Origin of the sequence: Alicyclobacillus tolerans (assembly GCF_900142255.1) — a bacterium.
Classification (GTDB): domain Bacteria; phylum Bacillota; class Bacilli; order Alicyclobacillales; family Alicyclobacillaceae; genus Alicyclobacillus_I; species Alicyclobacillus_I tolerans.
The window spans coordinates 1-115,343 of record NZ_FRAF01000003.1; the positions used below are offsets into that span (position 1 = coordinate 1).

Annotated in this window: 126 protein-coding genes and 2 pseudogenes (1 of these 128 running past the window's edge); 100 read left to right on the forward strand and 28 right to left on the reverse strand. The window is 45.6% G+C overall.

What is annotated here, in order from left to right; translation table 11 throughout:
* Positions 1-581: 581 nt before the first annotated feature.
* On the reverse strand, positions 582-881 hold the full coding sequence (locus BUA75_RS02015; protein WP_129583479.1) for a hypothetical protein: 300 nt from the start codon (positions 879-881) through the stop codon (positions 582-584).
* A 334-nt stretch (positions 882-1,215) separates the two neighbouring features.
* On the opposite strand from BUA75_RS02015, the gene BUA75_RS02020 reads away from it, so the two are divergent.
* The 5 genes from BUA75_RS02020 (at position 1,216) to BUA75_RS02040 (ending at position 4,196) form a co-directional block, all read left to right on the forward strand.
* Positions 1,216-2,256, forward strand: a complete 1,041-nt coding sequence (locus BUA75_RS02020; protein ID WP_072872926.1) for an EVE domain-containing protein — start codon at positions 1,216-1,218, stop codon at positions 2,254-2,256.
* A gap of 24 nt (positions 2,257-2,280) precedes the next feature.
* Positions 2,281-3,090: a DUF5677 domain-containing protein gene (locus BUA75_RS02025; protein WP_129583481.1), complete on the forward strand. Its 810-nt coding sequence runs from the start codon at positions 2,281-2,283 to the stop codon at positions 3,088-3,090.
* A 55-nt stretch (positions 3,091-3,145) separates the two neighbouring features.
* A complete protein-coding gene (locus tag BUA75_RS16495) occupies positions 3,146-3,388 on the forward strand; it encodes a DUF7669 domain-containing protein (RefSeq protein ID WP_072872928.1) in 243 nt (80 codons plus the stop codon).
* Between the two features lie 103 nt (positions 3,389-3,491).
* Complete coding sequence (locus BUA75_RS02035) at positions 3,492-3,890, forward strand: VOC family protein (RefSeq protein ID WP_072872929.1); 399 nt, start codon at positions 3,492-3,494, stop codon at positions 3,888-3,890.
* A 105-nt stretch (positions 3,891-3,995) separates the two neighbouring features.
* Positions 3,996-4,196 carry a hypothetical protein gene (locus BUA75_RS02040; protein WP_072872930.1) on the forward strand — a complete coding sequence of 67 codons (201 nt, stop codon included), beginning with the start codon at positions 3,996-3,998 and terminating at the stop codon, positions 4,194-4,196.
* A 201-nt stretch (positions 4,197-4,397) separates the two neighbouring features.
* Here BUA75_RS02040 and BUA75_RS02045 read toward each other — a convergent pair whose 3' ends face one another.
* A complete protein-coding gene (locus BUA75_RS02045; RefSeq protein WP_072872931.1) occupies positions 4,398-4,607 on the reverse strand; it encodes a hypothetical protein in 210 nt (69 codons plus the stop codon).
* 461 nt (positions 4,608-5,068) lie between these two features.
* On the opposite strand from BUA75_RS02045, the gene BUA75_RS02050 reads away from it, so the two are divergent.
* From BUA75_RS02050 to BUA75_RS02075, 6 genes are all read left to right on the forward strand, one after another.
* Positions 5,069-5,350 carry a hypothetical protein gene (locus BUA75_RS02050; protein WP_207549682.1) on the forward strand — a complete coding sequence of 94 codons (282 nt, stop codon included), beginning with the start codon at positions 5,069-5,071 and terminating at the stop codon, positions 5,348-5,350.
* A gap of 63 nt (positions 5,351-5,413) precedes the next feature.
* Positions 5,414-5,656: a hypothetical protein gene (locus BUA75_RS02055; RefSeq protein ID WP_129583482.1), complete on the forward strand. Its 243-nt coding sequence runs from the start codon at positions 5,414-5,416 to the stop codon at positions 5,654-5,656.
* A 326-nt stretch (positions 5,657-5,982) separates the two neighbouring features.
* Positions 5,983-7,041: a DUF262 domain-containing protein gene (locus BUA75_RS02060; protein ID WP_072872934.1), complete on the forward strand. Its 1,059-nt coding sequence runs from the start codon at positions 5,983-5,985 to the stop codon at positions 7,039-7,041.
* Between the two features lie 179 nt (positions 7,042-7,220).
* Positions 7,221-7,853: a YdeI/OmpD-associated family protein gene (locus tag BUA75_RS02065; RefSeq protein WP_072872935.1), complete on the forward strand. Its 633-nt coding sequence runs from the start codon at positions 7,221-7,223 to the stop codon at positions 7,851-7,853.
* A gap of 288 nt (positions 7,854-8,141) precedes the next feature.
* Positions 8,142-9,179 carry a hypothetical protein gene (locus tag BUA75_RS02070; protein WP_072872936.1) on the forward strand — a complete coding sequence of 346 codons (1,038 nt, stop codon included), beginning with the start codon at positions 8,142-8,144 and terminating at the stop codon, positions 9,177-9,179.
* Between the two features lie 8 nt (positions 9,180-9,187).
* The gene (locus BUA75_RS02075) at positions 9,188-9,490 is read left to right on the forward strand and encodes a hypothetical protein (protein ID WP_129583483.1); all 303 of its coding nucleotides are present in this window, start codon (positions 9,188-9,190) and stop codon (positions 9,488-9,490) included.
* A 55-nt stretch (positions 9,491-9,545) separates the two neighbouring features.
* Here the strand turns inward: BUA75_RS02075 and BUA75_RS02080 are convergent, their stop codons facing one another.
* The 3 genes from BUA75_RS02080 to BUA75_RS02090 form a co-directional block, all read right to left on the reverse strand.
* Positions 9,546-10,019 carry a hypothetical protein gene (locus BUA75_RS02080; protein ID WP_129583484.1) on the reverse strand — a complete coding sequence of 158 codons (474 nt, stop codon included), beginning with the start codon at positions 10,017-10,019 and terminating at the stop codon, positions 9,546-9,548.
* A 437-nt stretch (positions 10,020-10,456) separates the two neighbouring features.
* Complete coding sequence (locus BUA75_RS02085; RefSeq protein ID WP_129583485.1) at positions 10,457-10,729, reverse strand: hypothetical protein; 273 nt, start codon at positions 10,727-10,729, stop codon at positions 10,457-10,459.
* A gap of 269 nt (positions 10,730-10,998) precedes the next feature.
* Positions 10,999-11,475: a hypothetical protein gene (locus BUA75_RS02090; RefSeq protein WP_072872940.1), complete on the reverse strand. Its 477-nt coding sequence runs from the start codon at positions 11,473-11,475 to the stop codon at positions 10,999-11,001.
* Positions 11,476-12,189: 714 nt separating this feature from the next.
* Between BUA75_RS02090 and BUA75_RS02100 the strand changes: the two genes are divergently transcribed.
* From BUA75_RS02100 to BUA75_RS02120, 5 genes are all read left to right on the forward strand, one after another.
* Positions 12,190-12,705, forward strand: a complete 516-nt coding sequence (locus BUA75_RS02100; RefSeq protein ID WP_072872942.1) for a hypothetical protein — start codon at positions 12,190-12,192, stop codon at positions 12,703-12,705.
* Positions 12,706-13,057: 352 nt separating this feature from the next.
* Complete coding sequence (locus BUA75_RS02105) at positions 13,058-13,633, forward strand: class I SAM-dependent methyltransferase (RefSeq protein WP_072873080.1); 576 nt, start codon at positions 13,058-13,060, stop codon at positions 13,631-13,633.
* Positions 13,634-13,638: 5 nt separating this feature from the next.
* The gene (locus BUA75_RS02110; RefSeq protein ID WP_072872943.1) at positions 13,639-14,115 is read left to right on the forward strand and encodes a YbaK/EbsC family protein; all 477 of its coding nucleotides are present in this window, start codon (positions 13,639-13,641) and stop codon (positions 14,113-14,115) included.
* Positions 14,116-14,272: 157 nt separating this feature from the next.
* Positions 14,273-14,683, forward strand: a complete 411-nt coding sequence (locus BUA75_RS02115) for a hypothetical protein (protein ID WP_072872944.1) — start codon at positions 14,273-14,275, stop codon at positions 14,681-14,683.
* Between the two features lie 149 nt (positions 14,684-14,832).
* Positions 14,833-15,495 (forward strand): hypothetical protein, encoded by a 663-nt coding sequence (locus BUA75_RS02120; protein ID WP_072872945.1) that lies wholly within the window; start codon positions 14,833-14,835, stop codon positions 15,493-15,495.
* Between the two features lie 599 nt (positions 15,496-16,094).
* On the opposite strand, the gene BUA75_RS02125 is transcribed toward BUA75_RS02120, so the two are convergent.
* Positions 16,095-16,520 (reverse strand): hypothetical protein, encoded by a 426-nt coding sequence (locus tag BUA75_RS02125; protein ID WP_072872946.1) that lies wholly within the window; start codon positions 16,518-16,520, stop codon positions 16,095-16,097.
* A 1,262-nt stretch (positions 16,521-17,782) separates the two neighbouring features.
* On the opposite strand from BUA75_RS02125, the gene BUA75_RS02130 reads away from it, so the two are divergent.
* The 8 genes from BUA75_RS02130 to BUA75_RS02165 all read left to right on the forward strand — a co-directional run bounded on the left by BUA75_RS02130 (position 17,783) and on the right by BUA75_RS02165 (position 27,479).
* Positions 17,783-18,229, forward strand: coding sequence for a helix-turn-helix domain-containing protein (locus BUA75_RS02130; RefSeq protein ID WP_072872947.1), 447 nt, complete (start codon positions 17,783-17,785; stop codon positions 18,227-18,229).
* 77 nt (positions 18,230-18,306) lie between these two features.
* Positions 18,307-19,275 (forward strand): hypothetical protein, encoded by a 969-nt coding sequence (locus BUA75_RS02135; RefSeq protein ID WP_072872948.1) that lies wholly within the window; start codon positions 18,307-18,309, stop codon positions 19,273-19,275.
* A gap of 240 nt (positions 19,276-19,515) precedes the next feature.
* Entirely contained in the window at positions 19,516-20,094 is a 579-nt protein-coding gene (locus tag BUA75_RS02140; RefSeq protein WP_072872949.1) for a restriction endonuclease subunit S, read from the forward strand.
* Positions 20,095-20,105: 11 nt separating this feature from the next.
* Positions 20,106-21,644: a type I restriction-modification system subunit M gene (locus BUA75_RS02145; RefSeq protein ID WP_072872950.1), complete on the forward strand. Its 1,539-nt coding sequence runs from the start codon at positions 20,106-20,108 to the stop codon at positions 21,642-21,644.
* 33 nt (positions 21,645-21,677) lie between these two features.
* The gene (locus BUA75_RS02150) at positions 21,678-23,009 is read left to right on the forward strand and encodes a restriction endonuclease subunit S (protein WP_072872951.1); all 1,332 of its coding nucleotides are present in this window, start codon (positions 21,678-21,680) and stop codon (positions 23,007-23,009) included.
* Between the two features lie 48 nt (positions 23,010-23,057).
* A complete protein-coding gene (locus BUA75_RS02155; protein WP_072872952.1) occupies positions 23,058-26,159 on the forward strand; it encodes a type I restriction endonuclease subunit R in 3,102 nt (1,033 codons plus the stop codon).
* A gap of 28 nt (positions 26,160-26,187) precedes the next feature.
* The gene (locus BUA75_RS02160; protein WP_242650228.1) at positions 26,188-26,895 is read left to right on the forward strand and encodes a M48 family metallopeptidase; all 708 of its coding nucleotides are present in this window, start codon (positions 26,188-26,190) and stop codon (positions 26,893-26,895) included.
* A 53-nt stretch (positions 26,896-26,948) separates the two neighbouring features.
* Positions 26,949-27,479, forward strand: a complete 531-nt coding sequence (locus BUA75_RS02165; RefSeq protein ID WP_072872953.1) for a hypothetical protein — start codon at positions 26,949-26,951, stop codon at positions 27,477-27,479.
* 28 nt (positions 27,480-27,507) lie between these two features.
* Here the strand turns inward: BUA75_RS02165 and BUA75_RS02170 are convergent, their stop codons facing one another.
* On the reverse strand, positions 27,508-28,095 hold the full coding sequence (locus tag BUA75_RS02170; RefSeq protein WP_072872954.1) for a chorismate mutase family protein: 588 nt from the start codon (positions 28,093-28,095) through the stop codon (positions 27,508-27,510).
* A gap of 250 nt (positions 28,096-28,345) precedes the next feature.
* On the opposite strand from BUA75_RS02170, the gene BUA75_RS02175 reads away from it, so the two are divergent.
* The 10 genes and pseudogenes from BUA75_RS02175 (at position 28,346) to BUA75_RS02220 (ending at position 35,095) form a co-directional block, all read left to right on the forward strand.
* Positions 28,346-29,095, forward strand: a complete 750-nt coding sequence (locus tag BUA75_RS02175; RefSeq protein WP_072872955.1) for a DUF6904 family protein — start codon at positions 28,346-28,348, stop codon at positions 29,093-29,095.
* Positions 29,096-29,221: 126 nt separating this feature from the next.
* A complete protein-coding gene (locus BUA75_RS02180; protein WP_072872956.1) occupies positions 29,222-30,157 on the forward strand; it encodes an ornithine cyclodeaminase family protein in 936 nt (311 codons plus the stop codon).
* A gap of 34 nt (positions 30,158-30,191) precedes the next feature.
* Positions 30,192-30,797, forward strand: coding sequence for a methyltransferase domain-containing protein (locus BUA75_RS02185; RefSeq protein WP_072872957.1), 606 nt, complete (start codon positions 30,192-30,194; stop codon positions 30,795-30,797).
* 159 nt (positions 30,798-30,956) lie between these two features.
* Positions 30,957-31,514 (forward strand): helicase, encoded by a 558-nt coding sequence (locus BUA75_RS02190; RefSeq protein WP_072872958.1) that lies wholly within the window; start codon positions 30,957-30,959, stop codon positions 31,512-31,514.
* A 263-nt stretch (positions 31,515-31,777) separates the two neighbouring features.
* A pseudogene (gene fosB, locus BUA75_RS02195) lies at positions 31,778-32,192 on the forward strand (metallothiol transferase FosB); the annotation flags it as partial.
* 30 nt (positions 32,193-32,222) lie between these two features.
* Positions 32,223-32,765, forward strand: a complete 543-nt coding sequence (locus tag BUA75_RS02200) for a GNAT family N-acetyltransferase (protein ID WP_072873082.1) — start codon at positions 32,223-32,225, stop codon at positions 32,763-32,765.
* A 29-nt stretch (positions 32,766-32,794) separates the two neighbouring features.
* Positions 32,795-32,992 (forward strand): cysteine-rich CWC family protein, encoded by a 198-nt coding sequence (locus tag BUA75_RS02205; RefSeq protein WP_072872959.1) that lies wholly within the window; start codon positions 32,795-32,797, stop codon positions 32,990-32,992.
* A gap of 212 nt (positions 32,993-33,204) precedes the next feature.
* Positions 33,205-34,083 carry a DMT family transporter gene (locus BUA75_RS02210; protein WP_072872960.1) on the forward strand — a complete coding sequence of 293 codons (879 nt, stop codon included), beginning with the start codon at positions 33,205-33,207 and terminating at the stop codon, positions 34,081-34,083.
* Between the two features lie 287 nt (positions 34,084-34,370).
* The gene (locus BUA75_RS02215; protein WP_072872961.1) at positions 34,371-34,613 is read left to right on the forward strand and encodes a hypothetical protein; all 243 of its coding nucleotides are present in this window, start codon (positions 34,371-34,373) and stop codon (positions 34,611-34,613) included.
* Positions 34,614-34,876: 263 nt separating this feature from the next.
* Positions 34,877-35,095, forward strand: coding sequence for an aspartyl-phosphate phosphatase Spo0E family protein (locus tag BUA75_RS02220; protein WP_072872962.1), 219 nt, complete (start codon positions 34,877-34,879; stop codon positions 35,093-35,095).
* 296 nt (positions 35,096-35,391) lie between these two features.
* On the opposite strand, the gene BUA75_RS02225 is transcribed toward BUA75_RS02220, so the two are convergent.
* Both BUA75_RS02225 and BUA75_RS02230 read right to left on the reverse strand, forming a co-directional pair.
* Positions 35,392-35,679 carry a hypothetical protein gene (locus BUA75_RS02225; protein ID WP_072872963.1) on the reverse strand — a complete coding sequence of 96 codons (288 nt, stop codon included), beginning with the start codon at positions 35,677-35,679 and terminating at the stop codon, positions 35,392-35,394.
* Positions 35,672-36,655 carry a ParM/StbA family protein gene (locus tag BUA75_RS02230; RefSeq protein WP_072872964.1) on the reverse strand — a complete coding sequence of 328 codons (984 nt, stop codon included), beginning with the start codon at positions 36,653-36,655 and terminating at the stop codon, positions 35,672-35,674. The genes BUA75_RS02225 and BUA75_RS02230 overlap by 8 nt, the downstream gene beginning before the upstream one ends.
* A gap of 512 nt (positions 36,656-37,167) precedes the next feature.
* On the opposite strand from BUA75_RS02230, the gene BUA75_RS02235 reads away from it, so the two are divergent.
* From BUA75_RS02235 to BUA75_RS02300, 14 genes are all read left to right on the forward strand, one after another.
* On the forward strand, positions 37,168-38,940 hold the full coding sequence (locus BUA75_RS02235; RefSeq protein WP_072872965.1) for a hypothetical protein: 1,773 nt from the start codon (positions 37,168-37,170) through the stop codon (positions 38,938-38,940).
* A 1,137-nt stretch (positions 38,941-40,077) separates the two neighbouring features.
* Positions 40,078-40,395, forward strand: a complete 318-nt coding sequence (locus tag BUA75_RS02240) for a hypothetical protein (protein WP_072872966.1) — start codon at positions 40,078-40,080, stop codon at positions 40,393-40,395.
* Positions 40,392-40,787, forward strand: coding sequence for a four helix bundle protein (locus tag BUA75_RS02245; protein WP_083574018.1), 396 nt, complete (start codon positions 40,392-40,394; stop codon positions 40,785-40,787). Before BUA75_RS02240 ends, BUA75_RS02245 begins: the two co-directional genes overlap by 4 nt.
* An 88-nt stretch (positions 40,788-40,875) precedes the next feature.
* Entirely contained in the window at positions 40,876-41,091 is a 216-nt protein-coding gene (locus BUA75_RS02250) for a hypothetical protein (RefSeq protein ID WP_072872967.1), read from the forward strand.
* Positions 41,092-41,561: 470 nt separating this feature from the next.
* Positions 41,562-41,951 (forward strand): hypothetical protein, encoded by a 390-nt coding sequence (locus tag BUA75_RS02255; protein WP_129583486.1) that lies wholly within the window; start codon positions 41,562-41,564, stop codon positions 41,949-41,951.
* Between the two features lie 160 nt (positions 41,952-42,111).
* Entirely contained in the window at positions 42,112-42,411 is a 300-nt protein-coding gene (locus BUA75_RS02260) for a hypothetical protein (RefSeq protein WP_072872969.1), read from the forward strand.
* Positions 42,412-42,546: 135 nt separating this feature from the next.
* Positions 42,547-43,485 (forward strand): hypothetical protein, encoded by a 939-nt coding sequence (locus BUA75_RS02265; protein WP_072872970.1) that lies wholly within the window; start codon positions 42,547-42,549, stop codon positions 43,483-43,485.
* Between the two features lie 371 nt (positions 43,486-43,856).
* Positions 43,857-44,714 carry a tyrosine-type recombinase/integrase gene (locus BUA75_RS02270; protein ID WP_072872971.1) on the forward strand — a complete coding sequence of 286 codons (858 nt, stop codon included), beginning with the start codon at positions 43,857-43,859 and terminating at the stop codon, positions 44,712-44,714.
* An 81-nt stretch (positions 44,715-44,795) separates the two neighbouring features.
* Entirely contained in the window at positions 44,796-45,005 is a 210-nt protein-coding gene (locus BUA75_RS02275; protein WP_072872972.1) for a hypothetical protein, read from the forward strand.
* A 244-nt stretch (positions 45,006-45,249) separates the two neighbouring features.
* Positions 45,250-46,014 carry a TnsA endonuclease C-terminal domain-containing protein gene (locus tag BUA75_RS02280; RefSeq protein ID WP_207549683.1) on the forward strand — a complete coding sequence of 255 codons (765 nt, stop codon included), beginning with the start codon at positions 45,250-45,252 and terminating at the stop codon, positions 46,012-46,014.
* Between the two features lie 15 nt (positions 46,015-46,029).
* Complete coding sequence (locus tag BUA75_RS02285; RefSeq protein ID WP_072872974.1) at positions 46,030-48,165, forward strand: TnsB C-terminal domain-containing protein; 2,136 nt, start codon at positions 46,030-46,032, stop codon at positions 48,163-48,165.
* Between the two features lie 190 nt (positions 48,166-48,355).
* Positions 48,356-49,639: an ATP-binding protein gene (locus BUA75_RS02290; RefSeq protein ID WP_207549684.1), complete on the forward strand. Its 1,284-nt coding sequence runs from the start codon at positions 48,356-48,358 to the stop codon at positions 49,637-49,639.
* On the forward strand, positions 49,639-51,153 hold the full coding sequence (locus BUA75_RS02295; protein ID WP_278247831.1) for a TnsD family Tn7-like transposition protein: 1,515 nt from the start codon (positions 49,639-49,641) through the stop codon (positions 51,151-51,153). The genes BUA75_RS02290 and BUA75_RS02295 overlap by 1 nt, the downstream gene beginning before the upstream one ends.
* A gap of 145 nt (positions 51,154-51,298) precedes the next feature.
* A complete protein-coding gene (locus tag BUA75_RS02300; protein WP_072872977.1) occupies positions 51,299-51,619 on the forward strand; it encodes a YnfA family protein in 321 nt (106 codons plus the stop codon).
* Between the two features lie 147 nt (positions 51,620-51,766).
* Here BUA75_RS02300 and BUA75_RS02305 read toward each other — a convergent pair whose 3' ends face one another.
* From BUA75_RS02305 to BUA75_RS02330, 6 genes are read right to left on the reverse strand one after another with little or no spacing between them, the layout of a single operon-like run.
* Positions 51,767-52,045, reverse strand: a complete 279-nt coding sequence (locus tag BUA75_RS02305) for a hypothetical protein (RefSeq protein WP_072872978.1) — start codon at positions 52,043-52,045, stop codon at positions 51,767-51,769.
* Positions 52,045-52,989, reverse strand: a complete 945-nt coding sequence (gene trxB / locus BUA75_RS02310) for a thioredoxin-disulfide reductase (RefSeq protein WP_072872979.1) — start codon at positions 52,987-52,989, stop codon at positions 52,045-52,047. The genes BUA75_RS02305 and trxB overlap by 1 nt, the downstream gene beginning before the upstream one ends.
* Positions 52,990-53,004: 15 nt before the next feature.
* Positions 53,005-53,481, reverse strand: a complete 477-nt coding sequence (locus BUA75_RS02315) for an ArsI/CadI family heavy metal resistance metalloenzyme (RefSeq protein WP_072872980.1) — start codon at positions 53,479-53,481, stop codon at positions 53,005-53,007.
* Complete coding sequence (gene arsC, locus BUA75_RS02320; protein WP_072872981.1) at positions 53,478-53,906, reverse strand: arsenate reductase (thioredoxin); 429 nt, start codon at positions 53,904-53,906, stop codon at positions 53,478-53,480. Before arsC ends, BUA75_RS02315 begins: the two co-directional genes overlap by 4 nt.
* 15 nt (positions 53,907-53,921) lie before the next feature.
* Positions 53,922-54,965 carry an ACR3 family arsenite efflux transporter gene (gene arsB / locus BUA75_RS02325; protein WP_072872982.1) on the reverse strand — a complete coding sequence of 348 codons (1,044 nt, stop codon included), beginning with the start codon at positions 54,963-54,965 and terminating at the stop codon, positions 53,922-53,924.
* Positions 54,966-54,980: 15 nt separating this feature from the next.
* Positions 54,981-55,304 carry an ArsR/SmtB family transcription factor gene (locus tag BUA75_RS02330; protein ID WP_072872983.1) on the reverse strand — a complete coding sequence of 108 codons (324 nt, stop codon included), beginning with the start codon at positions 55,302-55,304 and terminating at the stop codon, positions 54,981-54,983.
* Between the two features lie 233 nt (positions 55,305-55,537).
* Between BUA75_RS02330 and BUA75_RS16355 the strand changes: the two genes are divergently transcribed.
* Genes BUA75_RS16355 through BUA75_RS02340 form a run of 3 tightly spaced genes read left to right on the forward strand, consistent with a single transcriptional unit; the run spans position 55,538 to position 56,552 of the window.
* Positions 55,538-55,660, forward strand: a complete 123-nt coding sequence (locus tag BUA75_RS16355; RefSeq protein ID WP_278247828.1) for a hypothetical protein — start codon at positions 55,538-55,540, stop codon at positions 55,658-55,660.
* Entirely contained in the window at positions 55,654-55,875 is a 222-nt protein-coding gene (locus tag BUA75_RS16050) for an ArsR/SmtB family transcription factor (RefSeq protein ID WP_207549685.1), read from the forward strand. Before BUA75_RS16355 ends, BUA75_RS16050 begins: the two co-directional genes overlap by 7 nt.
* A gap of 14 nt (positions 55,876-55,889) precedes the next feature.
* Positions 55,890-56,552 carry a cation diffusion facilitator family transporter gene (locus BUA75_RS02340; RefSeq protein ID WP_242650229.1) on the forward strand — a complete coding sequence of 221 codons (663 nt, stop codon included), beginning with the start codon at positions 55,890-55,892 and terminating at the stop codon, positions 56,550-56,552.
* Positions 56,553-56,683: 131 nt separating this feature from the next.
* Here the strand turns inward: BUA75_RS02340 and BUA75_RS02345 are convergent, their stop codons facing one another.
* The 4 genes from BUA75_RS02345 to BUA75_RS02365 form a co-directional block, all read right to left on the reverse strand.
* On the reverse strand, positions 56,684-57,010 hold the full coding sequence (locus tag BUA75_RS02345) for a rhodanese-like domain-containing protein (RefSeq protein WP_072872984.1): 327 nt from the start codon (positions 57,008-57,010) through the stop codon (positions 56,684-56,686).
* Positions 57,011-57,041: 31 nt separating this feature from the next.
* Positions 57,042-58,019: an inorganic phosphate transporter gene (locus BUA75_RS02350; RefSeq protein WP_072872985.1), complete on the reverse strand. Its 978-nt coding sequence runs from the start codon at positions 58,017-58,019 to the stop codon at positions 57,042-57,044.
* A 22-nt stretch (positions 58,020-58,041) separates the two neighbouring features.
* Positions 58,042-58,350: a PadR family transcriptional regulator gene (locus BUA75_RS02355; protein WP_072873085.1), complete on the reverse strand. Its 309-nt coding sequence runs from the start codon at positions 58,348-58,350 to the stop codon at positions 58,042-58,044.
* 414 nt (positions 58,351-58,764) lie between these two features.
* Positions 58,765-59,139: a hypothetical protein gene (locus BUA75_RS02365; protein WP_072872987.1), complete on the reverse strand. Its 375-nt coding sequence runs from the start codon at positions 59,137-59,139 to the stop codon at positions 58,765-58,767.
* A gap of 188 nt (positions 59,140-59,327) precedes the next feature.
* Between BUA75_RS02365 and BUA75_RS02370 the strand changes: the two genes are divergently transcribed.
* The 24 genes and pseudogenes from BUA75_RS02370 (at position 59,328) to BUA75_RS02475 (ending at position 78,872) form a co-directional block, all read left to right on the forward strand.
* A complete protein-coding gene (locus BUA75_RS02370; RefSeq protein WP_072872988.1) occupies positions 59,328-59,711 on the forward strand; it encodes an ArsR/SmtB family transcription factor in 384 nt (127 codons plus the stop codon).
* Positions 59,708-60,655 (forward strand): cation diffusion facilitator family transporter, encoded by a 948-nt coding sequence (locus BUA75_RS02375; protein ID WP_072872989.1) that lies wholly within the window; start codon positions 59,708-59,710, stop codon positions 60,653-60,655. Before BUA75_RS02370 ends, BUA75_RS02375 begins: the two co-directional genes overlap by 4 nt.
* A gap of 18 nt (positions 60,656-60,673) precedes the next feature.
* Positions 60,674-61,312: a cation diffusion facilitator family transporter gene (locus BUA75_RS02380; RefSeq protein WP_072872990.1), complete on the forward strand. Its 639-nt coding sequence runs from the start codon at positions 60,674-60,676 to the stop codon at positions 61,310-61,312.
* A gap of 7 nt (positions 61,313-61,319) precedes the next feature.
* Positions 61,320-61,823, forward strand: a pseudogene (locus BUA75_RS16500) (MATE family efflux transporter); the annotation flags it as partial.
* 160 nt (positions 61,824-61,983) lie between these two features.
* Positions 61,984-62,613 carry an MATE family efflux transporter gene (locus BUA75_RS16235; RefSeq protein WP_083574022.1) on the forward strand — a complete coding sequence of 210 codons (630 nt, stop codon included), beginning with the start codon at positions 61,984-61,986 and terminating at the stop codon, positions 62,611-62,613.
* 45 nt (positions 62,614-62,658) lie between these two features.
* Positions 62,659-62,964, forward strand: coding sequence for a YnfA family protein (locus BUA75_RS02390; protein WP_083574023.1), 306 nt, complete (start codon positions 62,659-62,661; stop codon positions 62,962-62,964).
* 91 nt (positions 62,965-63,055) lie between these two features.
* Positions 63,056-63,601, forward strand: coding sequence for a manganese efflux pump MntP (locus BUA75_RS02395; RefSeq protein ID WP_242650230.1), 546 nt, complete (start codon positions 63,056-63,058; stop codon positions 63,599-63,601).
* Positions 63,602-63,860: 259 nt separating this feature from the next.
* Positions 63,861-64,688 (forward strand): FTR1 family iron permease, encoded by an 828-nt coding sequence (locus BUA75_RS02400; RefSeq protein ID WP_072872992.1) that lies wholly within the window; start codon positions 63,861-63,863, stop codon positions 64,686-64,688.
* Between the two features lie 230 nt (positions 64,689-64,918).
* Positions 64,919-65,200 carry a metal-sensing transcriptional repressor gene (locus tag BUA75_RS02405; RefSeq protein WP_072872993.1) on the forward strand — a complete coding sequence of 94 codons (282 nt, stop codon included), beginning with the start codon at positions 64,919-64,921 and terminating at the stop codon, positions 65,198-65,200.
* Between the two features lie 145 nt (positions 65,201-65,345).
* Positions 65,346-65,723 carry an NAD(P)H-dependent oxidoreductase subunit E gene (locus BUA75_RS02410; RefSeq protein ID WP_072872994.1) on the forward strand — a complete coding sequence of 126 codons (378 nt, stop codon included), beginning with the start codon at positions 65,346-65,348 and terminating at the stop codon, positions 65,721-65,723.
* 19 nt (positions 65,724-65,742) lie between these two features.
* Positions 65,743-66,906 (forward strand): hypothetical protein, encoded by a 1,164-nt coding sequence (locus BUA75_RS02415; RefSeq protein WP_072872995.1) that lies wholly within the window; start codon positions 65,743-65,745, stop codon positions 66,904-66,906.
* 1,143 nt (positions 66,907-68,049) lie between these two features.
* Entirely contained in the window at positions 68,050-68,781 is a 732-nt protein-coding gene (locus BUA75_RS02425; RefSeq protein ID WP_207549687.1) for a haloacid dehalogenase type II, read from the forward strand.
* A gap of 498 nt (positions 68,782-69,279) precedes the next feature.
* Positions 69,280-70,215 (forward strand): ornithine cyclodeaminase family protein, encoded by a 936-nt coding sequence (locus tag BUA75_RS02430; RefSeq protein WP_072872997.1) that lies wholly within the window; start codon positions 69,280-69,282, stop codon positions 70,213-70,215.
* Positions 70,216-70,242: 27 nt separating this feature from the next.
* Positions 70,243-70,521 carry a GrpB family protein gene (locus BUA75_RS02435; RefSeq protein ID WP_072872998.1) on the forward strand — a complete coding sequence of 93 codons (279 nt, stop codon included), beginning with the start codon at positions 70,243-70,245 and terminating at the stop codon, positions 70,519-70,521.
* A gap of 71 nt (positions 70,522-70,592) precedes the next feature.
* A complete protein-coding gene (locus tag BUA75_RS02440) occupies positions 70,593-71,150 on the forward strand; it encodes a helicase (RefSeq protein WP_072872999.1) in 558 nt (185 codons plus the stop codon).
* A 699-nt stretch (positions 71,151-71,849) separates the two neighbouring features.
* On the forward strand, positions 71,850-72,689 hold the full coding sequence (locus tag BUA75_RS02450; protein WP_072873001.1) for a DNA alkylation repair protein: 840 nt from the start codon (positions 71,850-71,852) through the stop codon (positions 72,687-72,689).
* Positions 72,690-72,853: 164 nt separating this feature from the next.
* Positions 72,854-74,056 (forward strand): VPS10 domain-containing protein, encoded by a 1,203-nt coding sequence (locus BUA75_RS02455; RefSeq protein WP_072873002.1) that lies wholly within the window; start codon positions 72,854-72,856, stop codon positions 74,054-74,056.
* A gap of 37 nt (positions 74,057-74,093) precedes the next feature.
* The gene (locus BUA75_RS02460) at positions 74,094-75,185 is read left to right on the forward strand and encodes a nitric oxide synthase oxygenase (RefSeq protein WP_072873003.1); all 1,092 of its coding nucleotides are present in this window, start codon (positions 74,094-74,096) and stop codon (positions 75,183-75,185) included.
* A 248-nt stretch (positions 75,186-75,433) separates the two neighbouring features.
* Complete coding sequence (locus BUA75_RS16360; protein ID WP_255567408.1) at positions 75,434-75,559, forward strand: hypothetical protein; 126 nt, start codon at positions 75,434-75,436, stop codon at positions 75,557-75,559.
* A 232-nt stretch (positions 75,560-75,791) separates the two neighbouring features.
* Positions 75,792-75,995 carry a hypothetical protein gene (locus BUA75_RS16055; protein WP_129583490.1) on the forward strand — a complete coding sequence of 68 codons (204 nt, stop codon included), beginning with the start codon at positions 75,792-75,794 and terminating at the stop codon, positions 75,993-75,995.
* Positions 75,965-77,434 (forward strand): prenyltransferase/squalene oxidase repeat-containing protein, encoded by a 1,470-nt coding sequence (locus tag BUA75_RS02465; protein WP_072873004.1) that lies wholly within the window; start codon positions 75,965-75,967, stop codon positions 77,432-77,434. The genes BUA75_RS16055 and BUA75_RS02465 overlap by 31 nt, the downstream gene beginning before the upstream one ends.
* Positions 77,418-77,576 carry a hypothetical protein gene (locus BUA75_RS15815; protein WP_207549688.1) on the forward strand — a complete coding sequence of 53 codons (159 nt, stop codon included), beginning with the start codon at positions 77,418-77,420 and terminating at the stop codon, positions 77,574-77,576. Before BUA75_RS02465 ends, BUA75_RS15815 begins: the two co-directional genes overlap by 17 nt.
* Positions 77,577-77,797: 221 nt before the next feature.
* The gene (locus tag BUA75_RS02470) at positions 77,798-78,103 is read left to right on the forward strand and encodes a hypothetical protein (protein ID WP_072873005.1); all 306 of its coding nucleotides are present in this window, start codon (positions 77,798-77,800) and stop codon (positions 78,101-78,103) included.
* A gap of 145 nt (positions 78,104-78,248) precedes the next feature.
* The gene (locus BUA75_RS02475) at positions 78,249-78,872 is read left to right on the forward strand and encodes a LysE/ArgO family amino acid transporter (protein ID WP_072873006.1); all 624 of its coding nucleotides are present in this window, start codon (positions 78,249-78,251) and stop codon (positions 78,870-78,872) included.
* 111 nt (positions 78,873-78,983) lie between these two features.
* Here BUA75_RS02475 and BUA75_RS02480 read toward each other — a convergent pair whose 3' ends face one another.
* On the reverse strand, positions 78,984-79,205 hold the full coding sequence (locus BUA75_RS02480) for a hypothetical protein (protein WP_072873007.1): 222 nt from the start codon (positions 79,203-79,205) through the stop codon (positions 78,984-78,986).
* Between the two features lie 232 nt (positions 79,206-79,437).
* On the opposite strand from BUA75_RS02480, the gene BUA75_RS02485 reads away from it, so the two are divergent.
* The 9 genes from BUA75_RS02485 (at position 79,438) to BUA75_RS02525 (ending at position 91,200) form a co-directional block, all read left to right on the forward strand.
* Positions 79,438-80,259 (forward strand): COG4705 family protein, encoded by an 822-nt coding sequence (locus tag BUA75_RS02485; RefSeq protein ID WP_072873008.1) that lies wholly within the window; start codon positions 79,438-79,440, stop codon positions 80,257-80,259.
* Between the two features lie 413 nt (positions 80,260-80,672).
* Entirely contained in the window at positions 80,673-81,929 is a 1,257-nt protein-coding gene (locus BUA75_RS02490) for a sugar ABC transporter substrate-binding protein (RefSeq protein ID WP_072873009.1), read from the forward strand.
* A gap of 78 nt (positions 81,930-82,007) precedes the next feature.
* Positions 82,008-82,973 (forward strand): carbohydrate ABC transporter permease, encoded by a 966-nt coding sequence (locus tag BUA75_RS02495; protein WP_072873086.1) that lies wholly within the window; start codon positions 82,008-82,010, stop codon positions 82,971-82,973.
* The gene (locus tag BUA75_RS02500; RefSeq protein ID WP_072873010.1) at positions 82,970-83,872 is read left to right on the forward strand and encodes a sugar ABC transporter permease; all 903 of its coding nucleotides are present in this window, start codon (positions 82,970-82,972) and stop codon (positions 83,870-83,872) included. The genes BUA75_RS02495 and BUA75_RS02500 overlap by 4 nt, the downstream gene beginning before the upstream one ends.
* 44 nt (positions 83,873-83,916) lie before the next feature.
* Entirely contained in the window at positions 83,917-84,963 is a 1,047-nt protein-coding gene (locus BUA75_RS02505) for a LacI family DNA-binding transcriptional regulator (RefSeq protein WP_072873011.1), read from the forward strand.
* 58 nt (positions 84,964-85,021) lie between these two features.
* Positions 85,022-86,758, forward strand: coding sequence for an alpha amylase N-terminal ig-like domain-containing protein (locus BUA75_RS02510; protein WP_072873012.1), 1,737 nt, complete (start codon positions 85,022-85,024; stop codon positions 86,756-86,758).
* A gap of 24 nt (positions 86,759-86,782) precedes the next feature.
* The gene (locus tag BUA75_RS02515) at positions 86,783-89,173 is read left to right on the forward strand and encodes a glycoside hydrolase family 31 protein (RefSeq protein WP_072873013.1); all 2,391 of its coding nucleotides are present in this window, start codon (positions 86,783-86,785) and stop codon (positions 89,171-89,173) included.
* Positions 89,174-89,338: 165 nt separating this feature from the next.
* Positions 89,339-89,854, forward strand: coding sequence for an acyl-CoA thioesterase (locus tag BUA75_RS02520; protein WP_370541541.1), 516 nt, complete (start codon positions 89,339-89,341; stop codon positions 89,852-89,854).
* Between the two features lie 71 nt (positions 89,855-89,925).
* A complete protein-coding gene (locus tag BUA75_RS02525; protein ID WP_072873015.1) occupies positions 89,926-91,200 on the forward strand; it encodes an MFS transporter in 1,275 nt (424 codons plus the stop codon).
* 123 nt (positions 91,201-91,323) lie between these two features.
* On the opposite strand, the gene rpiA is transcribed toward BUA75_RS02525, so the two are convergent.
* The 3 genes from rpiA to BUA75_RS02540 are packed head-to-tail and all read right to left on the reverse strand — an operon-like array spanning position 91,324 to position 94,301.
* Entirely contained in the window at positions 91,324-92,016 is a 693-nt protein-coding gene (rpiA, locus tag BUA75_RS02530) for a ribose-5-phosphate isomerase RpiA (protein WP_278247829.1), read from the reverse strand.
* Entirely contained in the window at positions 92,013-92,960 is a 948-nt protein-coding gene (locus BUA75_RS02535) for a ketopantoate reductase family protein (protein WP_072873017.1), read from the reverse strand. Before BUA75_RS02535 ends, rpiA begins: the two co-directional genes overlap by 4 nt.
* Positions 92,961-93,002: 42 nt before the next feature.
* Positions 93,003-94,301 carry an MFS transporter gene (locus BUA75_RS02540; RefSeq protein WP_072873018.1) on the reverse strand — a complete coding sequence of 433 codons (1,299 nt, stop codon included), beginning with the start codon at positions 94,299-94,301 and terminating at the stop codon, positions 93,003-93,005.
* A 227-nt stretch (positions 94,302-94,528) separates the two neighbouring features.
* On the opposite strand from BUA75_RS02540, the gene liaF reads away from it, so the two are divergent.
* Genes liaF through BUA75_RS02555 form a run of 3 tightly spaced genes read left to right on the forward strand, consistent with a single transcriptional unit; the run spans position 94,529 to position 97,032 of the window.
* Positions 94,529-95,359, forward strand: a complete 831-nt coding sequence (liaF, locus tag BUA75_RS02545) for a cell wall-active antibiotics response protein LiaF (protein WP_072873019.1) — start codon at positions 94,529-94,531, stop codon at positions 95,357-95,359.
* A 31-nt stretch (positions 95,360-95,390) separates the two neighbouring features.
* Complete coding sequence (locus BUA75_RS02550; protein WP_207549689.1) at positions 95,391-96,401, forward strand: sensor histidine kinase; 1,011 nt, start codon at positions 95,391-95,393, stop codon at positions 96,399-96,401.
* Positions 96,376-97,032: a response regulator gene (locus BUA75_RS02555; RefSeq protein WP_072873021.1), complete on the forward strand. Its 657-nt coding sequence runs from the start codon at positions 96,376-96,378 to the stop codon at positions 97,030-97,032. The genes BUA75_RS02550 and BUA75_RS02555 overlap by 26 nt, the downstream gene beginning before the upstream one ends.
* A gap of 59 nt (positions 97,033-97,091) precedes the next feature.
* Here BUA75_RS02555 and BUA75_RS02560 read toward each other — a convergent pair whose 3' ends face one another.
* Together BUA75_RS02560 and BUA75_RS02565 are read right to left on the reverse strand one after the other, a co-directional pair.
* Positions 97,092-97,541, reverse strand: a complete 450-nt coding sequence (locus BUA75_RS02560; RefSeq protein WP_072873022.1) for a hypothetical protein — start codon at positions 97,539-97,541, stop codon at positions 97,092-97,094.
* 146 nt (positions 97,542-97,687) lie between these two features.
* Positions 97,688-97,960 (reverse strand): hypothetical protein, encoded by a 273-nt coding sequence (locus BUA75_RS02565; protein ID WP_072873023.1) that lies wholly within the window; start codon positions 97,958-97,960, stop codon positions 97,688-97,690.
* Between the two features lie 387 nt (positions 97,961-98,347).
* Here BUA75_RS02565 and BUA75_RS02570 point away from each other — a divergent pair, with 387 nt between their 5' ends.
* Positions 98,348-99,631 (forward strand): MFS transporter, encoded by a 1,284-nt coding sequence (locus BUA75_RS02570; protein WP_072873024.1) that lies wholly within the window; start codon positions 98,348-98,350, stop codon positions 99,629-99,631.
* Between the two features lie 77 nt (positions 99,632-99,708).
* On the opposite strand, the gene BUA75_RS02575 is transcribed toward BUA75_RS02570, so the two are convergent.
* On the reverse strand, positions 99,709-100,185 hold the full coding sequence (locus tag BUA75_RS02575) for a DinB family protein (protein ID WP_072873087.1): 477 nt from the start codon (positions 100,183-100,185) through the stop codon (positions 99,709-99,711).
* A 196-nt stretch (positions 100,186-100,381) separates the two neighbouring features.
* Between BUA75_RS02575 and BUA75_RS02580 the strand changes: the two genes are divergently transcribed.
* Positions 100,382-101,209 carry an undecaprenyl-diphosphate phosphatase gene (locus BUA75_RS02580; RefSeq protein WP_072873025.1) on the forward strand — a complete coding sequence of 276 codons (828 nt, stop codon included), beginning with the start codon at positions 100,382-100,384 and terminating at the stop codon, positions 101,207-101,209.
* Between the two features lie 136 nt (positions 101,210-101,345).
* Positions 101,346-102,575: an MFS transporter gene (locus tag BUA75_RS02585; RefSeq protein WP_072873026.1), complete on the forward strand. Its 1,230-nt coding sequence runs from the start codon at positions 101,346-101,348 to the stop codon at positions 102,573-102,575.
* A gap of 56 nt (positions 102,576-102,631) precedes the next feature.
* On the opposite strand, the gene BUA75_RS02590 is transcribed toward BUA75_RS02585, so the two are convergent.
* Both BUA75_RS02590 and BUA75_RS02595 read right to left on the reverse strand, forming a co-directional pair.
* Positions 102,632-103,807 carry an aminotransferase class I/II-fold pyridoxal phosphate-dependent enzyme gene (locus BUA75_RS02590; protein ID WP_072873088.1) on the reverse strand — a complete coding sequence of 392 codons (1,176 nt, stop codon included), beginning with the start codon at positions 103,805-103,807 and terminating at the stop codon, positions 102,632-102,634.
* A 61-nt stretch (positions 103,808-103,868) separates the two neighbouring features.
* On the reverse strand, positions 103,869-105,710 hold the full coding sequence (locus BUA75_RS02595) for a glucosaminidase domain-containing protein (RefSeq protein ID WP_072873027.1): 1,842 nt from the start codon (positions 105,708-105,710) through the stop codon (positions 103,869-103,871).
* A 235-nt stretch (positions 105,711-105,945) separates the two neighbouring features.
* Between BUA75_RS02595 and purN the strand changes: the two genes are divergently transcribed.
* The 10 genes from purN to BUA75_RS02645 all read left to right on the forward strand — a co-directional run.
* Complete coding sequence (gene purN, locus BUA75_RS02600) at positions 105,946-106,521, forward strand: phosphoribosylglycinamide formyltransferase (RefSeq protein ID WP_072873028.1); 576 nt, start codon at positions 105,946-105,948, stop codon at positions 106,519-106,521.
* 60 nt (positions 106,522-106,581) lie between these two features.
* The gene (locus BUA75_RS02605; protein WP_072873029.1) at positions 106,582-107,988 is read left to right on the forward strand and encodes an amino acid permease; all 1,407 of its coding nucleotides are present in this window, start codon (positions 106,582-106,584) and stop codon (positions 107,986-107,988) included.
* 178 nt (positions 107,989-108,166) lie between these two features.
* Positions 108,167-108,850, forward strand: coding sequence for a phosphoadenylyl-sulfate reductase (locus tag BUA75_RS02610; RefSeq protein WP_083574033.1), 684 nt, complete (start codon positions 108,167-108,169; stop codon positions 108,848-108,850).
* A gap of 36 nt (positions 108,851-108,886) precedes the next feature.
* Positions 108,887-110,047 carry a sulfate adenylyltransferase gene (gene sat, locus BUA75_RS02615; RefSeq protein WP_072873031.1) on the forward strand — a complete coding sequence of 387 codons (1,161 nt, stop codon included), beginning with the start codon at positions 108,887-108,889 and terminating at the stop codon, positions 110,045-110,047.
* A complete protein-coding gene (locus BUA75_RS02620) occupies positions 110,040-111,764 on the forward strand; it encodes an NADPH-dependent assimilatory sulfite reductase hemoprotein subunit (RefSeq protein WP_072873032.1) in 1,725 nt (574 codons plus the stop codon). The genes sat and BUA75_RS02620 overlap by 8 nt, the downstream gene beginning before the upstream one ends.
* A gap of 33 nt (positions 111,765-111,797) precedes the next feature.
* Positions 111,798-112,907 (forward strand): uroporphyrinogen-III C-methyltransferase, encoded by a 1,110-nt coding sequence (cobA, locus tag BUA75_RS02625; protein ID WP_072873033.1) that lies wholly within the window; start codon positions 111,798-111,800, stop codon positions 112,905-112,907.
* Positions 112,904-113,689 carry a sirohydrochlorin chelatase gene (locus tag BUA75_RS02630; RefSeq protein ID WP_072873034.1) on the forward strand — a complete coding sequence of 262 codons (786 nt, stop codon included), beginning with the start codon at positions 112,904-112,906 and terminating at the stop codon, positions 113,687-113,689. Before cobA ends, BUA75_RS02630 begins: the two co-directional genes overlap by 4 nt.
* 58 nt (positions 113,690-113,747) lie before the next feature.
* A complete protein-coding gene (locus tag BUA75_RS02635; protein WP_072873035.1) occupies positions 113,748-114,734 on the forward strand; it encodes an NAD(P)H-quinone oxidoreductase in 987 nt (328 codons plus the stop codon).
* A gap of 38 nt (positions 114,735-114,772) precedes the next feature.
* Entirely contained in the window at positions 114,773-115,060 is a 288-nt protein-coding gene (locus BUA75_RS02640; RefSeq protein ID WP_072873036.1) for a 4a-hydroxytetrahydrobiopterin dehydratase, read from the forward strand.
* Between the two features lie 37 nt (positions 115,061-115,097).
* On the forward strand, positions 115,098-115,343 hold the beginning of the coding sequence (locus BUA75_RS02645) for a CcdC protein domain-containing protein (protein ID WP_255567423.1). 300 nt of this gene lie beyond the right edge of the window; the window shows 246 of its 546 coding nt (coding positions 1-246); it begins with the start codon at positions 115,098-115,100; the stop codon falls past the right edge of the window.

A 115,343-nucleotide genomic window follows, 5' to 3' on the forward strand; every position in this document is an offset into this window, starting at 1 on the left:
GACTAAGGCAGTCCAAGCTTCGCGGTTCCCATTACGACAATCAAGTACCAACTCTGATACGCTCATGCTTCACACCTCTTTCTCGGTATTCACCCGTTATGATTCGAGATGAGGTGATTTGGTTCTCTCCAATGTTTCAATTGGCACATCGGGTATAGCATCACATCCCAAAGCCATGTATGTCCCTCCGCCCGTAATCCCCGTTCTTGCCCTGCCTATTCATTCCGCATCGGGCACATCAAACTCCCGCAACGTCCCGTTGTCATCGCTTACCCCATGACCACACGCACAGATGACTGTAGATCCGCACATTTCGATTGGGAGCTTTCCAAGCTCGGCACCATCTTTCCACTCAACCTCGCGACTACAGTTGTTGCAATGGATGACGAACATGACTCAGACCTCCGTTTGCTCAGGGTGGTAGGGGACGAGACGTATAAGGGCAAATCCCAATGTTTCTACTCCCCGCCTTTTTCGGGATACACGATGAATTGATCCGTCTCCGCTTCTGAAAGTTGAGAAGGAGCTACTCCGCATTTTTTACAATACTCATACAGCCGACGAACCTGACTCTCCCTTGGTCAGGGGCAGGGGACACGGCGTAAATTCCGTCTGGGACTATCATCTCTATCATATTCCTCCATGAGCCACTTCCGTTCTTCAAGAAGCCATTTCCAATCAGCAATATCAACGGTTTCCGACACTCCGTTGGTCAGACGACGGAGTAAGTCCTCAAATGTCCCACTGTAGCGGTTTTCACACACTCGTATCTGGTCATTGATGGCTTGTAGCCTCTTCATCAATTCTTCGTACTTGTGTTCCGTGACCTGTTCATGCCATTGACGCTTGCAGTTTTCAACGAAACCGTCGCCGTCTATCATCCCTACTCTCCGAAATACCTTTTCAACTTGCACATCACCTCTTGATGTCTTTGGAAGATACGCTTTGTGCTCATTGCCATGGGAATGGTTGTTGTACAAATTGGCTGTTCGAGCAACATTACTCTGTGAGATGGTATGTGATTCGAATGCTCCTGTTTACGTGTCACATTGCTTCCCCCATTTCTGTCCCGCAATCAAACAACCATGTAGCAAGCTATGAAGCCAATCATTTTCATCATGATAGCTCAAGTAAGATGGCTTGTAAAAATATGGTTCAATGGTGTTTAGTTTCAAACAGGATTGAGAGGTTATGAATGAAGGGCGGAGAAGGTCTATGTCGAATACAAATCATAGCGATGGAATTAAACACGACCGTCTGAGAGGCGATTTGATGTCTGTTCACATTTTTGTTCTGAACGAGAAAAACTTCGACGTATGCATTCGTCGTGGCATAGCAGGCATTCCGAATCATGAAAAAGACCAATATAACGATGCGTTGATATCACGAATGGCTCCCATCAGAAAGGGAGACTACATTCTGTTCTATATCATGGATGTCAAAGAACTACGGGGGATATATAGAGTGTTAGACAAACCCTTTTTTGACACCACACCCGTATGGGAGTCCCAAGACCCTAACCGCGTTTATCCGTTTCGTGTCCGAATTGAAAACTCCGATTATGTGTTTGAGAACCCGATTAAGTTGAACGATGTGTATGATTTGAAGGATAACGGCTTGATGTGGACGTTCAGTCTTCAGAGACCAGGAGGGGCTTCGAATACCCTTTTCTCCATCACAAATGATGAGTTTCAACATTTGTTCCGATTATTTTTGAAGCTGAACCCCGTTCTCACACCGCCACGCCCGATTCGTGAACCGTACCCATATCACGAACCGAATCTTCTAAGCCAACTGCACTTAAACAGCAACCATAATCCGAAGTATGAGTACAGTGTGATGGCATTGTTGCTGAGTGAGTTTACAGAAGGACGTTTCAAAGGCATTTTCGGGGAGTATGATGACTTCTTGGGGTACATTCCGACAAGCTTCGGGAGAGAAATGGATGCGCTTCTCATTACGCACAATCCATTGAACAAAGATGAAGTCATCGCCTACAACATCGTGGAAGTGAAAAGAGACCGCTTTGACGAGGACGGATTGGTGCAACTCTTGCAGTACGAGGACTGGTTTCTTCGCAAGAAGGTCAATGGTGATTTCAATATGGTGAGGGCAACGGCAATAGCGCAAAGCTTTAGTGACAAGGTTGTCGATTATGTAGAGAAGCGGAAGCAGTACGAAGGAAAAGGCATTAAATTGCTGGTTTTCTCGAATAGCGAACACGGATTTGAGCTTACTCCGATAGCGCGTCCCTAAAAGAAGAATACGCGGGTGATGATTATGGACGATCTGTGGGCGGGCATTGAACGGGATTTGAAAACAGCAGAGGAATTCATTCAACTCATCAATGATAATGAACCCAATATTCCCGTGTCCAACCCAAAGGGAGATGGGCTTACATATCTGATGTCACGGCAGGTTCGTTCCTTAAAGGGACTCTGTTTACTATGCCAAAACAGGAGTGACCACTCGGCGGCAATTATCCTTCGAACGATTATCGAAGATTATCTATTGATATGGTATTTTGAGCAATTCGATGATGCGAAGGACAGTTGGTCTCATGCAAGAGTAGCCCAGGGTATCGGGTATATGGAGCGATTGAAAAAGTATTATGACACAGACTCGGTGATGTCAGAGAGCATTGCCAAGTATCAGGATTTTTTACGTTCTATGCAGTTGGAAGACAACGATGTCGCAAAATGGGATAGCCGACTTAAACAGAGAATGGATAGACTACGCGACAAATTGCAAGAAATCGATACCAAATTGACAAGACAGTTGTTCATTTATGACGTTTTGTACCCAAAATTCAGCGGATGGGTTCACGCCAACGGAGTGGAACTTGGTCGCTATGTGCAACATCATTCAGACGACTATTTTTCGATGTATTTAGAAAGCAATCCTATCCTCATTAGCGAGATACTTTACAATGCTGTGAAACTGGTTGGAGCATCGTTCATCAAATACCTGGTCATTCTTCACGAAACAAGCGATGAATTTTCGGAACTGCCTATTGTAGAAGTTGACGAATGGCTTCATCAACGGCTCGAAAAGATGTCCTTTATTAACCAAAATCTAACTGATGATTAGAGTGAGTTAGTGCTCAGATGAGGTACGGAATCTTCCATATACGGGAGTGGGGCTTATGGTGATTAGTAAGGAGAATGCGGAACATTACAGTTGGGGTGCGGAAAGGCATAAATCATTTCATGGTTCAAGAGTCGTTGACTACATGAAAGCGATGAAGACCACATATCCAGAATCAACGATTCGAACTCACGTTACGTCGCTGTGCTGTGTGAATGCGCCGAATCATCATGCAACAGTGTTTTCTGATTTTGAACGGATGGACCGTGGGGTTTACAGGATACATAAACTTAAGGGCTAACCCTGGGTGACAAGGGATGGTTTGACGGTTATTGAACGATTGACATCTCGCACGGTCTTAAATAGAGGTTGATGATGAGGAAGACTATTGAGTCGAAGGGAAGATGCTTGTGGGCGGACTTCACCATATCGAGATATATGTATCAGACTTACAACGTTCGGCTGAGTTTTGGGGATGGTTTCTGCCTGAACTGGGATTTGAACCGTTTCAAGAGTGGGATGAGGGACGTAGTTGGAAGTTGAACGACACATATCTGGTTTTCGTTCAAGCAAAGAGAAAACATCTCGATATCCCGTACAATCGGTGTCGGGTAGGATTAAATCATTTGGCTTTTCATGCGGACTCCCGTCAACAGGTAGATGATTTGACTGAGAAGGTACGTGCCAAGGGGATGACAATCCTCTACGAAGATAGGCATCTCTATGCGGGTGGGGCAAACCACTACGCTTTGTTTTTCGAAGACCCTGATCGAATCAAAGTCGAGGTAGTAGCACCGAGTTAAAGGCGTTAAGGGGAAAGAACTCGGCAGGAGGGTGACACAATGACTGAATGAAACAACGGCTCGAAACCAGATAACACGAGTTGGATTCTGGAGCGCCCAAACGACATGAACACGATTCGTATCATCGGAAATGTATACACCACGGTATCTGAAGATGAATTCACGGATGCATTCATCGAATGGCTGGAGAGCAAAGGGTGGAGTTTCTTCGGTCGGACGGCTGAACTTGGCGACGAGGACGATGACGGCGAAATCCTCGATGGCATTCTATCAGAAGAAGCCGTGAAGGATAGGGAAACAGAGTAGATGTGGGTAAATGGGAGAAGAGTAAAACAGGGCGTTCAAGCTTTCTTGCGGGTCATCAGTGCGCTATGCCGTAGCTTTGCGAAAGTCCTCACATATTGTAATAGGTGATCCCTGGAAATGCCATAGCCACGGGTATCACAGTTCGGTGAAGCTGTTGTCCCTTGCTACGGAAATCCTATCCTTCGCTGATTGAGGCAGTCTTTAGGGGTTTTTCCAATCACGTTGGTCGTCATTGGAAAGAGATGCCCATCCTTCATGAAGATTCCTGCATTTTAGTTGCACGACGATCAGACTTCCACTATCCAGAAAAGGTTGAGTCATAGCTACAGATTCGCATTTCCCCTGTGCCGCAGGGCACTGTTGAAAATCATCCACCCAAGCCCCGCCAGCAATAAAGGTAGCATTTCGCAACAAGAGCCTCGCTGACCCGATGGGTCATCTTTTGACCGTCTTTTCCTTAGATAAGCATTCAGAAAATCAGAGTTCATTATGGGGAACCAAAAAGTTGTTCTGGCTGAGAACCTCCACTATATATAAAGCGATTCGAGAACAACTTTTCGGTTCAATTCTATCATAACGCGATTCTGATTTACCTCAATGGACGACCAGGAACAACTTTTGGTCAACTGTGGTGACAGCGATACACGAGGTCATTTCCTCATGCTGATACGTCTATCATTTACGTTTAACGGCGATATTGGACATACTCTTATGCTGTTCTTAGGGGCTAAACTCGTGGAGTACCATAGCCATCCCAGGTCTAAATCTCATCTTCGCGTCGCGTGGACTCTACATTCAAATATCTACAAAGTTCAACGCTCCTCCCTTTACACGGTGGGTGCATGCTCATTCCACATTCATGCTTTTCGCATATGGTGTGGGATAAAGCACTTGTGGGGGTGGAACGAATGGACGAGGTGTTACAGGAAGTTTCTCGTCTTGAAGCCGATACACGCCACGATTTAGCCATATTCCTGATCTTATATTTACTGGTTGGTCTTGACCTATTTTCCATCAAGGACGAGAAACAGCGGGAAAAGATGACTGCCGCATGGGTTTCCTGGGCAGTCGTATTCGTGTTAATTGGATTTTTCATCCTTGCCCCAGCAAGAGCGGCAGAGGAAATAGCAAGAACGAGGAAAACACTTGCTTGAGTGGAGGTTTGGAGGTGACTAAAAGCCCCACTTTGCCGAACGGTGTGCCATACAGATGAAGAGATGACAATCATTGCTACAAGTGCCGTTGTGTTTTTGACGATCTTCATCCTGATGTGGGGGATGTTACCAGAACACTTCATTAAGAAAATCAAACCAGCGATGCTCACATTCCGTATCTCACAAATCATGCTTAGTGTATTAGTTATCATCCCTGAGAAGGAAAAGCACGCCTCCGTAAAGCATCAGATTGAAACGAATGCCCACCGTGCCGTGAAGGCGTGGAAAATGGTACAGACGGCATGATGCGATCTCAACATGAAACAACTAAATCGGTCCATGAAAAAACTCCGATTGTTTTACCCCCTGTCACCACCAGCGAAGTTCCTATTATCCCCGTCCTTGACGCTTAATGCCTCCGCCGCGATACAACTTGCATGTGCTTCAAACTGCGCCCTGTTCGGAATCAAAACATTTCCTCTGAATTCCCTCGAATAAAATCTCCCTTGTCCCTCGCCTTTTACGTTATAATACCGATGAAAAATGTTTAGAACGTAACCGTATTGAGTTTTGCCCTCAGGTATCATTGTGGGGGTGCAACAGAATCATGATTCTGTCAGGGAGTGACGTTGATGAAGGCATCGAAAGTCAAACACAAGGTCTCGCAACTGCAACGCATGTATAAGGGGAAAAAGCTGTCCTTTGATTTGGCGATACAAAGAAAGGGAAACATCTGGGACGTGAAACGCCAGTCGATGTTTATTCATAGCGTGCTTGCTGGCTACCCGATTCCCAATCTATTCGCCACCAAGGACGAGAACGTATTTTACCTTCTGGATGGGAAGCAACGCCTGTCCAGCATTTTCGCTTATCTCAATGACGAATTTGCACTCTCTTTCACACAAACGCCCAAGCCCAATGTGAATGACATTGACGTAGAGGGATTGACATTTAAGCAATTGCCAAAGGAGTTTCAGCAGAGAATTCAGGAGTACCAATTTGAAATTGACGTGGTGGAGGAGATCACTCAGTCGGAGATAGAAGACATCTTTTGCCGACTCAACAATGGTGTCCCACTTCGCCCCATTGAGACAACCAGGGCGATGCTCGGCAAATCAGCATTAGAGTTCGTGGAGAGCCTGGCGAAAGTTCCATTCTTCACGGATAAGGTGAATCTGTCGAAAGCGGCGAGAAATCACTTCGTCGATCAAGAGTTGGTTCTGCAAATCCTCGCTCTACTCAACGACCCTCTAACGGGATTTAGCAAGAAGGAAATGAAAGAGTTTGTTGAGAAGCTACGTGATGATCATCAGCGTGATCGATTCAAATCACAATTCAATAACGTCTGCTTTTACCTGAATGAAGCCTTCCCCAGCGAGAAAGAAAAGCTCTTGCGGAAAGTGCATATCCCTATGCTGTTCAAGTTGACGCTCGACATGCAACACAGAGGGATAGAGATTCCTGCGGAGATGTTTGGGGAATGGGCGAGAGGGTTTTTGAATGCTCCACCTGAAGCGTATGTAGAAGCGTATAGTTCAGGAAGCGCAAAGAAGGAAAATGTCCAGAAACGGCTGAGAATCATGACCGAGGAATTCGAAAAGCATTTCAATGTCAAAGTCCGCGACGAAGTGCCGAATGCGGGTGACGAGGTAGCGGTGAGCGTGGAGACGGTTCAAGAGCAGGGCGAATGAGCGAATAAGTTGAGAAACAGTTCACGGAACGAGGGGAATGATGGTCACTCCCCTCGTTTGTGTTTCGTATACAGTCGTCTCCACAATGATCGTATAAATAGAATTAACGCCGTTGTTCGTTGGCAACGGGTAAGCTAATCCAGTATAGTCTGACGAGGATGTAAAAAAGGAAGGGTTTCATGGCACACAAAACGATGAATCCTAAAGTGGATGACTATCTCTCTCAGGGTTGCATGCGTTGCAAACTGGGAGGCACTCCAGACTGCAAAGTCCATAAATGGGAGGAGGAATTGAAAAGATTGAGAGCGATCCTCCTTGACTGTGGGCTGACAGAGGAATTGAAGTGGTCTCAGCCTTGTTACACATACCAGAAGCGAAACGTCGTGATGATGAGTGCATTTAAGGAATATTGTTCATTGAGCTTTATGAAAGGTTCCTTGTTAAAGGATGCCTACGGCATTCTCGTCAAACCTGGAGAGAATACGCAGGTGGGACGTCAGGTTCGCTTCACCAATGTAGAGGATATCATCAAAATGGAAGCTATCTTGAAAGAGTATATACATGAAGCCATTGAAGTCGAGAAATCAGGAGAGAGACCGAAGATAAAACAGAACCAAGAGCCAATACCTGCGGAGTTTCAACGGAAGTTGGATGAAATGCCTGATTTGAAAACCGCTTTTGAGGCATTGACCCCAGGACGACAAAGAGCATATATCCTGTATTTTTCAGCACCCAAGCAATCCAAAACTCGTGAGTCACGAATAGAAAAATGTATGCAGAAGATTCTCGATGGGAAGGGATTAAATGATTAGTATATTCTTCTTGAATTAATGAAGGAAAACCTTCGGCACAAATTATGCTTTCCAATTGTATAAATATCCATAATGAGGCATAACGCCGTGATGCTCTGCATTTTACGGCTTGGGGTGTTTACGTCGCCATTTCACAGTGCTTCGCATTAGGGGCACGGTTCACTTCAAGAATCCATCACGGGTCTGGCGTGCCTGCTATGGATAGAAGCCAGGCTGTCAGCATTGCCAATCAACTGATAAACCAATGGTAAAGAGGGCATGTATTGCAGTAGGAAGGTGGATGAGAGCATGCACATAATTCGGTTTAGTGCGGTACTGGCAGGGGTTCTTGCAACCACTTTCTCGTTGTACGGATGTGCTCCTCATCAACCTACTCAGAATCAAACGACGAACACGGTATCTCAACCACAAACGCCGCCGTATGACTACAATTCACTCGTGGGTTTTCAACCTGTGTTGCCAACTCAAAGCTTTCAACTGAAGCAGATTTCTTCGTATGTTTTCAAGTATGTAAATGCCCCTTGGGGCAAGGTCAATCCGCAAGTGATGGAGACATGGGGAAACGGCACTGCCTATGATGCGATGTATATCTCGCCCAATGGTACAGGGAAGTCATTCACAGTCATGGAGACAAGCACTGATTCAAACAATCCACCGAATGTCGGATCTCCATGGAAAACTGTGAAACACAATGGAATAACCTTCTTTGAAAATGATGTAAAGGGGTTCGGAGGGATAGTAGCCACTATCAAGCAAGGTGTACTTTACGTGGTTACATTTGCGAACAGCTTCACCACAACCCAACTGGAACAAATACTTGAATCTCTAAGCATCCCAGTAAAAACGGCTCCAGAACTGATAAAGACGCAGACCTTTGGATTTCAACAAGCACCGACTGCTGTGCCCTTCTCGGCTCTCATACCGAAGTCCATTCCGTTCAAATGGGACACAAGAACTGCGTTTGGTGAAGATGTAAAAACTCATGATGGCAAGGACAAACAAGAAATGGGTCGTTTAACGTTGACATACAGTCATGGTCAAACCCAACTCAAAATCCTGGAAGCCATCGGTATGAAGTACATCAATCCCAATATTGCCAAGGCTCCAAATGGTATAAAGGTTACTCTATCTGATGGAAACGAAGCTGTCTACATTGACGGGGGTTCGGATGTTTCCATGGTTGACGGCGGAAGCCCCAATCGTAAAGTGCTAACGTGGAACCTCAATAACGGCGTGAACCTGGTCATCGTCTGCTCCATGAATCTTACCGAAGACAATTTGATTGAGGTTGCCAACTCGTTAGAAACGACTAAGGAGGGGAAGTGAATTGGGCAGTGAGCATAAAGTGGATTCACGGACGCTACAAAGAGGATAGCCGAGTGTTCGACTCAAAGTGGGAAGCGGAGGAATGGGCAGATTCCCTGTATCCCGATATCGTTGGGGAGGGATTCGTTAACGTCGGTTATGCAACACCCGATAAAAAGGTCGCAGATTTCCTTATGCGACAGATACCGCGCTGGGCGGAATATCTGAGAACGCACAATCCTTCAATGCCAGCAGTAACCGTGGGAACATCGACTGAAATGGTCGATGGACTCCTTCTCTACAAAGTATGGATTGCACCTGAGATGAACTGATTCTGGCATGCGGGACACGGCTCACCCTAAACCTCTAATCCCGCTGTTTTTCCTTTCAGTCACGGTATTGCACACTAAGCCACCTGTCGCCTCGACGCAGTACGACCACATTGGGATATCGCCAGAAGGACAACAGAGGTGCAAAAATCCCCAGCAACAAGACAGCCTCACACAACCCTTGAATCGCATCCACTTTGCTCATAAGGTGGGTCGCTTCGTGCAACTCCATGAGATTGATGACAACCATGAACGCGATCAACACCAGCCCAACGATGGTGAGGGCTTTCGCAGTTGACATGGATTGTGCCGATTTCTTGTGGAGCCGCCAGTGCCCAGCAAACGCCCCCTTGTCTATGATGCACACTGAATTCGCGTTGTCCAAACGAAGAGTGACCCGACTCCTGCGATACGACATTCGTTGAATAGCAGGTATCCACACCAAGATGACCAAGCAAACCCATGGAATGTCGAATCGAAACCAGTTCGACACTGCTCCCTGAATCGATGGCAAACGAAACATCACGGTCAAAGCCCATACAAAGCTCCCTATTAGTGCGATGCAATAAATAACGAAATACGATATCCTTGTGTAAGAGTAAACGCGGGCTTCCTTCAATTCCTCCATCGCCTTATCCCTCATTTTCAAGATAGTGTGACTACCATTTGCCCAGCCAGTATATAGAAGCAATATTCCGTGTAACAAATTGATAAATTCGATGACATTCCAAACTATAATCCAAAGAATGCCTTATGTTTTTCGTGCAGATTGGTACAAGAAGAGACCGAGTTCCAAAAAGTTAAGGAAAAAATGAAAAAAATCCCTATCCCCATGTGCTTTTATCGTGGTTCGGGGCATCCGTAGCGATATAGACAATGATAATGAGCGAAATGATGAGTCCAACGATTAGTTGTATCATTTATGGTTGTCCTTTCAGGTCGTTGGCATGAAATTAATTCTATAACGCCTTACCCCTGTTGGGAAGAGTTTGCCGAATTTCCATGCACTGTGACAGTCGAATAAACGGGACTCAGGGCTACGAGGATTCCGATGATACAAGCTACTGCCCACAGCCAGGAGGTACTTCGTCTACGATATAGTGTGACTCCAATGGCAATCACCAGACTGATGAGAGCAGGTATGCGAGCCACCACATCAGCAAAGCTGATAAACGAGAACAGCAGTAACAGAACTGTTAATATCCAGAGAATCGTCAGCAAAACCATTCGATACATCGGCATCACCTTTTATTGTTCTTGCCGTAGCCTACATACCCTAAAGTCCCGTTCTTTACCACTTCCACACAAGCCCAGCGACTCCTGTTTACGTTTGAGAGTGGAGAGCGATAAGGGCAGAAGAATGGATTGAGTAGGACAAGGTTCAAGAAATGTAACCACAAATGTTGAAGGTTATGGATAAATAGACACTTGCATCTGCGGTTTTGGAACCTGAACATATTTTCCCTCCAGAGCCTCCACCCAAAGACCTTAACACAAAGAAAATGAGACAGTCATTCGATTGAAACAGGTCGTTTCTGCACCGTTTCCAACTTACCTGCATCCAAATCGAAAATGAATGCGATGTCGAATTTCCCTTCGTGATAGTGCGGTGCAGAGTCAGACAGCAAAGCTATGGTTTGCCCATCCCGCTTCCTGACTCGTTTGGCAACTTCAGCATTGATAAGTTTGCTATTTCGTCTGGTATCTTGGTATAAGAACTGGAGGACACGCCTTATATTCTCTTCATACCCATCGACTCCGCGCTTGAACAAGTTAATGAGAAATATGCCGTCACCGTCACCAATCATCTCCTCAAAGGGAGTCCACTCAATATGTTCCAAGATGTCCGCGGCATAGTCGATATCCTTGCTCCGAATCATATCGAGAACCTTTTTCTTTCGGGGTGTATAATCCTCCATATTGGTGTGCCACGTACAGCCCTTGATAGTCCCTTCGTGCCTAAACCCTACGAAAATAGCTGTGTTCATTGTTAATTGATTCCTCCTTTTTGGTTTGATACCAATCTATCACGGTGTCAAGATTTAGTCAGCCGTTTTTATGTCGGACGGTGTTCGAGGGCGGGACAGAGCGGGGATTTTACGAAGAAACAGATAGGGTTCAGTAAATGTAAACATAAGCGTTTCAAGTTGTGTAAACAGGTATGGTTACAAATATGTAAACTGTTATGGTTTTCTTATGGAATGGAATACGTACCACCCTATCAAGCCTATCTGTCTCAAGCCCTGGCTCAGTTGATCCAATGCCCTCCGTCTGCTATCCTCAAATTGCAAGGCTCCCCGCGCGTCACGGAGAGATTAAACCGAGAATATGGCGCACAGGTAATGAACGATGGAACAAGCGGGAAGGGAAAAAGTGGATTTTAACCCTAAGCCCATTTTACTGATCCCTGCCTTAAAAAGCCGTGTGACTCACCGCCGTCAAGTGTGAGAACTCAGGTTGAATCATCTGGAAGCAATACAAACGGAGACCCCCTGCCGTTGGATTGAAGTGGGGCTGAAAAAAGATTTGTCAGAGGTGGCGAGATGCCGCCTTTTCTTCATTTCAGGGGACTATGAGCAGGGAGTAGGCGTTTCTCTGCCCGCCTTCCCAGCGAAAAGGGGAACTGCTCATGAAAGAACAACAAGGAATCTGCCGAAACGGATTGTAATGCTTATACGTCTAACTCTAAAAGGGGTGATCTTGTGAAATATGTAGTGGTGTTGATTTTGCTCTCCTCGATTTCACTTGTTGGTTGCGGAGATGTGCCGCAAGCAGTTGTAAAACCAAGTCAACAAACTGTACAGTTCCCAAAAGCGACGGACATTCAATATGTGTATGTTAATGCGGGATTGGCGGCGCTATCCTATACGCCGAAAAACGAATCGGAGACGGTGGCACAGATTGAAAAGTGGTTAGCGACAGCTAAACCTGTATCTGTACAACTTCCGCCACCTCCCAACCCACCAATCGAGACAGCCGCCAATACGAACCCTGCGGTACTCGAATTGAAGTTGTCCTCTAAACGCCAAGTCTTGATAAGTCCGACATTTTACATGTCGGGACATTCGCAGGATTTGAGCAAAGTGTATCACTTTGTCGATGGTGTGATATCGTATCAAGTCGAAAATAAAACAGCCTACTTTAAAGACCCAAACCTATATAACTGGTTAAAAAACGATCAATGGCAAAGACAGTTCAACACCAAGTTAGCACAGTGAAGTGGGTTATCCCTTCGTCGCAAGCGAGGCAAATCTTTAAGAAGTGTGCCCCATCCAAAATGCTTTGGCGATATATTAAAATCCTTGTTCTCCATTTGTAAGTTGTGGAAAACGCGATTTGGGATGAATGAAACATCCATGGGCAATGCGGTGATGTTGCCGTACCCACGCGAATAAGGGCATGCGATACAGTTATTTGGGCATGTACGTTTACCCCAATTCAAATTCTGCTATGCTTGTCCAATCGAAAGACAATAGCTTTGCTTTGTGCTGGATTTGAAGGCGGCAAGAGAAGAACGGGCGGAGGAACTTCTGAGGAAGCACTGGATGGTGGCGAAGTGTGACGACGAACATTGATCTAAGAGTTGTGGTTGGATCAGGCGGAAGCAAGAACAACGTCGGTTGGGTGCACACAGAAAAGGACGAATTAAATCTATTGAAACGTAGTGATTGGGAACGCATGTTTGCTCCGAATTCAATTTGCGCTATTCTCGCCGAGCATGTTTGGGAACACTTGACGTATGAGGAGGGCATCGAAGCCGCTAAGACCTGCTATGATTTCTTGAAGCCAGGGGGATATGTAAGATGTGCGGTTCCTGATGGGTTCTTCAGAAACGAAGCGTATCAGAATCTTGTGAAGATAGGCGGTCCTGGTCCAGCCGATCACCCAGCGGCAGGTCATAAAATCGTTCATACATATCGGACACTACAAAGCATGTTCGAAGAGGCTGGATTCCATGTGCGTCTCTTAGAATACTGCGATGAGGATGGCGAATTCCACTACAACGACTGGGGCGAGAATGACGGGTTCATTTATCGCTCAAAGAGGTTTGACCACCGAAATCAGAACGGGGAATTGGGATTTGTCTCTTTAATTATTGACGCAATCAAGCCTGGTGAAAGACGCTCATCATGCAGAGGGGAGTGACTGCGATGAGTCAGTTCAAAGACAGTGCACAGAGATTACAGGACAGGTTGTTGGAGCTTGGGTATACCAACAAGGTGGTGGAATTACCCGACAGCTCACGAACCGCCCAGGAAGCGGCTGATACCATTGGCTGTGAAGTGGCGCAGATTGCAAAACCCATCATATTTCGTTTGCAAAGGGTAAATAATCCGTTGTTAGTCGTTGCGAGCGGGATCAATCGTATTAACGAGAAATTCCTGTCGAATTACCTCAATGATAACCTGCTGAAAGCTGATGCGGATTTCGTCCGTGAACGCACAGGATTTGTCATAGGCGGAGTTCCGCCGCTCGGTCACAAGGAAATCATCACCATCATCATTGACGAAGATCTCTTTCAGTTTCAAACGATCTGGGCGGCGGCAGGGCATCCAAAGGCAGTATTTGCGTTAACGCCTGATCAACTGGTGGAAATGACCAGGGGAAGGGTGATGGCGATAATCTAAAGTTGGTGGGGACAAGTAAGATAGGGTGAATTCCGACGTTTCGAGGCGTGTGTATGGATGGTGTATGTCAAATGTGTTTTATGCGTGGTACGCTTATTGTAGAAACGGGCAGGAGAGTTCAAGAACGCATCGACTCATGCGAAAGAAGGTGTAAGCCTTGAGAATAAATAGCTCCATCGAGTTGACTGCTGGAGTTATTATCGTCGCTTTTGTTTTAATGTTTGGTGGTGTCTGGATATATCGCTACAACCACTCGGTATCGTGGACGACAGCACAAACAGTCGTTCAAAACTACGGGATCGAGCATAGGTTATTTAAACTTCCGATTCTCAATATGTCTTCTCAGGTTCATCATCGTTGGAATGGAGTCTGGCTGGAGAACTATTATTTTTTTGAAACAAGCGATACAACTGCGAACGCTGAACATCCGTCAAAGGACTTTACCAATGGGAAGTTGCCACCCATTTTAGAAGTTACGGTTAGCGGTGAAACGGGGAAAGTCGTCGCAGAGGATATTTCGCAATACTTGAAGGTGAGTTACCCAATTCATGGCTTTAAAAATCACTAAAGACCAAAGACCATTGGTTGTGTGTTTGTTGCGATTATGGGAGCAAATGTTTATGAAACTTGACCCATCCAAACTGTTAAGAGGGTATATTGAACTCCTTATTCTGTGCTTTTAAGTTGCGAAAATGCGCTAAAGGGTGAATACTACACATGGATGACGATATGACGAACCCCCACGAGGGCATTGCGCCTCCACAGCCTGCTGAATATGACCGTTTTGTACGGGAGCTTGAAGAGCGACTCTATAACGGTTGCAGTGTGACATTTGCTGTTCCTCACCATATGAGCACCTTGTTGGCTCGCGGTGTTTTAAGCAGGTTGGAAACGCGAGGATGCTACACGGCTGAGATTGATCTGTCTGACGTCTCAACGATTGAGGGATTAACGATTCGTTTGTTACAAACCGTTCTTCAATTACATACTGGTATTAACCCCCTACCGAACTCCTCCCTTAGCAACTTGATAGAGAGCCTGTCCCGACCTGACATCCGTGCCAACATACAAGACGTTGTGGACGTTCCATATTTGCGGAGTGTTAAGGAAAGTCCTCTTGAACTCCTGGATGAAGCTGTTAGTCTCCTGCAACGTATCCCTGAGCAATCGGACAGGCGGCTGGTCGTCTGGTTTCACGAGTTTCAGATGAACGAGCAGATTGACGACCTCTTGCTGAAGCGGCTCCGCGCCCACTTTCAACATCAGACCCATGTAAGCTACGCGTTTGTCGGAAGCGATCCTGATGTGATGAGGATGTTATTTGCCGACCAGAGTCAGGCTTTTTATAGGTTTGCTGTGATGTTACAGTATCCAGAGTGAAGAAAGGGAGCAGATTGTAGGGCTTCAGTAAATGGCGTTCGGACAGCAAAACGGCGCATCGTGGAACTTGAAATTTGGTAGAATGTAGCTTATCCATACCGCGTCAATTTCCCTTTTCGTTACATCACGATGGTCAGCTTGGTCGGTAGCTGTCACACACCCTTTCTTTAGCGTTTTGGAGCATCATCACCATCCGCCTACTGCACCCACATGGCGACTGCCTGCACGACCGCCACTCGTCCATATTACAAGACCCGCCGCACCCACAGGGCTGGGCGAGATGGTACCTCTCAAGCTGTTTTGGGAGGGGTATGGGGGTGTTTGTTGACCTATAGGAAAAAACGTGAAAGAGATAGAAGTAAAACAGCAAAAATGGCAAGGAATTTGAGATAACCCCTCCATACACCTCCCACTTTCGGAACACATGCCTCTCACCGCATGGATGTGTGGTGGCGGCGTTGTGCGGGTGAAGGCGAGAAGTCACGGAGAAGAACGTCACGACACAATGATGCGACTGTACGTGTTGTGTAGGATTTGTTCGGGGGTATGCAACGTAGAGGACTGGTACGCCCTCAACCCCAAAGCCCATATACCAAACATCACCTTTTCCGCCGTTGCGATGTCAAATCTAAAGTCACCCCATTTCTCCATGCCCAGCCTCGAAGTTCCTGTATCACTTTGTCTGTATCCGCAAGTCTAAACAAAATTGTAAGCGGGTATTTTCGTTTCTTGAAATACAATAGGAACGTGGAACTTCGCTCAAGCACCCGAATTTTCCCTACGTCTTCTGCTGTATATGTCGTGTTGCCGAATATCAGTTCGCTATCCGTCATGCTCAGCCTCGGATACTTAAACGCGAGATACAAGGCGAATCCAATCCAGGCAAGCAGATAAGCAGAACCAATTGTCCATACGATTTCCTTGTACGGATTGGGCAGGCTATTTCCGAGAGGCATCCAGATTATAATGAAGGCACCGAATGGCGCAACGGTAGGTATGGCGTTCACTTTGTATTTCAGACGCATCACCTCCAACTATCCAGATTCTATGTGATTCTGTGCTCGCGATCCATCCCTATGTTTACGTTTCAATATCTGTAACCATTTTTGTTTGCTGACTTGGAACTTTAACCACTTGTTTTGCCCCTTTAAAACTCTCCCCTTTTTGCGCTACGATTGTCCACTGCCTGTCCTTCGATAAGCACCGCCTCAAAGTCTCAAATCCCTTGTGGCAGTAAGGAAGATCGACCCAAACAACTTACGGAAAACATAAACCTATATATGTGAGAAAAACATGAGGGAGATTATGGGGGTAGGGCGAACGAACCATAGAGTTTTGTGCCAAAGTAGAAGGGTAGAAGAGCGCTACTGTTTCATGACCAATTGCGAAGGTTGCAAAACTGCATTGGTATTGATAACTGCGGTAAGGGAAAAGATGTGTCTCAATCAACGCAAATCAGACATGAGAGCATTGTGAAATAGAGTGAAGTCGATGGTACCCCTCTGGCGAGCGGAGGTCTAAAAGCGCAGAAAATGCAAAGAGTTGACTCCTGGTGTCGAGGTACCCTCATCGACCTGCCAGGGTTGCCTGCGATTAAGGACAAAACCCTTGTTCAATCAACGCCTTCGCGGTGGGGAGATTGGAATTGGGAAACAGGAAGATACTCAACTGCCAGTATGCAGGTTTGTAAACAACGTAAGTGAAACTGCAACTCCGTGGGATGCTCAGTAATCCCGTGATTTGTGGAGTAGACAGCCAGCGTAAGAACCGCGAAGGAGTAGCTTCGCCCTCATAAGTGTAAGCCATCATGTAGACTGAACCCAACGTCCCAAAGTCCCCCCTGAACTGTGGATGCAGTCGTGACTTCTCCTTGCGGCTTTGTGACAGACCTTCAGTGTTGAGCAACCATCCCAATGGAACTGTTTGATTTTCAGCAAATGTAATTGTTTATGGTTTCATTTATGTAAACATATCAGGTTCAGGTTATGCGGCTGTTTATGCTTGGGTTTATGGATACAGTTATGTTTTGTTCCACGGAACGATGTACTAATGTAAAGACACGGCTTAGGTATAGCAGTCCTTAGCCATCGCATACCCGAAAATCTGGATCCCGTTTCTATCAGCCTTCGCAAAACGCATCTCTGCCCTGACCTCACTTTTCCCTGCAAACTCAGCCCTTCTCCCGACCCTAAGACCGAATAACTTCTATGCCTCTTGAGTAAAAGAAATAGATTCGAAAATACACCAGGATTCCCTTTGCGGGAAACATTGCAGGAGGCGAACAGATGTGAGCAATGATCACGGTAAGCGTGAAATCCCTGACTCGGTAGGAGCGCGGATTCGGTATCTGAGGAAGCAACTCAACCTCTCACTCAAGGACTTGGAGCGTATGACTGGAGTGTCGCCGAGCTACATCAATCGGCTGGAGAAGAATCATAGAAAGGCTCCGAGCGTGCCAATCATCTACAAGCTGGCACCCGCCCTTGGAGTTTCACCGCAGGAACTCATGGAGATGACCGAAGAGGAGCAGAGGGAAAAAGATGTGATTGAGCTTGTCCTTACACATCACTACACCATATGCAACGGTATCCCAGCGACGCAACCCATGAAGGACGGTCTTGCTGAGATGTTGCAGACGGTGATGAGCAGTGATCTGGATGGAACGAACAAGGTGCGTGACAGCATCGTGATCATCGAAAAAGTACGGGAGTTTCTGAAGCTGATTAGGGAATAACCGTGAACCAGGTAGAGAGGACTCCTTGATAGGGGTTCTCTCGTCATTGTTAAAGGAAACACAAGGAGGCTCATTCTATGAGTTTGAAAGGAAGCGAACGTGAATTCATTTTCTCGCTGTACCTGAAGGAGCACAAATCCATTCTGGAGGATGTTATGGGGAGAGGGATGACTGACCCGTTGCTTGAATCATATTGGCAGGGATACAAGCTCGATCTGTTCGGTTATGACAGGGCTATGGGAACGCCTATCGTTTCTGAAATTTGGCTCGGAAAATCGGACAGCTACCACCAGGAGCGGTTGTTGAAGCTGATCGATGTACTGGATGAAGGAACGATGTTGCTGTACCTGGCATTTGGTTTCCAGGTCAGGCATGTTCGAGAACTGGAACAACGAGTGGGTAGCGGTAGTAAACCTATGAAACTGCTGTTGGTTCGGATTACAGATGAGATTATGGAACCGCTTGAAAAGCTCAATTCGATGCACAAGTTGGAGGTATACGGCTCGCTGGGGTTATTGGGCGAAATTCTCAATCTCCTTCGGGTCGTCCAGACCATTGAACATCCGCTATACAGGCACCTGATCCCAAAGCACATCCCTACTGACCATGCTTTCGACTTCAAAAAGCGTGTGGACGTGAATCGCTACTTGCTGTATCGATTGCGTGAGGCTGTCCCTAACTTCTTGCCACTCCAACGAGAAAAGCACTTCATCGAGGACAACGCCACAATTATCCTTGGCGGCGGGCGTACAGGGATACAATTCTACATCTCGGCAAGAAATAGAAGGAACCTGGCATTTGTAGAATTGCGATTTGACGAATCGAATCGTGAGTTATTTCAACTGTTCGCGACGAAACCGTGGATTTTGAAGGAAAAGATTGATGACAGGGTGAAGGTTCAAGACAATACCATCGGGTGCTCTTTCAAGGTGTGTGACACGGTTGAAGCCACAGTGGATGAATTGGCGCGGATCTTTAGCAGGATGATTAAGCACATTGGCTATCCGTTGTTCGATATCTTGCAGTATGAGCGTCAGATGGCGTGATAGAGCAGAGAGGAGAGCAAAGGCGTTGGGATAACCAACGCCAATACATAAAAAACAAGCCTCAGATGCCTATTTCTGCGATACTGCCCACCATTCTCGGCGCTTCCTCCTCACTACATGTTGATCCTCTCGCAAGCTTGGTAAATTATACTTGACCACGAAGAAATAATGTTATATTGTTTATTTGACAACAACATCGACGATGCAAAATTGTATATTTAACATGAGAGGAGGGGGCGAATGAAGCTTGGTCAAGTAGCGGGGATTAAGACAGGGCTGGTGCTGACCCGAAAAAAAGCGGAAGTAGACTACGATGTGAAGGCGCAATATCGGTTGGTTACGCTGAAGAACATCAGTCTTGACGGAACATTCTCCGATGAGGCGTTCGAGTTGTTCCAAAGCAACGACGAGTTGGACGCCGACCATTTCACTCAGGTTGGTGACATATTGGTTAGGCTGAGCCATCCGTATACGACGGTTTACATACAAGAGGAACAGCAGGGATTACTCATACCGTCGTACTTTGCTGTGATTCGTTTGTATTCCAGCGTCGTCGCACCTGCTTTCGTAGCTTGGTATTTGAATACTGAACGTGTAAAAAATGAATTGCTTAAACATCAAACAGGGACGAACATCCCGACCACCAACAAGAGTGCTCTTGCACAGGTGGATATCCCTCGTGTGCCGATTGAGAAACAGCGGATGATTATTGAACTCAATGCTTTGCACCAAAAGGAAATAGGGCTTTATCAACAATTGATCAAGGAGAAACAGAAACTCAATACGTTAGTGACTTATACGATAGCGAACATAAGTTGAGGAGGATTTTCGTGACAGACCAGAATGAAAATATTCAAGGTAAGATCAACAACATCCTTTGGCAAGCCTGTGACACGTTTAGGGGCAAGATTGACTCCAGTATCTACAAAGACTACATCCTTGTCATGCTATTCGTGAAGTACCTTAGTGACACCTATAAAGAGAAGTTGGATGAGTACAAGGATCGTTACAAGGGCGACGAGGAACGGGTCAAGAGGGCAATGTCGCGAGAACGGTTCGTCTTGGACGAGATTTCGACGTTTGACTATCTCTACTCGCAAAGAAATAACTCTGAAATTGGCATGATTATCAACAAGGCATTGGAACACTTGGAGAATGAGAACACAGGTAAATTGCGTGGCGTGTTCAGGAACATCGACTTCAATTCAGAAGCGATTTTGGGCAAATCGAAAGAACGTAACGCCATGCTCAAGACTCTCCTGGAGGATTTCAACAAACTCGATCTGAGACCCTCTGTTGTCGGTCACGACGATATCATCGGCAACTCGTATCAGTACATGATTGAGCGGTTTGCCAGTGATGCAGGTAAGAAGGGAGGAGAGTTTTTTACTCCCTCAATGGTGTCAGAACTGCTGGCGCGATTAGTGAAGCCACAGGAGAATGATCGGATTTATGACCCAACCTGTGGTTCAGGTTCGCTTCTGATTCGCGTAGTCAATCAAGTACCAAATCGAAAAGTAGCTGTCTACGGGCAAGAGCGTAATGGTCAAACGCACTCGTTGGCGTTGATGAATATGTACCTGCACGGTATTGACGATGCGAAGATTCTGTGGGGAGACACGTTGTCGAACCCGCTCCATCTGGAAGACGGCAAGCTCATGAAATTTCAGGTCATTGTCGCGAATCCTCCCTTCTCTCTCGATAAGTGGGCGATGGGCTTTAGCGGAGACAAAGCCGACGACGATAAACCATTTAAGATGGAGGCAAGCCTCGACCCGTACCGTAGGTTTGAGTGGGGTGTTCCACCAAGTTCAAAGGGGGATTACGCCTTTGTGCAACACATGCTGTATTCCCTGGCTGAGAATGGACGAATGGCAGTCATCCTTCCTCATGGCGTTTTATTCAGAGGTGGGAGTGAAGCGAAAATCCGCCAACAAATCATCGAGCATAACTTACTCGATGCGGTAATTGGACTGCCACAAGGATTGTTTTTTGGAACAGGTATTCCTACGTGTGTAATGGTGTTCAAAAAGAACAGGACGAGACGTGAAGTCCTGTTCATTGATGCGTCAGGTGAAGAACACTACGAGAAGGGCAAGAATCAGAATCAATTAAGGGAGTCTGATATTAGGAAGATCGTCGAGACCTATGATGCTTTCAAGGTTGAGGAAAAGTATTCTTATGTCGCGTCCATCGAGGAGATAAAGGACAACGAGTACAACCTGAATATTCCACGGTATGTAGATACATTCGAGGAAGAAGAGATTGTCAATATGGATGAAGTACAAGAAAACATAACACGGATTAAACGTCAAATTGCTGATGTGGAAGAGAAGATGGCAAGGTATCTACGACAACTCGGAATATAATTGAATTGCACGTCGGCCGAGTGGAGGTTTGTCATGAGGACATTACAAGAAGAAAAGGGCGGAATACACGGTCAGTATCCTTTAGACTGGGGTGAAACTACCCTGGGGGAATTAGGTACATTTTTCAAGGGGAAGGGAATTACTAAAAGAGAGACGAGTCCTACTGGGTTGCCATGCATTAGGTACGGAGAGATATATACGGATCATAACTACGTGATAAAAAACTTCGTATCTTATATAAGTGCCGATGTTGCTAAAAATAGCACGAGAATTCAAAGGGGAGACATATTATTCGCGGTTTCGGGGGAAACAGCAGAGGAAATTGGAAAGTCAGTAGTATATCTCGGCGATGAGGAGGCCTATGCGGGTGGCGACATCGTAATATTTAGACCTCGGAATGCGAATAGTCTTTTCCTTTCGTATGTACTGAATTCTACGAGCCTCGCAAGACAGCGAGCCAGATTAGGAGAAGGTTACTCGGTAGTTCACATCTACTCCGATGAACTAAGGACATTAAGAGTACCTATGCCTCCTGTATGGGAACAACAGAGAATCGCAGAGATTCTTTACACCTGGGATGAAGCCATTGAATTGAAAGAGGAACACATCGCGCGGAAGAAAGACCGCAAATATGGGTTAATGCAGAGCTTACTATTCGGAAAAATTCGATGGAATGAAGCTGAAAAGGGGACGAAAGATAGCATTTGTCAGCGGTTAAAAATGATGCAACAGAGGAAAATTCCTGCAGGATATCAAAAAAGGAAGTGGATGATTATTCCTGATGACTGGAGATTTGTCAAAATCGGCGATATTGCAGAGCAGGTATCAATTTCCAACGAGGAAAATTATGATTACCCCGTTCTTTCGTGTACTAAATACGACGGCTTGGTAGATTCGCTAAATTACTTTGGAAGAAGAGTATTTAGCGAAGACCTATCAAATTATAAAGTTGTACGCAGGAATCACTTTGCATACGCGACTAATCACATTGAGGAAGGTTCAATTGGCCTTCAAAATCGATACGACTGTGGTTTAGTAAGTCCCATGTACACTGTCTTTAAGGTAAATGAGAAGGTGGCAGATATAAACTATCTGTACTCGCTTCTAAAAACCGAAAACTATCGAAGAGTTTTTGAAATGATGATGTCCGCATCTGTGGACAGAAGGGGTAGTCTACGGTGGAAGGATTTTTCCAAGATACAAATACCGCTTCCGTCACTGGAAGAACAGAAGAAAATTGCCGAGGTTCTAACAGTAGCTGATGAAGAGATAACACTTTTGGAGCAAGAGTTAAAACAGCTTTATCAGCAGAAGAACGGACTTATGCAACTTCTCTTGACGGGAAAGGTCAGGGTTCAGGTTTGAATTGAGACTTGGCTTTTACTCTGCGCTAACACATAGGAGGGTGGTAAGATGCCACTGGCAGAGGATTTCAATGAAGAGAATATCAGTCAGATACCAGCAATTGAAGTCTTACGAGGGCTGAAGTACACGTATCTACCTACGAAAGAAGTAGAAAAGATGCGGGGTAACTTGCATCAAGTTCTCTTACGAGAAGTTCTTGAACAGCAACTTCGAAAGAACACTTATGAGTACAAGGGTGTTACCTACAAGTTTAGCGAGAAGAACATTCAACAGGCAATTCGTGATTTAGATGAACCGTTGACGGACGGACTCGTCAGAACTAACGAGAAGATTTACGAGTCGCTGATGTTGGGGAGGAGCTACTCGGAGAACCTCCCCGATGGCTCCAAAAAGTCTTTTTCCCTTCAGTACATCGATTGGGATCATTGGGATAACAACGTATTTCATGTGGCTGAGGAATTCTCCGTCGAACGAATGGACGGGCGAGAGACGATTCGCCCTGACATTGTATTGTTCGTCAATGGGATTCCGTTTGCCGTGATAGAGTGCAAAAAGGCTTCCATCTCGATGGATCAGGGAATCAGCCAGATGCTTCGCAATCACCGTAAGGATTATGCCCCACAACTGTTTAAGTTTGTTCAGATTATCATGTCCACCAACAAGAATGAGACCCAATATGCAACATGTGCTACTCCGAAGAAATTTTGGACTGTGTGGCAGGAGCAAGATGAAGCATGGCTCCAGGAACAACTGAGCCGAACGGTTCATGACCGTCTTCCTACTACGCAGGACAAGAACATCATCTCGTTGTTCCATCCTGAACGGTTACTGGAACTGACTAAATATTTCATCGTCTATGATAAGGATGTCAAGAAGATCGCAAGGTATCAGCAGTATTTCGTCATTAAGGAGATCATTGACACCATTCTTCACGAGACGGATGAACATGGGAATCGTCAAGGTGGGGTGATTTGGCACACCCAAGGTGTTGGGAAGAGCCTGACCATGGTGATGCTGGCGAAATACATTCTGTCTGAACTGACCCAGTATAACCCGAAGGTGATATTGGTTACTGACCGAAAGAACCTGGACAAACAAATTCATCGTACTTTCAATCATTCCAGGCTTAAGGCAAGTCGTGCGACGACTGGAAAACACCTGGTCAGCCTGATCAACGATAACAGCGCGGATATCGTTACCACACTTGTCCACAAGTTTGACACCGCATCAGGGCAACAGCAAAAAATCCTATCCAAGGACGTGTTCGTACTCGTCGATGAGTCTCATCGGACACAGTATGGTGAGTTACACTTAAAAATGAAACAGGTGTTCCCGAACGCTTGCTATTTAGGCTTTACAGGGACACCTCTGTTGCGGAAAGAGAAAAATACCATCGTGAAATTCGGGAAGATGTTCCGACCATATACCATGGCAGACGGTGTTCGGGACAAGATTATTGCTCCATTACTTTATGAGGGCAAGATGGTTGATCAGACGGTTAACCGAAAAGCCATCGACCTCCGCCTGGATATGATCACCCGACACTTGAACGACAAGCAAAAAGAAGAGGTCATGAAAAAGTGGTCGCAGTTTGAACGGATTGCATCATCGGATCAGCGGATTAAGTTGATCGCGTTCGATATCAACGAGCACTTTCTAAAGCACTACAAGACGAAGGACATCCACTATACTGCGATGTTAGCCACAAACAGCAAACTCGAAGCCATTCGCTACTTAGAAGCCTTTGAAGAACTCGGTGATTTGAACTGTGCTGTTGTCATTTCACCTCCCGATCAACGTGAAGGTTACACCGAAGTCGATGAAGCATCGGAGGACAAGGTTCAGCAGTTCTGGAAGAAGATGATGGACAAGTATGGCGACGAGGACAATTACGAAGATAGCATCAAGGATGAGTTCGTAAACGGGGATGAGCTTGATCTGTTAATCGTCGTAGATAAGCTCCTTACTGGCTTTGATGCGCCCAATGTCTGCGTCTTGTACGTGGATAAACCCCTCAAGGAGCATAATCTACTGCAAGCCATCGCAAGAGCAAACAGGCTGTACGAAGGAAAAGACTACGGTTTGATCATCGACTATCGTGGGCTGTTGACCAAACTGGATGAAGCGATGGAAATGTATGCTGGAGCGGGACTGGAGAACTTCGACCCCAAAGACTTGAAAGGTGCCATTTATGATGTCATCACCGTTATCGGGGATCTGCGCCATTACTACACGGAGCTTGTGAATATCTTCATTCCAGTGAAGAACAAGAACGATGTAGAAGAGTACGAGGTTCTGCTTGCAAACGATGAACTGCGAGAACACTTTTATTCCGTTTTAAGTTCGTTCGGGAGAAACCTGGGTATCGCATTAGAGTCCGAAGCCATTTACAACGCTCTCGGTGCGGACGAACTCAATCGATACAAACGCGACTTGAAGTTCTACCAGGAACTTAGAAAGAGCGTGAAGCTCCGCTACAGCGATTCCATCGATCACAAAGAATATGAAGCCAAGATGCAGATGCTCATGGATAACTATATCTCGGCGGAGGAAATCATCCGCATCACAAATCCCGTGGACATCATGGATGAGAAGGGCTTTGAGGAGGAGTTGAAACGCCTCAAATCGCCCAGAGCAAGGGCGGACGCGATTCGAACCAGGCTGTCCAAACGAATCAATGCTAAGTGGGATGAGAATCCAGCCTATTACAAGAAATTCTCACAACGCATCGAAGAAGCCATCAAAGCCTATAAAGAGCAACGGATTACCGAAGCTGAATACTGGTCGAGAATGCAGGATATCATGAGGGATTTTCGCAAAGGCACATCGGGGGTCAATTACCCCCCCAACCTACGAAGTAATGTCAACGCCCAAGCTTTCTACGGCGTTGCACTGGAGGTGTTCCAAGAATCCAATGACGTAAGCGACAAGCAAGAATTACTGGGTGAGTTGGCTTTAAAGATTGACCAAATCATTGAAAGCCACAGCAAGGTTGATTGGCACGATAACACCGAGGTGCATAATCGGATCGCGCAGGAATTGGACGATTTGCTCTATGATTTCGCGGAAGAGTACCACTTCACGTTGACTTTTGACGATATCGACAAATTGATCGAGAGTGTGAAGACAGTTGCCTTACGACGATACTGACAAATCAAATGGTGTGGAGTTTCATCAGGTGGAATACGGGGATCGGTTGATCAAGTTCACGTTGGAGAGGAAGAACGTCAAAAACGTGAACCTCCACATCAAGCCTGACATGACCGTTGCTGTTTCAGCGAATCCGAGCGTACCCATGGAGTTTATTCTGGACTTTGTGAAGCGCAAGGCACCGTGGATTGTGAAAAATGTTCACTACTTCAGAGATGTGCAACCAGACAGTGAACGGAAACGGGAATTTGTCAGCGGTGAGTCATTTCAATTTCTTGGAAAGCAGTATCGGTTGCGGGTTGAAGAGGCACAAGGTGAGGGAGTAATGCTTGATGGTGGCTTCATCTATCTGAGGGTAAAGAACGTGACCGATACCGTCAGGAAGAGGAATCTCTTTGACCAGTGGATGAGGGAACAGGCTAATGGTGTCTTTTCTGAGTCTCTGGAGAAAGTGTACTTGTCACTACAAAAATACGACATTCCAAAGCCAGAAATTCAGATTCGCACCATGAAGGCAAGGTGGGGGTCGTGCTTAAGGGACTCCCACGCCATTCTTCTTAATTTCGAGTTGATCAAGGCTCCGAAGTACTGCATAGAGTACGTCATTTTACACGAATTGACCCACTTTCTTCATAAGAACCATAATGAGCGATTTTACGGTTTTCTAAGTGCCTTGATGCCCGATTGGGAGAAGCGCAAAGCCATTTTGGACGAAGAGATAGTCCGTGATTTGTAACCGATTCCGATTACTTAAGATTTATCCAGGACAATACAAGGTGGTGTCCTACTGTGTGGGCGGGAGTGATTGCATCTCTGTCTGGAGCGATTGTGGGATTTTTTATGAATTTTTGGATGGAAAAATTACGTAGATGCCGAGAACACACCAAGTTTCTTAATGGGTTGTATGCAGATGTAAATAGGTGCTTAGAAGTTGAGCTTACCCCATATCCAAATGAATTGTTGAATAGGCTTGTATTTCCCTATTTAGAGGGCGCAATACGAGACGGAAAGATATATTCTCTTCGCGGCGATGTTCATAAGTACATTCTGCAACTTTTTTACCTTATAGATAATTTTCATAGATATTGTGAAGCGGAAATTGGCTTGGTTGTCGATGAGGCAAGGGCATTGGTGCAGACAAAAACAGAAGTCGCGCAAGTGCGAGACATCATTCGGGCAGAAGCATTGAGTATGTTGGAGAAATCATTCTATACATATGCGACATTAGCGAAACAAAGTTTGAACAAATACTATCCACGGCTCAAGCAGAAGGATAGTCTCAAGGGGCGAGACGTTAGTAGCAAAAGTTCACCCCTGTAAAGTTCACAGACTATGCTCTGCAGAACCCTTAATCGAACGCAACCGTCTGATCTAAAATCCTCTCTGGCGGACGCGGGTGGTGTGGCATGGGATTTGGAACGAGTCGGAACGAAAAGGTTTTGAGGTCGTCAGGTAATTTTGGGCTGACCATGTAAGCGATGGACGATTGGTTGGTGTGTCCTTGCGAACGGTGAAATTGGATCTGTCGCCCTTCATTCGGATCAATGTCTAACATCAGTTGCACTTTCAATTCTGCAGTTTCCGCATCATCATCCGTGTAGATATCCACGTAAACAAGACTGAAATCGGCATATTGCTCCATGCGAGTAATCTGATAGGTGACTCCTTCCGACTGTACTTTCTTCATCACAGAAACGATGCCGACCAAGTTTTGCGGTGAAACGGGTAGTCGCGGTGGGCGGCGCGGATTGTTCATCGCGGCGAACACCGATGCAATGACGTGGCGATCAACATGATATTCTTCGCACCACCGATCAAACTGCTCCTTTGTGGGATGACCGTTGGTTCCTTGGCTGATCCGAAGCCGCTCCGCAATGAGCTTCGCCAGTTGCTCGTCAATCGATTCCAGGCGATGGTCGTAGGGGACTCGCATCATAGGGTACTTCCTCCTCTGCTCCGTCAAAATCGTAGGTTTTAGATTATTGTAGCAGATTGTGTTAAGGGTTTGAGATTGTAGGTTGAAGAATAAGTGGATGGTTCACTGCTCTATAAAGTTTAAAATATAAGGGCAAGTCGAATCTCATCAACCTTATTTTCTTATCCACCTCAATGTCTTTCAACCTGTATCCCCGTCATTTTCGCTATACTAACCTTGACCCTATCAAAACGGACGCAGGTGAACACTCATGCTAACCCTTCGCAACACACCCAACCTGGCTGGAATCGAAATATCAGGCGACTATTTGGACCTGGATACCCTATATCTTGCCCTTCACACCGCTGTCGGCGATGAAGGGGAATTCCCTGCCTATGAAGGCGCACGTCTTTGCGTGCTCGGGCTGTGTTATGACCTCCGTCACGCGGTCCAAGGTGATCGGGAAGTGGGGTTCGTCCCCAACGGGATGGATGCAGACAGGATGAAATTTTTAGGACTCATCGCGCCTGAGAAAAATCTGTACTACAAAGTTAACGCCCTTTATCCAGAGATCCTGTTCGTAACTATCGCCTTGAACGACTTTATCCGCCTTTACGCGAAAAAGCAGGCGAAATCAGCCCCGTTTCCGCTCCTGGACAAGAAAAACCTGTGGGATTCTGCGATTGCGAATGTCAGATTGTTTCAGTCTCAGGTGATTAACTGTGTGAAGGCAGTGGTCAGTGAGGCATCCTTCAAGCGAATCACGAACCTGATGCACAAAGATTATCCCTGGACTGATGGATATGCGACGCAATACTTAGACTTGCTCAACATTCGATATTTGAATATTGGTGACAGAGAAGAACGGGCGAAGGCTTTGTCTACCACGGTCAAACGGATGGTCGAGAAGGGCAAGGAGTACCAGCAAGTGGAACAGGAAGTCAGAGCGATGGCGAGAGAGCACAATTGCTCTGTGGAGGACATTAGCTTGGTGGAGGATTATCCCGACGTGGAATGGTGAGAAAGCAAGGAAGGAATTGAAAGGGGACAAGGCTTTATAGAGCTTCGGTTCCAAGGCGGGAGGTAAACGACCGTACTCAGCTGTGGTTGCCGACATCTTATATCACGAGAGAAGGAGCGGCTGAACTTGTATCAGGTACTTACAGACCACGATATTGAGAAGCTTGTCTCAATGAAGTCGATAGTGAACGCAATTAAACGCACCTTTGTGGAGCAGGCAAACGGAACACTTGTTGCGCCTCCGCGATTTCGACTGGAAACGAAACAGGGGGACTTGGTTTTTACGGCAGGTGCCGCGACAGCGATGGAAAAGGTCATCGGATTTCGTGTCTATGATACTTACGCGAATGATGTGGACGGTCATCAGCAATTGGTTTGTGTGTTTGATTCAGACACAGGGGTGTTTAAGGGCATTGTTATCGGGAATCTGCTGGGTGCTGTTCGTACTGGGGCAATTGGTGGGGTCGCAATCAAAGCCATGGCTCGGAAGGATGCCGAACACGTCGCGGTTATCGGAACAGGTATACAGGCGCGGACACAGTTGGAGGCGGCTGTAGCGGTCAGGGAAATTAAGCAGGTTCGAGTCTTTGGTCGCAATCAAGAAAACAGAGAAGCATTTGCGGCTCAAATGATGAAGAAGCTGGATTTAGAGGTCGTGGCAGTCGATTCCTCAAAAAGTTGCGTACAGGGAGCCGATATCGTCATATGTGCCACTAATAGTGGAACGCCAGTCTTCGATGCGGAATGGCTTGAGCCAGGAGTACATATCAACACGGTCGGTCCAAAATCAATAAAACGCCATGAGGTACCAATGGAACTGGGAGCACGCAGTTCGGTGATTGCGACGGACTCCATAGAGCAACTCAAAGCCTATCCAACGCCACATTTTCTGGTCGGTACACCCGATGAAGAACGGGTCATACAACTAAGGGACGTTGTTACAGGGAAAATTCCTGGGAGAAAGGGTCAAGATGATATAACCCTGTTTTGTTCCGTGGGTCTGGCAGGGACAGAAGTGGTTGTCGCGAATGAAATCATGAAGAAGGTATCTTGCAGGGAGTAGGGGCAAGTTAATCATCAGGAGGTGTGATTCTATTATGGCAATGGAAACTTACGACGAGGTATATAGTAAGCCAGAGTTTTATTGGGGACAGGAACCAAATAATCTGTGTAAACGTGCCGTTAAATTGATTGAAGCCAAGGGAAAAGTAATCGATTTGGGCTGTGGAGAGGGTAAAGATATGATCCATTTCGCACGAAATGGATTTGATGCTGTGGGCGTTGACCTTTCAAAACCTGGGCTACAAAAGGCGGAGAAATGGGCAGAAAAAGAGGGTTTGCAAGTCGCCACAGTGCAAGCAAACATCAATGAATTCAACTTGACGGCAATGTTTGATGTCGTGTATTCAAGTGGGACGCTCACCTACATAGTGCCAACTTTGCGGCATGATATGTTCATGAATTACAAGGAGCATACCAATGTCGGGGGATTCAACGTATTCAATGTATTTGTTGAAAAACCGTTCATTGAAACGGCTCCAGACTGGGGAACGGACGAGTATTTTTACCGCTCTGGGGATTTACTCAGCTTTTACTGGGATTGGGAAATCATCTCGTTCGAAGAGGTCATTTTTGATTGTAACTCCAGCGGAGTTCCACACAAACACGCGATGGATGTCATGATTGCACGGAAAACCAAGTGATAACACCTGTATCGATGGTAAGGAGGGCTTAGTCAAGGATATTGAACGACGGGCTTTGGAATGGTATCGGGAGAACCATAAAAGTTGAAGAAAACGAATTAACGCTTCTTATGGTAGCCTTGCATAAGTAACGGGTTGTTTCACTGAGGAGTGACTCATATGCGCGTTGGAAATGAGAAAACGTATCCTGATTGCCCCGTAATAGTGAGAATAGTGGAGGTTGGCGGACTTACAAAATCCGAGCTTATGCACAAATTAAGACAGCAATCCGTCTTAATGAATGAATTAGCAGAGAGACTATTTGCCGACGATAGATTTACGACCTCTGATACCACGTACATCTTGCAGACTATTGAGCTAACCGTTGCTGACCTTGGCTTTCCTGATGGAGCTACTATTGTTCAAATCTTTAAAAGAGCGAACGATCTTGGTTTGCAATTATGTCCGCTTGAGTTGGGACCTCACTTACGACTGGTGTATCTCGACCAGCCTGAAGGTTCCTTGGGGCATCCTTTACAGACAAATCAAGCTCCATACGGGTCTATCACCATAGCTTCCGATATACTGACTGAAAACGTTGACTTTCCAAAGGGATTTTACCTTAGACGAATTAACGGAGTGTTGTGGCTACGCGGATACCGTGCTGACCATCTACACGTGTGGAATCCTGATGATCATTTTATCTTTTGTCAATCAAAAGAGTCATTGAATAAGTGAGTATTACCAGAGGTGTTCAATGGAGCAAAGATTCATCATGAACGTCTCTCTAAAAATCTATAAACATCCAAGACACAGCACAATTGAACGCCGCATGCATTTTTTACTCGATACACATAAGTACCTGAACTTTACACGGAGGTGCATCATGTCCGACGACTTTTACTACGAAGAGGCTTTAAACGGGGGAAATTAGTCGAAAAAGTCATGGCGAATCCCGATGTACTGGCTTATCATCACGAGGGGTGAGAGGGGGTCTAAAGGTGGAGATCGGAGGTATCAATCATCTTCTGTTTTCCGTCTCGGATCTTGAGAGGTCAATCAAGTTTTACCAGGATGTGTTTGGGGCTAAATTATTGGTTCGAGGGAGGAAGTTGGCGTACTTTGATTTGAACGGAATGTGGTTAGCGTTGAATGTTAAAGAGGACATTCCGAGAAATGAGATTCACAAATCGTATACACATCGCTTTCTCTATCAGTTCCGACGAATTTGATTCAGTTGTTCAGAAACTACAGGAATTAGGGGTAAATATCCTGCCTGGACGGATGCGCGACGAACGCGACAAGCAATCCGTTTACTTCACCGACCCAGACGGTCACAAGTTTGAGTTTCATACTGGGACTCTGCAAGATCGCCTGGATTACTATCGGGAAGCGAAAATGCATATGCAGTTTTTTAGTGAACGGACTGTAGGGAGTGAGTGCCCAATGAAGCTGGTGGGAAACAACATTTATCTAAGGTTTTTAGAGGAATCAGATGCCACCGCAAAGCTGGAACTGAACCTTCGAAATCGCGCCTTTTTCGAGACTTACCTGACGACACGAAGCGAGGACTTTTACACTATCGAGTATCAGGTTAACTCAATTAAATCCAGTATCGCGAAAATGGAGCAAGATAAAGAGTATGTATTTGGCGTGTTTCTAACCAGTACGGATGACTTGATTGGGATTGTCTCATTAACCGAAGTGGTTCGCGGTGCGTTGCAATCCTGTTGGTTAGGGTACTCGTTGGACAAGGCTTACAATGGACGTGGATACACGACGGAAGCTGTTCGACTTGTTGTAGACTATGCGTTCCAGGTTCTAAAGTTTCACCGAATTGAGGCGGGTGTAATGCCCCGCAACACAGGTTCAATTCGAGTTTTGGAGAAGTCGGGATTCGAAAAAGAAGGTCTTTCCAAGAAGAACGTCCTCATCAATGGAAAGTGGGAAGATCATCTACATTTCGCAATCGTGAATCCTGACGATTAGCCACATGGATGGGATGGGTGAGCACAACGATGAACGGGAAAGTATGCCCCATTTGCGGAGGGGATAATGACTGCGGCAATGTTGCTGGCAAACCGCATGGGACGTGTTGGTGTGACCGCGAGTTCTTCCCCAAGGAGATATTCGACAAAATTCCATCCACGGGGTCAGAGAAAACGTGTATTTGCCAAAACTGCATTGAAAATTTGAAAAGTAGCATTTCAACTTAAAACGGTGCATGATAACATGGGGTTAGAGGCGATACGATGCTGTTTGGAAGGCAAGACGACGAAGGTGTTCTTATTTGGGTGAGGTGAGACAGATGTTTTATCAACCGTTGTTTGAGAACGACGTTCCCACCCTTCGCTACTGAGCGAAGGAAATTCAATACGAGTTCCCTTCGCCAGTGGACAAATAAGTCCTAATATGCGGAGGGATTGATGTGAATTCACGGTATTTAGGCGGACTATACATGGCACTCGCCGCAAGCATTTGGGGTGGTATGTATGTGGTCAGTAAGGTGTTGCTACAAAACATTGAGCCACTTGCTTTGTTGTGGATTCGATATGTCGTAGCTCTCTTCTCATTGGCTATTGGCATCGTTGTGACAAAACACTCATGGAGAGTTTACTGGCGGCATGTTCCACTGGTTATCGTCATTGGTGTCGTTGGTTACGCGGTCTCTATATGGACGCAATTTCTCGGAACGAAGCTTTCTACTGCGCAGATGGGTGCCATGATTACATCCGCAACACCAGCCTTTATGGTTGTGTTCGGTCGGATTCTGTTGAGTGAAAGGATAACGCTTCGAAAGGCGATATCGGTTGGGCTTGCGACAATAGGAGTCTTGTTGATTGTTGGGATTGGCAGGTTTAGCCACTCCTATCAACTGGGCGGCGTTATCTTATTCATCGCCGCGTTGACATGGGCTTTGATGTCCGTTTTTGTCAAACTTGTGCCAAGCGGTTACTCCCAACTAACTGTCACCTTGTATGCAATACTGGTTGCAACCGTGTGCATTACACCGACAGCCGTGAAGCAAATCGTTCATGTGTCGCCAAGTATATGGTTACAGCCGAGTCTGTGGGGTGGAGTTCTCTATTTGGGAGTCGTCTCGACAGCAGGTGCGTTTTTCTTATGGAATAAGGGATTGCAACTGGTGGATGCATCTTCTGGGGGACTATATTTCTTCTTTCAGCCACTTGTAGGAACATTTTTGGGATGGTTGATTCTTGGTGAAGTCGTAGGACTTTCGTTTTGGATTGGGGCACTGTTGATTCTGATCGGTGTGGCGATTGCGGTGAGAGAGGCGGAATCATAGGCGACAGGCGGCGGGTATCCCTGCCGCTCTATGTCTATCAAACATGTTTTCCACCAGCATTTACCTTGCCCCTTACAACTGATACAATGTTGATAATAAGAACAGAAGCAAGGACGAGACCCTATGAGGAAGTGTCAGTTCCCGCGCCGACCCCATAATGATTGTCAGACCCGCTCAGTCGAACAGACTGGGCATTTTATTTGTTCTTGACTAAAGTCAGCAAAGAACTGGGCGGGGACTGAAGGCGATAAGGGTTGAGAAGGAGCCAGGAAAGGACGGGATAGAATGTGGAAAACGATGAATTGAAAGAACTGCTTACGGATATGGAGGATCGCATTCGGTACGACATCCACAATGTTTCTAACCAGCTAAAGGAGATGCAGACCGAGGTTGACGATTTGAAACGCAAAGTGAGTACGCTGGAGGGAATTCTCCGCATCGTTGACCAAAACAACGCGGCGGCTCTATCTGGTATTCGAATTGATATCGCGTTAATCAAAGGAGAATTGGGAAAGCAGGGAGGGCATTGAGAGAAGAAGATATTTCGGTGTATTACAAGGAGTGGAAAGTGTGACCAGGGTCACGCCAAATGAGAAACAGACCTATTATACTGACTATTGGTTAGAAGTCGAGAGGAACTCTGGGACTGCGTATCAGCCGTGTTGAGTTAGGGAGTTACGTTCGTCCGCCATTAGACAAAAGGGTTCAAATGGACTATTGACTCGGCTATTCAAAAGATTGATTGTGATTCCATACAAATATACGCCTGCGGCTTGGGGTGGGGAGATTCATCATGTCTGGGTGCATTGACATTATCGAATATCTACGGAACAAGATGGTACATATGGCGGAAGCACGCCGCGACTTGGGGAATCCTGACGTTGTGCGAATCAGCCAACGGCTGGACTTGTTTATCATGCAAGCACAGAAGAAAGGAATGGCGGGCAATGGCGATGGTGAGCAAGCGCAGATTGTGTATGATGAGTCAAGTGTAGAATTGGCGAGAGGATAAGGGCAGGGAAGTAGCGGCTTGGGTTCGAGGGACGCGTAACTTCATTTTGTACTGCCATTTCCAAATTCCAATTCACCAAGTCGCCGCCTTGGAGCAAGTTGGGGGAGCCATATTCAATTCAAAGTTGCCAACATTGTGGTTCAACATCAGAAGAAATGGGTAACATGTGGCGTGAAATCGTATAAAGTTGCTGAGATGTGAACGCGAAAACGCCGAAGAGAGCCATTATCGACTCCCTTTGTTGGCTGTGTTGTGGCTACTGTATTTGTCTATCCCTAATACCCATAGCTCCCTTGCTAAAATAGTGAATTGATAAGGTCTTCCTCCTCGCTGGACAAGGACTCCAGTTTGTCCCTTTCAACCTCGATTCCGTCGCCCTTCTCAATCAAGTTCCTGTTTTTCAGTAGTTTGAGCAGAATTGTTTCCACTTTTGCCTCGAAATCGTCCGAATGTGCCCCGATTTTCATATCTGTCATCACCAATTGGCAGATATATGAGCTAATGTTCTCTTTGCCCTTCAGCCATTCGTAAACGGGGAGGTACTCTTCTCTAAAACTGATGGATATTTTCGGGGATTTAGGCAAGGTTCTTCGCCTTCATGATCGCGAGATAGGACAGCACATTTCCGAAAGAGCCATTGGGATCGAGGATTGCGTTGGGATACTCCTGCTGGATAACTTGCTGAAGCATGACACTACCTCCCCCAGTAAAGACCAATTCATCGATGTTCGTAAATGTGATGCCACGGCTCTTTGCAAAACTGATGATCTCGTTCAGGTGAGCTTTGAGAATACGTTGGATGAGCATTGGGCTATTTTCAAACCGTTTCCCATTCACAGATAAGTAGCCGCGTTTTAGGATTACCTCCGCATCGTCCGCGCTTATTGTCACTCCGTATTCTGAGGTTAACGTCTCCGCTACTTTCGCTCTGAGCATGGCTATACCCTGATTGGAGAGAAAGCTCCCTGCCAAGGAAGGTCGAAGCGAGTCTGTCTGACAGAAATTTACGTTCAAACTGCCAATGTCGAAGATGATACATCGTTTGCCCCTATACAAGCTGGGGTTCGCGAACATCGGAGTCCCTTCGGGAAGTGCCAGAACAGTCTCGATGCGAAGTAGAATGGCAGGGCGATTGTTAATTTTAAGCGAAACAACTCGTTGGTCATTCTGAATGAACTGCTCAAAATTAGATTTTAGCTTTTGATTTTTGTGAATCGAGATTGGCGCATTTACGGAGAGTTTCAAATTCACAAGGCCCCGACTGGAAAGACCTGCTTTTTCAATCGCAAGCCCACATGCAAGCAATATACAGGTGCGATGGATGGGATTTTGCTTACTTAGGTCGTAGTCAAATTTCTCCTCGCTGATCATGTCCCCCACGAGGAAGGTCTGTCCTCCAAGTTCCAGCAGATAGTTATTGGGCTGAAGCTCCATCCCGAAATGTTCCACCTCCTGAACCAAGGTTCGAAAGCTCATCTTCTGCAATTCTCCGTTGGCGAAGAAAGCGAATTTGGTTGAACTCTTTCCTGAATCAATTGCCAAGCTAAGTTGTGTTGTCATAGAAAAACCTCCTCTTTGAATTAGTCCCTATATCATAGATGCTCGTCCGTATTTGATTCGTATAGATGCGACGAATCGTGTTCGAGCAAGGAGAAAGGCGCGAAAGTTCGTGTTTTGGACTGATAGGGCAGAAAGTGTGACGCGGGTTTTCTTGGGGTTAAGAAGCAAACGCCATTGGAGTTGACTGGGGTTAATGCAAAAAACCTCTTGACAATGGGCAACGACGGTATTAGTATCGCTCTACGACTTCAATCAGAAGTCACTTTTCCCCATCGTTCATCACAAAGCTGGTTTACGTGTTGGGGTGCTGTTTTCAAATTCTTTCACTTGTAGCCCTGGGACGAGTCTGTCCTCTGGGCACTTGAAAGAATTACGGGCACCTTGACAACTTAAACCAGCTTTTTTGCGTTGCGCCCGTAGTCACCTGGGGACTGGAATGCACGATTCCTGCACTGTCCAGGAGACAACAAACCAGTACGAGAGCGCACAAACCAACGAAAGGGGAAATGGTTATGGCAACAAAGCATGAGGATTATTTCGAGGAATTGCGAGTGCAGATTATGAATCCAGATAGATGGGATGCAGAACGTTTCATTGTATTTGACCACGAACCAGGATTGGGAAAAACGATACACGCCCAGAGATTTGTAGGTGAAATGACTCGTAAGCATCCTTATCGAGTCCTGTGGGTTCAACCATTCAAAAAGGATGGTTTGTTGGATGCTTCCGCCAACGCAATCAACGAAACTGCTGGCAAACCTGTTGCCCTGGCTGTCGAGGGAGAGGACTTGAGGACAGGCAAGAAAAGGCAAAGCGTCATTGAACCTCAAGTGTTGGTGATAACCACGCGAATGTATGCCCAAGTTTGCAAGGGCGAACATGAAGAACTCATCAGGGGAAGGGATATTCTGCTCATTGATGAGTATCCCAACTTAATGGACGAGATTGTAATTTCTCGACGTGAGTTGTCCACTTTATACAGCTATAGCGTGAACATCGAATCGGGAATCCTCGATGAGATGCTGGATATGTTCCGCGACGAGTTGAGAAGGCTCCGTGTTCCCTCCGCAGAGGAGCATGGACATATGATATGGATGACGTTTCAGTCCGAGGAGTACAGGAAGTACAGGGTCGAGATCAATAAACTCGTGAAGTCGCCAAGGGTGAAGGATTGCAGGGAACTCCTATTGAAGTTTCGGCAACTTTTTAGACACGAAGCGTACTACCACAACGGGGCATTTTATACCTACGATGATAGCTATGATTACGTCCGATTGAAAAACAACATCATCTTGGACGCGAATGCAGATTTTTTCTATCCGTACCAATTATCAAAGAGGTTTGTTGTAAAACATCAGCCAAAGCTTTACGACTATTCGCAAACGACCCTTCATCACTACCCTGTCAACACAGGCAAGAAAGGGCTAAAAGATAGTCCAGCCTTGTTCGACCAGGTGGTTAAGATGGTAGACTTGTATGGACGAAAGGGCGTTCTCTTTGTTGTAGATAAGGAGAACAAACCAAAGCTCGAAGCGGCTATCATCAGTCATTACGGTGACGATGGTGAAAGGGAAGAGACGCTGGTGGATATATCACGAAAGCTGGGTGTAGAAATCAGCGTGGAGTACCACGGGAACCTGTTGGGGCGGAATGATTGGCGAACTTTCGACACCTGCGTCATCGTCAAAACGCCGAATTTTGATTATGGAAGCTACGCTCTGATGGCATACTTCTTTCATGCCTTGGATAAGGACAAGTCGTTTCGAAACATCGAGTTGTTCCGAGATGTTGAGGTAGAAGCCATTCGGAACAGCACCATTGCCGCTGAGTTATTCCAAGCCGTCAAGCGCATCAATCGCGATAACAGCCAGAAGGCAGAGATTTACTTGTTCTGCTCGAACGAGGAGGCGGTGGGCATCGTCAGAAAGCAGTTGCCTGGGATTAAGTATTTGCGAGAACCGTGGGGCGATGGAATGACCAAATGCCAGGCAGATGATGAGGGACAAGACGAGAAGAGTAAGCTTTCAAAGTTGAAGGATCTCATCCTGAAATACAAGGCGGCAGGCGTAGACAGCGTTCGGAAACAAGAACTTCGCCTCCAAATCGGATACAGTAAATCGGCTTTTTCACATCGGCTGAGTGAATTAAAGTCGTTCCTTGAGGAGCACGATATTATCAATGATGGGCAACGTTTGCGATTCCAGGTGCAGGGCGGCGGTAGTCAGGCTAAATCGGATCAGCATTCAAGGCTCGGAGAAGATACAAGAGAATTGGTCACGGTATAGGAGAAGCTGTGACGATACGCGGGGCGGTTGAATACCGTCCCGTTTTTGCGTTGACTGTCGTTCCTAAAACCTTCGCTATCGAATATCCTGTTCGCTATAATTGACGCATCTGAAAGGGCGTTTGTTTTCTTTACCAGGGAATTTGCTACACCAATGTTAATGGAGTGGTGTTCAAAGTTTCAATTCATCTGTAAATGGTTGTTTCCCCTGATGAGATGTTTCATCCTTCGGGTTGTATAGAATCTCCATGATAGTAGGAGCTACATGGTAGCCTGATCCCTCACCAGTTTTCATTTACAGCTTATGATTATCATCATGTCAAGGTTACAGTGGCTAACGATACTGCCACAAAGCTCTGTGGTGTGAATGGAGGTTTCTTCATTTGTATTGAATGATTTGCCATTGCAACAATGGGTAACTCGCTACTGGAATTGTCACTACGTACATTGATAAAGTGGTTCACGGGTTTCGGATAACCACTTTGTTGGCGTTTCTACTTGAGGTGGTGAGTTTCGGATAAACCATCATTGCATTTTAGTTGCAGAACAACCAGACCTCCACTATTGAGAAAAGTTCCATTGTGGCAGTGGTTTGCGTTCCTCAGTGCCGCAGGGCACAGTTGAAATCCATTGCGCCCAAGTTCCGCAAGCTACCAAGATGGCATCCTCGTCTCAAGAGCTTCGTGTGCCTGAAGAGCCATCTTTTGAGCGTCTTTTCCGTAGATAGTTATAATGTAACCATAGATTCCTGACACCCATAGGATGTGGAGATGTAAGTCATTACTCGTATTTGGAAAATCAGAGATAAATTATGACCAACCAAAAAGTTGTTCTGACTGAGAACCTCCACTATATATAAAATGTTTCAAGAACAACTTTTCGGTTCGGCTTTATCATAATGATTTCTGATTTCACTCTATGAACGTCCTGGAACAACTTTTGATTAGCATCGCTTTACTGGTTCTCCCTACATATCACCACTCCGTTCCGTTAACGACCCCATGATTTCCCCTGTCTATCTATCACTTTTCCCTATTTGTGCTCCGACGAGGTAGAACACGTTTTATGTGGTTGACCTACTTGACACCGACTATCATTGCATTAAGGCAACAAAAAGTGATGAAAGGTGGTTGACAGATTGACGAAAATGGAAGAGCTAAACGCGAGAGTGGAACGGGTGGAGAGGAGCGTGTTTGAACACTCACTTTGTCCCAAAAAACTCGATGAACTACTTGATATGCAAGGGGAAATCTCGGACATTAGAGAGTCGTTCCTCAATCAGCCCTTCACTGGAATCGCAGTGGAAGAGCTTGAAGATCTACGCTTCCGCATCTTGGAGTGTGAATTCAATGTCCACATCTTCGCCAGTGAAGCGATGTATCAGAGTACGGAGGAATCGATGCGGCGACTGAATGATTTGTACGAAACAGTGTCAGACGGAGGAGAGAACCAGTGAACCATAACGACAACGACGACTTTATCGCAAGAGATTATCGGGTACTGACAGTTTGGCAACGATCCATGAGACTCTGTGAGGATATCTATGCCCTGACAAAAAAATTTCCAAAGCACGAACTATACGCTCTGGGATCTCAGGGTCAGCGATCCAGTAGTAGTGTCCCCTTGAATATAAGCGAATCCAACGCTTTCCAGTTATACCCTCGCAAGCAGATAATGTTCCTTTCCAATGCACTTGGCTCTCTTCAAGAAACAAGATGTTTTCTGGAGTTGTCTTTACGTCTCGGCTATATCGACGCAGATACTCACACCAAGCTGGATAAAGAATCGGAAGAACTCATCCGCATGCTGGTGGGCATGATTAAGAAAGTCAAATCGAAAATCGCTTAATCCCATGTCCTTAACCTCCTCAATCCCTGCCTGGTTCTCTCGACAATTACGAACACCTGTTCCATAATCGGAGCAGGAGGGATCGGATATGGGAGAAGTCTCAGGTCTTGATCGGGAAGGCGTTCATCTCGATGACGAAATCATGTTTGACGAATGGGTCAGAGGGTGCGTTGCGCGGGAACGGGAGGAGTGTAGAAACCTGGATCAGGTCAGAGTACTCAGCAGAGATGACGGCTGGCAGTTTCCATCACCATTGACGGAGGACGCGTTCAGATTGCTGATGGAGATGGTAGTTGGGGAATAACTACTCATTGGTTCAAACTATCGGCATTGACAAATAGGGTGTTGACAGAAGTCGATATCCGTGGTAGATTTATTCCACACAGTTAATCATGAAGTCTTTCCCCAAATAGAAAGACTTTAGATTTAGCGAGTTTCCTCTCATAAATATGCTGACAAAGCTGGTTTATTTGAGAGGTGCTTTTTTACTTAGACAAATGCTTCACCAATGGTTCTATGGGTTTTCTATGCCCTTAGAACAATTGGATGTCTAAGTAAAATGAAAAGCACCTTTGGACTAAGCCAGCTTTTTTGTTTTGCCTATATCCAAAGGGAAGCTTTCAAACCCGTTCCTTGACAACTGAATAGCAAGGGTTACCCAACGCCGCTCCCGTTCGGTATCCCTGGAACATAACGGTTGGTACAAGGGAGAGGATACAACGTATCTTCTTTTCCTTATGCCAACAAATCTAATTTGAGAGGATGAAGAGAATGATGACAACACAGACGAAGGCAAGCTTGGAGAAAACAGTATCGACCCTGACGGAGAAATTGGCTAACGAAAAGATGGCACACATTGCAACCATTTTGAATGGCAAATATGAGTTAAAAATGTACGACTACTTCATGGGGTTGAATGAAAATAGCTGTTACGTAATGTTCACGAGTGAAAAGATCGACAGGAGTATTCTTGTAACAAAGAAGTATGAACTTGACGAAATGATTGAATGTGACGCTGAGTGTGAGGCACTAAACCTTTGGAATTTGTGGGTCGAATGCGGTAAGGAAATTTTCGAGATTGAGTTTTTAGGAAAAGAACTGACCACAGTAAGCTCAAATGATGAGGCTGTTGATTCATTTCTGAAATTCCTTCAAGAAAACTAATGCCATCTCAGGCGGGCACGCAGGTGAGAAATCCCCCCTGTCTACCCCTTTGGGGGGAGAGAAAGTCATTGCAAGGATTGAAGGCGGGAGTACGGCAGATGAACAAGGTCTGAATAGTCAATGCTTCAGATAGAAACCAATTGTAAAGGAGAGTTTTCTCATGAGCATGAGTGTAAAAGAAAAGGACAAGTTAGCAGTGCAGAAAGATCAGATCGGTCTGGTTTACGAGAAGATAAATAGTATTACAACAGTTTTGGAACGAAGCTACGGGATCAAGGCAATTCCCTTGATTGACTCAGCCCACGATGAATGTCAACTCGTCCTGCAACCAACGGGTGAGCCTGTCGGTACAACCCATTACTACGACACACAGGATATGCTCGAAGTCGATGCTGAACATGAAGCCGCACATTTGGCAGACTTCCTTGTCCGCCACGTCATCAATAAGTGTCAGGGTTAAGAGAGTCATAAGGCGGGCGGGTACGTTCTCAAGACGTATCTGTCCGCTCAAGCAACGCCTGTATCACACAATAGAAAAGCAACCGCCCCAGCATGATATTGAATTCGATAATACTTAAGAGGAGATGTTCACTATATGCGTGAAATTCCAAAGCGATTTTTGGACGAGAAGATACTGATTTTAGTAGAATATGGGGATAGCCAAGAAATGGTAATGGTTGAGGTTTCGGAATTTGATATTTATGGAGACGTGTTGAGGGGTGTTAAGGTTAGACCTGTTTCAGAGGATAGGGAATTCAAGCTTAGACACTCTTTATTAACGAACTATCATTTCTATTATGATTGGAATACGAATGAAGCAGGGTTGCATAAGTACGATGGGGAAAAGAAAGTTGATGTAACAATCGGAATTGAGAAATCCAGAATATTACAATCCTTTGTACCTGAAATTAAAAAATTGGAGGAAGCGTTGAAAGCGGAACAATGTAACAGAAAAAATGAAATTGAGAAGATTGACCCGAAGCGAATCCCGTGTTTAACGACGAATATCGAGTCGGGCTATGAATATGTCGTTAGGGCTGGGATCGTCGATGTTTGTTCGAAAAAGGAATACGAACATTTCGGGCATCAAATTACCCAATTTAGCCCTGAATATGAACTGCGGCTCTCTGATAAAATATGGGATGAAATGTATAGAACAAAAAACCTTGTGAAGTACGTTGAGGCTCTACGATGCAGTGAAGGAATTGGATATCATTGGGATACTCTTTATTTTCTTGCGGAAGATGAGTATAACATGGTGAAAGAAGAGTACGCTACTGTCCGACTTGAACTTATAAGAAGACGAGAAGAAGCTGAGAGAGAGGAAAATCGGCGATTTCAAGAAAGGCAAAAACAAGAGCAGTTGCAATTGGAACAATGTATAAGGGAAGCTAAGAGTTCTGGGCAAAATGTTCTGTATAAATCCTGGATGGCACCATGTAACAACCCTAAAGAGGAATGTTCCTTAGACGAAGTGTGTGTCTATATCACGCCAACTGGTGAGCAGATAACAGAAAGATGTCACACATATTGAGATCCCAGATAATGTTAAGAATCAAATATGATTATGGGGCTGGGTCAGTCAGTGTGACTCCAGCCCTTACTGTTCGGTGGATACCATTATCGTCTATTAACAAAACATCGATTATGTTTTGAAGCAACGCTATTTAATAGGAAGAAGGTCAACCATATCGGTGAGAGTGACGTGTTCCACACCGCTCCTTGCGAATAAGTCCAGCCCATATCGTTAGGTTGGGTATGGTTATCGCCAATCAACAGAACGATGATTGTGTTGCATTGGAGCCGAACCTGGAGTTAAAATTTGTCTGTGAGTGCAACGGAACTCTGCACTTTCAGTGACGGATTGAATGCAACAGAATTCTCAGCCGATTGAGGAGGGGGCATATGGAAGATCTAATAGAACAATTTTCAGTGTACCTCATTCAATCAGGCAAAAGTGAGAATACTATCCAGACATATGCCCTGAACGTCAAACAGTATCTCAGATGGTTCGCGGACACATATGGTATGGAATGTAGGAGACTGCATCGGGAAAATATCCTCGATTACAAAGCATATCTGCTAAATGTACAGAAGTATAAGGGCAGGCATCTCAATGCAAGAACCATCAATGGCCGATTGAGCGCGCTCTGCAGTTTCAACCGATTTCTTATTAACAAAGGGATCCAGAGCGATGTTGTTGTCGATAAGGAAGACTTCGCTAAAGTCCAGATCGAATATGCCAATCCATGCACAATCCAAAAGGCGGATGTTGAGCGGTTCCGTCAAATGATTCTGGAGGCTGGAGATAAGCGTCTGTACGCCTTGGTGACGATATTGGCATATGCAGGATTACGGATTAGTGAAGCGCTGGACATCAAGCTTTCGGATTTGAACTTGCAGATGAAAGAGCTTGTCGTTCGGAAGGGCAAGGGAGGCAAACAAAGACTCGTTTACCTAAATAGCAAGATTGTCACTGCAGTGCGAGAGTATCTAAGGACAAGAAGGGCCGATAGCGAGTACCTCTTTGCCTCTCGTGAAAGCGAGCGGGTTGACAGGACGGTGATCAACAAACTGTTCAAGCGGTTTAGCGATACGATCACGCCACACATGCTTCGGCACTTCTACTGCTCGCGCTGTCTTGAGTCGGGTTATTCGATTCACGAGATAGCGGCGCAAGCAGGGCACAGGGACTTAAAGACCACGCTGATATACACCAACCCAAGTCGGGAGGAAATGAAGCGGAAGGCGGAATTATTGTAGCCTTGTTTTGGGTGTAGGCTACTCAAAATATAATGTAATGGCGGATATGCATCTACAACCATTCATGGAGGTGGCTTGTTTGTGAGTGAGCCACAGAGACCAGCGGACAGGCGACCTAACGACGAGCCGTTTTTTGTCCCCAAGGTATGCCAGGGTTGTGGTGCGAAGTTGGTTTATTCCTACCTTTTGGATGCTCCAGATACACCAGAACACGAACGGTGGTACGGTGAGTTTGAGTGCCCCCAATGTAGAGATGGTCTGGTACTGGACGTACCGAAAGGCTATATTTAGCTCATAGATATCCAATTAGGATGCCTGCTGAGATCAACGCAGTGATCCTAATTGCGGCAACTTACGTAGTCGCTGGTTTGAAATAGTTCTATTACATGAGAATACATCGAATAGGCGAGCGTTTTGCCAAGCGATTCTCCTTAAAAAAAACGGAGATGCATCGCTTATAGGCAAGGACGCTCGCTTTTTGTCTGTAGAAAGGGATGTGATACACATGTCGAAACAGCCATGGACAAAAGAGAAGATGAACAAATGGATACGGGAACGCGGGCAAGGTACGGGTAAGGACTACGTTCCATGGACCAAAATCATCGACTTTCCATCAATGGGAAGAGCCACCCGCATATTTGGGGTTAAGATTCCGAGGATCTACCATCTGCAATCTGACGGTCAATTACGTTGCTTTCTTATATTTGAGTGGTGTGATGCAGTCGTTGATATCCGAGAATCCTTTCCAATGCTTAACATACTGGAAACGATTGATGACAAAGACGACCTCCGTTTAGACAAATTTAGGGACAAGGAAACTGGAGTTCCACTGGTGCTCACGACCAGTTTCCTATTGACCGTTCGAGATGACAGCGGGAAGGAGAGATTGCTGGCGCGGAGCGTGAAAAACGCCAGCGAACTGAAACGGAGTACCACGATTGAAAATTTGGAGATCCAACGCCGATATTGGCGTGCGAAGGGTGTTGAGTGGAAGTTAATAACGGACAAACAGATTCCCAAACAGTTTGCGAAGAACATTGCGTGGGTACGCGAAACGTTGCTGGACGACGGTATGGATGCTAATCAAAAGGCAGAACAAGCTCGATTATTGCATGATGATTTGATAAGACACTCAGATTTGAAACTCAATGACGTGCTCAACGCCTTCGACCACAGAGAAGGGGTATCTCAGGGGACGGCACTATATCTGTTCAGATATTTAATCGCCAAGAAGTTGATTCGCATCGATATGAATCAGAGTGTGCAGGTGGCAAGGAAGGTCAAGGATATTCTTCAGTGAAGGGTGGGGACGGCGATGCCCATGATCGTAAATCAGTTGTTTACGGACGGAAAAGGAAGGCTCTTTAGGATTGTTTTCATAAATAAAGTCACATCGATGGTGTATGTCATCGCTGTAGATAAGAAACTGTTCCCGCGCTCCATGACGTTTCAGGAGTTTGAGGCTTTTGTTGAAAACCAAGAACTGCGGATGGTTGACGACAACACTGTTCGGCTGGACTCCGACGGTGATTTGACCGATGTCCAGAGGGAGAAGCGCGACTTCGCATGGGAAGTTGTGCAGTATTTTTTTCAAATGGTCGAAGGGGAAGAGTATGCGTTTGTCCCTCGCTATCGTCAGGAAGCGATAAAGCAGGCATGCGAAGCGTTCCACATCAGCTACAACACCGTGAAAACGTATTTGGTTCGATATTGGTCGGGAGGCGGAGTCAAGAACAGTGTCCTCCCGCGATTTTCAAACTGTGGTGCGCCAGGGCAGGAAAAAAAGATTAGCGACAAGAAACGTGGGCGACCTCGTATCCGTGATGGGAATCATGGGGTCAATGTGGATGACAAAATGAAAAAAGCGATTAGGGCTGGGTTGAACAAGTACTATTACAGCCAGAGGCAGAACAGCTTACGGGTTGCATACGAGTTAACTCTTAGAGACTATTTTTCAACACGGCAAGTGCGGGACGATGGGACAACGTATCCAGTACTCTTGGAGTCAATACCGTCATACGCTCAATTTCTCTATTGGGCACGGAAGTGGAATGACCCGAAACGTGAGATCATTACACGGCGCGGTGCGCGTGCGTATCAACAGAGCAGTCGTACTATTATTGGACATGCCACAATGGACGCTGACCTGGGATGTGCCGACTTATGGGAAATCGACAGCACGGTTCTGGATGTATGGCTCGTCTCATCTTTGAATTCTAATGTGGTTTGTGGAAGACCGCGTTTGATATTGTGTACCGACGTTTTCAGTCGCCAGATAATGGGATTTTCGCTAACGTATGAATCGCTAAATGCCTATTCTTCGGCGATGTTGGCACTCGCAATGTCAATGACCAGCAAAGTCGCTTTCTGTGCTCAATTCGGAGTCAATATCACCGATGAGGACTGGGATTATTGTGTTCCAAATCGCATATTGGCAGATCGCGGAGAGCTAATTGGCTCTCACATCGAGAATGCCGTTGAACAACTTGGAATTGCGATTCAGAACAGTCCGCCTTACCGTGCAGACCTCAAGGGTGTCATTGAGCAAATGTTTCATCAAATTCACCTGAAGATCAAACCTTTCGCTGACGGGGTAGTTGTAAAGGGGAACCGCCCAAGAGAAAGAGGAGAAGTCGATTATCGATTACGCGGGAATTTGACATTGGAGTCGATGAATCAAATCATCCTAAAGCTCATTATTTTCCACAACAAACATCACGTTTTGGAGGATTACCCTCTGGATGCAAGCATGATTGAAGAAGGGATTGAGAAAATCCCGATCAAGCTTTGGGAACATGGTCTGAAGCATAAAAAGGGTCAGCTTCGGCGATTGCCACCAGAAACAGTGCGGATGGCGTTGTATCCCAGCGATGAGGCTACCGTAGGGAGTAGGGGTATATCGTTTAGAGGGCTTCTCTATGCATCACAATACACACTTAGTCAAGGGTGGTTCCAGAGAGCGCGGGCGAAAGGCAGTTGGAAGGTAAAAGTCAGTTATAACCCGATGGATATGACCCATATTTACATTCGCGATGAAGATGGGCTTGGGGTTCACAAGCTAACGCTATTGGAGCATTTACAGCAGTATCGCATGAAAAGCGAGCAAGAGGTCGAGCAAATCCAGGCACTCGAACGCGAGAGAACCAAGCAAAGCAAGGAGCGCGAGTTGCAAGAGAAAATTAGGCTGTTTGCGGAGATTGATAGCATTGTCCAGGATGCAAGGACAAAGACGGAAGCCGAGCGGGATATCACGTTAAGTAAGACGAAACGGCTTTCAGGGATCAAGGGAAATCAACGGAGAGAACGGGAATTGGAGCGAGAGAAGATGCGTGACAATCCGAAGGTAGAAGATGTTCCGTCGATTTTGACGTTCCACGATGATGACGGGGATGACCTGGAGCTATTCAGAACGGTTCAAGAGCGGAACTGGGGTGGTTCATATGGGGAGTAGGGTCTATTTACCAAATGGTACTGAGGCGCAGTTGGCTGTCTATTATGAACCTCAAGTACACGAATTCCGTAATCCGCTGATTCAAGCTTTGCCGCCAATGGTCAGTAAGCCCGAGATCATTGAGAAGATGACTCGCATGCCGCGCTTTAATGCCAGTGAACGAATGTTACCTGCTGAAATTCGGGTTCATTTGCTTCAACGCTTATTCGATGTGTATACACCACTCCCCATCAATGTCCAAGTGTGGGAGCTTATACATTCGCTTTTAATCCAGAGCTACGTGTCAAGGAACCCATTTGACGCGACCTATAAGCAATTTGTGTCCAGCACGGGTAAACAGATTATCGAACGGAAATACAACGTGCACACGACCCTTAACTACCGTTCGACTGCTTGCGCTGGCACCCTCATCGGGGTTTCGGGGATGGGGAAGACCACCACAGTAAATCGCGTTCTCAGCCACATTCCGCAGGTTATCATTCACAACGAGTATGAGCAACAGCATTTCGATCAGATTCAATTGGTGTGGATGAAATTAGAAACCCCATACAATTCGAGTGTAAAGGCACTGTGCCTGCAGTATTTTACCAAGTTGGATGAAATCTTAGGTACGAATAATCTGAAGAAACTTGTCTCCAGGAACCTTTCGGTCGATGCAATGGTTCCCTACATTGCACAATCCAGCAGGAACGTCGGGCTGGGACTTTTAGTTCTGGATGAATCGCAATTCCTCTCCAAACGTGGCGGTAGTCAACTCGTTGATTTTCTTGTGTCGCTGATAAACGGGGGACTCAGCATTTTGCTTATAGGCACCCCTTCCTCGTATGCACTCTTTGAAGGTGAATTTCGTATCGCACGTCGGCTAACAGGTAATAAGGAAATCTTATGGAATGCCATGAAAAACGACCAAACGTTTCGCTTGTTTTTGGAGGGGATCTGGCGTTACCAGTGGTTGAGGGACTATACACCGCTATCCAATGAACTGGTTTCGGCAATATTTGAAGAAACACAGGGGATATCGGATTTGGTGATCAAGCTTTACCTCTATGCCCAACAGTTCTCTATTGAGCGTGGCTTCGAGATGATTACTCCAGAAATCATACGAAGAGTTGCCAAAGATCACTTCAGGCTGATGAAACCCATGCTCGATGCGTTGAAGACGGGGAATCCTTATAAAATTGCCCAATTTGATGACCTGAGAATACTGGATGCGAAGGAACGGGCATCATCATCACATCCCAAACCGCCAGTTCAAAAAAGGACAAACAGTGTGAAAAAGGAAATGAAAGTAACCATCCCATCTAAACCAACACCAATTTTGGAGAAACCAAAGAGAAGCGTTGATTATAGGGATGGGGATTTGAGGAGATGTTTTCGGGTAGCGAAGCAAGAAGATGTTGCCCCTGAGATCGTTCTGGAGCGTGAGGGATACATTGACGACATGAAAGTATGGACAGAGGGTGGCAAGCTATGATGAATTTTATCCCGCAAATCTACAGCGACGAGTTGCTTTACTCCGCCCTCGCACGATATAAACGCATGTGCGGGATGGTGAGCAGAAGAGCATTTTTGAAAGACGTGTACGGAGAGAGTAAGATGTTGACCTCGATATTCTTCCCGCAGTATCTCCAGTGTTTACGGGAGAACCTGCCCCCTTATTCGAAGGTTACGGTCAATGAACTGGTATGGAATCATACAATGTTGCCATTTTATACCTCGTTTCTTTCTCAGGAACGTTCAGACAGTATCCATGGCATGATGGTCAAAGGCTGTGGTAAGAGCATAGAGAACCTTGTAGGATTCAGCGGCGGGAAGGTAAAACCATATAATCGATTACGGTATTGCCCCAGGTGTTACTCGGAAGACATGGATGAGTTCGGAGAAAGCTTTTGGCGCAGGCTTCATCAGGTTCCTGGCGTGCTGTATTGCCCGAAACATGGGGTATTGTTGAAAAGTACCATCGTGCCATCAACGGAGAAGTATGCAGACTATTGGTGCGCTGACAGTGATGTGTGTAATGCGGTTGTTGAAAATGATACATACGCAGAGAGGGTCAAGGAACTGAATCGGACGTACATACAAAATGCAATGTTTTTGATGAGTGGCGATTATAAGAAGAAGGAACTCCACAATATTGTTGATTATTATGTGGATCGGTTACGGGAGAGAGGGTTTGCTTCGCAAAGGGGATTCATTTACGTCCAGGATTTTGTAGATGAATTCCTTCGCTTTTATCCTTCTGATTATTTGTCGTTGATGCAAAGCGATGTGAATGTAACCCAGAAAGCGAACTGGTTGCGGCTGTTTGTCCGAAACAACGGTAAAAATCGTAGCCCGCTACGGCATCTTCTGGTATTGCAGTTTCTTGGGGTCAGCGCAGAAGAATTTTTTCATGAACAATCTGCAACGGGCAAAATTATGGCACGGGTGAACCACGCCCCTTCGTTTGATCTCGAACAGCGGCGAAAGGCATGGTTAAAGATTATCGAGGAGAACCCAGGATTGAATCGAAGTCAACTCAAGGAGATTGGGAAAGGGCTACACACCTGGATATATAAGCATGACAGGGATTGGTACGACCATGTAACGCCACGGGTTCGGAAAAGGAAGAAGCGTTCCCCAGTGATTGACTGGGAGAAGAGAGACGAAGAGTGTTTGACTCTGGCAAAACAGGCGGTTGAGTCTATATTGAATCGAGAAGGGAAACCCATTCGCGTGTTACCTGCAACCATTCGCCAAGAAATTGGTGTAAGGAGATGGCTTGATAATCCAAAACTCGTGCGGACTCGGCGATTTATCCAGCAGGTCACGGAAGACATCAACTCATATCGCATCAGAAAGATTAAGTGGGCGATTGATGAGCTTGAGCGTGAGGGGATGAGCGTGATGGTCTACAAAGTTCAGTTGCGAGCAGGATTCGGCGGGAATAATAAGGAACTTGCGAAACTGATTGTCAGAGTTCTGGATATCGGGCACTTGTCTCCTTAATTAGCTTTCGTGAACTACATTCCAGATCTAAAATTGGGACGTTAGCACAATAGTTTACTGATGTAGTTGTCACTTGATAGGTTGAGAAGGCGGGGTGAGTGTTGATAGTTATAGGCATAAATGAGAACAAGGGGTATGAATTTTTATGCTATTTAAAGCGATGGCTCTGTTTGTCGTGGCGGGGTTGGCCGAAATCGGTGGGGGATATCTTATCTGGCAATGGTTACGGAACGGGAAACCACTTTGGGTTGGAATACTGGGAGCAGTTATTATGGTTGTGTATGGGGTAGTTGCAACTCGCCAGGAGTTCTCGTTTGGTAAGACTTACGCCGCTTACGGTGGTATCTTTATCGTGATGGCTGTACTTTGGGGCTGGCTTGTCGATAGGAAAATTCCTGATCTGAGCGAATGGATTGGCGCGGGGATTTGCTTGGTTGGGGTATTCGTCATGTTGCTAAAAAGGTGATGTTCGGGCTACAGAAAATCCTGCAGACGGTCTAATCCATTTACTTACGAGGACTTCAAGTATGCAGTGAAAGCCCAAGAGTAAAATACCCGAAATGAAATGCGCCTCTTCTCGACTAAGCGAGGCGCATTTGTATTAAGGCGAAAACTAACAATTGTTTTGTCCAACCAGCACAAGTCCTGAGCTGGCTTCTGTACATTGGAAATCCAACGTAACAGCTTGTGTATGCGGAACCACTCGGTTTTCTATGGCGACCTTGATGCCATTGATGATTTGGACGATATCATCATCGTGCGGTTCATCGAGTGACAAGCCAAGTTTTGGTCCACAACAACCTGCTCCAGCAAATACGACTCGAATACCTTCTGACTGATGTTGTTGTAACAAACCATCGATAAATCTTTTTCCTGCGTCTGTGATCTGCATCATACCGCACTCCCTTCATGTACCCCAATGTTCTCTAAATACCGCTCACACTCTAAAGCCGCCATACATCCTGAACCAGCGGCGGTAATGGCTTGTCGAAACTTGTGATCTTGTACGTCGCCGCAGGCAAAGACACCAGGAATATTGGTTTCAGTTGTCCCAGGTTTCACGACAATGTATCCGAGGTCGTCGGTTTCAATCTGACCGTTCAAAAAGGAGGTATTGGGCTTGTGCCCAATCGCAACAAATATTCCGTCCGTCTCAAGAATCTCTGCAATACCCGTTTCGTTGTGCTGGACTTTCAGCCCCGTCACGCGATTGCCTTCCGATACGACTTCGACAGGCGTGCAATCTAAGCTCCATCTGATTTTGGGATTGTTGCGTGCACGTTCCTGCATGATTTTCGATGCACGCAGTTCGTTGCGGCGGTGGACGATGCGAACTTCTGACGCGAATTTCGTCAAGAAGATTGCCTCTTCCATCGCTGAATCTCCACCACCGACCACAATGATTTTCTTCCCTCTAAAGAAGAATCCATCACATGTAGCGCAAGTGCTGACTCCGCGCCCCACGTTTTCGATCTCACCTGGGATACCAAGCATTTTCGCGGAGGCTCCTGTTGAGATGATCAGGGTCTTTGTTTCCAACTCCTCCGTTCTATCGACTTGAAGTTTAAATACATTCCCTGAAAGGTCTACTTTGTTTACCCACCCACGAACAAACTCTGCTCCGAACTTTTCTGCTTGCTTCCGCATGTTTTCCATCAGTTCGGGACCCATAATGCCATCTGGGAAACCAGGGAAGTTCTCGACCTCAGTAGTAAGTGTTAGCTGACCACCTGGCTCATTTCCTTCAATGACCAGCGGTCTAAGGTTTGCCCGCGCAAGATATATGGCGGCGGTCAGTCCCGCAGGTCCCGTTCCAATGACAACGACTTGTCGCATGTTTATCCGCTCCCGTTACTTGCTTTTTGAGGGAATATCAATTTGAATAAAGCTCGGTTGTGCAGGTGGTGCACAGCAAAGAGAAAGATTATGGCGGGCATCGTCTGCACTCTCAAACTCGCTGTCTTCTTTCGTGTAGAAAATCTCCCATGCGTTTCCGTCTGGGTCATATACCCACACTTTGTCTTGGACTGCGTAACAACAGGTTGTATTCATCTCATCGATAAGAACTAAGTTGTTTTGGCGCAGACGTTCGCCCATCTCTAAAACTTCTTCGGTATTGTTGACCTGAAAACCCAAGTGGTTGAGTACGCCGTTTTTCTCGAATGGACGGACATTCAAAGAAAAGTGAAGGGCTGGCTCATCAAGTTCAAATTTGGCGTAGTTATCCTTGACCTTGGTTGGTTCTGCGCCAAAGAAGGCACGGTAGAACTTCAAGGATGCCTCTAAATCGGTGCAATTCACGGCAACGTGCATTCGTTTAATCGTCATTGGTTGATTTCCTCCTCTAAGAATTTCGCAATGCGTTCTTTAATCGCATCCCTTACTTCATGAAACTTCGCGGTAATTTCATCGTCAGATCCCGTTACTTTAGCTGGGTCTTCAAATCCCCAGTGCAAGCGATGGACATGTGGTGGAGTGACGGGACATTTATCATTGGCATCGCCGCAAAGCGTGATCACATAGTCGGCTTTGTTCAGAATCTCAGGGTCAATTAAATCGGACGTGTGGTGGGAGATGTCCACTCCTGCATCCTTCATGGCAGAGACGGCTCTTGGATTGAGACCGTGTGTTTCAATGCCTGCACTATAAACCTCAACCTTATCCCCACCGAGATGTCTTGCCCAACCTTCTGCCATTTGGCTTCGACATGAGTTGCCCGTACACAAGAAATAAATAAGCGGTTTGTTTGCCATGAGAAATTCCTCCCTTTAGGTTGTTGCCTTTTGAAAATATCGCTTTTGGAATTTGAGTGCGACGTTCACCAGTGCAATCATCACGGGCACCTCCACTAAAGGACCGATGACGGCGGCAAATGCGGCTCCTGAATTGATGCCAAACACACCAACGGCAACTGCGATGGCAAGTTCAAAGTTGTTACTCGCCGCAGTGAATGACAGCGTACACGTCACGGAGTAATCTGCGCCCGCTCGTTTGCCCATGAAAAAGGAGACCAGGAACATGACGATAAAGTAGATGAGAAGCGGGATGGCAATTCGAACGACATCTAATGGCAAACGAACAATCAAATAGCCTTTGAGCGAGAACATGACAATGATGGTGAATAACAGCGCAATCAGCGTAATCGGGCTGATTTTCGGCACGAAGTTCTTCTCGTACCATGAACGCCCCTTCGTTTTGACGAAGATATAACGGGTAATCGCGCCCGCCAAGAACGGGATACCTAAATAGATAAAGACACTCTTTGCCACTTCAGCTATGGTGATGTGGATAACCATACTGTGAAATCCGAGCCAATCTGGAACGACGGTCACGAAAATGTAGGCATAAACCGAATAAAACAGAACTTGAAAAATGGAGTTAAAGGCAACAAGACCTGCCGCATACTCCGCATTGCCCTTAGATAGGTCGTTCCAAACAATGACCATGGCGATACAACGCGCCAACCCAATCATAATTAGACCGACCATGTATTCTGGATATCCACGAAGGAACACCAGGGCAAGAATGAACATTAAAACAGGTCCAATAACCCAGTTCTGAAGGAGAGAAAGCCCTAAGATTTTGCCATTTCGAAATACCTGACCTATCTCTTCATACCGTACTTTCGCAAGCGGCGGGTACATCATCAGGATTAAGCCAATGGCGATTGGAATAGATGTGGTTCCAAATTGCATGTGATTTAGTCCGTTGACGAATTGAGGGGCTACATAACCCAAACCAATCCCAAATACCATCGCCGCAAAAATCCAGATGGTAAGGTATCGGTCAAGAAAAGTTAACCGTTTGACCAAGTGCTTTCACACTCCTTAATCGCACTGCACGAGCAAGCCCTGTTGTTCAAGTTGCCGTAGTTCTTCGGACATGTCGGGTAATTTCATAAGAGATATCCCAATTTCATTCAAACGATCACGGTTCAAGGAATAAAACACCCACATTCCCTTGCGTGTCTCCTTGACCAAACCAGAACTCTTTAAACGACTCATGTGTTTCGATACGGCAGGTTGTGAAATCCCGAATATCGGAACAAGTTCACACACACAGCAGTCACGAGTCTGAAGGATGGCGATAATCTTCAAACGAGTTGGATCTCCAAGGGCCTTCAATGCATCTGCAAGTTGGTCGAACTCCATATAATCACCCCTATAAACATTATAACCATATTGTCATTTACTTTTCAAGGGTTGTGCCATATGATCATGTCGATGTATGAGCGTTACTTTGGTGATTGCAATTGCCGTTATGAGGAGAGCCCTGGGGTGGAATTTTGGACAGATCAATACGTGTGTGAATGATGTTACCCTGTTGCCTAATCGGCAATTCCTCATATCATTGATTGGTGAAATGATGATGTGAGGTGAGTAACGTGAACGCGACGATTGCCACCGCTTTATCCGTGCGAGCCAAGTTCTTTCGCGGATTGGCTGACCCTTCACGTTTGGCATTATTGTTAGCACTTCGCCAAGGAGACAAACCGTCAGCATGTTGAGCGAGGAAACAGGTCTTTCTCAAAGCAACGTATCTAACCACCTGGCTTGTTTAAAGGATTGCGGATTGGTGCTGAATCGCCAAGAGTGGCGACATGTGTACTACCGTATAGCCGATGAAAAGATATTAACATTGTTGAATATTGCTGATGAAGTCGTGGCTGATAATACACAACGTATTGCTGATTGCGTGAATTACTGCGTACACGATAAATAACGGGGGTGAAAATAGTGGCTACTGCTCAAGCTGGTTTGCATACGACATCAGTTCGTAAAGGTGTAAATATCGAAATTGTATCGATCATCTGGATGGTGATTGAAGCTGTAGTGGCAATTGGATCAGGAATTGTTGCACATTCAATCGCACTCACAGCCTTTGGTGCTGATAGCATCATTGAACTTGTCGCGGGCGGTGTATTGTTATGGCGTTTGACCATTGAAGCACGCGGGGCGAGTCTTGCACGGGTGAAACGGGCAGAGAAGAGATCTTCATGGGTAGTCGGGATTGCCCTCTTATTGCTGGCGGTTTATATCGTTGTGGAGTCCCTGGTTAAGCTCTTTACACACCAAGGAACAGAAACGAGTTTCACGGGTATCGGTTTGGCGATTGCTTCTGGGATTATCATGCCGTATTTGTCACGGACGAAAAAACGCATTGGCTCTGAAATTGGCAGTAAGGCACTTCGTTCAGATGGATCATGTAGTATGGTATGTGCTTATATGTCGTGGATTTTATTGGCGGGTGTGATATTAACGGCATTGCTCGGTTGGTGGTGGATTGACGCTATCGCGGCACTGGCACTTGTGTATTACGTCGTCAAAGAAGGTTGGGAAGCAGTACAAGAAGCGCGTGGTAAAGAGGATGCATGCGGTTGTGGATGTTGCCATGATTGAGTGTTAGACAAGACGAAGGAATTTTTTAACGTGATCGTTGTTATGGCACGGCTGTGCTATACATTGTCCCATTATGAATACTAAACAACCACGGGTATAGGACCCGTGGTTCATTGGGTGATCGGTCGTTTTCATGTACGCTCGACAGGTAAACCTGTTTTGTTCCAATCCACGAATCCACCGTCAATGGCGATTGCTTTGAAGCCGTTCTCTTGAAGGTATTGGGCGGCTCGTTCTCCGCGTGAATTCCCGCGATGACGCATGTTGCAATAAGGGATAATCTGTCGATCTTTTGGTATTTCAGAGAGCCGATTAGGCAGGTCATCAATCGATATGTTGATGGCACCTGGGACATGTCCTTCGTTGTATTCATCTGACGAACGAACATCAATAACTAAAGGTCGATCATCCGAATTAAGCTTTTCCTGCAAATCAACAGGTTTTATGAATTCAGTCATGGTTTATCCTCCAAACAACTGTATGTGTTCGTTAAAGCGTAAACCAAATCCCAGACAGTTTCGCAAGCAAAAACGTAATGACAATACCTGAGATTGGGGCAATGATCCATCCCTTAACAATATTTGAGATTGCCTTCCACTGAATCGTCCCATTTCCTCGCGCTATGCCTGCGCCCATCATAGCACCAACGAGAGCTTGATTCATTGACGTGAAGAAACCGAAGGCGACTGCTAAGAACACGACAACAGCCTGAACCAACTGCGCCGCACTTGCCATCGAAAGGTCTACATGCACAACGTCGAACGCAACTTTTTTCAACAGTGGTTTACCCCACGTAAGAACACCAATAAATAACCCGATTCCACCGATTAAACCAGCAATCCATACATTGAACAGGTGTGTCATGATAAAGACTCCCGTTGCGTTAGATACATCGTTGGCTCCCATTACAAACGAAGCTACCGCTCCGACCGTAACAAGAATCACGCTCAGTGTACGAATGACAGCCATTTGCTTTTCACGCTGACTCGGTTTGAACCCTACAATGCGGTCTAATCCATGAGTGAATAGGTAGCCAAGAAAGAAAGCAATCGGTGGTGCGACTACCCAAATAATTGCCAGCTTCAAGATAGTTAGCCAATGGACTTGAATACCTGCACCCAAAGCCATTCCAACTACGCAAAACACGAGAATTTGAATCGTGGAAGTGGGGATTTTTATCGCTGTATATATGGTGGTCAACACAAAAGCCGCAATGATAATCACCAATGCCCCAACAACCGTCACTTTAGATGCACTCACAATGTTCAGTCCTACTGTAGATTCGACACGGTGACTTGCAAACACTGCGCCGATAAGAGCCAGAATAGCCATCAGCACGAGGGCTGGAACGAGCTTGATTGAACCCGACCCATAAGGCATACCCATGCATGCACCCGTGTAGTGCGCGCCGATACTCCATGCAAATGCGAGAACAATCACTACAAGAATAACCGCTTCAACGGACACCACTTATCCCTCCATGTGCTCCCTAATCTTTGATCTCTTTGAACAGTTCATATGCTTTGTTTCTCGCTTCAACAAGGACTTCTGCTCCAAGGGGTGTGGTGCTGTAGTATTTTCTGATTTTCCCTTCGACAAGCCGATCTTCTCTGAGTAACAAGCCTTGCTTTTCCATGGTGTGTAACAGGGGATAGAGCGTACCAGCACTCATGCTATATCCGTGGTGACTAAGCTCTTCCAACATCCACAGTCCGTAAATGGGTTCTATGTTCGCGTGGTGCAAGATGTGGATTTGTATGAACCCCAAGAACAGCTTTCTAAGCACTCGATCCTCGATGATACTCACTCCATTATCGAAATATGATATCGAATAACGATATCGATTGTAACATGAAGACATCTTTTAGTGTAACGGTGATTCTTGCGTTCGGCGGAAAGTCAGAGCGAATTCCAATCACCAGGATCGCCAAGCGAGTCGGTGGTTAGTCCTTGCTGGAAAGCATGTGAGTCAGATGTCGTAGACGAAATCATATTTGGAATCGGTAAGGGAAACCGTTGAGGGTTTTCAGATTCGGCGAATCAAATGGGCGATGCAGGAGATTGAAAGCGAGGGTCTGGACTTACAGTGGTGGAGAATCGTGAGGAAAGCTGGAATTCGGGGAGAGGCGGCGGAAGAGTTAAAAGAATATTTTAAAATCCGACCAACTGTGTCATGGTAAATGCTCCATGGGCTTGGCACAGGCTGATACCGTTACTTAGTTGAGTTGCTTTTTTGTCCGTATGCCCCTGTATCTACGGCTTTCACGTAACCATTCTTGGTCTGCACAGCGAAGGCGGTGCTGGTCGGCACATTTGGGATGGCGAGCAATTTTGTCCCAACGGGGAATGCGTTTGAAAAGGTTCCCGTTTGGGGCGTGGATTCAACATCGGAATAGTTTGTTACTGACCCGATTTGCTTTCCCACGGTCTTTACGGACTCAGATGTTACTTTGTAGATGTGATTAAATTCATACGCCCAGGAACTTGCGGATGTTGTGTGTGTCTGTGGCGATTGTCCTCCCGCCTGTACCTGTCCGCAACCAGGGAAAGAGAGAGTGAGCAAGGCAAGCAAGAATATCTTTTTCATGTGTTTCAAACCCTTTCACATATATAGACGCACTACAATATGTCGCGTTACATCCCTTCTTTCAAATTGTATAGTATTCTCGACAATTAAGACGAATAGATCGTTTGCTTGATATGTCCTGGTATCACACAAGTGTTCGTTTGTATATAATGAGTATATGAGTATTTGTTCATATAGGGGTGACGAAGATGTTAGAGATGAATCAAGAATCATGTTGTGATGTCATTCATCAAGAGGCAATTGACGATTGTACTGAACAAGACCTAACCGAATCGGTTGTAGAAGGGGTGTCTGAGACGTTTAAGGCACTTGCCGACCCAACGCGAATCCGCATTCTGTATAACTTATCGAAACGGGAGCTATGTGTGTGTGATCTTGCCGAAGTTCTTGGTATGACCCAATCAGCAGTGTCGCACCAGTTGCGCTATCTAAAGGCTTTACGGCTGGTCAAAAACCGCCGAGATGGCAACACCATTTACTATCGGCATGATGACGCGCACACAATGGGGCTTTTACAAATGGCAATTGACCATTCATCCCATGTAAATGAAGAAGAAGTGGATAAAAAATGAGCGAACACAATCACGTACATGCACACGACCATGGTAATGTTTTTCATTCCCACGCTCCAGCAGGAAGAATGAGACTTGCCTTTTTGTTGACGTTAATCATTCTTGTTGTGGAAGTCCTGGGCGGTTGGGTATCACACAGTTTGGCACTCTTATCTGACGCAGGGCACGTCCTGACGGATATCGGGGCAATCGGACTCTCCTGGTATGCGATGAAGCAATCAGAGAAACCCGCCAGTGAAGGTATGACATTTGGGTATTACCGAGCGGGTATTTTAGCGGCTTTCGTTAACGGAATCACACTCATCCTCATTACGATTTGGATTTTGTGGGAGGCATATAGTCGTTTCCAGCACCCTGAACACGTAACTCCCACTTGGATGTTCGTGAGTGCGGGCGTAGGACTGGCGATGAACTTGTATCTTGGTTTAGGCATGCGCCATGAAGAGAACATCAACGTCAGAAGTGCCGTGCTACACATGCTTGGGGATGCCGCCGCTTCCGCTGGGGTAATCGTCGGCGGAATCATCATCCTGTTCACCCATTGGTACGTCATTGACCCAGTTCTTAGTGTACTCATCGCACTGCTTATTGCGCGCGGAGCTTGGAAAATCGTTAAACAGACCGTCAGTGTTTTGATGGAAGGTACACCATCGGGCGTAGAAATTCCTAAAGTCGTGAACGCCATTACGTCAGTACAGGGTATTCAACATGTGCATGATTTGCATGTTTGGACAATAACCAGCGGAAGAAACGCATTGTCCTGTCATGTGGTCGTGGACGGGAAAATGACCGTAGAAGACACGCAGAAGTTGTTACGAGATGCAGAACACAAGCTGGTTCATTTGGGTATCGGTCATGTAACGATTCAAACCGAAGATCCTACGCATCTACATGACGAGTCCATTCTATGTAAGAACGATGGTATTGAGGATCATCATCATTGAAATGAGAGGAGTCTTATAATGTCGTCCAATGTTGTGTCTGTAAAGAAGGGCGTAAACATCGAGGTCGTTTCGATTATTTGGATGGTGATTGAAGCGGCAGTTGCTATTGGTTCTGGTATTATCGCTCATTCGTTATCGCTCGTTGCATTTGGTGCTGACAGCATTATCGAACTCATTGCTGGGGGCGTATTACTCTGGAGATTGACAATTGAAGCGCAAGGAGCAAGTCTTGCTCGTGTTAAAAAGGCGGAGAAAACGTCATCTTGGGTAGTCGGTATTGCGTTGCTACTTCTTGCCGCGGATATCGTAGTCGCTTCCATCGACAAGCTCCTCACCCATCAAGGTGCAGAAGCGACCTATATGGGAATGGGTTTGGCAGTTGCCTCTGGAATTATTATGCCGTATCTGTCACGGGCTAAAAAACAAATTGGATCTGAAATTGGCAGTAAGGCACTTCGGGCAGATGGATCTTGTAGTATCGTCTGCGCCTACATGGCATGGACGGTTCTTGGTGGAGTTGTTTTGACTGCCCTACTTGGGTGGTGGTGGATTGACTCCATCGCGGCGTTGGGACTTGTGTATTTTGTGGTCAAAGAAGGTTGGGAAGCCGTTCAGGAGGCTCGTGGAAAGGAAGAGACATGTGGATGTTGCCACTAAAATCCCAGTGCACGCAAAGCGGGTATTCAATATTGCATTACCCGCAATCGGAGAAGCTTACCTACAGAATTTACTGGGTGTCGTTGACACCTTTTTTATTGCTAAATTAGGTCTTGTCGCAATTGACGCAGTAGGTGTTACCAATGTATATAGCATGACGTATGTGGGTGTGTTCATAGCAGTTTCAGCGGCACTCTCTGTGTTTTTGTCTCGCGCGGTTGGGGCAAAAAACTTCGAACGTGGTCACTCCTCAATCTGGCATGGATTTGTCATTGCATTCATAGTCGGTATCATCGTATCCCTTATTTCCGTATTCTTTGCCGTACCGCTGTTACATATCATGGGTGCTCACGGAACACTTCAGAATACTGCATTTCCGTATTTTACAATCGTTCTTGGGATTTCTCCGTTAATTGCCTTATTCACCGCTCAGTCAGCGGCGTTTCGAGCAATTGGAGACACCAAGACACCTCTTCGAGTGGGGCTTGAAATGAACGCTTTACACGTTGTATTCGACTATGTACTCATTTTCGGGATCGGTTCGTTTCACGGATTAGGTATCAAGGGCGCGGCTTTACGGACTCATTCGCCTCTGGACAAAATCCCGCCACGTAGATGCAATCGCATTACACGCTTCAGACTTGAAACTTTCAGCTTCGCTCACTTGGAGTATGACCAAGTTTGCAGTTCCAGCCGCATTAGAACGACTTTCGATGCGCCTTGGGCAAGTTGTGTATTTCGGACTCATCGTTCGAATGGGTGTCGATGTATATGCAACACACAATATCGCAGGAACAATAACTACATTTGGAACCACAATCGGCAATGGATTTGCTGTCGCCGCCACAGCCACAATTGGTCAGACGATTGGAAGTGGAAATGAATTAGATGTACGAACGTATCGGCATTGGAGCTATATCGAGTCTGCCGTATCCATGACAGCAGTCGCCATCTTATTGTGTTTATTCAGTCCATGGATCGGATTCTTGTTCACCCATAACCAACATGTCATTCACTTGTTATTCATAATCCTTGCAATTGATATCTTTTCACAGCCTTTCCTGGCGGCGGTTTTGGTAGATACATCTGCTATTCAAGCAGGCGGCAACAGTAAATTCCCGATGATGACAACAATGATCGGCATTTGGGTCATTCGTACACTTGGAGTGTACCTGTTTGCATGGCACTTCGGTTTCGGATTACCAGCCGTCTGGGTTTGTATTGCGGCGGACAACGCACTCCGCGCAGGACTCTTTTTGTGGTATCGAAGGACCCGCAATTGGGTGCAAAAGTTGGCTTGATTCAAGGGGAGGCTTGATGATGACACTATCTGAAATACTTCGAGCCTGCCTTCTCTTTGTCGTTGCTGGCTGTCAGAAATCGGCGGTGGTTATTTAGTGTGGCAGTGGCTTAGAAATGACAAGCCCATTTGGTTGGGACTGGGTGGAGGCATTATTTTGTTTCTATACGGAGTGGTTGCCACATTCCAGGTGTTTTCGTTTGGAAAGGCGTATGCGGCTTATGGTGGTGTATTTATAGTGATGGCACTGCTGTGGGGATGGTGGGTAGATAAGAAAACCCCCGATCTAAACGAGTGGATAGGAGCCGTCATTTGCCTGGTTGGTGTATCCGTAATGCTTCTAAAACGTTGATTTAGTAGCTCTGCAAGATGATTTTTGCCAGAGGTCCGTCATACAGTAAGGGTTCTGGTTTATGGGGGAGACTTCATTGGTTGTTCTGAAGATGGTTACTCTGATTTTGTCGCTTGGTATGGATACACTCATGATGTCGATATCCTTGGGATTTATCAAAACAACAGGCAAGGTTAGAATCGCGCTCACGTTTGCTTGTGCAGAAGCAGTAATGCCTCTGGTTGGGTTACTGATCGGTAAAGGTGTAGGACAACTGATTGGCGACTGGGCTTCGCTCATCGGAGGAATTGTACTACTCTGCGTTGCCATATGGCTCATCTTCTTTGAAGACGAGGATGATGAGGAGGAGAAGTTGGAGCGGAACCTGGTCGGATGGACTTTAATTATTACCGCTCTAAGCATCAGTTTGGATGAGTTAGCCGTTGGATTCTCTATTGGTCTAATTGGCGTACCTGTAGTATTGACCATTATTTTAGTGGCATTGCAGGCTTTTTTGTTTACAATCATAGGGCTTACATTCGGGTCACGGTTGAAGCGTCATCTGGGGGAATGGGCGGAGAAATTTGCAGGAATTGTTATCGGTTTGTTAGGTTTATGGATACTGGTTGACGCTATTGCCCATCTGCTTCATCGTTAAGCTCACATGCTCACCCCTCTCTGAACATGAACATTTCTACGGCGTTTAAAGCATCCATGACTAACCATAGAGACTTTAAACTAATGCAGTTCGATCGCAACGAGCAACATCCCAGAGGCGACCGTTGTGCCATTCCAGAGCCGTGTGCGTAGTATCTTCCTGATGAATTAGCTAATACAAACGATTGACGTTAGTCAACAGCAACATTACACTTGATGTAAAGTTGACTAATTCAGTCATGTATATGGAGGCGCGTAAGGTGCTGGCATCATTTCTTATCTTCTTTCGCGAAGCATTGGAAGCATCCATGATTTGTTCAATCATGCTTGCGTATCTCAAACAGATCGGCAGGCGTGACCGTTTCAAGGATGTTTGGATCGGGATATGGTCGGCAGTCGCCGTCGCGGTAATTGGCGGCACTGTAGTTTTTTCGACGCTTCGAAATTATGATGGCTCCGATCTTCAAACGAAGTTAGAAGGCATAACGTACTTCGCCGCCTGTGGCGTTCTAACATATATGACTTTCTGGATGAAGAAACAAGGACGTAATATAAAGAAGGAACTTCATGCGAAGATGGATACAGCCATAACGACAGGTTCCATGTTTGCGATTGCGTTGATTGCCTTTATTACGGTCGGGCGTGAGGGCTTAGAGACTGTGGTATTCATGATTGCCATTGCATTTCATACAAACCCACTGATGTTGGCAATTGGGGCTGGGGTAGGTGTCATTGCGGGACTGGCGTTAAGCTATGTGATCTATGTGTTAGGGAAAAGTGTTAACTTAAAATACTTCTTCGATACCATGGGGACTTTGCTAATGTTGTTCGGTGCTGGGTTACTGGCGGACGGGATTGAGGCATTCCAGGAGTTAGGCTGGTTGCCTGGACAACATGCGCTTTGGAATACGTCGTTTCTCCTTAATGAAGACAGCACGTTCGGGGACATTATGCATTCCTTCTTCGGTTATGCGGATACTCCGACCGCATTGCAGGTCGTGTTCTATGTAGGGTTCTTGGCTGTCGTCCTCTGGTTTTTCTGGGGAACGGGGTTAAAAAAGAGACAAAGGCTCACATCAAAAAGTTAAATTTAGGAAAAGTTGTATCGGTATATTCTTGACCTTTTAAGCTGTTCGAGGAACCAGTGCGGCAATGTCTCAGAACTCCAAGTGGTCAGATAAGCATGTTCTGGTTGTTGTAAAGATACCGAGATAGTAAATTCCTTTGCGTTACAATACTCCTTTAGTTCGAAGGGGTATTTTTATTGCGTTGCAATATCCCCCTGGGGGGGATATAATCCGTTCAAGGAGGGATTGTTTTGGAGGGTCATGACCATTCACACAAAGAACGAAAGCAAGTCGTGAATCGGTTGGCGCGAATAGAAGGGCATGTACGAAGCATTAAAGAAATGGCGACAGACGGAAGGGACTGCCCCGATTTGCTCTTACAGATTGCCGCTGTACGAAAAGCACTCGACGGCGTGGCGAAGGTGATTTTGAAAGATCATTTAGAACAATGCGTCATGGCGGCGGCAGGTCAATCGAACCAGGAACAAGTGTTGGAGGATTTGCAAAATGCCCTCGACCATTTCATTCGATAAATAGGGATTTTGATTAACTCCTAATCGAAGGCTACGGAGACGCTTCATTTTTTGTCTTGTTCGTGGGACTATCTGCAGTGCTAAGTGTGTAATTCATGACAGATGAAAAACGTGTTGAAGGAATTAACTTAAAGGGAGCACCACGATGACCACTTGGAATTTGTCTGGAACTCACCATCATGTATTGATTTGTAACGGTGATATCTGCTTAGAACATGGTGGAATGGATGTAGCGAAAGCAATTCGAAAGGAAATTGCCCAAAATAATGCAGATCGTCACATTCACACGACGTTAACCCGATGCAACGGCAGATGTGACGATGCCTGTAACGTCATCGTCTACCCAGATGGAATATGGTATCGCAACGTCACCCCGAAGCTTGGGCGGAGAATTGTAACGGAACACTTGATCAAAGGCAATGTCGATCCTGGGAATGTAAGTATAACTTTTTCTGAGGAAACTGGATTCATGTTGCGGGAAGGTGCAAAAATCGGCAGACCGAAACCAGACAGAAAGTTGTGATTAAAAGGGGGATTATTCTATGTTCTTGCTCTTAGTAGCGGCGGCAGGAGTCGCGATACTGCATTCAATTCTACCTGACCACTGGGTTCCACTTGCTGTTGTCGCGAGAACGAACCGTTGGAGTATGACCCGCGTCGCACGAGTGACCTTCTTGGCATCCATAGGACATATTGTAGCGTCTATCGTTTTAGCAGGAATCATAGCGGCTATCGGACTTCGATTCCGACAAGTCATTGAGAATCAACAGGGTCACATCGTCGGTATTCTGTTGATTCTCACTGGTGTAGTGTTTTTAGTTTTGAGGTTGATGGGTAAAGGTGGACATAGCCACGAAGATGGTCACGGACACAGCCACGGTCACGGTCACGGGCATTCCCATCACCACCATCATGGGCATGGGCACAGTCACACCCACGACGATGGGCACGGTCACGCCCACGATCATGGGCATAGTCACGAACATGATCATGCTTATCCTTTTGAATGGGGTGGGATATACCAACTGTCCGCTGGTGAATACCACTTTGTCTTAAATAAAGGTCCCGATCCTGAGATGAAAATCGCTCTTTTTCGAGTAGGTGATCATTCTTCTGAATCACTTGCCCATGCTTGTAGCCATGGTGTTGAGGTCTTCAAAGGTTCATCCAAGCGTGTTTTAAAGGGTGAATTCATTGAACCGATCCAGTCACGATATGACTTAGTTTTAAGCGGTCCAGACAATTTTACGTTTCAAGTTACGGAATCTGGGTATTATGTTCTCTTTACTGAGCATCACCCAGAGGAATTTTCCGCGAAGGTGATACACGAAGGGACAAACATGGAACCCCTTATCCACGAAGAGTACCCGTCAGCACATGATCATCAGCATTTAGGTAAATCAGAGGACGAGCCAAAAACTCTACTTAAACGCATTGCCGCTATTGCTATACCATTTGGCGTTGCCGCATCTCCTGATTTAACCATTCTACCTGTTGCACTCGCCGCCAGTGCCGTCAGCGTTGCACTTGTTGTTGGCACATTGATTGTGTTTGCGATATTTACTATTGCTACATTCATGATTTTGACGCTCATAGCGACGAAGTTAGGCTATCAAATTAAAGGGGAATGGCTTGAGAAGAACGCTATTGCCATTAACGCAGTCATGCTTATGGGCATTGGCGTTGTCGCTTACGTTGGTTTTTGATCATTTAGAGCGAGGTGAAAAATTCCTATCATTTCACCTTGCCCCGTGGTTCCTGCTTCTATATCTTCGCAAAACGAATTTCTTCCCCAGTAAAATAAGTTCTTCCCTGAGTAAAATAAGTTGTTCCCTACAGCACGGGTGGATTCGGGTCAAAAGCCTGGATTCGCCCGTTCTTTTTGTGGAGCGGGAGCGACAAGCGGGGGAAACTCAGAGCAAAATTTTGAAGGAGACCAGACGCGAAAAAGCCCGATATATCAAGGATTCCAAGACCATGCCCGATCAAAAACGCGAAAAAATACACGACAAAATCTGTACTCCCTGCGCCCTCAAGCCCTTCTTTTCACCCTCGCGCCAGCGAACAACTTCATTTTACGCAAAATCGATGAATCTGGAAAAATTACGGAGAAAAACGGGTGAGGAAAGGCGTGATCCAGCGTAGAAATTGATTTGACGGCAGAAATTGGGTGAGAGGGAGGGGGAGTCGAGAAAAGCCAGGCGGGGCAAGGGATTTGGAGGGTTTGAGGCGGGAGATGGCGAGGGAAGAAATTGATTTGACGATTACATTTTAATGCCTGAGAGCGATGGGCGGGGGAAACTCAGAGCAAAATTTTGAGAGCTACCAGACGCGAAAAAGCCCGAAATATCAAGGATTCCTAAACCATGCCCGATCAAGAATGTGAAAAAATAATTGACCAAATCTGTCCTCCCTGCGTCCAAGGCCTGCCTTTCCTCCTCGCGCCAGCGAACAACTTCATTTTACGCAAAATCGATGAATCTGGAAAAATTAAGGAGAAAAACGAGTGGGAAAAGGCGTGATTTACGGAAGAAATTCATTTGACGATTACACTGTGTCCTTAGGGACTAGCATCCGGTTGAAATTCTTGACGATGAAGAATGTATGGGGGACGATCTAGTCTGTAATCTGCTTTACGGTTGTCTTTGTTGAGTTTATGCTACGATGGACCATATAGCCACTTCGTTGTACTTGTGTATGTATATCCGAGTTATTTACTCGTTGTGTTAGAGAGCAAGTTCCATAGTCCTAAGGTGTGGAATTGCCCGTGCGTATTTCGGGGAAGAAACTTTGTTTTGTCAGAGATATTCCGATTCCCGTACTGAGGACTCAAATGAGGAGTGGTCTGGATGATTGAAGCGGTTGTGTTTGACGCATACGGAACTTTATTCGATGTTCATTCTGTAATCGATTCATGTAACAAAATCTTTCCAAAAAAAGGGGAACAAATTAGCCAAGTCTGGCGACAAAAACAACTGGAATACACATGGCTTCGGGCGTTGATGAAGCGCTATGCGAACTTTGAAGATGTCAATCGAGATTCTCTGCGCTTTGCACTCAATTACCTTAAACTGGCGTACGATGAAGAAATCATCGAGACGTTAGTCAGTGCTTATCTGACATTACAGCACTATCCCGAGGTTGAACAGGCATTGCAGGCATTTCTTCCACGGAGGCTTTTCATCTTGTCCAATGGAACAAAAAGTATGCTCCAGGCTGTTGTTCGACATGCTGGATTAGAGACATATTTCGACGATGTTCTCAGTGTTGACCCTCAACAGACATACAAGCCGGACCCGCAGGTATATCAATTGGCAGTGTCGATACTTAACATTCCGAAGAAAAACATTCTGTTTGTTTCATCAAACGGTTGGGATGTCGCTGGTTCAAAGGAATTCGGATTCACTGTAGGCTGGATCAATAGACAAAACAAGACGATTGAGGAGCTTGGGGTGGCCCGGATTACATTGTTAATAATTTGCTGGATCTGGCGAAAATCACTTCAAACACATAGTCGAGGCAATAGTGAACATCGAAGGAGCTGCTTGAACACTGCTTATATGTTTCTTGGTTCCGATTAAGTGCGATTGTTGAATTTTTGAATCTGTTGTGTATGCGTCCGTTGGATGGGTTACATAAGGCTTAAATCAGGAGGTTCACCAAAAGCTGAAATCACGATTGCAACGGTGGAAAAGCATCAGACGGTTCTCAGAGCCATGTTGCAGCCATTGGAATACATCGATACTGCAGGATCAATTAATTGCTTTGTGAAGTAGATTTCAGACTGACAAATAATTAGTACTGTACAATACGGTAGTGGATTGTTCGACCCCAACGCATGCCACCGTAGTCTTGACAGGCTGAGGTGCCCATTAGCCATGACTTATTATGGCCTCAACATACAGCGCCTCGTGGCGCACCGATTCGTTGTGTCCACTATTTCAGCCGAACACCAACATAAGTTTGGTGGAGGATTATCCCAAAAAGATAGAGTGGTAGAAGAGCAGAAAAGAGCTTGGGATAATAGAAGGGATTAGAAACTTGAAAGGCAACTTTCGCGCCTGAAGGGGTGACTTCGCTTGTATCATGTCCTTACAGATCAGGACGTTGAGAAGCTTGTCTCAATGAAGATGATTGTGAGCGCAATTGAACGCACCTATGAGGAGCAGGCAAACGGAACACTTGTTGCGCCTCCTCGATTTCGGCTGGAAACGGAACAGGGGGACTTGGTTTTTACTGCGGGTGCCGCAACTGCCGTGGAAAAGGTCATCGGGTTCCGCGTGTACGATACCTACGCGAACGATTTGGATGGGCATCAGCAATTGGTGTGCGTGTTTGATTCAGATACAGGGGTGTTTAAGGGCATCGTGATTGGGAATCTGCTGGGTGCTGTTCGTACTGGGGCAATCGGTGGAGTCGCAATCAAAGCCATGGCTCGAACGGATGCCGAACACGTTGCGGTGATTGGTACAGGTATGCAGGCGCGGACACAGTTGGAGGCGGCTGTTGCTGTCAGGGATGTTAAGCAGGTTCGAGTCTTCAGTCGCAATCCAGAGAACAGAGAGATATTTGCGGCTGAAATGATGAAGAAGCTGGATGTCGAGGTTATAGCCGTTGATTCCCCGACAAGTTGCCTACAGGGAGCCGATATCGTCATTTGCGCCACCAATAGCGGTACGCCAGTTTTCGATGCAGAATGGCTTGAACCAGGAGTACATATCAATACGGTTGGTCCCAAATCAGTCATGCGACATGAGGTTCCAATGGAACTTGGAGCACGTAGTTCAGTGATTGCGACAGACTCCATAGAGCAGTTGAAATCTTATTCAACACCACATTTTCTGGTCGGGACACCCGATGAAGAACGGATCATACAGCTAAGTGACGTTGTTACAGGGAAAATTCCTGCGAGAAAGGGTCAAGATGATATAACCCTGTTTTGTTCCGTGGGTCTGGCAGGGACAGAAGTGGTTGTAGCGAATGAAATCATGAAAGCGGCAGTGGGTCAAGCGTAATGACTAACTGGGTTTAGGGGATGTGTGATGAGACGAGTTGAGGTAACGCCCTACAACGAGCAATGGGTTCTGATGTACGAAGAAGAAGCGGAAAAACTGCGCCGCATCTTTGGAAGGCAATTGATCGCCATTCATCACATTGGAAGCACAGCGGTTCCAGGTTTAGATGCCAAACCAATCATCGACATCATTCCAGTGGTACGTGACAGCCATGACATTGATTCATACATCCAAGGCAAGGAAACATTGGTCAAGGAGATTGAACAACGAGCGTTGGAATGGCATTGGAAGAACCATATAAGTTGAAGAAAACGAATTAACGCTTCTTATGGTAGTCTTGCAGAAATAAAGGGTTGTTTCACTGAGGAGTAACTCATATGCGCGTTGGAAATGAGAAAACGTATCCTGATTGCCCCGTAATAGTGAGAATTGTGGAGGTTGGCGGACTTACAAAATCCGAGCTTATGCACAAATTAAGACAGCAATCCATCTTAATGAATGAATTAGCAGAGAGACTATTTGCCGACGATAGATTTACGACCTCTGATACCACGTACATCTTGCAGACTATTGAGCTAACCGTTGCTGACCTTGGCTTTCCAGATGGAGCTACTATTGATCAAATCTTTAAAAGAGCGAACGATCTTGATTTGCAATTATGTCCGCTTGAGTTGGGACCTCACTTACGACTGGTGTATCTCGACCAGCCTGAAGGTTCCTTGGGGCATCCTTTACAGACAAATCAAGCTCCATACGGGTCTATCACCATAGCTTCCGATATACTGACTGAAAACGTTGACTTTCCAAAGGGATTTTACCTTAGACGAATGAACGGAGTGTTGTGGCTACGCGGATACCGTGCTGACCATCTACACGTGTGGAATCCTGATGATCATTTTATCTTTTGTCAATCAAAAGAGTCATTAGGGAAATGATCCAGGGAAAGTGTGATCTCATCGCAGTGGTCAAGATTCCAGATAATGCAGTATATACGCGTATATCATGTACATCATTTTACTTCGGCGTGTTTTCCGAAAATATCGTGTGTCACAACATTTTCCAAGCATTAGTGCAGTATTCATTTGGAACGCAGGATGAGGACATAAAGGATAAGTTCGACCAATTTGAGGATAAGCGTAATTCCTTGTTAGGTATATTTGAGAAACTTAAAAAAGCATATAAGGAGTGCATCAGATCGTCTGCTGTCATTCGGGAATATCCAAGCGGGAGACTACAATGCATATTCCATATTAAAGTATATTTTACGTCTACGGGTGGTTGAACAAAGTTGAAAGTTTAGTACAAGGAAGACAATCCACTATCCCTCTGAACCCGCCGTCCCTGTTCTATGTGTTCGCAAAATTAAATCCTTCCCCGAGGTAAATAAGTTGTTCCCTACAGCACGGGTGAATTCGGGTCAAAAGCCTGCTTTCCCTCTCGCGCCAGCGAACAACTTCATTTTACGCAAAATCGATGAACTTGGAAAAATTAAGGAGAAAGAGGGGGGATTGATTTGACGGTTACATGAGTATCAAAACTTCTTCGTAATAGACGGAAGAAATTGATACTACTAACATAGATAGTGTGGAATAATTTCTCTAAATGGAATTTATTGCAACCCCAGGAGGTGTTCAATGAGACACGTCAGCGTTGAGGAATGGAAAAAGCAATTCGATGATGCTCTGATTCAAAGGTCAGTTAGAGGAATGATCCATGCACTGCAATCCCAATCCACTACCCACGCAGGCACAGCAAGAGCACAGGTAAAACGTACTGCTATCTATACCATTGAAAGATATTTTCAATCCGAACTTGACACCCTCTTTCAAATAGCAATAGAGTTGTGTAAAAGTAAGAATTCGACTGCGGAAGAAATAGGTTCGCAATTGTTAGTCCCCTGTTATCATTTGGATCCATGCAAAGTAGAGCATGTATTGCAGGACTTAGCAGACAGTCCAAACTGGGAAGTTCGAGAATGGGTTGCAGACGCTTGTGGCTCGATTCTCGTGACTCATTTTGAAAATTTCTATCCCTCCATCCACTCGTGGGCAAAAAATGAATCTGAAAATGTGCGCAGGGCAGTGGTTCTGGCACTGATGTACGCAGGGAAGAGTCGAAATCCTCAGTTTTCAAATCGGATATTGAACATCTTGGAACTGCTTCTCTCTGATCGTTCAACATACGTTAAAGAAAATCTTGGTCCATTTGCGATTGGCAGTGCACTCATTAAATACTACCCAGATGAAGTGCTTGCTTGGTTGAGGCGATGTGTTCTGTCAAACGATGAGCAGGTCAGATGGAATGTTGCCATGGTATTTCATGCAGCAGTTGGTGCTCATTATGCTCTAGAGGCGAAAGATATCATAGACATCCTTCTGATGGATGAACGGCCCTACGTGCAAGGAGCGGTGAACAAGGCATTAAAGAATATTCGCAAAAGATGTCCAGAATATTTTGAGCCCTTTTCCTCATGAACAAGTTGATCGTGCAGGTAATGACGGAGATTGGATACTATTGGATTAAGCGACAATAAACAATTTTCAGCATAAGGGGTAGATACTTGAACCATCCTATGAACCATGTGAAGACTTTTGTTTTATCTTCATAATCCGCGTTAAATGGGAGGTGGGTTTTGCGGATGAAATATAAACCTTTCTGGTTGTTAAGCGGTATAGCGGGATTCATCTATTGCACCCTCATTGGATGTGGAACAGAAAACCATACGACGTCAGTCAAGAATATGCAAACGCACAGTTCAGCAAGCCATCCAAACGCATCACATGCTACCAAGTCAAAGACAGATTCATTTCCAACGACAACCCCATCTAAATCAGTTCAGACACCACAAGTGCCTCATTTCACCTCGATAAACATGGTTAACGAGCAAATCGGTTGGGCTACGGGGCGAAATACCGTATGGTACACGAAGGATGGAGGATTAAGTTGGAAAGCAGTGACTCCACCAGGCTTTCAGTCAGCACCATTCCTCCAAATGTCGATGAACGCGATCGGCAATCAAATGGCTTGGATAGCCGCAAGTAACGGTAATTCGATTGCTTCTCCGCTATCCATTTATTACACGGCCAATGCAGGACAGTCTTGGGTGAAACAAAAAATTCAAGCGACTGGATATCCTATGAGTCTACATTTTCTCGATCCGGATCAAGGCTGGATAGCTTTATTTCAAGGTGCGGCAGCAGGTAGTGAAGGAGAAACCATCTATCACACCTATAACGGTGGAATGACTTGGCACACCATTGCTCAAACCAATCAAGTGAAGGGAGGAAATTTACCGTTTGTAGGCGATAAGACAGGTGTCAGCTTTGTAAACGCTAAGGTTGGTTGGGTAACAGGGTTTACGGCATTAAGTGGACATATTTATTTTTACCGAACTACGGACGGCGGATATCATTGGTCTTTGCAAATTTTACATGTACCGAATACTTTTCAAAATGAACAATTTACTTCCTTTCCACCGATTTTTTTTGGTCAACAAAAGGGTATCTTGCCAGTGAGTTATGGTATGGGTTTGCTCGTTTATCGAACAAATGATGGAGGCAATACGTGGACTTCTGAACAAGCCGTACAAAGTACGGTGCCCAATCAAGCCATTCAAGCGTGGAGTTTTCCTAATATGAAGGATGGATTTGTTATAGACGGTAAACAAATTTTGACCACGTCGGATGGTGGGCAAACATGGAACTCATTTACACCTAATCTTACTTTAAAAAACGTCATGGATATGCAATTCGTTTCCTCAACGCACGGCTGGATAGTGATGAATCCAGGAACTTTATTTTATACAACCGATGGAGGACATTTTTGGAACAAAGTCAAATAAGTATAGAAGGATAATGTAATTTTGGGAGAAATGGTCCATGTTCGTGGATAATAAAGTTCAAGATTTCATTCTGAGATGCTATAACGAACTAGGGAAGAGTAGAGAAGAGACAGAATATCGATTGAACGAGATCAAAAAAAGTTTGCAGAGTTTTGGGACGTTTGAATTTACCTATGAAGAACTGGAACATGGAGCACGCATGGCCTGGAGGAATAGCAATCGATGTATTGGGAGATTGTTCTGGAAGTCTCTAAAAGTTTTTGATGAAAGAAATCTTCATAGTGTGGATCAAATAGCGTTTGCTCTATTTCGTCACATTCAATATGCTTCAAATGAAGGGAAAATTCGTCCAACCATAACCATATTTCATCAGGACATTCGTATTTGGAATCATCAATTGATTCGTTATGCTGGGTATGAAACGGAGCATGGTATCATTGGAGATTCGCATTCTGTTAAATTTACGCGTATTTGTCAACAGCTTGGATGGGTAGGAAAAGGCACAGCCTATGATGTATTGCCGATTGTCATTCAAGTCCAAAACGAGGCGCCCGTATGGTTTTCTATTCCAGAAGATATCATTCTTGAAATTCCGATTCGCCACCCAGAATTTCCTCTTTTTGATGAATTACATCTTCAATGGTATGCAGTTCCAATTCTATCTGATATGGCCCTAGAAATAGGGGGAATTCGTTTTCCTGCTGCTCCGTTCAATGGTTGGTATATGGAAACAGAGATTGGTGCTCGTAACTTAGCAGATACAAAACGTTACAATATACTTCCCAAGGTTGCCTCTATTATGGGATTGGATACAAAAAACGATGCTAGTTTATGGAAAGATAAAGCCCTGATAGAGTTAAATATTGCAGTATTACATTCCTACAAAAATCACGGTGTGACCATTATTGATCATCATACTGCGGCTAAACAGTTTGAACGTTTTGAGCAAATCGAAGCTGATGCAGGCCGTAAAGTTACTGGAGATTGGACATGGTTAATTCCACCCGTTTCTCCTGCAACCACTCACATTTTCCACAGTCAATATGACAACACCCTTTTATCCCCCAACTATTTCCATCAAACTTCCCCGTATTCATCATGGTCAAATACGAATATGTGCCTATCTTGACTCACGAGATCGGGCATATACCACTGCCTGTAGAAGCTCAGCAAACATATTTTGGAGCATGTCACAAGTGAAGGGAGTGAACCGCATGTACGGAACATTTGGTGGATACACTCGTTGGGCGGTCGTGTTCCTTATCATCTTTGTCCTGTTCTTCTTACTTGTTCCGGCTTATGGCGCAGGAGCAGCTTATTAAGAAGAGCAACGATGCAAATCTAACGGATAGGAAATTGAAAGGAGGATTTTGACTTATGTACGATGGCGGCGTATTTGGTGGATATACTCGTTGGGCAGTTGTATTCCTCATCATCTTCGTACTCTTCATCCTGCTCGTTCCAGCTGTAACAACAACCTGCACAACCACCCCTGTTTATTGATTTAGTGCGGGTCCCCTGGCTGCGTCTGTGGCGTTTACGCCCTTACGTAGCCAGTTTTTATTTGGAGTTTATGGATGGAACGATGACCCTAAAGAGGATTCCGTGGATATCTTCATAAGGTTGACAAGTTTCAGTCATTCGCCGACAGCAAATTACCTGCTATGGAATACGTTGTTTGTGTCTGTTGCAGGAAGTGTATGGATTGTCTGTCTTTATATACTATTAATTTACAATGCTTTCATCTGTACTGGAAAATTCCATTCAACAGCTTCTCGATTCACAAATGTCAGATGGCAGTTGGAAGGATTGTTTTGATACCGGTTGTATGCCAGATGCCCAGACTGCCATCAGTTTATATTTGCTAGATTGGAAAGACTGGCAGTGGATTGAAGTGCTGCTAACACGTTGTTTTTCAAATACTCTCCTATTGATATAGAAGACTTAGTTACATTTACTCGTCTTCATGTGCGGCCTATGCTGATTTTATCCAGCCTTCAATATGTCGCATGTCCTTCCGGCAATTTCTTTTTGAAAGAGTTGTTAACGGATCGACAAAAACGGACTGTTCTTCGTACTACAATGTATCATTCAGTAAATTGGCTAAAAAATGCAGCGTTTCGCCGCTGTGTGACTTGGATGGATGAGGAGCAGGAGGCGGATGGCACGTTGGGAGGATATCATTCCTCCAGCTTTTTATGGGTGTTTGCAAAGCTAGCCCTAGGTTATCCACGTGATCATCCAGAAGTCGAAAGAATTTTGTCTGCTATTCGTCAGTCTTTATATCAAGATATTGAAGACGATTTTTATCATCAACAAACTTGCGATGCACATATTTGGAACACAGCGTTGGCCATGCAGGCTCTCGGTTCTTGCGGAATATTGACAAATTCCATGACCCTTCGTAAGGCAGCACAATACTTGTTAGCGAAACAGCATCGTATACCGGACAGATTGATGAAGAACCAAGGTAAACAGTTAGGAGGGTGGGCATTTTCCAGCAACAATACGTGTCATCCTGATGTAGATGACACGGTAGCCTCCTTAGAAGCGTTGGCACCCTTGGCAGACGAATGTGCGGAAGCATGGTGGCAGGGAATAGACTGGCTATTATCTATGCAGAATCGAGATGGAGGTTGGTCAGCGTTTGAGAAGGATTGCAATCAGTATTGGCTCGATTGGCTGCCAGCCAATGATATGAAAAGAGCTATGATTGATCCCTCTACACCGGATATTACAGGACGTGTAGTGGAGTTTCTGGTCAATCATAAGATTTTGTCGTGCTGGGATGCGAGAGTCAGGAAAGCTATTTATTGGTTACGTAATCATCAGGAAGCAGATGGCTCTTGGTTTGGACGTTGGGGAACGACTTACATCTATGGAACTTGGTGTGCTGTTAAGGCACTGGTGGTAGTGGGCATACCGAGTGACGATGAATCTCTAAGAAAGGCGAAAGGTTGGTTGTTATCCATTCAAATGGAGGACGGTAGTTTTGGAGAATCATGCCAAAGTGACTTGTGCGGTAAGTATGTTGAGTTGTCTTTCGGGTTGCCAACTCAGACGGCGTGGGCTTTAGATACACTGCTGTATTTATACCAATTAGAGGTCGAACCGAGAATCAGACAAAGGCTCTGGCTTGCGGCTTGGCGAGCGGCAAGTTGGTTACTTAAACAGGGGGAAAAAGGTAGATGGCATGAAGAGATACCTACTGGCTCAGGATTTCCGGGTGCGTTGCATATACGCTATCACATCTATCCTAAAGTTTGGCCATTGATTGCACTGAACCATTTTCAAAAATGTTTCGAATCAGTAAAGAGGGCGCCGATGAAGGGAGGTGAGCAAAGTGTTAGACCCCAAACTTTTGAATACGTTCCGTAGTCGTATTGCAAATCCTATATATTGGCGTCGCACCTATCGTATACTTCGTTCCTATCATCGTTCAGTGTTGGCCACTCCTGATGGAGTCGGTGAGCTCGTCGATCATCTTTCTGGAGCATTGGCTGGTTTCACAGCGAATTGATCCACAAAATCCTATGCATCAAATAAAAATGTGGAATATAGTCAACGGCGTATGACTACTAAAGAGGGCCAAAATAATTGGTCCTCTTTCTATAGGAAGTCCCATACTTTTTTACATAGGAAAGTCAGATGTTTGATTATGGCATTGGCCGGGGCAGATGAGAAGAAAAATTTATACGATGCAGTGTAAGTGAGTTTTCCAAAAGAGGGGGGGGAGTGCAGATGAATATCATCCTTCACCATCCGGCTATGCTGGCAATGCTCTGGGTTGTTCTTGTACTCATTGGTTTAACGGTTATTTTTCGCATTGTCAACGAGCTCAGAGGCAAATTTGATCTGGAGAAAGTGGCAACATTGCTCACACGCCCTATTCTCATGGATATTTTTCCTCTTTTGCTTTTGGGTTTGCTGATGTTGGCAGATCCAACACATGTAGTCATACTGATTTGGTATTTTGTGGCTGCTATTGCGATTGCTCTTCGGGCACTGGTTGAACTGGTGCGTCAATTGCGGCAACTTCTCTCCTAAGCGGGGGTGTCCCAAAAGTGCTTCAGCACTGAGGGACACTCCTGTTTTCATTTCAGTCTGTATCCATTTACGATAGATATGTTATATGCTCAAAGAAATCGTCTATCGAAAAAAGTATACATAGTTTTTCAAGGGAGATGAATCATTGCTGATAGCTGCTGTTCATGGATTTATCCTTGCCTTAGGACTGATTTTGCCGATAGGCATGCAGAACGGATTTATTCTTACACAAGGAGCCGTAAATCGACGCTGGACAGGAGCTTTGCCTGCGGTTATCACGGCGTCTGTTTGCGATACTGTTTTGGTGAGTTTAGCTGTCCTTGGGTTGTCGGCAGTTGCGCTTCATATTTTCTGGTTACGATATATTTTAGGAATGATTGGAATAGGTTTTCTCTTATATATGGGGTGGAAAACGTGGCAGGACAAAGGCAGTATGGATCAAGACGAGACATCTACGGCATGGCCGCCTAAACGTCAAGTTACTTTTGCAGCTTCTGTTTCTTTATTCAATCCCCATGCTCTTATAGATACGTTAGTGATCCTGGGGGGAAGTGCGCTGGCATATACATCCTGGGCGGATAAAATTGCCTTTGCCTCAGCTTGTTCGGTTGTTTCGTGGATATGGTTCTTTTTCCTTGCGATAGGTGGTCATATCGCTGGAAAAGCTGCTCTCCGCAGTACTTCTTTCAACAAGATCCATCAAGTGGCGGCGGTTATGATGTGGTTATCTGCTATTTATCTTGCTTATATCATTTATACTTTTCAATGAGCCGTAGAGTCAATTCCAGGTAATGTTTTTCGCGCAGACTTAGTTGTAAACAGGGAGTATCCCTCAGTAACGAAGTACTTTTAGGATACTCCTCTTTTTATTGTTGACTGGTTACCTGGACTGTTCTGCAAACACTGGCGCAATCCCGCCTGCTGCATAAATCAGTAAAAGCTCCAGATATTGCGGATGTAGCATTAGGAATTGATTCATGCGAAAGAGAGACCATTTTTCAAGAAAGCGGACGGGCGTAATGCTCTGGTTTTGTTTGACGGATTGAATCTTTTCCTTTTGACGATCCGTTTTGCGCCGTCGAACAATAACCAGAATGACCATAAATCACCTCCTAAGATAGCTGGTCTTTAGATATGTTTCATGCTTATTCCTGAGTATTTCTCTGCATGCAGGTCCAAATTTTTTTTGAAAAAAATTTAAAATATATTTTTAGCAACCCAAAAAATGGATTATACCGACACTTTCGGTTTAGGATTGTGTTAGGATTTTAAAAGAGTAAGTGAAACTGTTCATTTATAAGATCTTGATTCAGAGAGTGAGGAATTTTTAGAGAATGCGTCAATTGCGAACGACGGTTCTGAATCAACAGTCCCAACCTTTTACGAAAGTACCTGAAATCACCGCTTATTTTTGGATTGTCAAATTACTGACCACAGCTATGGGAGAAGCTACCTCCGATTTTTTGGTCTATCATATGAATCCGTATGTAGCGGTAATATTGGGCGGGATTTGTTTTCTGGCGTCTATGATTTTGCAATTCAGTGTAAAACGTTATATTGCCTGGGTTTATTGGCTGGCAGTAGTTATGGTTGCTATTTTTGGTACGATGGTGGCCGATTCAACGCATGTAGCTTTGGGTGTTCCTTATGTATATTCTTCCGCCTTTTACGCTGTCTGTCTTGCGGTGGTGCTCATACTGTGGTACTGGAGCGAAAAAACGCTTTCGATTCACAGCATTTATACACGTCGACGTGAAATGTTTTATTGGGCTACCATTTTAGCTACTTTTGCTCTTGGTACCGCTACTGGTGATATGACAGCTACAGCATTTCATCTAGGGTATTTAGCGTCTGGAATTTTATTTATATTTTTGATTTTAATCCCAGCTTTCGGTTATCGCTATTTTCACTTTAATGCTATTTTTTCTTTTTGGTTTGCTTATATTCTTACACGTCCACTGGGAGCTTCTTTTGCTGATTGGTTTGGAATGCCTAAATATGTAGGTGGTTTAGGTTATGGTAAAGGTCCTGTCAGTATTGTACTGACCTGCTGTATCATTATCTTGGTTGGCTATTTGACGATAACTAAAAAAGATGTTCAAGCTGAGCCAATCAAGCCTGCATTGTCTCGTTCATCGTTCGAGAGCTCCTCATGATGAAAGCATGAGGAGGAACGTAAGGTTTCTCTAAAGAATTTCATCAGGCATCGGTAGGATAAGAAATACCTCTAAACCGCTCAAAAGCGGGGTAGGAGGTTTTTTTGTTTGAGCACTTCAGAATTTGCATCTTGAATAGGCAACCACTAGTTCGATAGTGATGCATTCGATTGCATATGAAAGCTATTACATGTGCAATAAATTGGCACACAATGCTTATTTTGAAGTTCTTTTTCTCACGTTTTGCTTATAAATTATGTTATCAAATGTTTGAGATGAAAATTTTCTCGTAAAGATATTGATTTTTTGTAATTTGGGCAGTATAGTTTGTACAAACGTTTGCATAAAGCTGAGAGATGTAAATCGCTAGTGAAAACGTCTTCAACGCATTGACTATTTGAGGGGGCTAAATTATGAAAAAAACTCGTTTAGCTACTGGTGCGGCTGCGCTGGTTGTCATGGGCGGTCTGGTTGCTGGATGTGGCAGTCCGAATTCAAATTCCACCAATTCAAGCGGATCGACAACATCTGGTTCCCTTCCTAAAGGGCAAACAATCACGGTTTGGTCTTGGGCGGGTGGACCGCAGTTGCAGGACGTGAAAAAGATTGCTGATGCATGGGCTAAGAAGCATGGTGATACCGTGAAAGTTGTGGATGAAAGCCACAATGCAAATGGTTTTCAGTTCTATGCAACAGCCGCGCGTTCAGGAAAAGGACCTGATATTGTCTTCGGCATGCCGCATGACAATAATGGTACTTTTGCTGAAGAAGGCTTAATGGCACCAGTGCCGAGTGGCGATATTAACACCAGCAATTATGCACAGTCCGTAGTCGATGCAGTCACTGTCAACGGTACAATTTACTCTGTTCCCGTTTCTGTACAGACAACAGCCTTATTCTATAACACGAGCAAAATTAAAACACCGCCGACGAACTGGACACAGTTTGTTTCGGATGCCAACAAATATGGATTTGCATATGCTCAGCACAATCTATACTTTAATTACGCGTTTGTAGGTGGCCTTGGCGGCTATGTTTTCAAAGACAACAATGGAACGCTTGATCCAAATGATATTGGTTTGGATAATGCAGGAGCCATTAAAGCTTATCAATTGATGTATGATATGGATCACAAATACCATTGGATGCAGCCAAGCTTGACTGGCACCATTGCCTTATCCCAGTTTACTTCTGGCAAAACGGCTATGTACATCAGTGGTCCATGGGATGTGCCGAATATTCAAAAGGCCAAAATCCCATTCTCTATTGCACCGCTGCCTACTCTTTCAAACGGGCATCCAATGACCCCGTTCTTGGGCGTTATTACAGCGTTTGTTTCTTCCAAGAGTCCAAACCAGCCTGCTGACTGGAGTTTGGTAAAAGCTTTAACAAACTCTACAGCGCAAATGGACTACTTTAACGATTCTCAACAAATTCCGGCTTTGACGAGTCTTCAACAATCGTCGACTATCCAAAGTAGTCCAATGTTTAAAGCGTTTGCCGATGAAATTCCTAATGCTGTACCCATGCCCAACATTCCACAGATGCAAGCGGTTTGGAACGCTATGAGTATCTTGAAAAATATTATCAGTGGCCAAGTTTCCCCGGCTCAAGGTGGAAAAGATTTCGTGGCCAATATTCAGAAAGGTATTCAAGTCCAAGGGTCCTGATGACATGTGCTGGAGGAGGCTGGCGTTTGACCAAGCCAGCTTCCTTTTTTCATTCTAGGGGAGGTGTTCATGGTGTCCATGTCTGCGCAAGTACCAAGGCGGTTAAAGTCAGAAATTCCCCGGCCGAAACGGAAAATTCAGTGGATTTCCTATGGGTATATGTCACCTTTGCTCATCACACTTTGTGTTCTGACGTTAGCTCCTATTGCTTATACCATCTATATTTCTTTTACAGATTTTAACCAGCTCCATTTTTTACAGTTTCATTTTGTAGGTTTAAAAAATTACGCAACACTGCTCAATCCGAATAGTCCGCTTTCAACTGTGTTTATTCCTACTCTGATATGGACGATTGTCTATGCAGGCTTGACTACGCTGTTTTGTTATTTTATAGGTTTGTTGCTAGCTATGTTACTCAATAATCCCAATATGAAAGAATCGGTGCTGTATAGAGTGCTGTTAATTTTACCTTGGGTTATACCTTCAGTGGTTACCATGTTGTCCTGGAATGGTCTGCTCAATGATGGCTATGGACAAGTGAATGCTTTTTTGCAGGTATTTGGATTACCCCGGATTCCATGGCAAAGTAGTATTTTCTGGGCCCGTTTTTCCATGATTATGGTCAATGTTTGGGCTGGTTTCCCCTATATGATGACTGTCTGCTTAGGAGCCCTGCAGGCGGTGCCCACAGAATTATACGAGGCTGCAGAAATGGACGGTGCACGCTGGCGGCAAAAATTCCGCTTCATTACTCTACCCGGTGTCTGGAAAGTTTCTCTGCCGCTTCTCATACCTTCCTTCGCATTCAACTTTAACAACTTTAACGCTGCCTATCTGCTAACAGGCGGAGGTCCGGTACGAGACAACAATCAATTTGTTGGATACACGGATATTCTTGCTTCAGAAATTTACAAAATGGGTTTAACGTATAACCGTTACGATTTAGCTTCCGCCATGTCAGTTCTGTTGTTTATTCTGGTAGCTTTCATCAGTTGGTTGAATATGCGCTATACAGGAGCCTTCAAAGGGGGCGAGGAAGCATGAGCATGGCGTCTGCGCCTGTTGTTGTCAAAGAAGAGCAAGCTGAACCAACGCTTAAACTCAGAGCAAGAAAAATGCGGCCTGGTGAACGGTTGGGGTTATGGGCTTCGCGTTTAGTACTGTGGATTGTTATCATTTTAGTGTTGCTGCCTATCTGGTTTGTATTCACAGCATCCATCAATCCCATCAATAACGTGACATCGTTTCAATTGATTCCACCTCATGCAACCTTTGCAAACTATCAGCAGTTGTTGTTTCATAGCAGTTTCTTTGTTTGGGTCAAAAATACGGTTTTAGCAGGTGTAACTATTGCCATCATACAGGTTTTCATCACTGCTTTCGCCGCCTATGCGTTTGCGCGGATGAGGTTTTGGGGACGCAAGTACGGGTTGATGGTGTTGATTCTGCTACAGATGTTTCCAAATTTACTGGTAGTCATTGCTTATTATTCAGCTCTGTCCAAACTCAACATGATGGATACACTATACTCTTACATTCTTGTGATGATTGGCGGTAGTGCCTTTAATGTCTGGCTTCTGAAGGGATATTTTGATACGGTACCAGTGGAGTTGGATGAAGCGGCAATTATGGATGGCGCCAACTCATGGCAGCGTTTTGTGAGGATTTTGCTTCCACTTGCGCTACCCATGCTGGTGGTCATTTTCCTATTTACACTGGTAGGCATTTTTAGCGACTATGCCATCTCCAGCGCGATACTCATATCGCCCTCCAATTATACGTTGGCTGTTGGTATGTACGGGATGATTTCTAACCACTTTGGTCAGGCATGGGGAGAATTTGCTGCAGCAGCGCTTTTGTCGGCCATTCCGCTTGGTATTATTTTTGGCCTTTGCCAGCGCTGGATTGCTTCTGGTCTAGTGGCCGGATCGGTGAAAGGTTAATCCCGCGTTCTTAAGACAGTAGAGAAAGGCGTGTGTTGTAAACCATGGCCACCATTAAAGATGTTGCTTCGCTCGCCAATGTTTCGGCTTCTACAGTGTCTCGTGTGCTTGCCGATTCGCCGCGCATATCGCCAGAAACGAAAAGGCGTGTACGTGAAGCGTTAGAACAGTTAGATTATCATCCCAATGTTTTTGCGCGCGGTTTGGTCACAAACATGGCGCGTGCCATAGGTATCCTCATACCACCAGGGATGAATGAATTTTTTCAAAATCCATTTTTTGTAGAGATGATGAGCGGTGTATCTGAAGTAGCTCGGGAATCAGGCTGGGATACAGTACTCTCTACTTCTGCAAAAAATGAAGAAGAAGTATTGGACCGAATGATACGAGGTCGACGTGTTGACGGAATTCTTCTCCTTGGCAGTCGCAAGGATGACATTGCCATTCGCAAAATCACGGAAGCTAATTTTCCGGCAGTATTGCTTGGACGTCCTAATCAGGAAATCAATTTCTCTTCAGTTAACAATGATAATGTCCAAGCTGCCTATGAAGCTACACAGCATCTTTTGCAACTCGGTCACGAGCGCATCGGTTTTTTAGGTGGCTACAGTGATTTGTTGGTAACGGTCGATCGCGTTCAAGGATATCGAAAAGCGTTGTTGGAATGGGGAATTCAACCAGAGGAGCGTATGGAAGTCTCGAGCTTCTTTTTGGAGCAAGGGGGCTATCTTGGCATGATGCGCCTGCTGGCTTTGTCCGATAGACCAACGGCTGTGTTAGCCTCTGACGACGTTTTAGCTTTTGGAGCCATGCGAGCAGCAGCAGAACTTGGCTATGCGTTGCCTGAGGAACTAGCTATTGTGGGCTTTAATGATATTCGTTTGGCCGAAATTGCCAATCCTTCTTTGACGAGTGTGCGTGTTCATATGCACGAACTGGGTGTGGCCGCAGGTGAATTACTTTTGGAACAAATTCAAGCGGGTAAACCATTGACCAAGCATCGTGTCATTCAACACGAATTGATTGTTCGTAACTCTTGTGGCGCGCGCCGTATGGGTCAATTATCTCAATCATCCGGTTTGAAGTTTTAGCCAAATCGCTTGTGTTCCATAACGGCTGGGAATTTTATCAAGAGAGAAGTGTTTTGCCGTGCAGATTCGATGGAAATGGTTTCACCGTTCGCAGTCCCCATTTGCTTATGCGCTCACGTCTCATCGGGCACGTCTGGTATGTGCAATCGAAGCAGGCGCTGCTGTAGCTGTTCATGTCTACACGGCAGATCGATATGTCAGTCAATTTGCAAAAGAATGCCTGTGTCAAGAAATGAGAAAAAACGGATCGGACGAAAATTGGGATTGGTATGTCATTGATGTGGAAGTGCCAACAAGGCGACTGCTTTACCAATTTTCAATCACAGATAGGCAAGAGCCAGATGGACTACCTGTATTTTTGGGAGGTCATGGAGCAGACACAGATCGCTCATTGGCGGGGTATTTCCATTTACCCTATCTCTGCTCGCGTGATTTGTATCAGGTGCCTGAGTGGGTTCGCCAGACAACAGTTTATCAAATATTTCCAGACCGTTTTTATCGAGCAGGGAGCAAAGAACATGTTTCGGAGTCGGAATGGTATACCACACCCACTGCAAGTTTGCGTTTAGGTGGAAACTTGGCAGGAATTTTGGAGAAATTGCCTTTTCTACAGGAGTTGGGTGTTGGACTCATCTATTTGACGCCCATTTTTTTGGCGGATTCTAACCATAAATACAATACCACTGATTATCTGCAGGTAGATCCCGATTTCGGCACATTCCACGATGTTGCTCGATTGGTAGAAGAGGCTCATCAACGTGGTATGCGTGTCATGCTTGATGCGGTGTTTAACCATGCCGGATATGATTTTGCTCCTTTTCAGGATGTGCTTCACAAAGGAAAAGATTCGGCTTACTGGGATTGGTTTTTTATTCATGGAGATACGGTAAGCATCGAACCGGTTAATTACGAAACATTCGCCAATGATGTTCGCAGTATGCCTAAACTCAATGTGGCTCATCCGGATGTGGAAGCGTATTTGCTCCAGGTTGCTCGTTATTGGATAGAAGAAATCGGGATTGACGGATGGCGACTGGATGTGGCCAACGAAGTTGATCATGTTTTTTGGAGAAAATTTAGAGAAACTGTAAAGTCGTGTCATCCGCAATCCTTGATCATTGGCGAGGTATGGCATGACAGTTTGCCTTGGCTGCAAGGTGATCAGTTTGATGGCGTGATGAATTACCTGTTTCGCGAGAATGTACTTGATTATTTTATCCGTGAAACAACGGATGAAAAAACTTATGCAGCCCGTATGACCAATCTTTTATATAGCTATCCTCGACAGGCAAACCTTTGCATGTTTAATTTGCTGGGCAGCCATGACACGGAACGTGTTATGACCTTGGCCAATCATCGGGAAGATAAAGTCGCACGGGCGTTGATTGCTCAGTTTACGTTTCCTGGAATGCCAATGATTTATTATGGTGACGAGGTTGGTATGGAAGGAGGCGCCGATCCTGATTGCCGTCGCGGCATGGAGTGGCGCAAAGAGAGGCAGAATCAAAATATCTTGAATCTGATAAAACGCTTGGCGCGTCTCAAACGTGAAGAATCAGCACTGGCGTCTGATTATTTGAATTTTTTGCGGGTGGAGCCGGGAATTTTGCAATATGAACGAGTGAGCGAGGACAGTAGGTCGCGGGTTTTGATCACTTTCAACCATCGTCCATCGACGGTGTCATTGCCAATATCGGGTGAGGTTTTGTTGGCTTACCCTGAACAAGCATACGATTTGTCGAGCCAGATGCTTGCTCCGGACGGAGTTGTGATTACTCGTGTGGATACAAAATGAATCTATAAGCTTGGAGTGGAAGCGATGCAATCTAGTGAAGCTATACATCCTGAACGTTTAGGTTCTTACGATCAGCAGTCTGCAGGATATTGGCTTGAACAAATGATAAGTACGCATCAAGAAAAGCATACTCTATGCGTTTCTTTTCAACATGACATACAAGTCAAGGTTCGTCATTTGACGGAGTCTATCGTACGTCTGACTGTACAAGCTGGTTCAGATACTGACTCTGTACCGTCACCTGGCATCACACCGCTCGCGGCGCAGCCATTCACCATAGAAGAGAATCAATCCTCTGTGGTTTCCCGATTTGGAGAGCTGGCTGTCACGATTAGTAACGGATCGCCCGCCAGTCTGAGCATTTCAGACTCACAGGGGGTATCTCGGCTTCGTGTGGATTCTATACGTTTTTTTGCGGATGGCAGCAGTCAATTGAGACTTGCTTCTGAGGCAGAAGCTGACTATTTTGGCCTAGGCGAAAAGACTGGCTGGCTTAGCAAACAAGGCAGTAAGACGGTCATGTGGAATTCTGATGTTTACGCACCTCATAACTTGGAAACGGAAGCGCTCTATGTTTCTATACCCTACCTTCTGAAATTGGACGCCAAAGGGGCGACAGGTTTTCTGCTGGACGCGCCAGCGAAAAGCGAGTGGAATTTACAGAAATCTCATCAAGAGATTACCATAACTCTGGATACAGGCGCGGTTGATTTTTATGTCATACTCGGTCAAGACGCCAAACAGGTTACCGAGCGATACACAGAACTTTCGGGACGTATGCCGCTGCCGCCTGCCTGGTCGCTCGGGTACCACCAGTCGCGCTACTCTTACATGAGTCAACAGGAAGTCGAGCAATTGGCGGAGGAATTTCGCTCTCGCGAGATCCCTTGCGACGCCATTCATTTGGATATTCACTATATGCGTGGTTACCGTGTCTTTACTTTTGATGCCAATCGTTTTCCCAATCCAAAAAAAATGGTAGGCAACTTATTGGAGCAAGGGTTTCACATTGTTCCTATTGTCGATCCCGGTGTGAAACGGGATGTGGAATATACCGTATATCAAGAAGGTGTCAGTGGGAATTATTTTTGTCGACGCTTAGAAGGAGAACTTTATTTTGGCGAGGTTTGGCCAGGAATCAGCGCTTTTCCGGATTTCACTTCATCGGCAACCCGCAGCTGGTGGGGAGAAAAACATAAATTTTATACACAATTAGGTATCCAGGGTATTTGGAATGATATGAATGAACCTGCTGTTTTTAACGAAAGCAAGACCATGGAACTGGATGTCATGCATCAGGCAGAGGGACGTCCGCAGCCGCACAGGGCTCTTCACAATTTGTATGGATTACAAATGTCCCGAGCAACTTACGAAGGTTTACGAGAGCAGCTTCAAGGAGAGCGCCCTTTTGTCCTGACGCGTTCTGGCTATATTGGTGTGCAACGTTATGCGGCGGTCTGGACTGGCGACAATCGTTCTTTTTGGGAACACATGGAGATGGCGGTTCCTATGTTGTTGAACATGGGACTTTCCGGTATCCCCTTTGCTGGCGTGGATGTGGGTGGCTTTGCTTACGATACGCAACCGGAATTGCTTGCACGTTGGACACAATTGGGGGCGTTTCTGCCGTTTTTCCGCAATCATAGCGCGATTGACGCAATTCGTCAGGAACCATGGCGGTTTGGTGAAGAAATTGAGGCTGTCTGTCGAGCAGCTATCGCTCGCAGATATCGGTTGATTCCGTATCTTTATTCCGTATTTGCTGAAGCCGCGCGTAAGGGATGGCCTGTGGTTCGCCCAATTTTTATGGAAGCTCCAGGAGACAGCACCGCCCGTACGGTAGCTGATGAATTTTTTGTCGGTCGGCATCTGTTGGCCGCTCCGGTTTTGCGACCACAGCAGAGAAAACGCATGGTCTACTTTCCGGAAGGTGAGTGGGTGGATGTGGAAAGCGGTCTAACCTATAGCGGTGCCCAGTATCATATTGTCGATGCTCCGCTGAGTCATATGCCGCTTTTTGCCCGAGCGGGTGCTCCCATAGCTGAAACGGATGTGTATTCACACCTCCAATTTGAGCACCAAGATGTCTTGCGAATCGTTTTTTATGGTCACCCTGTTGGAGAGACGGCTGAAACGTTGGATCTATATGAAGACGACGGTCATAGTTTCGCGTACGAACAAAAAAATGCTTACAACTTAGTTCGCATACAGTCTAAACGGCGAGGCAACGAGTGGATTGTCACTTTGGATTTGGTGCATGAAGGGTATTCAACACCATACACGTATCGGGAATTGCGGTTTACCGGTGCAGCTAAGTGTTGGCAAATCGATACGGATTATCGGCAGGATGGGGATGATATCATCGTCCAACTGCCAGTTGGCCAGACAAGTAGGTTGATTCTCCGACCTATGTAAGAAATCGTCTGCCGGGTCTATTCCTGTGCTGGGAATAGCCCGGATTTTTTATCGCGATCGCGCTGAGAATGAATTGTGCGGAATGGGCAGGCTATCCAAAGAAAGTTTTGGATTATACAATTGACAGTGTATCAGTGAAAGACGAGATGGATGGAGAGAAGAAACATGGTACAAAACGCAAAAAAATGCTCAGAATCAAGATGTGTCAAAATTAGCCGTGTCTTTCCCACAGATTTGAACGATCATAACACGCTCTTTGGTGGTAAATTAATGGCCTACATTGATGATGTGGCTTCTATATCAGCCGCTCGGCATGCCCGGGCTGAAGTGGTTACCGCATCTACCGACTCGGTTGACTTTCTTTGCCCGATTAGTCAAAAAGATTCGGTGTGTCTAACTTCTTACGTAACCTGGACAGGTACCAGTTCTATGGAGATTTTCGTAAAAGTAGTGGCGGAAGATTTAAAAACGGGTGAGCGTCGGATAGCGGCTACCGCCTTTCAGACGTTTGTGGCGCTTGATGAAGAAGGCAAACCTGTGCCTGTGCCAAAAGTGATACCTGAGACAGAGGAGGAGAAGCTGCTGTATGAAACGGCTCCGCAAAGAGCGGAGGCTCGTATGCGGCATCGCCAAGAAAGTAAGAAAATTGCAGAGCGGCTCTCACCGGCTAAATTTTGGTAAACAGAATTTTTGTTTAAACTGATTTGCTAGAAGGAAATGAAATTTCCAGAGCGTATATTCTCTGTAACATCATGGGGGTGAGAGAACTGCGCTCGCTTTGGAAAAATCGCAATTTTACTATTTTATACTCTGGCCAGTTAGTCTCAAGTATTGGCAACAATCTGTTCCTGCTTGCGCTACCGTGGTTTATTTACACTACCACACACTCTAGGGCAGACATGATTTGGGTGGGTCTAGCTACAACCATACCGGGATTGGTGGGGCTTTTCAGTGGAGTCTATGTAGATCGATTCCCTAAACGAATGGTCATGCTACTATCAGATTTGATTCGTATGTTGCTGATGCTGCTCTTGGCGGTGTTTGGTTTCTTGCATCTGTCCGTGGCTTTAACCATTGCAGGAGTATTCTTTTTGGAGGCTGTGGGCATGTTTTTTATGCCAGCTTCCCGTGCGCTTCTTCCCCTTATTGTAAAACCTGAAGAACAGCCAGCCGCTGTAGGCTTTGATCAATCCTCTAATGCTATGGTCAGTTTGGTCAGTCAAGCGGTTGGCGGAGTACTCTATGTGTGGTTGGGTGGACCTATTCTCTTTCTTCTCAATGCAATCTCCTTTTTATCATCAATCTTTACATTACCCATGATTCGGGTCGAGGAAAAAATAGAAAAGAGAGCTCATGCTTCTTTCTTCAGTGATTGGAAGGCAGGCTTGCAAACTATGTATCAATCCAGCCTGTTCTTCTGGATTTCGATTTCAGCAATGATTTTTAACATCGGCACTGCTGGACTCTCTATTCTTTTGCCGATGTGGATTAAAACGGGTCTGCATTTGAATGCCAGTTGGCTTGGTGTCATGATGGGAGCCATTGCTCTTGGAGATGTGGTCGGGGGACTATTTATTGGGGCATTGACCAAAATATTCAGTTTTCAACAGGGTATACTCTTGGGCGGGTTCACCATCAGTATCTTTTTTGCTGGGGTAGGTATAGTTCCTAATCCATACGCTGATACAGTTTTTCTCTTTATCGGTTCAATGGGTGGAGCGCTGATGATGAGCGTGACCGCGCTTAAATTGATGTCAGCTCCCGGTACGCTTCGTGGTCGATTGTTTGCAACCATGAATGGGTTTGCACGACTCATGACGCCGCTTGGCATGGTGCTCGTAGGTGTGTTGAGCATGTATATGGATTTGCGGTGGGTTTTTGTCATCTGTGGGGCGCTTGTAGTGATGGGTCTCTTGCGTATGATTTTTCCCATCCGAGACGATATGGCGAATCTGCAAATCAAGGCCGATTCAGAGGCCGTTATAACAGAAAGTTCGATTGGTGAGGAGCCCGTTGTAGAATCCTGATTTTAAACCGAGAAAGAGAATGAAAAAAAGTGCATCGATAAGGGGCAGGCGGCAAGAGATGCGCTGTAGGCGCATCCATGCCGCCTGATTCCATTTTGAGATGAATAAGAGGCTATTTGCGCATTAAGGTAATGGGGCCATGTCAGAGACTAAATGACCAACTTGCTCTCCGTCACTCCAAAATACGTCATTGGCCATGTTGCAGAAGAGTCCCGTTTCCACAACTCCAAGCAGGGATTTTAACTGCTCATGCAGTGCAGCAGGTTGTTGAATGGCACCAAAGTCGCAGTCATAGATATAGTTGTGATTATCGGTTTGATACACTACGGAATCTTTGTGGCGCAAATAGGTTTTGCATCCCAGTGCGGCAATTCTCCGCGCCGTGTGCTCGTGTCCAAAAGCAGCAACTTCAATGGGCAATTTAAATTTGCCCAGCGTTTGCACACGCTTGCTGGCGTCTACTACAATCACAAAACGTCGCGCTAGGGATGCCACCATCTTTTCCCGAAACAGTGCGCCGCCACCGCCTTTGATGAGATTGAAATGATCATCTACCTCATCTGCTCCGTCAATGGCGATGTCCAATGTTTCAGCGCGATTGATATCCACAAAGGGTATACCGTGTTCGCCAGCCAATTTTTCTGTTTCGCGCGATGTACAGACACACTGGATTTTCAACCCTTCTGCTATACGCCTGCCAATGGCTTCAATGGCATAATAGACGGTCGATCCGGTTCCCAGCCCAACCCACATGCCATTTTCAATGAGTTCTACAGCCGCCTCGGCGGCCAATTTTTTCCCGTTTTGTTGAGTCACTTGAGGGTGACACCCCATTCCACATGTTGTGGTTTACCCTGAATGTATGGATGAAGTAAAGCGTAGATAGCAGCCAGATGTGGCGCAGCAATTTGATGCTTGTGGGCTCGTCGCAAAAATCCGCCCTGCAAACTTTCCAGTTCGAGAGGCAGTCCTTTTTCCAAATCACGATGCATGGAAGAAGTAAGGCTGGGAGAGGCTTTTTGCATGCGTACAGCAATCTCTTTCGCCATTTCGGTGGGGAGTTGAGCACCTTCGGCACGCGCAATGCGAATAATCTCCTCAGCAAGGGAGTGCAAATAAGCCAAACTGAATTCATCATTCACAAAAACGCCAACCGGACTGCGTGTAGCCGCTGTCATGCCGCTCAGACAAGTGAGAAATGTATACTTTCGCCACATTTCTGTTTCAATTTGTTCACTCAGTGTCACTCGGAATTTCCCTAGCAGCATGGTCTGATAAAGCTGCTCCGCAAACTCTTTTTGCTCTTCGCTGCGTGGACCAAAAACGAGATCGTGCATTGGACCTGCTTTGCGGACATGGCCATCTTCATCGAGTGTGGTTTCAATGTAACAAGTACCGCCCAGCACCCTATGAGCTCCATATCGCTCGCTTAAAATATCGAGGTGATCCATACCGTTAAGAAGGGGTAGTAAGCGCGCGCCACGTTTGACAACTTCGTCAAGGGTAGGAAAAGCTGCTTCAAGATGATAGTTTTTTAATGCCACCAGGAGCACATCAACATGACCGAGCTCTTCAGGCGTAGCCGCGAGATCGAGTTCTAGCTGCCATTCTTCATCATCGGTATGAATCCAAAGTTTATGTTCTCGTAATTGCTGGTAGCGCTTTGGGCGAACCAAAAACCGCACAGGTACACCTGCCATGGCCAGTCGCCCGCCAAAATATCCTCCGACAGCGCCAGCTCCCAATATGCCAATGCGCATACGCTCTACCTTCTTTCTCTGAGAATTGTCCTCCTCAGAGTATCACATTTCTGGCAAATCTACAGAAAGTGAATCCTTTTGCAAGTGTGGAAAATCATTACTGGACAACGCCATTTGTTCCAAAGCAGACAAGGAGATGTCTTTCATATTGGGAAACGTGTAAAAGATACTGCTTATGATGGTCAGTGCACCAATCCCAATCAGTAAAATAAAGAGCGGAACATGAGAAAGTAACAATGTCACGATGACGAGTCCTAAAGGTGCGGCAATGCTCACTATAGCCGAAAGACTACCAAAAATCCGGCCTTGCAAATTTTTTGGAATGGAGCGCATGAGTATAGCAAACAGATAGCTGTTGACGTTACCCATGGATATGCCCATGATGAAGGTTAAAACAGATGTCCAAGTTGCATGGTGTACGAGGGAGATGAGTACCACCATTAACCCCATGATAAACAGGCTATTTCCAAACTGCCATCGTGTGGAAAACCGTCGTCCTAATTCTGCGGAAAGTAAACTTCCAAGAATGGTGCCAAGTGATGAACTCGTTTCAATAATGGCCAAAACGAGTGCTGTACCATGCAGTGGCCCTTTAACCCAGGCTGTCAACAGGATGAAGAAAGGGGTAAGCGCAAAATTGGCCACAATGGCAGTGGCAATAATCACCTTCATAACTTTGAACTTCCAAATCAATTGGATTCCTGCTATCCATTCCCGCCAAAAATTTTTTAATCCAGATAGATTGGAAGCATTTGTTTTGGACAGTGGTGTATCATTTTTAGCTTTTAAAAACAGCAGACTGAGAGAAGAGACAAAAAAAGAAAGGCCGTTCAATAAAAATAACATAGGAGCTCCAATCAGAGCGATTAACACTCCGCCTGCCATGGTGCCAATGATTTGAGATGTACTGTTCATGGATTGCAGCAGCCCTGTGGCCAAAGGAATCTCCTCATCACTAACAATCCTAGGAACAAAAGCAGATGAAGCTGGACTGAAGACAGAACCAGCTATGCCAAGCAGTAGTTGTAAAAGAAGGATTAGCCAAAGCTGAAAATGGATTATTACAGAAACCGTCATGGCCAGGCAGAGTATTGCGCGTATGAAATCACTGAGCAGCATGGTCCAGCGTTTAGACCAGCGATCGACAAATACCCCTGAGAAAAGTGTGAAAAAACTTGGAATCATACCCATAATTCCGCTTAAGGCCAAATCTGTTGTCGATTTGGTCATCAGTAAAACGTACCAGGGCAGAGCAAGTGAAAATAAATTACTGCCCACACTGGATACAAATTGGCCAGAGAAAAGGATCAGGAATAACCGATTCCTTAAAAGTAAGTGCATCAGGGGGGCCTCCTAGTCTCTATGATTATAATTGAATTTTATCCTTGTGGATATCCTGAAAAATCCATCTCAATTCCTATATGTATCTCCGACTTTTGGTGGATAACGTGATCGGACCAAAAGGGGTTGCCGTTTTGGGTCTATCCTTGTATGCTTCGTCTTAATTCGAATAAAGGATTGCCAGCAAAGTGATTGTTCTAATTGGAGTAGAGTATGGGGGGCTATGAATGAGGCGTGGTACTCATTGGGGCATTATTATTATACTTATAGGTTTGCTTTATTTGCTCTATTTTTTTCATGTTTTTCCCCATCCGGGTTCTTGGTTCAATGGTGGTTCCATCATATATGGAATTTTGGCGGTGCTGTTTTTGTATTTTACACTCTCGCGGAGACGAGTGCGGGGAAGAATCTGGTCATTTTACATTTTTATCATCTTCACATATCTCTGCTTGTATCACACCAAACTTTTCCCCTGGCTCAACCAGATTCGACAGCCGTGGCAATTGATGTTGGGGCTTTTTATTATATTTGTCGGTTTTTATGTCTTAATTCGTGGCAGAATTCCTGTCATTCGAATTGAAAATAACTCCAAAAACCAAACGGAAACCACTGGTTATCGGCAATCGTCTTCATTTCGCAAGTTTGTATCGTTAGGGCAACATTCAATGCCATTTTCAACTAATTTACCTGTTTTTGGAAAGCGTTTATTGGGGGAAATAAACATAGGTAGAGGGGCGTGGAAACTGCGCAGTGGAGAATACTGGTTGGGAATTGGCGAATTGCGTCTCAATCTTGCTACAGCTCATGTCGACGATGGCGAGTATACAATTTTGGTACACGGTTGGATAGGTGAAATTCGTATTCTTGTACCGGAAGGGTTGGATGTACGCGTGGAAGCAACACTGGGAATGGGGGAAGTTCAAATTTTTGGCGACTCGCATGAAGGAATCATTCGCTATCCTGTTCTATATGAAGATCCCACCTACGGAATTTCCAAACGGAGGGTGCGGCTTTTGACCCAATTACGCGTTGGTGAATTGACCGTGATGCGAGTGTGAAAAAATGCGACTGACGACTACCTTCGTAAGTGTGTCCGTGTTTACGGCAGTACTTGGTTTTACTCTCGGAGATTTGTCCGAACATCATGCCGATTTCATGAGTTTGCTTTTCATCGCGCTGATTGTTCTTTCTCTTATGCTCAGTTATCTGTTTGCTCGCGGATATCGTATCCGCATGGGAGATATTGAAGAAGCGGCTATTTTGCTTGCTGTTGGTCGGTTGCAACATCGTATTCAAATTTTCAATCAACAGGATGAGATTGATCGTCTCGCCATCGCATTTAATCGAATGAGCGAGATTTTGCAACAACAGGTCAGCCAATTGCAAACACTCGTCGCTGAAAATCAGCAACTTTTGAAAAAAGCTGAACTAGCAGCTGCGGATGCAGAACGTCAACGATTGGCTCGTGAATTGCATGATTCGGTCAGCCAGCAACTTTTTTCGCTGTCGCTGTTAGCTGAATCTGCACTTGTCGAAGCCAAGCACGATGCCCTCAAATCGCTGTTGCAGCAAATGGCCGATCTCGCTCGCCAAACTCAAAGGGAATTGCGATCGCTGCTGCTGCATCTGCGTCCTCTCCCGCTCGCTAACCAGTCTTTGGAAGAAGCTGCCGAACAGTTTCTTGACAGCGTATCTAAACGTCATCATATCCAAGTTCACCAATCTTTTCATGTACATGGTTCTATGCCAGAATGGATGGAACAAGAACTGTTTCGTATTCTCCAAGAGGCTGTTTCCAATGCACTGAAGCACGCCGATGCTACGGAAATTCGCGTGCAGTGTATAGAGCAAGAGGCAGCTTACACGTTTTCCATCTCGGACAATGGTAATGGGCTCCCTTTTTTAGCTCTTAACCCTATCGATGAATCTACAAAAATCTCTGCCGACCATTATGGATTGTTGAGCATGCAGGAGCGTGCTGAGCGTATGGGAGGAAGGATTGATTGGATTGAGCAACAACCGGGTCTCACGGTACAGGTGACGATACCAAGATTACCGAAAGGAGACGGGGCGTATGACGATAAAAATCTGGATTGTTGACGATCACGCTGTGGTTCGGCAAGGGTTACGAGCGATACTGGAATTGCAACAAGATTTTTGCGTGGTAGGGGAAGCTGGAAATGGACAGGAAATGTTGTGCAAGTGGCGAGATTATCCTGGAGATGTCATTTTACTCGATCTACTTATGCCACATATGGATGGTTTAGAGACTCTGCGCCGGTTTAGGGAAGTCGGCAATTCTGCACCCGTAGTCATGTTAACCAGTTCTTTAGAAGACAAATGGTTACTGGAAGCCTTGAAATTTGGAGCCGCTTCCTATCTTTTGAAAACTGCCCATCCTACAGAGATTGTAGAAGCCATTCGGACAGTCACTTCCGGAAAAACCTACCTGCACAGCGAAGTGCAACCTTGGCTTGTGGAAAGTTTTTTCCAAGCGGAGAAAAAGGTCGCACACCAAGAACTGACTGCTCGCGAACACGAGGTCTTATCCTGTTTAGCCTCAGGAATGAGCAATCAGGAAATTGCCGACACACTCCATATAGGTATCAAGACCGTAAAAACGCATGTAGGGAATATACTGTTAAAACTGTCTGTGCAAGATAGAACCCAGGCAGCCATCTATGCGATTCGCCATGGACTCGACAAATGTTCTCCTTTCTCTTCTTCCTAAACGGCAAAAGCATAGGCGCCATAGAATGTCAATCGCATGGCGCCCCTGTAGTAGTGAAATCAATGTGGCTTAAATGCGGCCATCATCAGAATGGTCAAGAGAATGAAAGAGTTTAAATGAAGGACGGAAGTGTAGGTTTGAGTAGAGCCAGGGGAACGAGAAGCAACCATCCGATTGCGCACAGTTTTGCCCAGCCAACGCAATACAAAGACGCTCAAAATAAGCGCCACAATACCCATTCCCTGCATATACGTCAACCAGAAGTAACTCAACTTGGCCCGCGGTTCGACTAGAAAGGAGAGCACGGTACCACTCACAGCCGTTAATAATGCCGACCACAGGGAGACTCGGTCAAAAGTATCAAACAGCGATTGAAGGATGTCAGCATTCCATGAATCAGGAAGTTTGCGAATCTTGGCCCAGAGAATGGAAAAGAGAACTTGTCCCCCAAACCAAAGTGCTACGCCCAGAATATGTAATAGCCACCAAAAGGCATGAAATGTATGCATAACCTACCTCCTGTGAATGATTCCACGCTCCACTGTTTATATTGAGTTCATATACATACTGCCAAGTTCTTCACGTAAATGCAATCTACAGAAATAAAAAAATGCAGACATCATTTTGAAGCGATGTCTGCAGTATTACAAAAGATTTACTCTTTGTTTTTGCTGTTTTCTAATTCACTCACCGTTGATTTGGCTTCTTCCAAGCTTTCTGCAGCTTCCAGCCAAGGTTTTTCCTGACTATTTGATAAAGCGCCAAGCAGTCCCTTTTCAGCGTGTTGAATAGCGTGCTCGGCTTGGGAAAGCATGGTTATTGACGGATGGGACAAAGCCTGTTTACTGGCTCGCACCGCACTTTCCACAGCCTCTTGAGCGTCAGACAGAGGACTTTGTGATTGACGACTGCGATCGACACGATTCATAGGTGGGCTTCCCTCGCTTTCATAATTAGCCGTATTAGTATGTCCAAATCAGATGTGTACATGCCATGAGTTGGTGATTCTGTTAATTTGGGGCTTGCTATGGTGAGCATCGACAGCTATACTTAGCGCAATATGATTTTCGGAGGTGGCAAGACCTTGCGTACAGAGTTGGGCGTACATTCAGCACGAATCATGACGGTAAATTCTGCCCGTCTGTCTTTTAGAGGCTTGCCACGTATCACTTAGAATTCCAGTTTGTACGGTTACTGGGAGAGTGTCGTAGGCAAGCGTGCTTACGACACTCTCTTATTTGTCTGGAGAGAAGTGTTTCCTCACGCTTGTCTCGCTCTGCTCCCTTAACATGGAGAGTTGAGAGAGGGGTTTCACATGAATTGGAAGTCACTCCATCCTAATATTCGCATTCGGGCGTTGGTGTTCTTTTTTGTCGGAGTTGGCCAGTCAACAACGATTCCCTTTATGGGAATCTATTTTGCGAAAGCGTTTGGTGCCGATTTAAGTGGTATCTTGCTTGCCTTAAGTATGGTTCTTGCTCTGCTTGCCAGTTTGTTTGGCGCTTATTTTGCCGATCGCGTAGGGCGACGTAAAATTTTACTCAGTGCGGAAGCTATGTTTGTTTTGATCTATCTAGTCATGGCCATGGCAAATAGTCCATGGTGGTCCTCCGCTACGTTGACGTTGATAGCGTTCACGCTAGGGAATATGTGTTGGGGGATTTATGGACCGGTCGACGAGGCAATGATTTTGGATGTAACGAATCAAGAGTCGCGGGCGTTTGTTTTCACACTGTTTTATTGGCTGATGAATCTAACGTTGGCCATCGGATCGGCCATTGGAGCAATTTTCTTTTATCCTTATCGGTTTTGGCTGTTTCTTGTCATGGCATGCGTTGTGTTTGTCAATTGGTGGATTACTTACCTGTTGATTGCTGAAACTTACCAACCAATGCCGCTGCAACATGGCAAGGGCGGACTGTCACAGGTCCGTCATACGATAAAAACTATCCTTCAGGATAAAGCATTTTTGATTTACTTTTTTTCGACAGTGGCTGTGGCTACAGTCGAAAATGAATTGCCAAACGACATTGGTGTCCATCTGTTGCGGACATTCCAACCGGTGCAACTCCATGTCTGGCACTGGATGATATCACTCACAGGAATTTCTGTGGTTGGGTTTTTACAAACTGAAAACACGATGATTGTTGTTTGTCTGGCGTCTCTTGCAGTTTTTGTCAGTCGCCGCATGTCTAAAAAACGTGTTTTGTTGTTGGGAATTGGATTGAACACGGTGGGTTTTGCGTTACAGTGTTTCTTTACCAATGCCACCAGCCTGTTTTTCTTGATGGCTGTAGCTACTGTAGGTGAAATTTTCAATGTACCCGTTCGTCAATCGTTTGTTGGAGATATTGCACCAGATGATGGGAAAACGATGTATCTGGCTCTGATGAGCGTTGCTTGGGGACTTGGCCGAGTACTCGCTTCAGCAAGTATTACAATTGGAGCCCATCTCTCTGGTCTGGGGATGGCTATTTTAGTAGGTATGATGGGTGGATTGGGATTGTTTGGTTTTTATCAGCTCGCACAAAAGACTGAGACGCAAATCCATCATGCTCGTTTAAGTTCGGATATGATCTCGTTCAGAGAAGATGGATAAGCTATGGTCTTATTCACAAACGCCCCGTGTGCAAGTCGATGCGTACGGGGCATCATCTATCAGATGCAGTGGAGGCTTTACGCTCTTTTCATAAACATAGGCATCTCTTGGACGCCAACCATTCTTGCATAAACAAATAGTTGCCCTTTGTGGTGGATCTCATGGTCAATCATTATGGACAGTACAGTCTTCCCTTGCAAAGGTTGGCCTCCACCAAACATTTCTGTTCCTTCCACTGGTTTTTCTAAATGTTCCTGGGGAATGGCAAGCAGAGTGTTTTTGGTTTCTTCGGTCATATGTGCCGCAAGTTGTCGCAGTTCGTCAAGCGTAGTTGGTTTAGCCGCTTGTTGTCCGCTTGGGCGCTCAAAACGACCAGCTTTCACAGCTCCGCTAAACATTAAGCTGGATCCATGCATATGAACGATTAAATCGGCTAAGCTCAGAGCACCATCCCAAGGCTTGAAATGAAGAGCGCTCTCCGGCAGCTTTTGCAGGATATCCAGTGTCACATTACGGTGCATAAACCAGTGTTGAGTCACCTGCTCACGATTCATCTGATATCTAGCCTCCCATATGTAAACTCTTTCTTTTCTATGATAATCAAAGAATGGGATGGCGGCAAATTTGGCGAATTTTTTAGCAAATGAATGACGAAGTTTGACAAAAAAACGGCATTTCGGTCGACATGTCTGGTTATCCTTCGGTATAATCGCAGAGAACTGTCCATCTCTGAAAGGATGAGCGAAACCCATGCATGCCTCGCAAATTTATATCTACGCGCTGGTGCAAGGCATTACCGAGCTGTTCCCCATCAGTAGTGTAGGTCACGGTGTCATCTTACCTTATTTATTTCATTGGACCAGCATCTCTGGTTCCAAGCAGTTTCTGCCCTTCATTGTCATGTTGCACTTGGGCACTGCTCTTGCGTTACTCATCTATTTCTGGAGAGACTGGGTGGACTTGATTTCTTCCCTGTGGATGAGAAAACCGCATGAACGCAGGATTCTTGGCTTAATTATTGTGGCTACCATACCAGCCGCCATCATTGGTAAACTGCTTCAACACAAGTTTGCAGAACTCTTTCCTAATGCCTTATCAGCCTCTATTTTCCTCATTGTCAACGGTTTTGTCCTGTTTCTGGCCGACAGGTTACGCAGACGCAGAGCCAGCAAGGAAATTCAGCAAATTTCTTATGTTCAAAGTTTCTTTATTGGCATTGTGCAGGCATTTGCTCTCATCCCTGGTTTTTCCCGATCCGGTATCACGATGACGGCGGGACTCGGTACGGGGCTGTCTTATGAAGAATCAGCTCGCTTTTCTTTCTTGCTCGCTACACCGATCATAGCTGGGGCAGGTGTATTGGAAGTTCCTAAAATGCTGAAAAGCAATTCCAGTGCCATGCTTCATTTAGGACTGGTGGGCGGTCTTTTGGCAGGGATTGTGGCATTTCTTTCAACAGCCTTCCTGATGCGTTATTTCAGCACGCATGAAGTCAAAGCGCTTCGTCCGTTTGGTTGGTATTGTATCATTGTTGGAGTGATTGTAGCGATTATGGCGCTTTTGCATCTGCATTTCTAATTTTTTATAACAAACAATTCAGAGGTAAATGGATTCCATTCAAGTGGCGATTCGTCTGTCTGCGTCATGGCAGCGAATCGCCCAGTTCATTCTGCACTCTACCTATGGATGTTCGATTTAGGGAAGGGGAACATCAATGGCTAATGAGATAACAGCATCGAGTCGTTCCATTCGTTCGGGGGCAGTATGGACGTTCAGTGCGACTCATTTAATGAATGATTTAATGACAACCGGTATGGTGCCAGCGCTTTTGCCTGTTTTTAAATCAGCCTTTCATTTGAGTTACGCGGAAGCGAGTTTGGTTGTCCTTTTTTCTTATTTGACATCTTCTGTCTTACAGCCGTTTTTTGGAGCTTTGACGGATAAACATCCCTGGCCCTGGATGCTGCCGATGGGAATTTTTCTCTCCTGCGCAGGCCTGGCCGCAGCTGGTCTTGCTCCCACATATGTATGGTTAACTGTAGCCATCTGCATTTCTGGCTTGGGTTCTGGAGCTTTCCATCCCGAAGCGTCGCGAGGCACACATCTAGCATCGTCTGGCAGGGCTAAGGGGTTGGCACAATCTATTTTTCAGGTAGGCGGTAACAGCGGGCAGGCACTTGGACCCTTGGTGGTTTCCTTATTTATTTTGCCTTTGGGCAGGCGTGGGCTGACGTGGTTTTTTATCCTCGCGTTACTCGGTTTGTTTTTAACCTTAAGAATTTTACCTTGGTACAAAAAGGGGACTTTGCAGGAACGGAGTAATCGTAAGTCTATTGTTGGCGAAAACCACGTCATTGGTATGGTGATGATGGTTTGGGTCATCATTTTGCGTTCTTGGTGTCAAATTGGTGTAGCGGGATTTTTGCCCTTTTATTTTGATAAGTTCCATGTGCCAGTAAGAATTTCCGAGTTATATGAATTCGTTTTTTTGGCAGCAGGCGCTTTGGGAACTTTTCTTGGCGGCCCGCTCTCCGATCGGTTTGGTAAAAAAACATTGCTAGTTGCCTCTATGGTCTTGGCGATTCCGTTTGCTTTTCTTGTCCCGCATGTGCGTGGATTTTGGGCAGTCCTTGTGTTGTTTGGTTTTGGATTGTCCGTTCTTTCGTCTTTTGCAGTTACGGTGGTTTATGCGCAAAGATTGCTTCCACGCAGTGTTGGGCTAGCCTCAGGGTTGACGATTGGTTTTGGAGTGGGGGCAGGTGGGATAGGCGCTTTTTTCCTTGGTACCCTTGCAGATACACTGGGTGTTTCTAAAGTGTTTTACTTGCTTGGATTTTTGCCATTGATTGCAGCCATTCTGTCCATACTTTTGCCATCGGATAGGAAATTGGAAGCTCAAGCTGCTGCCATGGCTATTCATGGGGAAAATGAAAATACCAACTAAGCATACCCGCCGCATCATAAATGTGCGGCGGGATTAAGGACATGTATGATAAGGTTTTACCGATTCACGGCATGAGAAACACTTTTCAGGTATACACCAATTCTTTGAGCGGCTTCTTCCAGTCGATGGACGGGCTGTACCAATGCTAAGCGTACATACCCCTCACCTTCACTGCCAAACGCGTTTCCTGGTGTCATGGCCACCCCCGCTTCACGGAGCGCATTCAAGGCAAACTCTCGTGATTGAAAACCATCAGGAATCTTAGCCCAGATAAACATGGTGGCTGGAGACTTGGCTACTGGCCAACCAACATTTTGTAACGCCTCACAGAGACGGTCGCGTCGATGAATATATTCACTCAGTTGCGCTTCAAATAATTCATGTGGAGCTAGAAGAGCATCAATGGCTACGCGCTGAAGGGGGAGAAAGTTGCCGAAATCAATATGCGATTTGAGCAATGCCAATCGTTCGATCCCATCTCGATTGCCACATAGATAACCAATTCGACAGCCAGCCATATTAAATGTCTTGGATAACGAATTAAATTCGACGCCCACCTCTTTGGCGCCAGGTATGGAGAGAAAGGAAATGGGACGAACGCCATCAAAAACGAGTTCAGAATAGGCGAAATCGTGAACAATGAAAATATCGTGGCGTTTGGCAAAGGCGACTAACTGCTCAAAAAATTCATGGGTGGCTAAAGCCGTCACAGGATTACCAGGATAGTTGACAATCATCATTTTAGCGCGTGCCAAAATGCCCTCGGGTATATCTTCAAGACAAGGTAAAAAATTATTTTCTTCCAAAAGTGGAATGGGATAGGGGGTTGCGCCGGCGAGACGGATGGAAGCATCGTAAATAGGATAGCCAGGATTGGGAACCAATGCGATATCGCCTTCGTTAAGCAGGCACATCGGCAAATGCGACAAACCTTCTTGCGTACCGGTCAATTGCAAGACTTCATGTTGAGGATCGAGTTGCACATGATAACGGCTAGCGTAAAAATGTGCGACTGCGTCAGAGAAAGATTCTAACCCTGTGATGCTGTATGCGTAGTTGGCTGGTTGCCGGACATAATCTCCTAATTTTTCCATGACCAAGGCTGGCGGAGGCATGTCCGGACTGCCCACGCTGAGATCGATAATATCGACACCATTTTTTTGCAAACGCCTTTTTTCAAGAGCTAGTTCAGCAAAAATGCCAGTTTCTAAAGTAGCAAGTCGCTTTGACATAGGTACGGTCACAATGACACCTTCCTTAAGTTGCCGCTCTGGGCTTCTGTCTAATGGCAGTTTACGCGTTTGCAGAATTTTGTGCTACCTTGTTCACGGTGATATTCTGACTTTCAATATAACCTGTTTCAGGTGTTCCGGTCAGAGGGTTGACATAGTCAATCAGCAGCATATCCTGACTGGCTGCGTTATAGCTTGGCATGACCACCCAGGAACCGGTATGCAATGTGGTTTCCAAATTACTGTTAGCTTGGGCGTTGCTGTAAACCGGAATGGATTGATTCGCTTTCGAGTTTAGTTGATAGATGTTGTTAAATTGCAAGTTCTGACCCATTACCCAGCCCGTATGGTTGCTGCTCTGAATTTTATACCAAGCAGTAACATATCCCTGCCAGAATCCTTGTTCCATTTGCAAGACTTGAACTTGCATTCCCGAAATCCAATTGCCTGTTGGCGTGTTGTCAAACGAGGTGAGCGCCGTGTCAGGATTGTTGTATATCGGGATAAGAGAAGAAGTTGTGGCAGATTTCAGCATAGCAGAAGCACCGTTAAAAGAAAAAACAGGTTTGTTGCTGTCCGGTTCTGGCGGTGAGGCCGATCCCGGTTGGTAGAGTGTGTATTGATTGAGATGAAGTCCAGCAAATTGGGAAATCATTCGCATGAGTTCGCCGATTTGCAAGCTCCAGGTGGGGTCAGTTGCGTAATTTTGGTTCATGCCATCTAGTGTGGGGGATTCGTAATACTCAGGACCGCCTGGATTGAGGTAAGTATTACGTACAAACCAAGCCTGGAATTGAATGGTGTATGTCTTGCTTGGAAAAATGCCTCCGTCGGCAAACGGATCGGCATCATATGCTCCATAACCGTAAAGGTTGTTTTTTTTGGTAGCCAGACTATTGGTGCCCCAATTGCTCTCCAGAATTGCGTGGGCCAGCAAATATGTAGCATTGACGCCATAAGTTTGGGCTGCTTGCAGGATAGCTTGACCGAGTCCCTGTAAGCCAGAGTTGGGTACAACAGACTGGAGAAAGGCATTGATTTTGTTGGCAGTCAAACCAGCTGGCGCAGGTGTACGCAAATCAACTTGACGATAAGGATCCTCGTAGTTACCGGCCCATTTGTCTATATATGTGCCATTTTCAGCAATTTGGTAGAAAACAGTGTCGTTAGGCGTGCTACCTTGTACAGCATTGAGAGAAACATAGGTTGCTCCAGGAACAGCAAAAGAAGGTGCGGGAAATGAGTATCCTGGTAAAAAAGAGGCCGCGAAATATTGATCGTCCATTAAAGACCAGTCGTCTTTTGGCCAGACGACCACCTGGTTCGTTGAGGTGTTGACAACATAACCTACATTGCTTGACTGAACGGCAGCTTCAGCTTGTATGAAGGAAGTGTAGTCCACAGGTTGACTGGTTGGGCTTTGATAAGCAGCATACTCAGGAATTGAAGCAGCAGGATTGACGTTAAATGTCATTGTCCATGTCTTTCCATTCCATTTACTTTGGATACCAATGGCCGTCAGCGCCTGCTGAATATACCAGATGGGTATGTATGTGGTTGGCGCCCCTGAATCAGGATCAATCGCTACCAGAGTCGGGAAATGCTCAAGAGGGGTTTCATTGAGTATTAAACTGTCTGTAGCATGGTTTTGCGGCGGCAGTATGGACGGATGGAAATGGCTTGAGGAAGTGATTGTCCATAGATGGCCATTCCATTGGCTGACAAAACCTAAAGGTTTGAGCGCTTGCATGACATAATAGAGCGGCATATAGGTAGTTTGCTGGTAGACAAATCCATACGGTTGTTCAACGGTTTGCCCATTGACGATAATGGACTTTTTGGACATGGTATAGTTGGGTGTCGCCGCTTCTACTATCGGTGTGCCAGTCAACGCGAAAAACATACAGGCACTCCCCAAAAGACGTTTCATTTTGGGGTGTCGATCACGATATTTCCTAGGATACAGCAAAAATGTTCACGTCCTTCGCCTGTGGATGTCCCTCTGGATGCAAATATCGCCTACAGCGTTAAGGGGGAAATTCGCTCTAAACGGCCAATGTCCTACTGTGTATGGTGCAATACCATGAATTACATATTGCGTGTCGATCGAATATGTCCGAGATAGGAGAGATGATAGCTTGCGTATCGCATTTTTGGCTTCTCATAACGGGAGTAGTATGCGTTATCTTGTTGAAGCGGTTAAAACGGGAATTTTGTCAGCCGAACCAGTGCTTTTGATTGCCAGCAGGGCAGACAGTAGCAGTCTTGCATATGCTGCTGAAAATGGGATCCCGCATGTGATAGTGAACGCTCGAGATCACCATCCATATGCTTCTGAAGATGAAGCTGTTTGTGCTCATTTGCAGGAAGCCAGACCGGATGTAGTCGTACTCTCAGGTTATATGCGAAAAATCGGATCGAAAACTTTGGCAGCGTTTGAAGGGCGTATTCTTAATATACATCCAGCTTTGCTTCCGAAATTCGGAGGGCAGGGCATGTATGGTATTCATGTACATCAAGCTGTTCTTGCTTCAGGGGAGCGAGTAACGGGGGCAACTGTGCATCTTGTAGATGCAGAGTACGATCACGGTCAAATTTTAGCTCAAACCACTGTACCAGTTCTACCCAATGATACACCTCAGTCATTAGCGGAGCGAGTGAAAGCGCAGGAAGGGCCGCTTTACTTAAAAGTACTCACCAACTGGCAACGTTAAAGTATAGTATAATAGTAGGAAAATCGCGAGAGAGACTAGAGTTTGCAAAGGATGCTGATGATGCAACAAAATCAGGATGTTACCCATACTGTAAAAAAGCCGTTGCGACGAAGCTTGGTCAATCGACAAGTACAAATGCTCGCCATTGGCGGTGTGATTGGGGTAGGGTTGTTTTACGGAGCGACTGTGTCCGTTGGGCTGGCAGGTCCAGGTGTCATTCTTGACTTCATCCTCTGTGGCATTATTGTAGCTATTGTGATGCGGGCGCTCGGTGAAATGACTGTCCATCAGCCAACCTCTGGTTCATTCAGTGAGTTTGCGGGGGAAGCGTTTGGAGCTCGTATGCGTCTGATTATGGCAGGTATGTGGTGGTTCTATTGGGTAGCTACCGTGATGAGTGAGTTAGCAGCAATTGGTAAATTGATTCAGTTTTGGTTGCCTAACTTTCCGGTGTGGTTGCCGGGTGTCATTGCTTTGGCGCTTTTCACCATTACCAATCTCCTTGCGGTGCGCGTATTTGGTGAATTGGAATATTGGTTTGCTGTACTGAAAATCATGGCCATTTCTGTCTTTATTATCTTTGGACTGCTGTTTGCCTTCACAGGCATCTTTCGTGGAGGAGAAATTCTAGGCTTGACTAACCTTTATGCTCATGGTGGTTTTCTGCCGCACGGCTGGCTTGGTGTTGTGATGGCTGTTTCGCTGGTGGTTCAGGCATACAGTGGTGTGGAAACTCTGGGAGTTGAAGCGGGCGAGTCTTCTAAACCTGAAAAAGTCATGCGCCGCGCATTTCGCTCCGTTACTGTAAGGATTGCCATTCTCTATGTCGGTTCGATGTTTGTTGTACTCACCGTGATTCCTTGGCAACACCTGATTGGCAGCAATTCAAGTCCCTATGTCATTCTTTTCAGTCGAATAGGTATACCTTTTGCTGCATCCTTGGTCAATTTGATTATTGTCCTATCGGGATTTTCTTCCTGTAATACAGGACTTTACGGTGGTAGTCGTATGCTGTATGGAGTGGCTCAAGAGCGTAATATCGAGAAAATTCATTTAACACGTTTAAACCGTCATCAGGTTCCTAGTGTGGCAGTTTGGTTAACGGCTCTTGCCATTTCGGTAGGCATTCTTATTACTTATCTAGCACCTAACAACGTCTATGTCTGGATTACGAGCGCCTCAGCGTTTGCTTCATTGTTTACTTGGTTGATGATTTTGCTGACAGAAGTCGTTTTACGCCGGCGAGCTCAACAAAATGGTCAGACTCTTAGTTACGCCATGCCCTTTTGGCCCATACTTCCCTGGATAGGTATCGTCCTTGTGGCCGGTGCTATCTTAGCCATCTTCTTATCTCCCTTGACACGTGTTTCCGTCTTTGCCGGTCTCATTTGGTTGGTACTGATGATTGTATATGCCAGTGTGCAAGTAGCTCGGCAGCGATTGAACGTAAAATCGATTCACTCTTAAGCTGCGGACTTCATCAGAACCAATCTGGGTCTTCATATCCAAAATTTAACCCGCGTCAGCGGGTTATTTTTTTGCCTATTGACCTCGTAGGTCGCTGGCCATACAATAGGAATAAAATTAAAGTATTCCAATCGGAATAATAATAAAGAGGTGTGGGAATAACGTGAGAACTTTAGCCATCAGTCCAATTGAAATTGAATCATTGGCAGCAACGTATGAAAATGCTTCACCGCAAGAGATTTTGCGTGAAGCTTTGCACCGTGTGGAAAATATAACTCTCGCCTGCTCTTTTGGCATTGAAGATATGGTTTTGCTCGACATGCTCAGTCAATTAAGCCCAAATCCTAACGTGTTCTACTTAGATACAGATGTTTTGTTTCCTGAAACGTATGCGTTATGTAACGAGGCGATAGAACGCTATGGATTGACCCGGCTACGGCAAATCAGGCCCGCTTTGACCTTGGAAGAACAGGCAGAACAGTATGGAGAATCGCTTTGGCAGAGCAATCCCAATCAATGCTGCGATTTGCGCAAAGTACAACCGCTGACACGTGTTCTGCAGGAATATGATGGTTGGGTTACGGGCATTCGCCGTCAGCAATCGCCTACGCGCGCCAATGCACAGGTCTTTGAGGTCGATCACAAATTTGGCTTGGTGAAAGTCAATCCGTTAGCCACGTGGTCTGAGAAAGATGTGTGGCGCTATGTTCATGAACACCAGGTACCCTACAACCCTTTGCACGATCGCGGTTATCCCAGTATCGGCTGTTTACACTGCACACGTCCTGTCAAACCAGGTGAAGATTCACGTGCTGGTCGTTGGGCGGGATTTGATAAGACAGAGTGCGGTTTACATCAGTAACGGATCGGCTAAAGAAAGATTAGGAGTGGTATAGATATGGAAGCGCATGGCGGACAACTGGTTTCTAGAGAATTACGTGGAGAAGAACGTGCAGAACGGATTCGCGAAGCTCAGGATTGGAAATCCATTGTACTTACGATGTGGGCACTCTCTGATTTGGAGTTAATTGGAATTGGTGCCTTCTCTCCCTTGACAGGATTTCAAGGGGAAGCAGACTATTGGTCGATTTTAGAGAATATGCGTCTACAAAATGGCACCGTATGGCCGATTCCTATTACCTTGGCTGTTTGTGAAGAGGAGGCCCATCAAATCAAAATAGGAGAGATGGTTGCCCTCTATGGAGAAAACGGACAAATTTATGGGACGCTTAGAGTAGAAGAAAAATATAAGGCAGACAAACTTCGTGAAGCACAAGCAGTGTATCGTACAACAGACAAGGAACATCCGGGTGTTGCTAAATTGTTGGCACGTCCTGATGTCTATTTGGCTGGCCCCATCGAAATTTTAAATCGTCCGCAAATTTCTCAATTTTCATCTCATACGTTCGATCCGGTTGAAACGCGGCGCATGTTTGCAGAACGCGGCTGGCGGAAGATTGTTGGATTTCAAACGCGCAATCCAGTGCATCGTGCTCACGAGTTTATTCAAAAATCAGCCTTGGAAATTGTGGATGGACTGTTTCTTCAGCCGCTTGTAGGTGAGACGAAAGCAGATGATATTCCAGCTACGGTAAGAATGAAGAGTTATGAAGTGTTGCTTCAACACTATTATCCGAACGATCGCGTTTTACTAGGTGTCTATCCTGCCGCCATGCGCTACGCTGGTCCGAGAGAGGCAGTGCTGCACGCACTGGTCAGGAAAAATTATGGTTGTACGCACTTTATTGTAGGTCGCGATCATGCTGGCGTGGGCAACTATTACGGAACGTATGATGCGCAGAAAATTTTTGAACATTTTTCCGAGCAAGAATTAGGAATTGTTCCGTTGTTTTATGAGAACAGCTTTTTCTGCAGCAAGTGTGACACCATGGCTTCAGAAAAAACGTGTCCGCACGATGAGGAATATCGCTATATCCTCTCGGGTACGAAAGTACGCCAGATTCTTCGCAGTGGAGAACGTCCTTCTTCGAAATTCACTCGACCTGAGGTTGCTGATGTTTTGATTGAAGGATTGCGGGAGGCGATAACGGTTGGCTGAGCAACATTCCTCAGAAACAAAACTATCCAAAGTAGAAATTATCAAAAAGAACAGCCGGCATCTGCGTGGAACTATCGAGGAAGCGCTACAGGATGGCAGCAGCCATTTTTCTGAAGAAAATGTGCAAGTATTGAAGTTTCACGGTATGTATCAACAGGACGATCGCGATTTGCGTGCAGAAGCCAAGCGGCTGGGCAGGGAACGCTATTATTCTATGATGATTCGCGCCCGGATACCGGGAGGTCGTTTGAATGCAAGTCAGTATCTGGAATTTGATAATATCGCAGATACTTACGGCAATGGAACATTGCGCATTACTACTCGGCAGACATTTCAGGTACACGGTATTCTGAAGGAGAATGTCAAATCCACGTTGCAGCACCTCCATCAGGTGTTGATTACCACCCTTGGTGGTTGTGGTGATCAGGTGCGCAACATTATCTGTTGTGGCAATCCGCTTGAAAATGGTTTCCGCAAGCAAATTCATAGTGATTTGCACAAAATGGTCTCGCAATTTAGTGCAAAGACAAATGCGTACCACGAAATATGGTTAGACGGAGAGCGATGGAAAAGCGAAGAGGACTTGCCGGAAGAAGAGCCGTTATACGGCGAAATCTATCTGCCTCGCAAATTTAAGATTGGTTTTACAGTTGAGGGCGACAATTGTGTGGATATCTATGCGAATGATTTGGGAATTGTAGCACATCCAGACCCCGCGGAGGAAAAGGTGGAGGGATACACGTTGCTTGTAGGAGGCGGTATGGGCCGAACCGCATCCATTCCCGATACGTATCCGCGCTTAGCGACACCGCTTTGTTTTGTGACACCAGAAGAACTAGCGCAGGTATCCATGGAGATTGTCAAAATTCAACGTGATTTTGGAAATCGCAACGACCGACGCTATTCTCGTTTCAAATATTTGCTGGATGAGCGGGGGATCTCATGGTTTCAGGAAGAGTTAGAAAATCGAGTGGGCTATCGTCTGGCTTCGCCTCGGCAGCTTGTTTGGTTGAGTGGCTCCGATCATCTTGGCTGGCACTCTTTGAAAGATGATCAATGGTATTTGGGTCTATTTGTTCGCAATGGACGAATAATGGATACCCATGATATGCGCCTCAAAAGTGTATTGAAAGAATTATTGGAGACGTACGAATTCGATATACAGTTAACTTCACAGCAAAATTTGCTTTTGGTTGGCATTCACTCGCAACAGCGAGATGAGGTGGAGAAAAAATTGCGAAATGCGGGTGTCCATTTACCAGTGGATTATTCACAAGCGGTTCTTCACTCCATGGCTTGTCCCGCGCTTCCAACTTGTGGTCTTGCGACCGCTGAGTCGGAGCGGGTTTTTCCAGAAGTTATGGAACGGATGGAAAAATTATTGGCGGAGACAGGGCTTTCCGAGATTTCTTTGCCCATCGCCATTCGTATGACAGGTTGTCCTAATGGCTGTGCCCGTCCTTATATTGCCGATATTGCTTTTGTCGGTCGAACACCTGGCAAATACGATATCTTTTTGGGTGGCGGAATCTTGGGAAATCAATTAAACATGCGTGTACTTGAATTGGTTCCAATAGAGAAACTTGATGAGGTTTTGCGCCCCGTATTGCAAGATTATGCGGAAACCGCTGCAACCCATGAAACGTTTGGAGCCTATTGTCATCGAGTTGGTTTGGACGGTCTGCGCGCTAAGATGGAAGCAGCAGTGATTGGATAACATCTGCAAATCAAAGCTGGGAGGAGGGAGGTTATGAATGGGAAGGTGTATCTGGTTGGTGCTGGACCAGGTGTTTCAGGTCTCTTGACTTTACGGGGAAAAGAGGTCATTGAAACGGCCGACATTCTTTTCTATGACAGACTCATCTCGCCTCGATTGTTCAGCTATGCGTCTCCACAGGTTGAGGCTGTTTATGTAGGTAAAGCCAATCGAAAACATACTATGCCTCAAGAGGAAATCTGCCGATGCTTGATCTGTGCAGCACGTGAAGGAAAGAGAGTGGTCCGTCTTAAAGGTGGCGATCCGTTTGTGTTTGGCAGGGGCGGGGAAGAGGCATTTGCGTTAAGAGAAGCAGGTATTGACTACGAAATTGTGCCAGGCGTGACTTCCCCAGTAGGAGCACTTGCATATGCAGGCATCCCACTTACGCATAGAGGATTGGCCAATTCCTTTACTGTTGTCACGGGTCATCAGATGAGCAATGATGAGTTGCTGGATTGGCAGAATGTATGGAACCGTAGCGATACGCTGGTAATTCTCATGGGACTTGAACAATGGCCGGAAATCTCGCAACGTTTGTTGCTTGCAGGCGTACCAGTAGAGACCAAAGCTGCCATTCTTCAAGCCGGATCGACCGCATTACAAAAACGCGTGGACGGTAATTTGGCTAATATTGGGATACGCTCCCAAAAAGCAGGGATTCACTCGCCAGCGCTTGTCGTTCTTGGGGAAGTGGCGGGATTGGCCCCTATTCTCGATTGGCAGTCGTCCCAACCTTTATTTGGATCACGTATTTTAGTTGTGACTCGTGATAGGGCATTAGCTGACCACTGGGTGCGCCGTATAGAATCACTTGGCGGTGAAGCCATGGATATTGTCTTTGAGGAGAATAGACATGTTTTGCGGCCAGCAGCCTTAACTGCGTTGCAGCAACTTTGGCAACCTGAAAGTATACATGCAGTGTGGATAGAAGGGGATATACCAAGGAAATCTCTAGACCTTTTTTTCCCTGCTGCATGGAAAAATCATTTGCAGACGCTTGTTTGGTGGGATGGAGAAAAAGTTGCTCAATATTTGGAAAATAATCAGGATGTTCTTTTTATAAATAGAGATGCCAAGTCAAGCAGGGAGGCGTTTGCATGAAACGCGGCGTGTTGCTGGTTGCTCATGGAACTCGAGTGCCAGCAGGCGTTTTAGCGGCGACTTGTTTTGCGGAAGGTGTAGCCAATAGGCTAAAGGCGCAGAATCCATTATGGGAGAATGTGCTTTGCCGATTGGCTTTTTTAGAAATTTCCACACCTGATATCTATGCAGTTGCTACCCAAATGTATCAGCAAGAGGGCATTAGAGAACTTTATATTTTGCCGCTCTTACTGCTCAGTGCTGGACATGCGCTGGCAGATTTACCGCGTATTATCGATGATATACAGAGAGATTGTCCTCATCTTAGAGTACGAATGTCATCACCATTAAATGATCATGAGAGGCTGGTAAAAATTTATCAGCAACACATTCATGATGCATTACAGCAGGAATCGGGAATAGATGCCCTTCTTTTTGTGAATCGTGGTTCCTCGTATCCACATTCCTATCGGATTTTTCAACAGATCGTTCAGCAGACGAGCGCTTCGTTTCCTGATTTGAAAAAAACATCTGCCTTTTTCGCTGGCTTAGGAGCAGGATTATCGAGAGCTTTTCATCGCCTTGAAAAGTCTGGGGTAAGAGAGTGTCTCGTCTTGCCGCACCTGCTTTTTCCTGGACGTCTCTCTGCTCAATTGGATCGTCAGTTAAAGGAATGGGCTATGGGACATGCTCATTTACATTTTCGTTCGGCTCCACTGCTTGGTGAATCGGATGAATTGATGGATGTCTATGCCAAGCAAATAGTTCTCTTCAGCTTGAGAAGAGCAGTGCAAACCGTGTGACCAGGGACATCCCGTGTTATGATAGAAGATACAAGCTGATAAGCGAGGTGTTGATGTTTTGCGAGCAGTAAGACAAGATACGTTTGGGGATGCAGACGTTCTCTATATTGGCGAGGCTTCTACACCGACGATTGGGTCTCACGATTTGCTTGTTCGTGTACATGCTACCGCTCTCAACCGAGCTGATCTTTTGCAACGTCGAGGATTTTATCCGCCTCCTCCTGGGGAATCAGAAATTCTGGGGCTCGAGATGGCTGGTGAAGTGGTGGAAGTCGGGGCAGATGTGGAAGGATTTACTTTGGGTAGCCGTGTGGCTGCGCTGTTGCCAGGTGGTGGGTATGCGGAGTATGTCAAAATTCCCGCGGGAATGGCCATGCCATTGCCAGACTCGATGTCTTATGAACAAGGTGCAGCGATACCAGAAGCCTTTCTAACCGCGTATCTCAATTTGTTTTGGTTGGGAAAAGTACGTAAAGAAAACACTGTTCTGGTTCATGCTGGTGCCAGTGGAGTAGGAACTTCAGCCTTACAATTGATTCGTGAGGTAGGAGCGATTGCATTGGTCACCGCGGGTTCGGCAGAGAAAATTTCGGTCTGCAAGAAACTGGGTGCTGTAGCGGGCTGGAATTACAAAGAGGGTCCATTTTTGCCTTTTGTGCAAAAAGAGACAGATGGACGCGGTGTGGATATCATACTGGATTTTATCGGGGCTAACTATTTTGCAGAAAACATTCAATCTTTGGCTGTCGATGGACGTTTGATTGTCATTGGAACGATGGGTGGAACGCAAGTTCAGCAGCTTGATCTAGGTTATTTGTTGCAAAGACGTCTGCAAATTATTGGGACAGCATTACGATCACGGTCGGTGAGCGAGAAAATTCGTCTGACTCGTGAATTCTATCAATTTGCACGGGATGGCTTAAATGAAGGACGAATTGCTCCGCTGGTGGATACTGTTTTTGATTGGACAGAGGTCGCTAAAGCGCATGCCTACATGGAGTCCAATCAAAATATGGGTAAAATTGTCCTGCGTGTGTCTGGATAAAAATTCAAGAAGCACTTCTGCATTGAAGGAGAGAGGGTATGGATACACCTGTCATCGAAGAAGTGTTACAGGAATGGTTACAAGAACATCGTGATTGGAGTCGACAGGATAAGCGAATTCGTAAACGATTCCGATTTAAAACTTTTCCTGAATCTATACAATTTGTCAACCAAGTGGCGGAGATTGCAGAGGAACACAATCATCACCCGTTTATTCAGATTGATTTTCGCGTAGTAACATTAGAACTGACATCCTGGCACGCAAGAGGTATAACAGTATTAGATCTTCAACTGGCTGACAAGTATGATGCACTTGTAGAAGACTGAGAGAGGCGGATGCCCCCTGGGAAGTATAGTCAGTATCATTGTAGTCGTTTTGTTGCTTCTTTTTTCACTCTATATGCGTACTCGGCGTACACTAACCTATCAAAAAGCCAGCCGTACTTTACTCGTAACGAGATCGATCTTATTTGCTTTAGTGGCTGTATTGCTTCTTTCTGGCGCTACTTTGCATCCTATCCTCTTTCTCTACGCAGTGCTGGGTTTGGTAATTGGTTTTTTGCTAGCCTATTTAGCTTTGCGCGGCACTCGATTTGAACAACGTCAAGAT

Excerpts from the sequence above, each read along its gene's own strand:
- BUA75_RS02015 (WP_129583479.1), bottom strand. The coding sequence starts at position 881 with ATGATAGACGGCGACGGTTTCGTTGAAAACTGCAAGCGTCAATGGCAT.
- BUA75_RS02020 (WP_072872926.1), top strand. The coding sequence starts at position 1,216 with ATGTCGAATACAAATCATAGCGATGGAATTAAACACGACCGTCTGAGA.
- BUA75_RS02025 (WP_129583481.1), top strand. The coding sequence starts at position 2,281 with ATGGACGATCTGTGGGCGGGCATTGAACGGGATTTGAAAACAGCAGAG.
- BUA75_RS16495 (WP_072872928.1), top strand. The coding sequence starts at position 3,146 with ATGGTGATTAGTAAGGAGAATGCGGAACATTACAGTTGGGGTGCGGAA.
- BUA75_RS02035 (WP_072872929.1), top strand. The coding sequence starts at position 3,492 with ATGCTTGTGGGCGGACTTCACCATATCGAGATATATGTATCAGACTTA.
- BUA75_RS02040 (WP_072872930.1), top strand. The coding sequence starts at position 3,996 with ATGAACACGATTCGTATCATCGGAAATGTATACACCACGGTATCTGAA.
- BUA75_RS02050 (WP_207549682.1), top strand. The coding sequence starts at position 5,069 with ATGGTGTGGGATAAAGCACTTGTGGGGGTGGAACGAATGGACGAGGTG.
- BUA75_RS02055 (WP_129583482.1), top strand. The coding sequence starts at position 5,414 with ATGACAATCATTGCTACAAGTGCCGTTGTGTTTTTGACGATCTTCATC.
- BUA75_RS02060 (WP_072872934.1), top strand. The coding sequence starts at position 5,983 with ATGAAGGCATCGAAAGTCAAACACAAGGTCTCGCAACTGCAACGCATG.
- BUA75_RS02065 (WP_072872935.1), top strand. The coding sequence starts at position 7,221 with ATGGCACACAAAACGATGAATCCTAAAGTGGATGACTATCTCTCTCAG.
- BUA75_RS02070 (WP_072872936.1), top strand. The coding sequence starts at position 8,142 with ATGCACATAATTCGGTTTAGTGCGGTACTGGCAGGGGTTCTTGCAACC.
- BUA75_RS02085 (WP_129583485.1), bottom strand. The coding sequence starts at position 10,729 with ATGCCGATGTATCGAATGGTTTTGCTGACGATTCTCTGGATATTAACA.
- BUA75_RS02090 (WP_072872940.1), bottom strand. The coding sequence starts at position 11,475 with ATGAACACAGCTATTTTCGTAGGGTTTAGGCACGAAGGGACTATCAAG.
- BUA75_RS02110 (WP_072872943.1), top strand. The coding sequence starts at position 13,639 with ATGAGTCAGTTCAAAGACAGTGCACAGAGATTACAGGACAGGTTGTTG.
- BUA75_RS02120 (WP_072872945.1), top strand. The coding sequence starts at position 14,833 with ATGGATGACGATATGACGAACCCCCACGAGGGCATTGCGCCTCCACAG.
- BUA75_RS02125 (WP_072872946.1), bottom strand. The coding sequence starts at position 16,520 with ATGCGTCTGAAATACAAAGTGAACGCCATACCTACCGTTGCGCCATTC.
- BUA75_RS02135 (WP_072872948.1), top strand. The coding sequence starts at position 18,307 with ATGAGTTTGAAAGGAAGCGAACGTGAATTCATTTTCTCGCTGTACCTG.
- BUA75_RS02140 (WP_072872949.1), top strand. The coding sequence starts at position 19,516 with ATGAAGCTTGGTCAAGTAGCGGGGATTAAGACAGGGCTGGTGCTGACC.
- BUA75_RS02150 (WP_072872951.1), top strand. The coding sequence starts at position 21,678 with ATGAGGACATTACAAGAAGAAAAGGGCGGAATACACGGTCAGTATCCT.
- BUA75_RS02155 (WP_072872952.1), top strand. The coding sequence starts at position 23,058 with ATGCCACTGGCAGAGGATTTCAATGAAGAGAATATCAGTCAGATACCA.
- BUA75_RS02170 (WP_072872954.1), bottom strand. The coding sequence starts at position 28,095 with ATGATGCGAGTCCCCTACGACCATCGCCTGGAATCGATTGACGAGCAA.
- BUA75_RS02175 (WP_072872955.1), top strand. The coding sequence starts at position 28,346 with ATGCTAACCCTTCGCAACACACCCAACCTGGCTGGAATCGAAATATCA.
- BUA75_RS02185 (WP_072872957.1), top strand. The coding sequence starts at position 30,192 with ATGGCAATGGAAACTTACGACGAGGTATATAGTAAGCCAGAGTTTTAT.
- BUA75_RS02190 (WP_072872958.1), top strand. The coding sequence starts at position 30,957 with ATGCGCGTTGGAAATGAGAAAACGTATCCTGATTGCCCCGTAATAGTG.
- BUA75_RS02200 (WP_072873082.1), top strand. The coding sequence starts at position 32,223 with ATGAAGCTGGTGGGAAACAACATTTATCTAAGGTTTTTAGAGGAATCA.
- BUA75_RS02205 (WP_072872959.1), top strand. The coding sequence starts at position 32,795 with ATGAACGGGAAAGTATGCCCCATTTGCGGAGGGGATAATGACTGCGGC.
- BUA75_RS02220 (WP_072872962.1), top strand. The coding sequence starts at position 34,877 with ATGTCTGGGTGCATTGACATTATCGAATATCTACGGAACAAGATGGTA.
- BUA75_RS02230 (WP_072872964.1), bottom strand. The coding sequence starts at position 36,655 with ATGACAACACAACTTAGCTTGGCAATTGATTCAGGAAAGAGTTCAACC.
- BUA75_RS02235 (WP_072872965.1), top strand. The coding sequence starts at position 37,168 with ATGGCAACAAAGCATGAGGATTATTTCGAGGAATTGCGAGTGCAGATT.
- BUA75_RS02250 (WP_072872967.1), top strand. The coding sequence starts at position 40,876 with ATGGGAGAAGTCTCAGGTCTTGATCGGGAAGGCGTTCATCTCGATGAC.
- BUA75_RS02255 (WP_129583486.1), top strand. The coding sequence starts at position 41,562 with ATGACAACACAGACGAAGGCAAGCTTGGAGAAAACAGTATCGACCCTG.
- BUA75_RS02260 (WP_072872969.1), top strand. The coding sequence starts at position 42,112 with ATGAGCATGAGTGTAAAAGAAAAGGACAAGTTAGCAGTGCAGAAAGAT.
- BUA75_RS02265 (WP_072872970.1), top strand. The coding sequence starts at position 42,547 with ATGCGTGAAATTCCAAAGCGATTTTTGGACGAGAAGATACTGATTTTA.
- BUA75_RS02270 (WP_072872971.1), top strand. The coding sequence starts at position 43,857 with ATGGAAGATCTAATAGAACAATTTTCAGTGTACCTCATTCAATCAGGC.
- BUA75_RS02280 (WP_207549683.1), top strand. The coding sequence starts at position 45,250 with ATGAACAAATGGATACGGGAACGCGGGCAAGGTACGGGTAAGGACTAC.
- BUA75_RS02285 (WP_072872974.1), top strand. The coding sequence starts at position 46,030 with ATGCCCATGATCGTAAATCAGTTGTTTACGGACGGAAAAGGAAGGCTC.
- BUA75_RS02295 (WP_278247831.1), top strand. The coding sequence starts at position 49,639 with ATGAATTTTATCCCGCAAATCTACAGCGACGAGTTGCTTTACTCCGCC.
- BUA75_RS02300 (WP_072872977.1), top strand. The coding sequence starts at position 51,299 with ATGCTATTTAAAGCGATGGCTCTGTTTGTCGTGGCGGGGTTGGCCGAA.
- BUA75_RS02305 (WP_072872978.1), bottom strand. The coding sequence starts at position 52,045 with ATGCAGATCACAGACGCAGGAAAAAGATTTATCGATGGTTTGTTACAA.
- trxB (WP_072872979.1), bottom strand. The coding sequence starts at position 52,989 with ATGCGACAAGTCGTTGTCATTGGAACGGGACCTGCGGGACTGACCGCC.
- BUA75_RS02315 (WP_072872980.1), bottom strand. The coding sequence starts at position 53,481 with ATGACGATTAAACGAATGCACGTTGCCGTGAATTGCACCGATTTAGAG.
- arsC (WP_072872981.1), bottom strand. The coding sequence starts at position 53,906 with ATGGCAAACAAACCGCTTATTTATTTCTTGTGTACGGGCAACTCATGT.
- BUA75_RS02330 (WP_072872983.1), bottom strand. The coding sequence starts at position 55,304 with ATGGAGTTCGACCAACTTGCAGATGCATTGAAGGCCCTTGGAGATCCA.
- BUA75_RS16050 (WP_207549685.1), top strand. The coding sequence starts at position 55,654 with ATGTTGAGCGAGGAAACAGGTCTTTCTCAAAGCAACGTATCTAACCAC.
- BUA75_RS02345 (WP_072872984.1), bottom strand. The coding sequence starts at position 57,010 with ATGACTGAATTCATAAAACCTGTTGATTTGCAGGAAAAGCTTAATTCG.
- BUA75_RS02365 (WP_072872987.1), bottom strand. The coding sequence starts at position 59,139 with ATGAAAAAGATATTCTTGCTTGCCTTGCTCACTCTCTCTTTCCCTGGT.
- BUA75_RS02370 (WP_072872988.1), top strand. The coding sequence starts at position 59,328 with ATGTTAGAGATGAATCAAGAATCATGTTGTGATGTCATTCATCAAGAG.
- BUA75_RS02375 (WP_072872989.1), top strand. The coding sequence starts at position 59,708 with ATGAGCGAACACAATCACGTACATGCACACGACCATGGTAATGTTTTT.
- BUA75_RS02380 (WP_072872990.1), top strand. The coding sequence starts at position 60,674 with ATGTCGTCCAATGTTGTGTCTGTAAAGAAGGGCGTAAACATCGAGGTC.
- BUA75_RS16235 (WP_083574022.1), top strand. The coding sequence starts at position 61,984 with ATGACCAAGTTTGCAGTTCCAGCCGCATTAGAACGACTTTCGATGCGC.
- BUA75_RS02395 (WP_242650230.1), top strand. The coding sequence starts at position 63,056 with ATGGTTACTCTGATTTTGTCGCTTGGTATGGATACACTCATGATGTCG.
- BUA75_RS02410 (WP_072872994.1), top strand. The coding sequence starts at position 65,346 with ATGACCACTTGGAATTTGTCTGGAACTCACCATCATGTATTGATTTGT.
- BUA75_RS02415 (WP_072872995.1), top strand. The coding sequence starts at position 65,743 with ATGTTCTTGCTCTTAGTAGCGGCGGCAGGAGTCGCGATACTGCATTCA.
- BUA75_RS02425 (WP_207549687.1), top strand. The coding sequence starts at position 68,050 with ATGATTGAAGCGGTTGTGTTTGACGCATACGGAACTTTATTCGATGTT.
- BUA75_RS02435 (WP_072872998.1), top strand. The coding sequence starts at position 70,243 with ATGAGACGAGTTGAGGTAACGCCCTACAACGAGCAATGGGTTCTGATG.
- BUA75_RS02440 (WP_072872999.1), top strand. The coding sequence starts at position 70,593 with ATGCGCGTTGGAAATGAGAAAACGTATCCTGATTGCCCCGTAATAGTG.
- BUA75_RS02450 (WP_072873001.1), top strand. The coding sequence starts at position 71,850 with ATGAGACACGTCAGCGTTGAGGAATGGAAAAAGCAATTCGATGATGCT.
- BUA75_RS02455 (WP_072873002.1), top strand. The coding sequence starts at position 72,854 with ATGAAATATAAACCTTTCTGGTTGTTAAGCGGTATAGCGGGATTCATC.
- BUA75_RS02460 (WP_072873003.1), top strand. The coding sequence starts at position 74,094 with ATGTTCGTGGATAATAAAGTTCAAGATTTCATTCTGAGATGCTATAAC.
- BUA75_RS16360 (WP_255567408.1), top strand. The coding sequence starts at position 75,434 with ATGTACGATGGCGGCGTATTTGGTGGATATACTCGTTGGGCAGTTGTA.
- BUA75_RS16055 (WP_129583490.1), top strand. The coding sequence starts at position 75,792 with ATGCTTTCATCTGTACTGGAAAATTCCATTCAACAGCTTCTCGATTCA.
- BUA75_RS02470 (WP_072873005.1), top strand. The coding sequence starts at position 77,798 with ATGAATATCATCCTTCACCATCCGGCTATGCTGGCAATGCTCTGGGTT.
- BUA75_RS02480 (WP_072873007.1), bottom strand. The coding sequence starts at position 79,205 with ATGGTCATTCTGGTTATTGTTCGACGGCGCAAAACGGATCGTCAAAAG.
- BUA75_RS02485 (WP_072873008.1), top strand. The coding sequence starts at position 79,438 with ATGCGTCAATTGCGAACGACGGTTCTGAATCAACAGTCCCAACCTTTT.
- BUA75_RS02490 (WP_072873009.1), top strand. The coding sequence starts at position 80,673 with ATGAAAAAAACTCGTTTAGCTACTGGTGCGGCTGCGCTGGTTGTCATG.
- BUA75_RS02495 (WP_072873086.1), top strand. The coding sequence starts at position 82,008 with ATGTCTGCGCAAGTACCAAGGCGGTTAAAGTCAGAAATTCCCCGGCCG.
- BUA75_RS02500 (WP_072873010.1), top strand. The coding sequence starts at position 82,970 with ATGAGCATGGCGTCTGCGCCTGTTGTTGTCAAAGAAGAGCAAGCTGAA.
- BUA75_RS02505 (WP_072873011.1), top strand. The coding sequence starts at position 83,917 with ATGGCCACCATTAAAGATGTTGCTTCGCTCGCCAATGTTTCGGCTTCT.
- BUA75_RS02515 (WP_072873013.1), top strand. The coding sequence starts at position 86,783 with ATGCAATCTAGTGAAGCTATACATCCTGAACGTTTAGGTTCTTACGAT.
- BUA75_RS02520 (WP_370541541.1), top strand. The coding sequence starts at position 89,339 with ATGGTACAAAACGCAAAAAAATGCTCAGAATCAAGATGTGTCAAAATT.
- BUA75_RS02525 (WP_072873015.1), top strand. The coding sequence starts at position 89,926 with ATGGGGGTGAGAGAACTGCGCTCGCTTTGGAAAAATCGCAATTTTACT.
- BUA75_RS02535 (WP_072873017.1), bottom strand. The coding sequence starts at position 92,960 with ATGCGCATTGGCATATTGGGAGCTGGCGCTGTCGGAGGATATTTTGGC.
- BUA75_RS02540 (WP_072873018.1), bottom strand. The coding sequence starts at position 94,301 with ATGCACTTACTTTTAAGGAATCGGTTATTCCTGATCCTTTTCTCTGGC.
- liaF (WP_072873019.1), top strand. The coding sequence starts at position 94,529 with ATGAGGCGTGGTACTCATTGGGGCATTATTATTATACTTATAGGTTTG.
- BUA75_RS02555 (WP_072873021.1), top strand. The coding sequence starts at position 96,376 with ATGACGATAAAAATCTGGATTGTTGACGATCACGCTGTGGTTCGGCAA.
- BUA75_RS02560 (WP_072873022.1), bottom strand. The coding sequence starts at position 97,541 with ATGCATACATTTCATGCCTTTTGGTGGCTATTACATATTCTGGGCGTA.
- BUA75_RS02565 (WP_072873023.1), bottom strand. The coding sequence starts at position 97,960 with ATGAATCGTGTCGATCGCAGTCGTCAATCACAAAGTCCTCTGTCTGAC.
- BUA75_RS02570 (WP_072873024.1), top strand. The coding sequence starts at position 98,348 with ATGAATTGGAAGTCACTCCATCCTAATATTCGCATTCGGGCGTTGGTG.
- BUA75_RS02575 (WP_072873087.1), bottom strand. The coding sequence starts at position 100,185 with ATGAATCGTGAGCAGGTGACTCAACACTGGTTTATGCACCGTAATGTG.
- BUA75_RS02580 (WP_072873025.1), top strand. The coding sequence starts at position 100,382 with ATGCATGCCTCGCAAATTTATATCTACGCGCTGGTGCAAGGCATTACC.
- BUA75_RS02585 (WP_072873026.1), top strand. The coding sequence starts at position 101,346 with ATGGCTAATGAGATAACAGCATCGAGTCGTTCCATTCGTTCGGGGGCA.
- BUA75_RS02590 (WP_072873088.1), bottom strand. The coding sequence starts at position 103,807 with ATGTCAAAGCGACTTGCTACTTTAGAAACTGGCATTTTTGCTGAACTA.
- BUA75_RS02595 (WP_072873027.1), bottom strand. The coding sequence starts at position 105,710 with ATGTTTTTCGCGTTGACTGGCACACCGATAGTAGAAGCGGCGACACCC.
- BUA75_RS02605 (WP_072873029.1), top strand. The coding sequence starts at position 106,582 with ATGCAACAAAATCAGGATGTTACCCATACTGTAAAAAAGCCGTTGCGA.
- sat (WP_072873031.1), top strand. The coding sequence starts at position 108,887 with ATGGAAGCGCATGGCGGACAACTGGTTTCTAGAGAATTACGTGGAGAA.
- cobA (WP_072873033.1), top strand. The coding sequence starts at position 111,798 with ATGAATGGGAAGGTGTATCTGGTTGGTGCTGGACCAGGTGTTTCAGGT.
- BUA75_RS02630 (WP_072873034.1), top strand. The coding sequence starts at position 112,904 with ATGAAACGCGGCGTGTTGCTGGTTGCTCATGGAACTCGAGTGCCAGCA.
- BUA75_RS02640 (WP_072873036.1), top strand. The coding sequence starts at position 114,773 with ATGGATACACCTGTCATCGAAGAAGTGTTACAGGAATGGTTACAAGAA.